The following is a 115,343-nucleotide window of genomic DNA, read 5'->3' on the forward strand; positions in this document are numbered from 1 at the left end:
TTAACTGCAGCTTTTCCCAATAATTAGATAGTAGCAGACCAGTTTCTAACGTTAAATTTTCTATGTTTCGTTCTCCGCGTCTAATGGAACTGATTGTATTAGTGCTAATTCCCAATTCTTTTCTAATTTGGTAAGCGCTAATATCACTATCAATAAGTCTTTTTATGTTATCGATTTTAATTATCATTCTTTATCATCCTTTTTAGAAATTACACAAAGAAAAAAGAAACACACCATTACTAAAATAAATTCTTTTGTTATTTTGAACGATGTTAGATATAATAAGGATGGAAGAGGAGCCGTCAACTCCTCAACATCCTTAAGCGACTTACTTAAACTTTCTTGGGCGGCGTGGCCGGTGTTTAGGTGGTTGCTTTTTATCTTTCTTAAGAGAGTTTATCAAGTTTGCAAAGCCTGTCAGTATGTCCATATCTGACACCTATCTCTTTCATCTATATAATTATGTTACAGCACATACGTGTTGTGAATTAAATGGTTTTTAAATTAATTTAAAAATTAGCCCAAATTAATAAGATAATTATCAAATGTTCACGTATATATTGTATTTTAGGTGACTTCAAATTTAACTTATCTATCTCATCAACTGATATATTCATTCATATAAATGCCTTTGAATAATTATTCATAAACTTTTAGTTGGTCGAGTTCGAGTAGTAGTCGGTAAGTTTCTTTTTCCTTAGCTTTTAAATTGCTATAAAAGATTGAAGGTGAGAGTTCGATTTCAATTGGATCTTCCAGATTGTTTAAACCAATCGCAGTTTGGGCATCAACTTCGCCCCCTGATCGGATTTCTTTTTGGCCCGGTTCATAATTAATTCCTTCTGCTATATAGGGTTCGGCTGTTTCGACATTATTTTGAAAACCTTTAACCTCAAAGGCCATCAGAGGCATAACAGCTTCTTTCGAATTATTAACAAAGTGGAAATTAATGATTAAGGCGTCGTCCCCCGCTAAATTTTTGCTGATTATGAAATCGGTAACAGTGATTTCAAAGTTTCCTAATTCAATCGGTTGGTCTAGTACAATTTTTTGATCACTATTTTCGATCTTCAATTCTTTTAATTGTTTCTTTAATGCTTGTAACTCTTTTTCTTTTTCTTCAATTTGGCTTTCTAAGTTTTCTATGGTATCTTGAGCGTCATTTTGTTGGGCACTGACCATGGTGTAATTTGTGAGGATTAAGAAACTAAATAATGCGACCAACAATTTATTCATAGTAATCCGCCTTTCAAATGTATTCTATTCTTTGAGATTCTATTTAATTCTTTAAACCATCTGAAGATTAGCCAACTATTATCTTTATATTTATTTCATCATATTATATTCGGGATTTTTTAACAAATGACTAGACTTATAATAGAGAATTTCTATTCTTGAATACCAAAGTTTATTTTTCTGTAATGCCATTCTTCTGTTCTACTGAGTTTTATAGGAAGCTCTTTCCACGTGGTTTTCACCAACATATTGTGTCAGAAACTTCCAATATTTTTGTGTATTTGACATATATATAGAACCTATGAACTTTATTATAGTTTTACTAATCCTTACACAGATTTATCTCAACTCAAAAACCCCTACTTTTTACTCATGGATAAAAAGTAGGGGTTGTTTCGTTTTGTTGTAATCAGTCGTGGTAGTAGCCTTCGTTCCATTTATTAATTTCTTCATCGAATAAGTGTTCATCAAAGGCTTTGCTAGAGTATTTAGATTCAATTTGCTGAATTTTTTCAATCAATTTTTTGTTTTCGGCAGTTTCGACATAGTCTTCTTTAATGAAGGCGTCGACGATATCTTTGATTAGGAATTCACCGGTAATCTTACCACCAAAACCAATCACATTAGCGTTGAGTTCTTTTTTGGCATATAGGGCAGATGTCATATCGCGGACTAGGGCTGTGCGAACGCCTGGAACTTTGTTAGCTGCATTCGAAATACCTACGCCAGTTCCACAGATAACCACACCGAGATCGGCCTCGCCTTTAGCGACGGCTTCACCTACTTTTTTACCATAGATTGGATAGTGGGTTCTAACAAATCCGTAGGTTCCGACATCTATCACATCATGGCCTTGTTCGCGTAAGTGGTCGGCGACAGCAATCTTGGTGTCTGTAACGATATGATCACAACCGATGGCTATTTTCATAATTTGTTCCTCCTCGTAATTCTTAGCACATTTCATTTAACATATCTACACGAACTTGATGGCGTCCACCATCATAGTCAGCGTTTAAGAATTCATTGACAATTTTTAATGCCAGTCCTTTACCAACAATTTCTTGTCCAAGGGTAATTAATTTTGTGTTGTTATGCTGGCGGGTCATATAGGCTGAACGTTCGTCAGAAACTTCGGCAACAATCATGCCTTGATGTTTGTTGGCAGCTATAAAGCTACCTACGCCATAGGCATCAAAGGCAATTCCTAAATCTTCTGACTTACCGTAATCAAGGGCTTCAACCATCTTAACCGCGGCGTCGACGAAATCTTCAGCACCTTGTTCGGTTAAATCAGTGACATCGAACTGATCTTGAATGTGGTCTTTGATATAATTTTTTAATTCGAGACCGGCTAAATCGCTTGTTAAATATACTTTCATGATAAACCTCCGTTATTTAATTATTTTTATTGCGTGTTGATCCATCTGAGTGAATGCTGCTGAATTATTCTGATCGGTGATCAAATAGTCAATCCCCTTTAAATCATAAAAACGATAGAAATCTTGTTTATCGAATTTACTTGAGTCGGCAAGAATATAGGTTTGTTCAGCATTATCGAGGGCGATTCTTTGGATTTCACCCTCTTCCTCATTGGCATTGTATAGAAATTCCTGGTCTAAGGCATTAACACCGATGAAGGCTTTTTTGATAAAGATATTCTTCATATAATCGCTAGCGATGGTTCCCACAAAAGCGCCCGTTAGACTGCGGTAGTGACCTCCGATTAGGATCAGTTGGAACCGGTTGTCATTTTTGAATTTTTCAAACACAAAAATCGAATTGGTAATAATTTTTACATGATTGGCCTCTAAATAATCATAAATCAACTCAATTGTGGTTCCTGACCCTAAAAAAACAATATCAAAGTCTTCAATTTCTTGGGCAGCTTTGCGAGCGATCTCTTTTTTCTCATTTAAATTTTTCTTCTTTTTCTCTAAATGACTCAATTCAATGGCAGATAATTTTGAATCTGCCTCTTTAAGTTTGGCGCCACCATGGATTCGGGTTAAAAAACCCATTTCTTCTAAAGTTTTTAAGTCGCGACGGACGGTCATATCGGCAACGTTCAAGTTGTCCACGACATATTGAACCTGAATTACCTTGTGCTTCTGAAGATAGGCTTTAATGAAATTCAGTCGTTCTTCCTTTATCATACTTTCACCTTCTTGTTCGAAAATGTTCGAATTACCTTGAATAAATCATATACCAATCAAAAATATAAGTCAACAGATAAAAAATCTAGGTTAAATCTTGACAAAACAGCTGTAAAGCGCTATCATTAATTCACAAATAAGAACAAAAAGAAACAAATAAGAACTAAATGAGGTGGTAAGATTGCGTTTAATAAGTCCAGAAAAAATGAAACATCTTGAAAATTTATCCAGTCCAGGTCATGTCATTTCTGCTTTAGCGATTGATCAGCGTGGCTCCCTGAAGAAGATGATTCAGAAAGATCAAAGTTCGACCGATTTGACTCAGCAGATTGAATCTTTCAAGTCAGCTGTTTCTAAGCAGTTAACACCCTACGCTTCATCAATTCTTTTAGATCCAGAATATGGTTTGAAAGCAGCTAGGCAAAGAGCTAGCGAAGCTGGATTACTGTTAGCTTATGAAGAAACGGGTTATGATGCTACGGAACCAGGTAGATTGCCAGACTTATTGCCAACTTGGTCAGCTAAACGACTTAAAGAACAAGGTGCCGATGCCGTCAAATTCCTATTATATTTTGATGTTGATGAAGCAGAAGAGATTAATCAACAAAAATATGCCTTTGTTGAAAGAATTGGTTCTGAATGTCAGGCCGAAGAAATTCCTTTCTTCTTAGAAATTGTTACTTATGATGCTAAGATCGCTGATGCCTCCAGTAGAGAATATGCTCGGCTTAAACCGAATAAGGTCAATCAAGCGATGAAGAAGTTCTCTGAACCGCGATTTAATGTTGATGTTTTAAAAGTAGAAGTGCCGGTGAATATGAATTATGTAGCATCTTATAGTAAAGATGTTGAGCCCGTCTATACTTTGGCACAAGCAAAAGAATATTTCAAAGAACAAGAGGCTTCCACTAATTTACCATATATTTATCTGAGTGCAGGGGTTTCGATGGATTTATTCAAAGAGACGTTAAAATTAGCCCATCAGTCCGGTGCTAAATTCAACGGCGTTTTATGTGGACGGGCAACCTGGAAAGATGCGGTTCCAGAATTTGTTCATGGCGGTCATGATCAAGTTATCGAATGGTTAAATGGTCAAGGTCGACAAAATATCGAAGCGCTTAATGAGGTATTGGTAGAAACAGCAAGTGCTTGGGATGAGAAGGTGGGTGTGTATGGAAAAGCATAAACTCATTGAAGAAGATTTAGTGTTTATCAGTAATCAAACTTCTGTCGATGCCATCTTTGATGAAATTAGTCAGCAATTATTTCAAGCAGAAGTGGTGAGTGAAGACTTTTGTCAGCATCTCAAGGAACGCGAGGCTAATTTCCCCACTGGCCTAGATTTGACCCCTTTATTTGGGGATGTGCTAGGCATTGCGGTCCCTCATACTGAGACGCAGTATGTTCGGGTAAAAAAGGTCATTCCTATCAAATTAAATCAGGTCATTGAAATTCATAATATGATTCAACCTGACGAAACGTTGAAGATTAATTTCATGTTTATGATTCTGAATGATGATCCTAGTGGTCAAGCTGATATCTTGGCCCGAATTATGGAAGGAATCGGTCAGTCAACTAAAGAAACGATAGATAATATTAATCAATTACAGACAAATCAGGATGTTTATAAATTTGCTAAAAAAATACTAGGAGAGTGAAGAAAATGATTAAAATCTTAGCAGCGTGTGGAGCCGGTGTAAACTCAAGTCATCAAATTGCCAATGCAATTACTGAAGAAATGAAAAAACGGGGTTATCGTGATATTAAAGTGGATGCCTTAATGGTTAAAGATGTGAATAAAGAAGTATTAAGCAAGTATGACTTATATACACCTATTTCAAAAACTGAAACTTTTGGTGTGAATATTCCGATTGTGGAAGCTGGTCCCATTTTATATCGCGTGCCTGCGATGGCTAAACCAGTCTTCGATAAGATTGAAGCAGAAATTAAAAAAATGGGTTAAGCGATTTGATTGAGGAGGAAGTGAACCATGCAAGCAATTATTGATTTTGCCAACCAAATATTTCAACCCTTAATTGATTTAGGGGCGGCTCCTTTAATGGCAATAATTTTAACCGCGATGGCCATGTTGTTTGGCGTTAAGTTTTCCAAAGCCTTGGAAGGCGGTTTAAAGTTAGGGATTGCCTTGACGGCGATCGGTGCGGTAATTGGGATTTTAACGGGTGCCTTTTCGGAAGCACTGCAAGCCTTTGTTAAGAACACTGGGGTAGAATTATCGATTACCGACGTGGGTTGGGCACCGCTAGCAACCATTACTTGGGGATCCCCTTTAACGTTATATTTCTTATTTGTACTCGTGATTCTAAACATTGTCATGTTATTATTGAACAAAACAAATACTCTCGACGTAGATATCTTTAATATTTGGCATTTAGCGATTACTGCAATTATTGCCCGTTTCTTAGGAGCTAATCTGATTGTTACTACAATTTTTGTACTCATTGTCGGTGGTTTGAAGATTATTAATTCAGACTTAATGAAGCCAACCTTCAATGATTTATTGGGGGCACCCGCTGAGAACCCAATGACCAGTACTCATATGAATTATATGATGAATCCGATTGTGATGCTATTTGATAAAATTATTGATAAATTGTTCCCTTGGTTAGATAAGTATGACTTTGATGCGGCAGCCTTAAATGATCGAATTGGCTTCTGGGGTTCTAAATTCGCGATTGGGATTTATTTAGGGGTCATTATTGGCCTGTTGGGCGGACAAAGCATCACTGAAATCTTTGCTTTATCCTTTACTGCAGCATTTGCTTTGGAATTATTCTCAGTCATTGGTTCTTGGTTTATTGATTCAGTAGAACCTCTTTCACAAGGAATTACCGATTTTGCAAACAAGCGTTTCGAGGGTCGGACCTTTAATATTGGTTTAGACTGGCCATTCATTGCTGGTCGGGCTGAGATGTGGGCAGCCGCCAACGTGCTGGCACCGATTATGTTGTTAATAGCCTTAATCTTGCCAGGAAACAAAGTGTTACCTTTAGGTGGGATTATTGCCATGGGACTCACACCGTCTTTACTTGTAGTCACTCGAGGAAAGATTATGCGGATGATTGTTATTGGCATCTTCATGTTACCAGTCTTCTTGTGGGCTGGTACCCTTATAGCGCCAGCAGTCACTGAGATGGCGATCAATGTCGGTGCCTTCCCAGATGGTTTGGCTGCAGGATCATTGATCACCCATTCCACTTTAGAAGGACCGATTGAGAAATTTATTGCCTACCTCGTAGGAACGGCAAATGTACAAAACGTAATGTCATTACTCTATTTAGCTCTAGCGTCCATTGCCTATTTAGGCCTATTTGCTTGGTATGCTAAAGAAATGAAGAAGCGTAACGAAGAATATGAAAAAAATGCTGAACATATCTAAATTTAACTGCAAGGATGCTTGATTAAGAAAGCATTGTTATCAGTTGATCAGCTAACAAAGAAATCAAAACGACTGTTTTCTTAATGAAGGCAGTCGTTTTTGTATTATCGATATTTTCTTTACATTAAATTTACAATAGACATTTACTTTAAATTAATATTATTTAATTTTTTTGTCTCCTATAATAAAGGTAACAAACGAAAAAATAAGGAGATCTTCGATAACCATCTTTTTTCTTTGTAATAATCTTAAAGGAGTAATTGAGATGAAATTCAGCAATTTTCTGAAAAAATCATTCTTAGTATTGGCTGCCTCTCTTGTTGGAATTTCTAGTCAAGTGCCTGTATTTGCGGAAGAAAATGTAGCTGCTACGGATCCAAAAGGAACAAAGATTGTTCTAGCGACGAATAATTCGGGGGATGGTCGGGCCGAATGGTTAAAAAATAAATTTTCTGAAAAAGGTTTTAATGTAGAAATTGTTCCTTTGGGAGGATCAGATGCTACTGCAAGAGTAATTGCTGAAGTGGAGAATCCTACGATAAATGTTGTTTGGGGACCTTCTAATGACAATTTTGACTTGATGATTGAAGCCGCAGCATTGTCTCAATGGACTCCAGAATGGGCAGATAAAGTTGCCGATTATGATTCAAAAAATGGCTATTCTTATCCATATGAAATTCAACCCAAAATGTGGTTAGCTAATAAAGATCAATTTGGGGCAGATAATTTGCCTAAAACGATTAATGATTTGTTTGAGAAAGAAGAATTCAAAGGAAAGTATACTGTCCCTACTGATTTTGGTGGAGCTACCAATCGGGCAATTATTGGATCAATTTTAGGCCAATATTTGGATGAAAATGGAGAATTAGGTGTTTCCGAAGAAGGATGGCAAGCCATTACTGCTTTCTTTGATAATGGTATTCGTACTCCAGAAGGAGAGAATGATTATCAAAATATGATTGCAGGTAAGACACCAATTACATTTTCTTATGCTTCAGGCATATATAAGAAAATGGAAGAATTTGGCGAAGCCAATATTATTTATTTCGAAAATGGACAGCCTGATAATACAAATGAGGTAGGCGTAGTTAATAACAATGATCAAGAAGTACTTGATGAATCCATAAGATTAGCGAATTATTTAGGTTCTGCTGAATTTATGGGAGCATATGCAGCTGAAAATGGAAGTATTGTCGTTAACTCTGAGGCAATTAATCAAATGACAGCAATTTCAAAAGAAATTTTCGACAATTATAAATCACAAGACTTAGATTGGGCCAAAATCAACGAATTAATGGACGATTGGGTAGCAAAAATCGAACTAGAAATCTATTAGGACAAACTAAAATATACCGTGATTATTTGTTCTTAAATCACGGTATATTTTTTTGGAGGTTAATATGTTAGAAATTAAAGACATTGAAGTAACGTTTGGGGATTTTGTCGCTATAAAAGATATCAATATAAGTATTAATCAAGGAGAGTTTTTCTCTTTTCTCGGACCATCAGGATGTGGGAAAACAACCACCCTACGTACAATTGTTGGCTTTGTTAAGCCGAGTAAAGGCTCAATCACTATCGACCATAAAGAGATTACCTATGAAGCAATTGAGGATCGTGGAATTGGAATTATTTTTCAATCATATGCTTTATTTCCAACAATGACTGTCAGAGAAAATATAGAATTTGGGATGAAGGAGCATAAATGGTCTCGGGATAAGATAGAACAAAGAGTAAAAGAAGTTTCTACACTAGTTAATTTGAATCAAGCCCAACTTAAGAAGAAAGTTTCTGAACTATCTGGAGGACAACAACAAAGAGTGGCGATAGCTCGTGCTTTATCATTACAGCCTGATATTATTTGTTTAGATGAGCCTTTATCTAACTTGGACGCTAAATTAAGAAAATCCTTGCGATCTGAGTTGAAGAGAATCCAAGCGAGTTCGAACGCCACGATGATTTATGTAACACACGATCAAGAAGAAGCCTTAGCTTTGTCAGACCGTGTAGCTGTATTTTCTAACGGTGAAATCCAACAAATTGGCACTCCAGAAGAAATTTATTATCAGCCAAAAAATCAATTCGTAGCAGAGTTTATTGGTGATCGAATCAAATTAGATAATAATTTATTAAATTTGATTAATGCAAAAGAAATATTATTATCTGAGAATCAAGATCATTATATTAACATCGATGATTTAACGGTCACACCACCTACTAGTGTTGACCGTAGGACTATCGTCCTTCCTGCAACGTTAGTGTCTGAAGAATTTCTAGGATCCATTACTCGACGAGTGTATGAGGTCCAAGGGTCTAACATGACTGATATTTCATTTTCTAATAGCTTACTGCCTTTAGAAATTGGCGATTCTGTGGATATTTATGTGAGTCTAGAAAATATCTGTTCATTTGATAAGGAGACAAAATGAGAAATAAATTTACTGTAAAAAATTTTTTTGTACTTGGAATATTACTCACTTTGCTATGGAGTTTATTAACCTTTATTATTATTCCGAACTTAAACATGCTTTCAATTACTATGTTTAAAAATGGTAAATTTGATTTGACTCCTCTATTTAAAGTGATTAAATCTAAACGAGTATTAGAAGCTTTATCAAACTCGTTTATATTAGGAATTTTAGTTGCTTTATCGACCAATATTTTAGGTGTTTTTCAGTTATTAGTGCTTGATTACTTTAAGATTAGGGGAAGAAAATGGCTAAGTATTGCTTATTTTGCCCCTTTAGTTTGTAATGGGATGGTATTGGTTTTATCGTATTACTATTTAATTGGCCCTAATGGCTATTTTACTAAGGGTCTACAACAAATAATTCCCAGTTTACCTAATGAATGGATGATTGGATTTAAAGCCGTATTCTTTCAACTCACGGTTTCTAATACAATATTTCATATCACTTTCGTCAGAGATGCCCTACGTGGAATTGATTTCCAAACGATAGAAGCTGCTAAAAATTTAGGAGGATCAACATGGTCCATTCTTCGTAAAGTAGTCCTACCTACTTTAACTCCCTCAATTTTAGCTGCTACGATATTAAATTTTTTGATGGCTGTTGGAGCCTTTGCTAGTCCGAAAATATTAGGTGGATCCATGTTTCAAACGATTAACCCTTTAGTATTATCCTTTACTAAATCAAGAACGACTCAAAATTATGGAGTTATCCTATCCGTATTTCTAGGTTTAGTTACTTTACTAGTATTGATTTTATTTAATTACTTGCAAAACAGAGTCAATGTAGTTTCTGTATCGAAAGTCAAAACTAAATTAGTTAGACAAGATATTGAGAATCGTTATGTTCGAATTATTATGACTCTGCTTGCTCATTTGGTTGCGATAATCCAAATCATTCCAATGTTAGCTGTTATTTTGTTTTCATTCATACCCTATAAGAGTTTAATGAGTGGTAATTTGTTTTTACAAGGACTTACTTTAGAAAATTGGCAGAACGTAATGCATTCTAGTGGTTTGAAGCCTTTAGTGGTTTCTTTTCTTTATTCAGTAATCGCAGCAATTGTATCGGTCATTATTGTAATTTTTGTTGCTCGTTTAATTACCAAGTATAAAAATGTATTTACCAAATTATTAGAACTCATTATGTTAGTCCCTTGGTTCTTACCGGCCACATTGATTTCATTAGGTTTGTTATTATCTTTTAATACTCCGATTATTTTGATAGCAAATCAAATTTTGACAGGAACTTTGGTTATATTATTGATAGGTTATATCATTCTAAGACTACCTACTAATTTACGCATTATTAAGGCAGCCTATGCTAGTATTGACAGTTCCTTGGAAGATGCGGCAAAAAATTTAGGAGCGAGCGAATTTAAAGCATTTTATAAAGTTATTTTACCTTTAATCTTGCCTGTATCCATTTCAACGACCCTTCTTTCTTTTACTGGACTATTTGCTGAGTTTGATATGAGTGTATTTCTCTTCCATCCATTATTTGCTCCGTTAGGGATTATTATTAATAATGCTACCGATCCGGAAGCCACACCCAGTGCGGTCATGTTATCTTTTGTCTACGCGGTAATTATTATGTTGGTATTCACCATTGCGACTTATTTTGTATACGGAAGGAAGTCACCAAATAACTTATGAAAATCTTAGAAAAATTTATTGCTGGAAAAAATAATATAGAAGAGTGCGAAGATGCTCTGGTTATATCAGAAAATTTTATTGCAGTGATTGATGGCGTTACTTCTAAATCTCCTTTTCGATGGCAGGGCAAGACGACTGGTAAAATTGCTAGTGAATTAATTAAGAATATTATTCAAGAAAATCAGGAAGAAAGTCTCCAAGAAATTATCTGCAGAATTAATGCCGAGATTAATCTATTTAATAAAAATTATCTGCAAGATCTGGATATAAGACGATATGGTCTTCAAGCCGTGATGGCAGTCTATTCTGTTAAAGAGAAACAGGTTTGGTTAATTGGTGATTGCATGGCGCTGATTGCAGGTCAACAATATCAACTAGCTAAAAAAAGTGATGTGGTATTGGCTGAATTTAGAAGTCTTGTAAACCATATTCAGCTCAAGAAATCAAATCGGACTGAAGAGGAGTATTTCTTAAAAGAGGATATGGGTCGAGAATTAATCTTGCCGTGGATCGTAGATTCAAATTTATTTGCTAATATCGCTAATAATGAATGGGGATATGCGGTTCTTAATGGTGAAGATATACCTCCATCTCTGATCAAAAAAATTAATGTTCCCGATAAAATGGAGGTCGTCTTATCTTCAGATGGTTATTTCGAGTTAACAGAAAATTTGGTGAAAACCGAAGCTAAATTGTCTTCTATTTTAAAAGATAATCCATATCTTTATAAAACTGAGAAATCAACTAAAGGCATAAAACGAGGACAGGACAGTTTCGATGACCGAACTTATATTAGATTTATAACTGGCTCTTAGGAGGTTATAATGAGTACAACAGATCTACAAATTGATCGACATAAATTTTTAGCAGATGGGGAGGCGATTCCCTACTATGGAAATACGGTAATTAGTATAATGAATAATGAGAATTGGCCTATTTACCACTTAAGCCGACGAATGATGAAAATCATCAAAGAATCTACTTTGAGTGATAAAATTCGGCTGCTCCCTTTAGAATCTATTCATATGACACTCATTCCCTTAATTCGAGAAATTGACCGAGGGACTGATATATGGCCCCAATCCTTACCAACCAATGCGAGTTTCAAAGAAATAGATAAAATTCTTCGGGATAAAGTCGAAGAGGTAGAGCCCTATCATCAAATAAGGATGAAGATTAACGAAGTACAGATTACTGGTTTTAGATTATCTGCACAAACGGCTGCGATGAATCAAGAATTAAGAAACTATCGGGATCAAATTGCGCTGAAAACAAAAATTGTCCATCCAGGCCATAATCACTATCAATTCCATGTGTCATTGGCCTATGTTATAAAACCTTTCTCACAAAATGATCATCTTATGTTAGATAAATTAGAAACAGAGATGACTAAAGTTGCTAAAGCGAGCTTAGACTCATTTGTGTTGGCTGAACCAAAATTTTCAATCTTTAACGATATGCTTTCTTATCATCCCGAACTGTCTGAGCGAGGAAATCTTTTTTAATGGTTGAATGATTCTATTTTTGAAGGTGATTTTATGAGAGTCATTGCATCTGAAGAATATAGAAAATTGGAAAATAGGAACGATATTCAAAATGCAAATTTTTTCCATGAATATATTGGCACCCGATATTTATCAAAAAAGTCTTTTGCTAATGTTTTTTATCAACTCAAAAAGAGAAATAAACAAACAGCCGTTGAGTTATTAAATCGAAAATTGAAATTTAAACCCAATAATATTGATGCGATGCGTTTTAAGGCAGAAATTTACTTTTGTAATAATTTATACTTGGAAGCTTGGGATGTTTTGGAAGATTTATTGTATTTATTGCCAAAAGATCCCGAAGGTCTTTTTCTTTCGGCGATCTGTGCTCATATTGCCAATAAAGTTTCTGAGAAAGAAGAGAAATTAAAACAATTGCAGTTTATTTCCAAAAGATTATTTGAAGAATTTAATCAAATTGTTCATCTTGTAGAGTCTAACAAAAATCGATTAGATTTTAGTCAGGATATTCCCAAAGAAATCCAATTTGATGTTTTCATCTTGCATGGTGAGAGACTGAAAGAAAATGGTGAAATGACGGATTCAGCTAAAGCTCGTGTCCAACTAGCTTGTGAAATGTTAGATGAATTTCCTTCTGCTAAAGTCATTGTCTGCGGTGGACCAGTCCATAACAATTATCTAGAAGGTTTGGCATCTTATAATTATTTATTGCATTTAGGTATTAATGAACAACGAATTATTATGGATGTGTCGACCTTAGATATTGTTTCGAATGTCGTAACTGTCTCAGAGATTATCCTCCAACAAGCCTTTAAAAACGTCTGCATTGTCAGTACGTCAGATTTATTAGCTCGGCGTTGGCTAGCTTTAACCTGTCGATTTAAATATTTAGGACTGAGGCAACCTGTCTATGGTATAGCAAAAAATTTCGGTGAGATTGAAGAAATTCCAGATCGTGAAATACATTCTATGTATAATACTGTAGTAAGGTCTTGGGGTATTTTTGAAGTTAATTTTTTCAATAAATATTCGCTAGAATAAGTGTCTGTTTATGATTAACGCTTGCTTTTAATCTTTAGAAAAAGTATAGATTAAAATTTAGATAGGAAAAATAACTACGATTGGTCTTTATTATGGATAGCAAGGCCAGTCGTTTTTGTCATGTAGATAAAAATATGAAAAAATTTAAAGTTTGTGATGCTTTTAACGAATGGTATTATTGTATAATAACAATACACTAATTTTATTGTGAATCAACGCGATAATGATTGTGCTTGGGAGGTTGCTATGTTTTATTTCAAACACAATGAAGGAGAAACCTATCTCTGTAAAAATAATAAGGATAATGAACAATGTATCCAGATTCAGCCACAAGAATTAAAAGAACTACAGGACTTAATTCAAGAAGAAATCCAAAAAACTTCAGCTGAGGGCCTATCTTTTGATCAGCTAGATGCCCTTTATTGGCGCGATATGGGTTTTGGCATGGATTATCCCGAAGAGTGATTTAGTCAAATTTTTTTCTGGCGGCGACGCTTTTTTATTTTGCCTATTGATATTCTTTTCGACTTATTTCTGTTATCATGAGGTTATTATATAAGAGGGATGAAGAAGATGAAAAATTTATTATATTTAATCCTTGCTGCAGTCTTAGTCTATGTAATCTACAATTTATGGCAAGTTGATACGCCGGAATCTTTTGCCCTGAATGGTGGAATTCTTGCCATCTGCATGATTGTCTATTATTTATTGTCACGTCGCCAAGAAGCTTCACGATGAACCTTCGGGATGTGGCACATTCAAATCAGACTCAGGTTCCATGTGATAAGCTAAACCCATGATATACTGCCTATTGAGGTGAAGTTATGAATCTATGGCAAGCCATATTTAATAATTTTTTAAAGTTTGATTTTCTGATTTTTCTACTTGCGATTTTAACGGTTTTCTTATATGTCCGTTGTCTAAAGCTTAGCCAGTCTTTACAAAAGATTTTATTGCCGAAGGGAAATTTAGCCCAAGGCAAAAAAGGTGTCCAAAATCTCTTTGATCATTTTGATTATTATTTGAAGCAAGAGGGCGAGCAACGGATTATTGATCAACGTCAACGAATGAATCATCTTTATATTTTATTCTTGAATGTGACCGCGATTTTTCCTTTAATGGGTCTTTTAGGGACTGTAATTTCTTTAATTCCTATGGTAGGAACGAATGACACGGCCTTGTTTATGTTAGCTTTGACCTCTACATTCTGGGGAATTGTGTTTGCCATTATCTTTAAATTAGCCAATGGTCAACTTCAAGCCCTAGTCGAAGGAAATAATGAAGCCATTCAGACCTATTTATTAAGGAATGATCAATTGCTGAATGCTGGTAGACGAGAGCAGGTGGCGAGTGAATAGACATCAGATGTTGATTGATTTAACGCCATTACTCGATGTAATCCTGATTATTCTATTTATGGTCCTAGTTTCGAATCAATCCATGAACGCCCAAGAAGTCGAGAATTTACAAGCACAGGTTTCGAGGTTGGAACAGAGTCAATTGCCCCAAACTCCTTCGCAGAAAGCTTGGCAAATTTCTTTCGCTGAAGACATTGATAAATTGAATTTGGTTTACCACAAGGTTCAGGACCAGGAAGAGATTTATTTGATTACGGCGGAGGAGGAGCGGCTTGTCAAGCCGGCTTCGGAGGACTTAACCAAGTGGTTACAGCAAGAGCTAGACCGATTAGCCAAAGATGTGGTGATGATTTCTTTTACTTATGATGATCATCAGATTTATTACCGTGATTATCGAAATTTAGTCGAAGCCATCAACCAGTTAAATCAAATCCAAGATAAAAAAATTATTTATAGTGAATATCCTGAGGACGAATTTAGAAAGGATGAAGGTCATGGCCAATCAAAACAAGAAGTCGAGTAAGAAAGGTAAATTAGGAATTACTGCCTTGGTACTATTAGCCTTAGCGGGTTTAGGTATTTATCAAGGGACTGGTGGAGGACTTTTACCAGGTTCTGGTACATCAATTACCCAATCAGATAATCAAGGCCAAGAAGGTGAACAAGAAACCAAAGTGGCTGAAGTCAAAGTGAAGGAAGATGAAATTTATTGGTCTGAACCCGGACAAACTGAAGAAAAGATCAGTCAGGACCAACTTCAAGAAAAACTTCAAACAATGAAAGATGGCTGGCAAATTCGTTTAATTGATAATAAAGCGATCAAGGCTAGCTTTGATCAAGTCAAGAAGGCCATCCAAGATAATAATATTGAAATCGTTGAGACAGTCGAACAATAAAACAAATAATAACCGAACGAGGAGCTCGTTCGGTTATTAATCTTTACTCTGCTTTAGGTTGTATGATGATGGGTTCTTTGGTGACATGATTTAGAATTTGGCAGCCGTCTTCTGTGACTAAAATCAGGTCTTCGATTCTAACACCAATCTCATCAGGAAGATAGATACCTGGTTCAACAGAGAAAATTTGGCCAGCTTTTATCAGGTCGTGATTATATTGGCTGACATCACCGGCTTCATGAGTTTCTTGGCCGATGAAATGACCTAGACGGTGGGTAAAATAATCCCCATAGCCTGCCTGATCAATTAAATTTCGGGCCGTTAAATCAATGTCAGCAAAGGAAACTCCTGGGCGAATCTGAGCAATAGCAGCTTCATTAGCTCTGCGGACAATGTCGTAGATTTCTAGATGTTCCTGGCTAGGTTGACCATAAAAGACCGTTCGCGTCATATCAGAAGCGTAACCTTGATAGAAGGCCCCAATATCAATGACGACTGCATCGCCTATTTCTGGTTGATCTTGGTTCGTCTCATGATGCGGATCAGCCCCATTTCCTCCATAAGCAATAATCGGTTCGAAGGAAAAGCCATCCATATTTAAATCTTGATAGATCTCTCTTAATTTATTGACCATGGTTAATTCACTAAAGCCATATTGAACTTGGTGAATAATGGCTTCCATGGCTTGGTCATTAAGTTCTGAGGCTTTGGCCATTAATTCTTGTTCATCGAGCGATTTAATCGCCCGTTGTTGATCTACTAAGACAGATCCATTTACTGGATGTAATTCGGGATTAAGGGCTAGTAGCTCAAGAAGGAAATGGCTCGGCCAGTACTTGTCAATTCCAATCTTTAAGCCTGTCAGTTGTTCATCCAGTTTGGCTAGAATTGGCTCACCATCGCTATACCAAATGACTTCAATTTCAGATTGAAGGTCTTGTGGTTGAGGAAAGAGCCGATTCAGGTAAAGTTGGACTTGGCCTGCTGAACTTATATTTAATAAATAAAGTCGTTCACCAGGTTGATTGCGGTAACCTGTATAATAGTAGATACTTGCTGGATCACTAATCAAAAGGTTATCTAGCTGATTATCAGTCATTGACTGAATTAAGGACTGGATGCGATAGTCTTTCATAGATTCATCCCCTTTATTTTTCTTTATTGATTGAATTTCTGTACCCTAATTGAGTATTATAGGATTAGACTACACCAAATAATAAGGGATAACAAGGAGTATATTCATGAGATTGAGCTTAGAAAAAAAGCGGCAAATTATTCGAATTACGACCATTATCGGGATTATACTGACCATTATTGGTTTCTTTGTGGTTTCTCAGTCCACTTATTTCGACCCTGGTCAGGGCTTCGAGCAATTATTAAGACGATTAGGTTTTTTTGCTCCTTTTATCTTTGTCTTGGTCCAAATTAGCCAGATCATTTATCCGATTATTCCCATGGGGCTGACCAACGTCATTGGTTTTTTAATTTTTGGTACGTTTCTAGGTACGGTTCTGAATGTTATTGGCCTAATTACAGGTTCAGCGATTAATTTCTTTTTGGGCCGTCGTTTTGGTGGAACCATTGTACGAGCCTTTATTGATGATGAACAATATGATAAATATGTCGGTATGTTGAACCGAGGCAAGGCTTTTGATCGTTTAATTATGGTCGGTTTTATTGCTCCGATATTTCCTGATGATATATTCTGCATGATTGCTGGCATGTCTTCAATGCGCTTTGAACGTTTCATGAAATATGTCATTCTTTTTAGGCCTTTATCCATGTTTGTCTATACCTTTATGACCACGACGATGATCGAGTGGATTGATAAAATCTTTTTTGCTTAAGGAGGCAGGTCTTTGGCTAAAATTTTTATAGCTCTGGTGGGCCTTTATCAAAGATACATCTCGCCCTTATTTCCCCCAACGTGTCGTTATCAGCCGACCTGTTCGACTTATATGATTCAAGCCATCGAACGACATGGTGCGATTAAAGGCCTTCTCATGGGCTTGGGGCGGATTTCCCGGTGTCATCCTTTCCTCAAAGGCGGACGAGATCCTGTTCCTGATTACTTTACCTTAAGACGGAATAAGGCCTATCGAGACAAATAATTACTGATAGAATAAGTCAAGAGTGATATAATACAAGCGTAGAAGGAGGCGGTGGTTAATTTGCAATTGTGGTTTGAACAATTTATTAATAATAAGCCGATTGTTCAAATATTGGACATTCTAATCGTTTGGTATTTGATTTATAAATTATTGATGTATGCCCGCGGAACCCAAGTCATGAACTTACTCAAGGGTGTCGGGATTTTTATTGCGGCTAAGTTTATTAGTTCGGTGGCCGGTCTGCAGACCATTGATTGGATTTTGGGTCAGATCTTGGCTTGGGGAGTCGTGGCTGCGATTATTCTCTTCCAACCGGAATTACGGCGAGCCTTGCAAATGATTGGCCAAAGTTTATTTAGAAATCGCAAAACCAGCAAGAACCCTAACGAGACTCTGATTGAGAATCTTGAACAATCTTTAAAATATATGTCTAAGCGAAAGATTGGTGCTTTAATTTCAATTGAAGGGAAAGAACCTTTATCAGAATTTATTGAAACGGGAATCCGCCTCGATTCGGAAATAAGTTTTCAATTATTAATTAATATATTTGTGCCAAATACGCCCTTACATGATGGTGCAGTGATTATTCGAAATTATAAAATAGCCTCCGCCTCATGTTATTTACCTCTGTCTGAGAGTAGTTTAATTCCTAAAGAATTAGGGACCCGGCATCGGGCAGCGATCGGTTTGTCTGAAGTAACGGATGCTTTAACGCTGATTGTTTCGGAAGAAACCGGAGATATCAGTTTGGTCAAGCATGAAGTTCTCCACCGGGGAGTGAAGGCGGACGAACTCCATAACCTTCTCGTGAAATACCTAATGGTTGAAGCAGAGCAGAAAGAGGACACTAAAGATTCTCTCGTCGGCTTCAAAGAGTATTTTTTAGAGAATCTTAAACAGTGGGGTGATCGCAATGAATAAGAAGACCTTTAATAATGTTTGGTTTATTCGTTTAATATCTCTACTCTTTTCGATTTTTCTTTATATTTTTGTTTCTTCAGAGAATGCCGTCCCGCTAAGAAGTATTAAGAATCAGGAATTTGCCAGTGTCAATATTACAGAGACGATCTCGAATGTCCCGGTATATCTAGGTAAGACAGATGGAGAAACCTTTGTCTCAGGCGTCCCTGAAACGGTAGATGTGAGATTGACTGGTCCTAAGAGCATTATTAACCAAGTAAGTAGCGAGACTTTACGGGTGGAGACCGAAGACTTGACGGACATGCCGACTGGTTCGAAGTCCATTCGCTATTTGGTTATGGACCTCCCTGATGAGATAGATTATCAGGTAACCCCGTCTCGAACCATTGTACAAATTTCACGGCGGGAATCTGTTAAGAAGACGATTGAATATGAGGTCGATCCGCAAGCCATTGCCGAGGGTTATCAAGTAAGTCAAGTCAACTTGAAGCCTTATGAAGTGACTTTAACCGGGACTGACAAGATTATTAAGGAGATTGACCGGGTCTTTATCAACATAACTTCGCAAGATAAACAAAGTAAAAACTTTACCGGAACTTATGCAATCAAGATTGTAGATAAGAATGGGAACCTTCTCGATGTGAATGCGAATATTATGGATATTAAGGCAGAAGTTGTTGTTGAACCTATTGTTGGCGATGTGAGTTTAAATATTGTTCCTCAGGGGGAACACCATGAAAATTTTACTTATACCTATGAGTTTGTTGATCAGAATATGGTAAGTATTCAAGGATCTGCTGATATCCAATCGCTGGATGTTATTGTTGATGTTTCTTCTTTGACCTCGAGTCAAACAGTGATTGGCAGGGTCGATTTACCGGAGGGCGTTGAACTTATAGGTAATTCGGAGATTAAGGTTCACGTAAGCCTACACGCCTTAGAAGCAGACACTCAAACGGATTCAGAAGATCAAACGACTAGTCAAGAAAGTGATAGCAGTGAAGAATCCGATCAAGACCATCAAGCTACTGATTCACAAACAACTGAACAGACGAACGAATAAAATAAGCAAGGAGTAATAATATGGGTAAATATTTTGGAACCGATGGAGTACGGGGCGTTGCTAATCAAGAGCTAACCCCAGAATTAGCTTTTAAATTAGGGCGGTATGGGGGCTATGTATTAATGCAACATCATGCAGAACATGCCCACCCTCGTGTATTGGTTGCCCGTGATACTAGAATTTCAGGGCAGGTGCTTGAATCAGCCTTAATTTCTGGCTTGCTTTCAGTGGGTATCGAAGTCATGCAATTGGGTGTCATTTCAACACCAGCAGTAGCCTATCTCACTAAAACTCAAGGAGTAGCTGCTGGGGTCATGATTTCAGCCTCTCATAATCCAGTTCAAGATAATGGTATTAAATTCTTTGGCAGTGATGGTTTTAAACTTTCTGATGAGCAAGAATTAGAAATTGAAGCTCTGATTGACCAGGAAGAGGATACATTACCGCGACCATCGGATGAAGGTTTAGGAACGGTGGATGAATTCCCCGAAGGTCTTATCAAGTATGTCCAATACCTGCAGACCACAATCTCTTCAGATCTATCAGGAATATCTGTCTGTGTTGACGCTGCTAACGGAGCGACTTCTCCCTTAGTCAATCAACTTTTTGCTGATTTAGAGACCGATTTCTATACGATGGGCGATCGCCCGAATGGTTTAAATATTAATGATCAAGTGGGCTCTACCCATCCTGAACAATTACAGGCCATGGTAGTGGAGAAACAAGCCATGGTAGGGGTCGCTTTCGATGGAGATGGCGACCGGGTAATTGCCGTTGATGAGAAAGGAAATATCGTCGATGGTGATAAGATTATGTATATTTGTGGCAAACATCTCTATAATAAAGGACTCTTATCCAATAACACCATTGTATCAACCGTCATGTCTAATTTAGGCTTCAAAAAAGCTGTCGAAGCTGAAGGCATGCAGACGGTTCAAACCAAGGTGGGAGATCGGTATGTGGTGGAGGAGATGCGGGCGCATAATTACAACCTGGGTGGTGAACAATCCGGGCACATTGTCTTCCTGAACCATAATACTACTGGTGATGGCTTACTTACCGCCATCCAATTGTTGGCAGTTATGAAAGAAACCGGTAAAGCTTTGTCAGAATTAGCTAAAGAAGTGACGATTTATCCGCAAAAATTAGTCAATATTAAAGTTTCCGATAAGCATACGGTGATGGATGAACCTGAAGTTAAAGCAGCCATTGAAAAACTAGAAAAAGAAATGGCGGGCGATGGTCGAATTTTGGTTCGTCCAAGTGGAACTGAACCCCTATTAAGGGTCATGGCTGAAGCCTCCACTGATGAGAAAGTTGACTACTACGTCAATACGATTGCTGACGTTATTCGTCGAATTAGAGGTATTGATTAAGCTAAATAAAGACCGGGCTGAATTGGCTCGGTTTTTCGTTTATAAGGAGAATGGAATGAAAGAGAGTAAAAGACAACAGGCTTTGACCTGGTTGGCAGACCACCCAGTGTCTTGGCAATGTCTGCATTGCGACCAACCACTTCAGTTAGTAGGCCAAAGATTAACCTGTAGCAATGGTCATAGCTTTGACCTTAGTCGGCAGGGATATGTCAACCTTGCCAAAAGTAATCACCCTAGTCAATATGATCAAACCTTGTTTAATTTAAGGCGTCAAATTATTCTGGAGAGTCCTTTTTATCAAGCGCTTCATCAAGCCTTGCTAACTATTATTAAAGAAAGACCCGTTACTCATCTATTAGATGCGGGCTGTGGAGAGGGCAGCCATTTATATCGTTTGAGCCAGTTCTTGGAACCGACCCTAAGTTTGACTGGAGTCGATTTAGCCAAAGAAGGCATCCAGTTAGCTACTGACTTTAACCAAAGTCAGTTCTCAGTCGTAGCAGATTTAGCCCAATTACCCTTTCAGGAAAACTCGTTTGACCTGGTTCTGTCAATCTTGTCGCCTGCTAATTATGAAGAATTTAATCGGGTCCTTAAAACTAAAGGGCGGCTGATTAAAGTAATTCCCAATACGCGCTATTTAATTGAATTAAGATCAGCTATTGCTAATCTATTAGAGCAAGCAGAAGTAGAATATTCAAATGAAGACGTTGAGCAAGTATTTCGTCATCATTACATTAAGGTAGAAGATCACGATGTGTATCAAAAGCTAGCGCTTTCCGAAGATCAGCGGCGCCAATTGATTCATATGACGCCTTTAACTTGGCGACTCACAACAAAGCAGAAGGAAGAACTTTTTAATCAATTACCCACTACTATTAGCTTAGACCTGAGGGTATTGGTTGCAGAAAAAGTCAATTTCCTCGGGTAACATTAAATGCCCAGCTTGTCTCTGGGCTAATTTTTTTACTTTTAGTGGAGTCATACCAAATTTCTTTCTAAAGATACTGGTAAAATGACAGGCATTATGGAAACCGTATGCTTGTCTTAAACTTTCAAGATTACTATCAGGGTAGTTGCAGAGCTGATAATATATCTGATTTAAACGCAGATGTTGGATGTAAGCCATTGGCGATATATCTAATTCAGCCTTAAAGCGGGCAGAGAAGCGTGAGCTTGAGAGTTTGACCTGTTGAGCCAGGTCTGTCAGTTTAAGTGGCTGAGTCAAATGACAATGGATATAGTTCAGGGCTTCTTGAATAGCTGGAGTATAATTCTGTACTGGAGTTAAATTATGAGTGAGATTGAAAAGATAATTAATGAGTAAAGTTTGGATAGCTTGAAAACTCTCTGGATAGTGCGGATTATTTTTGGAAATTTGTTGGAGGAGTAGATAACAGTGACTGACAAAGTCATTTGGACATTCTGTTAAGAATAGGCCACTCTTTTGATTGGCGAATGGTTGATGCTTTATTGGAGCAGCGAGTGAGAAGAGAATACAAGTGAGTTTGGGACTTTGACTGGTAATCATAAATTCTAAATTAGCCGGGACAAAAGCTAACATAGAATGCTTTAATCGATTGGTGTCATAAACCGTGCTAATATGGCCGGTTCCTTCCTCGATATAAATTAGATGAGGAAAGTGTTGATAAATCTTGCCAGTCTTATGGCAAGCACTTAGTTGATAACGATGAAAGAGTTGGGGACTTTGTGCGATCATAATTTCCTCCGCAGTTGATTATTCTGTCTTCATTATAGCAAGAATCTCTTGATATATTTAAAATACGGCAAAAGATTCAATTATCTTTTTGAAATAATTTATCCTATGTTACAATAAGGCAGATGAAGTCAGAGAAGGAGCGAGTAAGGTGATTAAAGCGGTTTTGTTTGATAAAGATGGTACTTTAATAGAGTTAGGCAACACATGGGATAAGCCAACGATTGGGATGATGCGTGACTTATTTAGTGAATCTGATTTAAGTCAGGATGAGCAAGATCAGCTAGCCTTTGCGATGGGCATTAAAGAAGATTGGTCTGGAATTAAGGCCAATTCTATCTTTGCCGCCGGATCCATCTATGACCAAGCCGCCTATTTGGAGCCTTATCTCTCCTGGAGTATTCCTGAAATCGAAGATCGGATGGAAGCATCCTATCTAAAATATTTACAGGAAGAAGAAGTCATGGCTCGTTTAACGCCAGGGTCAGCGGAAGCTTTAGAATCCTTAAAAGACGATTATGTTATCGGCTTAATTACGAATGATAATTATGTTTTCGCTCGGCAAATGTTAGAAAATTTAGGTGTCTTAAGCTATTTTGATTTTATTGGTTGTGCTGATCAATATGGTCCTAAACCCAATCCACGTGCTCTCCATGAGATTGCAAAGCAATATAATATTGAATTGAGTGAAATGGTTTATGTTGGTGATTCAGCTTTAGATATGACCTACGCTAAACCCTTAGCTGCGGCCATCGGCTATTTAGAGAATGAAGAGAGCCACCTGCATTTGACAGAGGCTGATTATTTATTAGATCATATGTCAGACTTACCTCAAATCCTTGAGCAGATTAATCAGAAGGGAGTAGAAGGATAGATGTATACACTGATTGGCTATAAACCTTGTTCAACCTGCCGAGCTATTGAGAAAAACTTAAAAAATCTAGACCTACCCTATCAATATCGAGAAATTACTGAGGATGTTCCTAGTGGCAAAGAGTTATGGCAATGGTATCAAGCTTCGGGCGAAAGCTCGATTAAGAGAATAATGAATACTTCGGGAACTTTATATCGCGAATTAAATATGAAGTCACAATTGGCTGGGCGATCGGAGCAAGAACAATTAGAATTAATCGCTCAAGATGGCATGTTAATCAAGCGACCGATATTGTTAACACCATCTGGTCAAGTTTATATAGGTAAGAAAGTAGCCGAATTCCTTGAGGAAATGAGACAGGGAGAGGAGTCATCATCATGAATAAAGCATTAGCGATATTAGCCATCGTATTAATGAGCACCAATCTAGGGCCATGGGTCCAGGCTGAGGGCCAAGGACCTGAGAATCTTTCCCCCATTGAAACGATCGAGTGGGAGACTGATGCTACAGAATCTTCTTCAACCAGTTCGGAATCCGTAGAGACGACTGCTGAACCAGTAAGCTCCGAGGAAGCAGCTACTGAATATAGTAGTGAGAGCTCATTGCCAGCTGATTTACCACAGGTAAGCCAAGCTCAAGATTTACTTAAAGTACTACAAGACCAGACGGTCAATAAGACGGCCCAATATTATTTGGTCAATTTCAATCAAGGGCAAGTGGAATTGAATTTAGCGGCCATTATGCCTATGGGAGATTTTGCTTATTTGACGCTACAGAAGCCACCCTATATTCCATCGACATTACTGGTTAAATTAGCTGAACAAGAAGTCGATCAAGCCTATATCCCGCTTGATTCGTTGATTACTTATGTTACCGATGCGATTAATAACTATCCTGAAATATATCAAGATTCACCAGTGATGGATTTCTATGTTTATGCCCAAGAGCATTATGCTGACTTAGAAAGCAAACTCTTAGAGATTCAGGCGGAAGACTATGGCCTGAACGCCAACTATCAAGAAATCCAAGAGATTCAAGAGTTTCTGATGACGGTGCTGGCCGAATTTATGGATCAACATGGCGAGCAATTAAGCTATGAAAAAGATCAGGGCGCCGATATTCTAACTTTAGAGGGAGATTTATCAACTTACTTTACAGAGATTGCAGTCAAGCATTTAATGGATTATCCAGATTTAATGGAGAAATTCAGCTTCTTAGGTGAAGGAACTGTTGGAACATTGAGTTTTAATTATGATAAATATCAAATTGGCATGGGCTTATTAGTCAACCTAGCTGAAGACCGGACTCAGGCGCTCGAATTCTACCTACAACCGGGACAGGCCGACTTTGCTTTGCCAACTGAAGACAATGTATATACTGAGCAAGAATTAAACGACTTAGTTGGTTTCGAAGTCCTGAAAGGTATTCGTCAATTCGAAGACCAAGTTAGCTTAGATCAATTTAATATAGAAGGAGAGAGTCATGAAAATTAGAGAATCTCTGCAACCCCTGAAACAAGTTTGGTCTGATCGGGTCAAAGGATCATGGTGGAAATCGATTGTTATCATTATCTCGTATCTGCTTTTGCGGATTAAATTCGAGACAATGGCTTTAAATAAAGGGATTGAATTATCAGGCGATCAGGTGGTCTTGACTGATTTACAAGATCCAATGAAAGTCATGTATTATATGGGGCAATCAGGTTGGTATTATCATCTGAGTACTTTTGCCTTGCTGGCCTTTTTGTTTTTGATGCTTTATCTGTTTAAATTTAAAATTTTTGATTTGAAGCAGATTAAAGTGCCCTTACTTGGCTGGACAGTGTTGACCTTTATTGCCTTCTTTGCATTGGGTATGGTCTTCTCAGTGGCCGTGTCTTACTTCGCTCCAGATTATCAAGCGCCGATGAATCAACAAGCCGTAGAAGCTTTGGTTAAAGAAATGAGTGGTTTGGGTGTCTTTCTGAATATTGTAATCATGACGCCGATTACTGAGGAAATCTTGTTAAGAGGTTTGGTAATGAAGTACCTCTTTCCACTCATGCCTATCGTGGGGGCGCTAGTTTCTGCCGTGGTCTTTGCCATGTTGCATATGCCAGCCAATATTATTGATTTCTTCCTTTACTTTATTCTATCAGCGGGTCTAACCTATGTTTATTGGCGGACACGGAAGATTGAATACCCAATTCTTTATCATATGATTCAAAACTTCTTAGGCTTTTTACAATTTTAAGATTTAAGGAAAGGGAATTATTACAGCATGTTTTTTGATCTGGAAGTCGTCAGTCCACGTATTAAGCGTATTAAGATGCCTTATGTTTGTGCGTATTATCTAGAGGGAGATCAAGCTGGTCTGTTAATTGATACAGGCTGGGGGTATGGTAATCTTAAAACTTTCGTTGATCAGTTAGCTAACAAACCTTATCAAGTCGTTCTGTCTCATGGACATTGCGATCACGGTGGTGGAGCCAATCAATTCGATCAGGTTTATTTAGCTGAAGCAGATCTTGAGCTTGAGGAATATTCATGTTCTCTACCTGTCCGGCAAAAGATATTCAGTCAGGTTGTCTCTGATGAAAGGAATGTGTTCGATGCTTCAATTTGGCAAGCCCAACGCCAAGCACCTTTTCGTACACTTTACCCTGGCCAAGTCTTTGACTTAGGAGGCTTAACGGTGACGGTAGAAGCTTTACCAGGTCACACCTTAGGTAGTATGGCTTTTTGGCTGGAACAAGAACAAACCTTAATTACTTGTGATGCCTGCGCGCAAACGACTTATCTAAATTTACCTTCATCAGCATCTGTCTATGAATTGTGGGCATCTGGACGGGAGTTACAAGTGAAGTATCCAAATATGGGACAAATCTTAACCTCCCATCCTCCCTATAGCGGACCAGGACAAATGCTTGGAGCTATGGTTGAGCTGGCGGACAAAATCCTCCATGATCAAGATGATCGTTTATTATTAAAAATGCGGATGGAAGGTCAATCATATGCGGCTATCAACAAAAAGTTAAGCCCAGAGCCGCCCATGGCCAATATTGTGTATAGTATGAATAAAGTGAAAGAAAGTATCGAACAAGTCAGCTAAGGGGGCTGGCTTTTTTTCTTGGAAATAGAGTCTGACAAGATCTGGAATTTAATTTAGGGTTTGATGGTCGACAATTTGTTGTAAGTTTCAGATATATATTGCATTTGCTAAAGGTGTAACTGTTTTAGTAGGAAGATTCTAGCTAAATCCTTTGAAATTGGATACAATAAATAGTATTAGGAGAATAAAGGAGGCCATATCGTGACCGATAAAGAGAAATATATTTATGATAATCAAAAACCGGCTTATGATGCCATCCGCATTGACGACAATCAAGATATTCAGATTACTCCGGTTGGCAATGCTATCTTAGAGAAACCCAAAAAGGTAATTCCAGAATATCATGCCCGTTTAAAAAGTCGGATTGTCGAGGTGCCAAAGGAGATTTATCAAGCCAGTGGCATTAAAATTCTCGGTCATCGGATAAAATCTCTTCTATTTACCACCGATGTTGCCTTGATTAAGAATACTGATGCTCAATCGATAATTGCTGTCTATCCTTTTACCCCACAAATTACGATTATGCAGTCCATAATCAATGTAGCTTCGGTCCCTGTCTTCTTAGGTGTAGGTGGGGGAACCACCACCGGTGATCGTAGCGTTCACTTGGCTTTCCATGCCGAACAATTAGGGGCTTATGGGGTAGTGGTTAATGCGCCAATGAAGAATGAAGTGATTGCCAAAATTAGCCAAACGATAGATATTCCGGTCGTAGCCACCATCTCGAGTCGTAAGGATGACTTTATGGGCAAATGCCGAGCGGGGGCAGATATTTTCAATGTTTCAGCAGCTAAGGATACAGCCAATGTCGTGTGTGAAATTCGGAAACAATTGGGGCCAAATTTCCCGATTATTGCCACCGGCGGTCCAACGCCAGAATTGATCAGTCAAACCATCGAAGCTGGGGCCAATGCGATTACTTACACCCCACCTTCAAGTGCGGATATCTTTGCTAAAATAATGGAAGATTACCGTCATCAATAGCAAAGAATAGTATCAGTGGAAAGGAGATTATGATGAAATCCCCAGAGAGACGGCAAATAATAGAACGGGCGATCCTAATTGGTCTCCTTTTTCTGATTCAGATTATTTGGTTTTTTGTGATCTTCGCCAATATTATTAATTATTCGGTATGGATTAATGTTATTTTTACCATTATTTCCTTCATCTTGATTCTTTATCTGATTCGTAAGAATGAAAGTCCAGCTTATCGCATGGGTTGGATTAGTTTGATGGCGATGTTTCCTCTATTAGGTGGTTTACTCTATCTTTTAATTGGTAACAAACGGCCAACTCGACGAATGAAGCGACGATTAAATGAGCATCGGCCTCTTTTTCAACAAGAGTTACAAACTTTGCCCCATCAACCCGCCCAAGCGGCTTTAGCAGAACGCGACTTACGAGTTGCTAGCTTAAGTCATTATATCTATCAATTTGAATCTTATCCTTTATATCGTGATACCCAGGTTGAATACTTTGCCAACGGGGAATCGATGATGAATCAGTTGATTCAAGATTTAAAAGCAGCGAAGTCATATATTTTCTTAGAATTCTTTATTGTTGAATTTGGTCAGATGTTTGATCAAATCTTTGAAGTTTTAAAGGAGAAAGTGGGTCAGGGTGTTGAAGTTCGTCTAATTTATGATGACTTTGGTTGTATTGCTCGTTTGCCCGAAGATTTTGATCGTCAGTGCGAAGCGGTAGGGATTAAAGCGATTAAGTTTAATCCGGTGCATCCAGTGATTTCGATGGTCTATAATACTCGAGACCATCGTAAGTATATCATTATTGATGGACTGTTGGCTTATACAGGTGGACTAAATATTGCAGATGAATACATTAATGTTAAGCAGCGTTTCGGTTATTGGAAAGATAATATGATTCGATTGAATGGTCCGGCTTCCTGGTCATTGAGCCATCTCTTTCTAGAAATGTGGAATGGATTCTATCCAGAAAAGGATATGGATTTGGCGCTTTATCGTCCTCAGTTGCTTGAACAAACGAATCCAGAAGAACAGAATTTGCCTGATTCAACAAGTTTTGTCCAACCTTTTGGTGATTCTCCATTAGATAACGAAGCGGTGGGAGAGAATGTTTATCGGCAATTACTGGATATGGCTATTGAATCAGTCTACATTTATACACCTTATTTGATTATCTCTTATGAAATGCAGACCGCCTTAGAATTGGCAGCCAAACGTGGTGTCGATGTTCGAATTGTTACTCCAGGTATTCCGGATAAACCCGTAGTCTATCGAATGACACGGTCCTTCTATCGTCCACTTCTAGAAGCGGGTGTGCGGATTTATGAATTTACTCCTGGATTCCTCCATGCAAAGACCTTTATTGTCGATGGTAAGGTAGCATGTGTTGGAACGATTAATTTGGACTATCGGTCCCTATATCTACACTTTGAGACCGGCACCTTGTTATATTATCACCCAGTGATTGAGCAGATTAGTGAAGATTTCTTCCAAGTGCTCGATGTTTCTCGAGAACGGGTACTTAATGACTTAAATCAAAGCTTTTTTGGTGAGATTGTCGACTCGCTCCTCCGGCTCTTTGCGCCGTTTGTCTAGCTAAAGCTGACCTCGTATAATATAATTAATTTGACAACCAGTTTATAAAGGAGGAAGCCAGTATGAAATGGGAAGATATGCGCAAAAGTAAAAATATCAATGATAAAAGGGGCCAATCGAGTAATTTCCCAGGTGGATTCGGCGGTTCTCAAGGATCAGGAGGGATGGGTTTAGGCCGTCTCTTACAACTGCTTTTATTCTTGCCAGGGAAAAGTAAGTGGATTGTTTTACTTTTACTTGCTTTTATGTTCTTTGGTGGGGGCGGATTATTGGGAAATATCTTCAACCCAACTAGTGACAATTCAATTACCTATGATCAAGAGCAAACTCAGACCCAACCATCGAATTCATCAAATCAGTCCGATCAGGCTGTCACGGATGAAGGTTATGCATTTATGTCGGCTATCTTAGGCAGTACCGAAGATTTCTGGAGTCAGGAATTCGAACGTCACAACTCAACTTATAATATGCCGCAGATGGTTCTGTATAGCCAATCGATTCAGACTGGGGGCTGCGGATTTGGCTCGGCTCAGGCAGGTCCTTTCTATTGTCCAGGTGATGAGAAGATTTATATTGACTTAAGCTTTATGAACGAATTACAAAATCGTTATCATGCTCCCGGTGATTTCGCCATGGCCTATGTGATTGCCCACGAGGTTGGCCATCATATTCAAAAGGAATTGGGGATCATGGATCAATACACTCAGGCCCATGCCAAGATGAATAAAACACAAGCAAATAAACTCAATGTGCGATTGGAATTGCAAGCGGATTATTTTGCCGGGGTCTGGGCGAAGTATGCTCAAGACCAAGGCGTCTTAGAAGTTGGCGATATTGATGAAGCGTTGCAAGCTGCTTTTGCCGTCGGTGATGATACCTTACAAAAAGAGAGTTATGGAACGGTGATTCCAGATTCATTCACTCACGGTTCAGCTCAGCAACGTCAAGCGTGGTTTAAGCACGGTTTGCAATACGGAGATATCGAGCATGGGGATACATTCAATCAAACACTTCCCAACGAATAGCCCCAAGATGAATGAGGGATCTTAGGATTCATCTAGTAAAATTTTTTTATAAAGATAAGTAGGGATAAATATGGAAAAAGCGCATGCAAATCAATGGGACGTTTTAAAGTTAAGCAGAGAAGAACCACTAACTTTATCGGCGCCCTTACCCAAAAGTAAATCTTTCAGTCAGCTTTTGCGCTTAAACATCGAACAAATGCATCACTATCTTGAAGAGGCTATCCTAGAGAATCCTTTTGTCGAGATGGAATATCATCTAGATCAATTTGCACAATCCTTGTCTAAGCCTAATAAGACAGAACAGGATATGTCTGAACTTACCGATGATGAGCGTGAAGAGTTACCACCGACGCCACTTGATGAACTACAAAAAACGGATCCAAATTATCATATCGATACACAGAGTCTGGAGACTTATTTATTTGAACAAATTATGATGTATCGGCAGACTTCAATTCGTGATTTGATGGTTCAGTTCGTCGAATTATTAGATGAACGGGGTTACTTACCCTATTCAGCAGAAGAACTGGCTGATAAACTGCAGACCGATCCGATTGTTGCTTTAGATGCGCTCACTCTGTTTAAACTATTAGAACCTGCTGGCATTGGCGCCTTTAATTTACAAGAAGCCCTGATGCTTCAGACAGAACGCGATGATGCGGCCCCGGCCGTGGCCTATTATTTATTGGAGAATTATTTTGAAGCTCTAATTAACCATCATTATGATTTTATTCAAGAGGATAGTAATTTTACTGAGTCTGAAATTCAGGAAGCGATAGAATATTACCAAACTTTGACCTATTATCCGGCAGATATCTTCGAGAAGGTTGAACAGGTTCATATTATTCCTGACGTCAAGGTTGATGATGAAAAACCAAAAGACTTAACCATTCGCTATCAACGACAATTTGCGCCGCGTATATATTTTAATCGCGAATATTTTGAAGAGATGAGTCAGCGACAAGATGCGGAACTTACTCAATATTTAAAAGAACAAGTCAAAGATTTCAATGATTTAGCTCGTCAAATTCGTCTGCGTGAGGAACTCTTTATGAAGATGGTCTATCATCTGGTTAGAAACCAAGAAGAATTTTTTTCTGGAGCAAGTTCACAAATTAAACCTTTAACTCTGCGGGAATTGAGTCAAGTTAGCGAGATTCCTGAATCTTATTTGAGTCATTTAATCGTTCATAAACATTTGAGTTTTAAGCAAGAGATTTTTGTTTTGACTGATTTTATTAATTTAAATCGTCGGCGTAGTCGGACCGGCTTTACCGCCTATGAAATCAAACAAAAAATTCTACAAATTATTGCTGAGCAAGATCCCGAGGTAAGTAATACCGAACTCGTTGATTTATTGGCTGATTGGGGCTTTATTATCAGTCCTAAAATAGTGGCAAACTACCGTAAATTAATGCATTAATTAAAGACTGATTTTGAAAGGCGGATTTTATAATCAACTTAGCCACCGCTAAAAAATAATAAAAGCCATGTAAATTCATGTTATATTTAAGTCACGACACAAAAATATAAGAAGGATGAATTTACATGACGCAAACTCACTTTACCACATCTGACCGCAAATCAAAACACTTATCGTTCAAAGAACGGGGCCAAATTGAATTGTTGAAAAAACAAGGCTATTCTAACCGAGCCATTGCGCGAATACTGGGACGGGCGCCCCAAACAATTCATAACGAAATCAAACGGGGTACGGTGGAACAAGTCCGTCAACAAAAGCAACATGGGAAGGTTTATACCTATCAATATTCCAAGTATATCGCGGAAGTCGGCCAAGAAGATTATGAGCATCAGCGTCAACATTGTGGACGTAAACCCCTTTGGGCCTATTCACGTGTCTTTATCGATTGGGCCGATCAACGGATGTTAGAAGATAAGTGGTCACCCGATGTGGTAGTGCATCGCGCCAAGCAGGTCCTCGACATTGATCCGCGTCTGATTCCTTGTACGACGACCCTCTATCATTGGATTGATTGCCAGATTATGCAGACCCGAAATATTGATTTAGTTGAAAAGTTGAAACGACATTCCAAAGTCAGCGCGCCGAAGACTCGACCCCATAAGAAAGTCCTAGGGATGTCCATCGACGAACGTCCTGAGGACATCAATGCCCGTCAAAGTTTTGGCCATTGGGAAATTGATACGGTCATTGGCAAGAAAGGCAGAGATGAACCCGTCTTGTTAACCTTAGTAGAAAGGCTGAGTCGTTTTGAAGTCATTCTAAAGATTGAGAACAAGACGGCTCAAGCGGTGGACGCCGCCCTCAAAAGCTTACGAGCACGCGCAAGCGACCACTTTCAAGAGTATTACGGCGGATAACGGCTTAGAATTTGCGGGGTTGAGTCAAACACTGGCTGACGACGTGGCCGTTTATTTTGCCCATCCTTACGCCTCTTGGGAGCGAGGAACCAGTGAAAATCAACACGGGTTGATTCGCCGATTTCTGCCCAAAGAAACCTCGATGAAAGACGTGACTGAAGCCGATTGTCGCCACATCCAACAATGGATGAACCATTATTCGCGCAAGGTTTTGGACTATCAGACCCCATATGAAGTTTTCACACGCTGTTTCTATAAAGAAAGACAAGCTCGCGCACATGTGCCCGCTTGACAACGAGCCTCCTTCGGCATGGTTTTCTTGGGGAGGAGGTCAATGCCCCACTAGTGAACCAAACTACCATGCCTCAGCTCATTGTCAAGCCGTCACTGACAGAGAGGATTAAAGTTACATAGCTAATTACCCTAGGTGGCTAACTTATACTTGAAATTTACAACTGATTTTGAAATGTTCAAAGACCTTGTACTATGACAAAAGATTTTATTTTGACTAATCATCCTCAAATAAAATATTATAGAACACAAAAACAGCTACAAAACTGGTTCAATAAGTTTTGTAGCTGTTATTGGATTCAATAGGTGAAAAACACCGAAGCAACAAATTTCTTGCATAACTTATGAAAAGATGAAATCTTCAAGCTAATTCTTCATGGTTTCGTTGTAGAATAGTGGATTAAGACTGTTGGTCAGATGCATGGGTGTAAGTGTCTTGTTAGACTGGTCGTAATAAGCAATCATAATCAGATGGTTGCCGAGTTGGGCTAAGGCTTCGTTAAGTACGAGTATGTCGTTATTGGCTTTTGTTTTTTCGGCTTCTTGATAGGTAAAAGGCAAGACAATTCGTGCAACATAGACAGTCTCTCCCGCCACTTGCATTTCAACCGATTCAACGTTAGCCTTTAAGGCTTTCAAACTATCGTTATTTTTAAATGAGTCTTGAAGTCGTTTAATATCTTGTCGATCTATTTTAGTTTGACTCATCTTCTTTTCTTCTTCGGTATAAACCTCTTGATAATACTGGTCCATGGCCTTTCTGAGTTCAGAGATGGAGATGCCAGCATCTAAACTGGCGACCGGGTAGGGGCTGTTTGCATCAATTTTCTCTTGGAAGGGTTGACCTTTGGTATCGGTAGCTTGGTTACTGGTTTCTTGCATCTGTTCATCGGTAACGGTCGGCGAATCTGGCACTTCGTTTTTGGGTTTGAGGAAATAGCCACTTACGAGATAGATGATTGCAATTAGGGCCAAGATCACTAGAATTAGACCTAGACTTTGTTTTTTTGTCTTCATGTGTTCCTCCTTGTGTTCAACAAATTTTGCTCATCGTGTGTTAGTCATTATATACTATGTAGGAATAATATGCCAAATTCATCAGCTAGGCAAACAAAGCTAGTTGTTTCTCTTAATGAGGCTTGCTATAATGGCTTTATTATTTTTTAAAGGGGTGAGAGGGTGCAAGATTTATTTCATTGGTTGAAACTCATGATTAAGTTAGGTCTGATGGTCATACTTTGTGTGATTGCTGTGATTATTTTAATCAATCTGTTTGTCATCCTGGTCACCAAGGCCAATATGTCTAGCGAATTTAGTCAAATGGATACAAAGTATCAATCAGCTGAGGTTCCTGTTCTAGTTCTAGGCGCGGGTGTGATTGATAATGAACGGCCGAGTGATATTTTAAAAGCGCGTTTAGATCAGGCGCTAGAAGTTTATCAACAAGCCCCTGATAAAATATTTATTATGACTGGAGATCATCGAGAAGATAATTATAATGAAGTTGCGGTTATGAAGAAATATTTGGTCAGCCAGGGTATTCCTAGCCAACAGATATACTTAGATCATGCGGGATATTCAACCTATGATAGCATTTACCGCTTAAAGAAGATTATTCATGTCGACCGAGCGATTATTATTAGTCAGGGCTATCATTTGCCTCGAGCGCTGATGTTAGCTGAGCATTTGAAGATAGATAGCGTCGGTTTGCCGGCAGCTGAAATTGATTCGACACGAGCCCATAGAGAATTTCGCGAAATCTTTGCTCGGCTCAAAGATTTTGCGGTTTGTTATCTGGCTTATCAACCTGAAACCCCTGAAATTCACTACGCCTTTAGCTTAAATTATTCTGGTGATGATACAGATTCAAAGTCTCAACTAAATCAGCCAGATTAATCTGTTATTTGTTTTTGGTTATTACTCTAAATTTTGTTAGACGATAAATATAAATTTCAGCTTGATATTATTTGTTAGGATGTTAAACTATAACAAGCGATAAGGACTTTTAATGAAATCCGGGAGATTTCAAAAGACAGAATATTTTAAGCCCTTGTTCGTTATTCTTTCGGGAGTATAAAATAAGGGCTTTTTGTGTGCTTTTAAATCCATCTAGCCCTAGAAAAGAGGATATGATGATACAAAAAACACGGATGATTTATGAAACCTATGAGAAGCCACCTTTTTCTAAGGGAATTTTATTAAGTTTTCAACATGTTTTTGCCATGTTTGGAGCGACGATTCTAGTACCTTTAATCCTGGGGCTTTCTGTTTCGACTGCCTTATTAGCCAGCGGGATTGGAACCCTGGTATTTTTAACCGTAACCCAATTTAAGATGCCAGTGTATTTGGGATCGTCTTTTGCTTATATCTCAGCGATGGCGATTGCTAAGGAACAACTGGGTGGCGATATCGCGGCCGCACAAACTGGAATCATGTTAGTGGGTCTAGTTTATATGGCTGTGGCGGGGATTATTGCTATTTCAGGCAGTGAATGGTTGACCAAATTATTGCCACCTATTGTCATTGGTCCCATGATTATTGTGATTGGTTTGGGCTTAGCCGGGTCAGCAGTCACTAATGCTGGTTTTGTCGAAAATACGAATTGGCGCGAAGTCGTTGCCGCTTTAGTGACTTTTATGACTGCTGCGCTGATTAATGTTCGAGGTCGAGGATTTATTAAAGTAATTCCGTTCTTAATTGCCATTATTGTTGGGTACATTGTTGCTGTCTTTTTAGGGATTGTTGATTTCGAACCGGTGCTTCAAGCAGACTGGGTCAGTCTACCGGATTTCTCTCTCCCATTCGCCACGTCTTTTGCCAAAGGACCACAATATCATCTTTACTTTGGGCCCGAAGCTCTAGCGATTATTCCGATTGCATTTGTGACGATTGCTGAACACATGGGTGATGTCATGGTTTTAAGTGAGATTACCGACCATAAATTTATGGAAGAACCAGGGATTCATCGGTCAATTTTTGGTGATGGTTTAGCCAGTTTGATTTCTGCTTTTATTGGCGGTCCAGCAAATACAACCTACGGAGAGAATACCGGGGTGGTCGGATTAACTCGAACAGCTAGTGTTTCTGTAATTCGCAATGCGGCGATAATTGCCATTGCGCTAAGTTTCTTAGGTAAATTTACTGCCATGATTTCTACGATTCCTGCTTCAGTCTTAGGGGGCATGTCCATTTTACTTTATGGGGTCATTGCGTCCAATGGGCTAAAAGTCTTGATTAAGGATCAAACCGACTTTAATAATCCGCGCAATTTAATTATTGCCTCTGCCATGCTGGTGATAGGTTTAGGGGGAGCAGTGCTAGAATTAGGTACAGCCTTGGTTCTATCTGGAACCGCCTTGAGTGCTTTAGTCGGTGTGATTTTAAATTTGATATTACCTGAAGGGACTCCGACTCAAGATTGAGGCAAATGAATTGAATATCTACTATAATAAGGTCAATGATTCATTTCGTTGATCTTTTTTCGTGGATAGTGAAATATAAGCATGAACTTGCTATAATTAAGAAAAGGAGAGATGACTATGTTCTACTTTGACTCAACATATATCCTCGTTCTACTTGGGATGGCTTTAGCTATGTTTGCCCAATACCGAGTAAAATCAACTTTTGAAAAATACCAAGAACTAGAAACCGCTAATCGGGTAAACGGTCGGCAAGCCGCTGAATTTATCTTACAACAAGCTAATATTCCAAATGTTGCTGTCGGTCATATTTCTGGCCAATTAACCGACCATTACGATCCCCGCGACAAGACGTTGAAATTATCTGATGCAACTTATCAATCAACTTCGGTTGCTGCCGTTGCCGTAGCAGCCCACGAATGTGGTCACGCGGTTCAAGACGCTCAAGGTTATTTCTTCTTGAAATTCCGCAATGCCATTGTTCCCGTCGTTCAAATTGGCTCATCATTGGCCATGCCACTGATTTTGATGGGGCTCATTATGAGTTGGGCACAATTGTTCAACTTGGGCTTAATTCTATTCTCACTGGCTTTGATTTTCCAGTTGGTGACTTTGCCGGTAGAATTTGATGCTAGCCGACGTGCCTTAAGCATTCTGCAAGACAATGGGCTCTTCACTCAAGCTGAGATTCCAGCTGCACGAGCGGTTTTAAGGGCGGCCGCTTTTACTTATGTAGCAGCGACCATTTCTACCGCCTTGCAACTCCTACGATTCATCCTCTTGGCAAATAATCGCCGTCGTTAGGATGAGACATTTACTTTTCACAGAAAATAAATAATATAGATCGAAATTCCGAATTATTGTCGTTAACAAGATCAATAATCTTTACTTAATCATGGTTAGAAGTATACGGATGGGCTATGATTGAAGTAGAAATGAGCTACTGCTTATAGTTAGCGTGTTGAAGTCTTGTGAATGAATAATTCGGTTTTTTGTTTAGTTTTTGTCAATTTTTTCGATTTTTATCATTCTTGCGTTGACAAATAGCTTATTTGTAGTAAGATATATCAAGTATATTGTAATGATTACTTCTTAGGAGGAATTTGATGAAAAAATTTGTCAAAGCTTTGTTCGTCGCTTTATTTGTCGCGGTAAGTTTGCCCTTAGCTAATATCCATGCTCAAGGTAAGAAGGTCGTTACGACTTTTTATCCAGTCTATTACTTGGCAAATCGGATTGCAGGGGATAAAATGGAAGTATCAATGTTACTCGATCAAGGACAAGGAGCTCATGGTTATGAATCAACTGCTCAAGATGCGGTAAAAGTTCAAGAAGCTGATCTTTTTATCTATCTTGATGATGAAATGGAATTCTTTGTTCCTGATTTGCTTGAACTGGTCGATCAAAACAAAACCAAGGTGGTTAAAACCACTGAGGGTATGACCTTATTGGCAGGTTCTGACCATGGCGTTGATGAGCATGATCACGATCATGAAGCTGAAGAAGGCCATGATCACGAAGGCGAAGAAGGTCATGATCACGAAGGTCATCATCATGAATATGATCCTCATACTTGGTTAGACCCAATGACCTATGCCCAACAAGCAGAAAATGTTAAGAAAGCCTTCGTTGAATTAGATCCTGATAATGCAGCGACCTATGAAGACAATGCAGCTAAACTTGTTGAAGAATTAACTGCCTTGGATCAAGAGTATAAATCAAGTCTAGCGTCGTTAGAAAAACGGACTATGATTGTTCAACATGCTGCTTTTGGTTACTTGGCTCATGCCTATGATCTTGAGCAAGTGGCGATTACCGGTTTAAATACGACTGAAGAACCATCAGCCCAAGTCATTGCTCAAATGCAAGAGTTTATGAAAGAACAAAACAGTAAAGTTATTTTTGTCGATCCAGCCTTAAGTGAAAACATTGCTCAAACCGTGGCTTCAGCAACGGATGCTGAATTATTACCATTGAGAACTTTAGAAGTTGTTACTCAAGATGAAATAAAATCTGGCGTTGATTATTTCAGTCTAATGCGGGAGAATTTACAAGAATTATTAAAGAATAAATAAGAGAAGGTGACCTAATGTCCTACTTGAAGGTTTCTGATCTTTCATTTTATTATGACCAAGAAAAGGTCCTTGATAAAATTAATTTTGAAATCCAAGCGGGTGAGTTTGTAATCCTGACCGGAGAAAATGGTGCAGCTAAATCTACGTTGGTCAAGAATATTTTGGGTCTTTTAAAACCCAGTACTGGCAAGATAGAGCTCGCTAAGAAAAATATTCACGGGGATAAACTTACGATTGGATATATTGCTCAGAATATTAATTCCTTCAACGCAGGCTTTCCAAGTACGGTTCAACGCTTTGTTGAGTCGGGACGCTATGTTAAACATCGTTGGTTTAAGCGATTAGATGCCCATGATCAAGCTCATGTGGATCGAGCCCTTGAATCGGTTGGTATGACACAGTTTCGTCATAAGAAAATTGGCGAATTGTCAGGGGGTCAGAAACAACGGATTAATCTGGCGAGAACTTTTGCTACTGATCCTGACTTCTTTATTCTCGATGAACCGACTACGGGGATGGATATTGCTTCTAGACGGTCATTCTACCAATTACTTCGACATAGTAGCCAAGAGCATGATAAGGCAATTTTAATGGTTACCCATGCTGATCGAGAAATCGAAGGTTTCTATGACCGCGAGATTCATTTAGTTCGAGAGGAGGGCAGTCCATGGCGATGCTTCAGTTTGACTTCATCCAGCGAGCGTTAATGGCTGGGCTGGCCATCTCTTTTATCACACCTATCTTAGGCTTGTTATTAATCCTACGTCGCCAGTCGCTGATGGCAGACACTTTGGCTCATATCTCCCTGGCGGGAGTAGCCTTAGGTGCCCTCTTGGGGATTCAGCCGACCTGGACGACGCTACTGATTGTGGTCCTCGCTTCTTTAATTATCGAGTATTTAAGAATTGTATTTGTTGACTTTTCGGAAATATCGGTAGCCATGATGATGGCTACTGGAATGGCCTTTGCCTTGATGCTCGTCGGTTTGAATTCCAACCAAGGAAATTTTCAGATTGAACAGTTCTTATTTGGCTCGATTATTTTAGTTTCTGAAGAAGGCGTACGCCTCCTGATTGCCCTGGCAGTGCTTGTGGTTCTACTCTATCTGATTTTCCGTAAGCCACTGTATGTGATTAGTTTTGATGAAGCTACCGCCAAAACTTTGGGTCTACCTGTTCGTTTCATTTCGGTTTGTTTCTCTGTTTTAACGGGACTCGCCATCAGTGTGATGATGCCAATTGTAGGAGCGCTGTTGGTTTCGGCTTTAATTGTTATTCCATCGGCCACGGCGATTAAGATTTCGCGGAGTTTTGCCCAGGCGATTCTGGTCGGTGTCGTCATTAACCTCTTGGGGATTTTTGCTGGCATATCAGCTTCATTCTATTGGGATACACCTCCTGGTGCTTCTATTACCATGGTATTTATTCTAATCTTTGCTTTAGTTTCTTTAAGTCACCGCATTTTTTCCAAGTTGAATCGGCGAGCTTAAGAAAATCAAAGCTGCAAAGACCAGAGGATTATTCAAACGTCTTACGGTAACGAAGAAAAGTCATAAAGAATTTTGAGCCGGGTTGATAATTGCTGATATGGTATTTAGCGACCCTATTCTGGACACGTCATTTCTATTTTTCTTTGTAGAAAATTTTTAGTCTATCTTTCAAGTCTGTCTTTCAGCTGGAAGATGGGCTTTTTTATTTTGCCATTAAATAGTTGTCTAATGATTCTTTTTCGGAAATTAAGAGTAAATACACCGAACAATTTCTGAGAAAAGTCTACTAAAGTTCGAATTTTTTTGTATAATAGAATTGTGTGAGGAGGAATAAATCATGGAAGGTAAGTCAATGAAAGTAAAGCGAAATCAACGTTTGATCTATTTAACTAACTATTTCGTTGAACATCCTAATCAATTGATTAGTTTGAGTTATTTCGCCGACTTGTTCGATATTGCGAAATCATCTTTAAGTGAGGATATACAATTTATTAAAGAGATCTTTCAACAATATGATCTCGGAGTGGTTGAAACGATAGCTGGTGTATCAGGAGGGGTGATTTATTCTCCTCTGGTTTCTAAAGCAGAACGTCAAACTTTAATTAATGAGATGACGGAATTGATGACTGATATCCATCGGATCCTGCCGGGTAATTATATCCAATTGAATGACATTTTACAGAATCCTTCGACTCTGATTCAGGCCGCTAAGATTATTGCCGAATATTATCGTCATCAAGAAATTGATGCAATCATGACGATTGAAACGCAGGGAGTTGGCCTTGCTGCTGCCGTAGCTCGTTATTTAAATATCCAATATGTGGTGGTCCGACGGGACTCTAATGAAACTTCTGGACCAACTATTTCAGTAAATTATATTTCTGGTTCCCATCAAACCGTCCGTAAGATGGAATTAGCCAAGAATAGCTTGCAGGCCCATAGCCGAGTTCTAATTATTGATGACTTTATGCGTAACGGGGGTACAGTCAATGGCTTGATTTCTTTACTCAAAGAGTTTGATTGCCAGTGCATTGGGACTTGTGTTTTTGCTGAAAATGTTCTGAAACAGAATACCGATTTACCACCATATGAGTCGCTCTTTAAAGTAGAAATTGTTTATAATAAAGAAGAAAAAGCCTTTGAATTGAAGGTTGAAACAGGGACTGTTTTAGCGTAAGATTTGTAGTTGTGAAATAAAGTCTTTGGCAAGAAATAGATGGGAGCTATTCAATGAAAAATCGTTTTGCCGTGATCTTAGCTGCAGGTAAAGGAACACGAATGAAATCGAAAATTCACAAAGTCTTACATTCTCTTCATGGTTTGACCATGGTTGAGCATGTTGTGCGCGCTCTAAAGGGAAGCGAGATGGATCAAATTGTTACCATAGTGGGCTATCAAGCAGATAAAGTCAAAGAAGTCTTAGCAGATCAAACCGAATTTGCTTTTCAAGCTGAACAGTTAGGGACTGGACACGCTGTCCAACAAGCTGAAGATCTGTTAGCAGACCAAGAAGGCAATACTATTGTGGTGAGTGGGGATACACCTTTACTCACGGCTGAAACGCTCAAAGCAATCTTTGCTTATCATGAAGATTCTGGAGCTAAGGCCACAGTGTTGACAGCATCGGCTCAGGATCCTACCGGTTATGGCCGGGTTATTCGTGATGCCCAAGGCCAAGTCAGTCGAATTGTAGAACAAAAAGATGGCAATCCAGAAGAATTAGCGGTTCAAGAAATTAATACCGGGACTTACGTTTTCGATAATCAATCACTATTTAAAGCATTAAAACAAGTCAACAATCATAATGCCCAAGGCGAATATTATTTGCCCGATGTGATTAAGATTCTCAAAGATCAGGGCGAAAAGATTGCAGCTTATATGATGGCAGATATGGATGAAGCGATTGGCATTAATGATCGGGTGGCTTTAGCTGAAGCCAATCGATTAATGGCTCAACGCATTAATCGAAAACATATGCGGCAAGGTGTCACCATGGTCAATCCAGAGTCCACCTACATTGAAGTGGATGTTGAGATAGGACCAGATACAGTCATCGAAGGCAATGTCTCCTTAAAAGGACAAACGGTGATCGGTGCTGAGGTCTTCATTGGCGCTGGATCAGAAATTGTGTCCAGCCAGATTGCAGATCAGGTGGCGATTCGTCAATCGGTTATAGAAGAATCGATTGTGGGCCAAGGAAGCGATGTGGGACCGTTTGGCCACTTAAGACCAAAGAGTCATTTAGGTGAACATGTGCATATCGGCAATTTTGTTGAAGTCAAGAAATCAACCATTGGCAACCATACTAAAGCGGGTCACCTTTCATACATTGGTGATGCTGAATTAGGTCAACATATCAATGTGGGTTGTGGTACAATATTCGTGAATTATGATGGAAAGTATAAGCATAAGTCAGTCATTGGCGATCAAAGTTTTATTGGCTCTGGCGTAAGTATTGTTTCTCCAGTACAAGTCGGACAACGGGCAGTTCTAGCGGCACATTCTAGTATTACCCAAGATGTCCCTGATGAGGCCCTAGCGATTGCTCGCAGCCGACAAACGAACATCGCAAATTATTGGACAAAATTTATAAATAAATAGATGGGGGTATTGCAGTGCTACAAAAACATTATAAGGATCCTAAGTTAAAGATTTTTGCGCTAAGTTCCAATCAACCGCTAGCAGAGAAGATTGCTGCTGAAGTCGGGGTAGAATTAGGTAAGATTTCGGTGGAACGTTTTGCCGATGGTGAGATAAAGATAAGTATCGAAGAAAGTATTCGTGGCGATCAAATTTATGTCATTCAAGGGACCTCGGCTCCGGTGAACGATAATTTGATGGAATTAATGATTACTATTGATGCGCTACGCCGGGCAAGTGCTTCGATGATTAATTTGGTGATTCCTTATTATGGCTATGCGCGTCAAGACCGCAAGGCGCAACCGCGGGAACCGATTACCTCTAAATTAGTGGCTAATATGTTAGAGATGGTCGGTGCCGACCGAATTATTGCCCTCGATCTTCATGCTGCTCAAATTCAAGGCTTCTTTGATGTTCCAGTGGACCACCTTTTAGGCGCACCGCTGCTAGCTAATTATTTTATTGATAATGGTTTGGTCGGTGATGATGTGGTAGTGGTATCTCCGGATCACGGAGGCGTTACTCGGGCCCGTAAGTTAGCCGAATTCCTCAAATCACCGATTGCGATTGTCGATAAACGTCGTCCACGAGCTAATGTGGCTGAAGTAATGAATATTATCGGGGATGTTGAAGGTAAGACGGCTGTGATTATCGATGATATGATTGATACTGCCGGAACGATTACCCTAGCAGCCAAAGCCCTGATTGATCGAGGAGCTAAAGAAGTTTATGCAACCTGTACCCATCCCGTCCTCTCTGGCCCAGCTATCGAACGTCTTGAAGAATCTGTGATTAAGAAGGTTATTGTAACGGATTCAATTCAATTGACCGAAGAGAAACAAATTGACAAAATTGAAGTCATCTCGATAGATCAATTGGTGGCTGAAGCGATTAAACGGATTCACGAGAATCGTTCAGTGAGCCCGCTCTTTAAAGAGAAATTCAATATCATTGACTAAACAGTTAAGGTTATTCAGGATAGCAGAAGGGTTCTAGCAGTTTAATCCACTGAATCGATTAAGTGATCGTAGTTAATGAGTAACACTCATCTGTTCGTCAGATATACAGACCTGCCGAATATTTACCCCACAGCAAGCAAGGAGAATTTCCATTTAAATTTAGCCACTGCTTCGAAAGTCATGGCTAAATTTAGTGGATCTCCCCCAAACAAATTGTTTGAAGGATCATGTCGTGGGTGTGAGTATTCGGTTTTTTATCGTTGGATGCTTTAAACTCGGATAACAATACCTAGCGGAACCTGTCTTCGGAGCTGTCAAAGCTTGTTCAAATCAAAATTTATTGGAGTTTTGCTAGGGAAACCCTTATAATAAGCTTAGTTTAATTATGTTCAAGGAAGGAGGAGAAATATGAATAAAAAAAATGATTGGAATAAATTGCTGAAGATAGCCGTTGTCTTTTTTGCCGGCATGTTGGCCTTATTATCGATTTATGCGTCTTTCTATCTGAAATTTATGGGCGATATTCCAGCCAAAAACTTTTCCGCCTTTGAAAGTGCAGATATCTGGATTTTCTTTGCCTTTATTATCATCAATTTACTTTTTGGTACTTATATTTTTTATAATAAAACCATTAGTGATTTATTTTATTTGACGATTTTAGGTCAGTTGGTCTTGTCTGTCTTGATGATGGCAATCTCTTATGCGGGATCTTGGTTTAGTTTTCCGCGTTCAGTCATTCTTATCAATTTTTTTGTGAGTATTTTTATCCTAGTCATCTACAATTGCACCATGTATAAATTGTATCAATATCTGCGTGGTCAAAAGAAAATAATGATTGTGGGGGCTGAAGACCGCGTTTTAGAAGCGGTCAAAAATTTTGATTTAATGAAAAACCGGCGGCACGAAGTGACTCATGTTGTGCTGAATGCCTATTATGAAAATGTAAAACGTTTTGTCGATGAAGTAGATATTGTCTATCTAACCGGTTATATTGAAGAGAAGGAACGTCTGCAAATCTACGAATATTTGATGCAGAATAATAAAAAACTCTTTATTTCAACCAGTTTCGAGAACTTAATGATGGTTAATCCAAATATCATGAACTTCGAAGATGAAAGTATAATTGAGGTTTCTGGTTTTGAAATTCCGGCGGAAGAAGCGATTATCAAGCGGGTCCTAGATGTTGCGGTCTCCTTAATTTTATTAATCATCACCTCTCCCATTTTCCTGTTGACGGCGATTGCAATCAAAGCCGATTCACCAGGGCCAATCTTTTATAAGCAAGAACGGGTAACCAAGAATCATCGTAATTTCAATATCTTGAAATTTCGTTCAATGAGTGCAACCGCCGAGCAATATACGGGTCCGGTCTTAGCCACCTCTAACGATCAACGGGTGACCAAAGTCGGTAAGTTTATTCGCAGTACTCGGATTGATGAACTGCCTCAACTGATTAATGTATTAATTGGTGACATGTCCTTAGTTGGTCCGCGACCGGAGCGGCCATTCTTTGTCGAACAATTTAAGCATTTGAACCCATATTATTCACTCAGACATCATGTGCGAGCTGGAATTACTGGTTATGCCCAAGTTTACGGCAAGTATTCGACGGACTTTAATAATAAGCTAAACTTTGACCTCTTATATATTAAGAATTATTCGCTGGCCTTTGATTTTAAATTGCTTTTCCAAACGATTAAAATCCTCTTTGATAAGGTATCTGCCCGTGGTCTAGAAGAAGTCCTCGATCAAGAATTCGCCTGGGAAGATTATGCCGATAAAATTACAATTATTCGCTAATTTTTCTTAATGAGGCCCCCCATATTATTAGCCAAAATTTCGTAAAAAAGATATAATGCCCATAGGAGGGGAAACTATGAAAAAATTAACAAAAATCTTTTCTTATATTTTAGCTATGATGCTATTTGTTGTTGGAATGGTGCCTGCGGTTTCAGCCCAAGAAACCGATATCGCAACGGTATTAAATGAGATTTCTGCAGCAAATAAAGATATTGAATCTGCTAAAGGAGATCTCAATGCCCATGTCTTCTTTGAGATGGATGGGACGCCAATGCTTGACCTAAATATTTCCGGGCCATTCATGTATAATGTTGACCCGCGTTTTTCAGCCAATGCTGATATGTCAGTGACTGGAACAGTAGCTAATACAACAGCCCAGGAAAGTGGAGCTGAAGTTCAAACCGAAGAAATTAGTGAACAAGCGGTTGTAACATTAGTGGAAGGCATGCTTTATGTTTTCAACGGGAAAGAATGGTCAACTCAAGATTTCACGGAGACTGAGAAAGAGATTACCGATGCCTACAACGAAGCTAAGGCTCAAGAAGAATCAATCGATACTGCAGCTGTCAATGAAAAGATGGCTAAGTATTATGATTTAGAAGAAACCGATGATATGTATATTCTTCGCCTAAAAGAAGGTATTGACCCACAAGCTTTCTGGACCGATATGAACGAAGTGCTTGATATTGAAGCGATTAAAGAAGAAGCCATCGCTCAAGCTCAAAAACAAGCAGAAGAACAAGGCGTTGAATTTACCGATGCACAACGTGATCAAATTGACTATTACTTCAATAATTTTTTAAATTTAGCCATCGAATTATTCGACCAATTAGAAATGCATTATTCTAAAGATGGTTATAAAATAATGAAGATGATTTTCGCCATGAGTGCGGATGAAACTCATATTGCCAAGGCCTTAGGCATGGATCCAGAAGCCCTTGGCGTTAAGGGAAATGGTCAATTTACTTATGAAATCAATTTCTCTAATCATGGAGAAAACTTTGATATTCAAAAACCAGCAGACGCCCCTGAACAACCAACCGAATCCATGGAAAAGGATGAATCTGGCGATGAGTCTTCAGAAGCCAGTGACGAATCTCAAGAAGATTCTGAAAGCGAAGATGCATCAGCAGTTGAAGAAACCACTGTTGAAGAAACTTCTGCGAATTAATTAAATATTTAACATAAGTAGAAGCGGTAACTCATCTTTTTATAAAGTTACCGCTTCTTTGTTAATTAATTTTTAATTATGATACAATAATAGAAACTATATGAAAGAATAACTATGAGGAGTTAATTATGTATCATTATGCTGATGATAGTCTCATGTTGCACACGGATTTATATCAAATAAACATGCTCTATACCTATTGGAAAAAAGGGATTGATCGCCGTCAAGCAGTATTTGAGGCGTATTTTCGTAACCATCCTTTTGAGAATGGCTATGCAATCTTTGCCGGTCTGGAGAAGGTGGTTCATTTTATCTCTGAACTGAAATTTACCGAAACGGACTTAGACTACCTAGCTAGTCTCCAACTTTATCCTGAGGAATTTCTGACCTATCTCGCGGAGATGAAATTTGAATTGACGATTCGGTCGATGGTTGAAGGAGAATTGTGCTTTGCTAATGAACCTCTGATCCAAGTCGAAGGTCCCTTAGGTCAATGTCAATTAGTTGAAACAGCAATTCTAAACATTATTAATTATCAAACGTTGATTGCCACCAAGGCGGCGCGGATTCGCTCAGTGGTCGGAGAGAATGATAAATTATCTGAATTTGGGTCACGGCGAGCCCAAGAAATGGATGCAGCCTTATGGGGAACCCGGGCTGCTTATATCGGTGGTTTCGATTCTACTTCGAATGTTCGCGCTGGCAAATTATTCGGCCTACCGGTTTCGGGTACCCATGCTCATTCATTGGTTCAGGCCTACCGTGACGAATATACAGCCTTTAAGGCTTATGCTGAAACTCACCGTGATGTAGTGTTCTTAGTTGATACCTATGACACTTTGCGTTCTGGCATCCCTAATGCGATCCGTGTTGCTAAAGAAATGGGCGATAAGATTAATTTCTTAGGCGTGCGCATTGACTCCGGTGATATGGCCTATCAGTCTAAGCGAATTCGTGAGCAATTGGATGAAGCGGGCTTCCCTGAGGCGCATATTGTGGCCTCCAATGATTTAGATGAGAAAACCATCCTAAATTTACGGATGCAAGGGGCCAAAATTAATGATTGGGGCGTGGGAACCAAGATTATTACCGCTTTCGATCAACCCGCTTTAGGAGCAGTGTATAAACTTGTTTCCATTGAAGATGATCAAGGTAACCTAGTGCCAACCATGAAGATTTCAAGTAATGCTTCTAAAATGTCAACCCCAGGCATTAAACAAGTTTGGCGAATTACCCGCAATTGTGATGGCAAGTCGCAAGGTGATTTGGTAACCTTTATTCATGAACGTCCAGATTTACTAGATGAGTTATTTATGTTCCATCCGGTTCATACTTATATTAACAAGACGGTTGTTGATTTCACTGCCCGTCCATTATTGCAGACTATTTTTGACCGAGGAGTATTAATCTATTCATTGCCAGAAATTGATGCGATTAAAGAGTATGCTAGCAGTAACTATGATCAGTTATGGGACGAATACAAACGTATTCTCAATCCAGAAGAATATCCGGTCGATTTATCTCAAGATCTTTATGATGCTAAAATGCAAAGCATTCAGGAAATCAAAGCTAAAGTCCGTCAGGAAGTTAAATCGATTGAGAAAAAGCAAAACTAAGGAGGCCCTTATGCGACCTTTACAAGCAGAAATCATAAACACGCTAAAAGTTCAAGCACAGATTAATCCAGAAGAGGAAGTTCGGCGAACGATTGACTTTCTGAAAGAATATATGTTAGCTTATCCTTTTATGCAGTCTTATGTTTTGGGGATTAGTGGTGGGCAAGACTCGACGCTCTTAGGCCGGTTGGCTCAATTAGCCATTGAAGAATTGAGACAAGAGACCGGTCGCACCGATTATAAATTTATTGCCGTTCGGCTACCTTATGGTCAACAAATTGATGAAGCAGATGCCCAGGCTGCGCTTGATTTTATCCAAGCTGACCAAGTCATGACCGTCAACATTCAACCAGCCACTGATGCGATGGCTCAGACTTTGGCTGACAGTGGCTTGCCATTATCTGATTTCAATCGGGGGAATGTTAAAGCTCGCCAAAGAATGATTGTTCAATATGCGATTGCCGGTCAAACCAATGGAGCGGTCTTGGGCACAGATCACGCGGCGGAAAGTGTTACGGGTTTCTTTACCAAATTTGGCGATGGGGCAGCTGATTTGATGCCACTCTGGCGACTGACTAAGCAACAAGGTCGGCAAATGTTGCAGTACTTAGGGGCAGCTGACCAACTTTACCTGAAGGTTCCAGTAGCTGATTTAGAGAGTGACCACCCGTTACAGGCTGATGAGGTTGCCTTGGGTGTATCTTATGAAGCCATTGATCAATATTTAACGGGCCAAAGTATTGACGAAATAGATGCTGAACGAATTGAACAATGGTATCTGAAGACCCAACACAAACGACATTTACCGATTACCATTTTTGACGATTTTTGGCGGCGCAAGGCTTAAGAGAGTAAAGGGGGAAATCAAGTGAACTATGGCTTGAAAATTCTGTTGACAGCAATCTATACTTTGCTTTCCTCCAGCTTACTGACGTATTTGTTATGGAAATATCTACGTCATAGAAATAAAGAAAATCCGCCAACTTTTGGCGGATTAGCTATCTTTATCAGTTTTTGGACTGGATTTTTTGCTTTGTTCCCTGCTTTGATTGGTCATACCAGTCAGAGTTATATTTTTTTAAGTTCTTTAGTCGTCTTAATCACGGGTATTTTTGATGATTATCTGGTATTAAAGCCTTGGCAAAAATCTTTAGGTATTTTGTTGGCGGCCAACATGGTTTATTTTTTAACCGAAGTAGAATTTTCTTCGATTCTATTACCTAATCTGTCCCCTTTAGTTTTTAGAATCATCTCTTATATATTAACGATTCTATGGATTTATTTTGTGACCAATGCGGTAAATTTATTAGATGGGGTCGATGGTCTAGCGGGCAGTGTGAGTTTGACCAGTTTGTTCATCTTAGCTTTAACCAGTTTACTTTTTTCTTCGTCGATCCGGTTGGCTTTTTTGATGTTATTATTATTATTATTTCTAGCTATTTTAGGCTTTCTTCCTTTTAATTGGTCACCAGCCCGCATTTATCTAGGTGATACCGGTGCCTTATTTATTGGCTTTATGTATGCTGCTCTCAGTGTGACCCATCTGAAGAACGCCTCGTTTTTCACCATGATTTTACCGGTCTTTGTCTATGTCGTCCCATTGTTTGATACTTCCTATGCGATTTTTCGTCGCTTAATAACCGGTCAATCGATTGTTCAACGTGACCAAGACCATGTTCACCACCGTCTGACACGGATGGGTTATTCTAATCCAAAAATCGTTGGCATTATGGTTGGTATTACCATTGTATTTGCTATATTAGCCATTTCAGCGCAACAATTTAGGGCGTATCGGTCCTGGATAATGGGAGCAACCCTAATTATTGTCCTTGGACTGTCTTGGTGGATGTACCATTTGGGCCAAGATAAGCCCTAATCTTTCGATCTTTCAGGGATATAATCGGCATCCACCCGCTGGTCGCCTAACTGAGTCCACTGCATTTGACCTTTTAGCAGATCATTGATGATTTGCTGATATTGTTGATGTGTATCAGGGTCGAGGGCCAGACGATAAGAGACTTTATCAGTATATTCTGTGTCTAAGACAGTAAGAGCGGACGTTTGCTCTTGTAGGAAACGGTCGAATAAATCATTTTGGGTATAATTTAGTTGAATTTCTATGATGTCTTGGCTAATATTCTTAATAAGCGAGGTATTTTCTAACGTTTGGCTGACCGCTGAAGAATAGGCGCGAATCAGACCGCCAGCGCCTAATTTTATGCCACCGTAATAGCGTACCACCACGGCCATGATATATGTTAATTCGTTTTGCTTCAAAACTTCTAAAATGGGTAGACCTGCTGTCCCTTTCGGTTCCCCATCGTCGGCCGACTTTTGAATTGAACTGTCATCGTTTAAAATATAAGCGTAACAATGGTGGGTGGCTTTATAATGTGATTTTTTAATCTCTGCCAATTTTTGCTGGAAGTCTGTTTCATCCTCGATTGGCAAGAGATAACAGATGAATCTAGATTTTTTTATAGTGATTTCACTTGTTTGAGCTTGCTTAATGCTATAATAATGAATCATTGAACTACACCTCATTCTAAGTTTAAGTATAACATGGAGTGAAGGAATAAGCGGAATCATTATTAAGCCTTCGGGCTTTTTAGAATGAATGATAAGGAGAGTCATATGAAATTAGCGATTATTGTTGATAGTACGGCTGGTTTAGTCCCCCCTTTATCAACTTATCCTGATCTTTTTCAGGTAAATTTATGGATTAATTTCGCCGATGGCCAAAGTATGGTTGATAGTGTAGATGGTGCCAAGAACAAAGACTTTTATCAGCGTCTGGCTCAAGCAGAAGAATTACCCACCACCTCACAACCGCAGATCGGTGAATATTATACTTTAATGGATCAAATCGTCGAAGAGGGTTATGATGCGGCGATTGCTTTTCATTTATCAGGGAAAATAAGCGGAACAGCAGCGAGTGCCCAATTAGTCATGAAAGATTATGCAGATAAATTAAAAACCTATGTTGTTGATTCGAAATCAGCATCGGTAGCGGTCCTTGGTATGGTGAGGCAATGTATCGCTTTGCAAGAACGAGGTTATTCTTTCGAGCAGTTAACCCAAGCTATGGAATCCTTAGTCGTCCGGACTAAAGTTTACTTTATGGTCCAAGATTTGAATAATTTAACCAAGGGTGGCCGTCTAAGTGCTACCGGAGCCATGCTCGGAAATGTCCTCAAAATTCGGCCAATTCTGACCTTCAATCCTGCAGGAGAGATGGTGGTTCACGATAAAATAAGGACGACCAAAAAGGTTTATCAAGAATTTCAAACTTGGGCGGAAGATTTGGTCAAAGAGTGCCCTGATGGCTATGATATAGCCATCGTTCATACTGATGCTTATGAAGAAGCGACTGAGCTTTATCAACAATTTGAGCAGAAATTTGGTGCTGAACATCTATTACCGATTGGTTGGGCTTCGCCAGTTCTAGGCACCCATACTGGGAAAGGCCTGGTTGGTTTTGGCGTCCTTCCGCATGTAGAATAAGTTTATTAACTAGCTTCGGCTAGTTTTTTTGTTTTTGCGATCGTTTTGTGTATCTTCCTTGTAAAGGGAGATGATGATTATTCAGTGCGAAGAAGTTTTATTGTGGGGCCGGTTACTAAGTCGCCATGAGATTGAAATGCAATTTAAGGGCAAAGTCCTAGAAGATCTTCCGTGTTTTTCTGATTTACTACGATTGCCCATGATTGAAGAGACCGAAAAGGGTTGGTGCTGTGGGCGTTGTCATAATCAAGATCCCCAGCAATTTCTTGAACAGCCCAAAAGTTCTTCTTGTCAGCAGGACCTGGTCTATTGTTTGAATTGTTTAACCATGGGCCGAATGTGTCAGGGTGAAGAACTTTATTATCTACCTAGTCAGCACCAGCAAATCACAGCGAGACATGAATCGTATCTAACTTGGTCTGGTCAACTTTCAGCAGAACAGCAACGGGCCAGTCAAGAGTTATGCCAAAGTCTAACTGATCCAGATCATCCCCATTTGGTGCATGCGGTAACCGGGGCCGGTAAGACCGAGATGATTTTCCCCGTGATAAATCAAGTTTTAATTCAGTCAGGCCGGGTCTGCTTAGCCTCGCCTAGAATTGATGTCTGTCTAGAATTGTATCCACGCCTTCAGGCAGCCTTTAATCAAGTTCATATTGGCCTTTTCTATGGCGAATCTGAGCCGGTACAGCAATATTGTCCGCTGATTATAGCCACCAGTCATCAATTGTTACGATTTAAGGCAGCTTTTGATCTGTTAATCATGGATGAAGTTGATGCCTTTCCTTATGCAGATAATCCATCCTTGCATTTTGCCGCCCGGCGGGCAGTTATGCCAAATACAGGGAAATTAATCTATCTTACTGCTACACCTGATGACCGATTACGGCTACAACTGTCTCAGGGAGAACTGAAGCAGACCTGTCTACCGGCACGCTTCCATGGCCATCCCTTGCCTGAGCCACAATTTGTCTGGTTGGGTAACTGGCGTCAACAAATTATCAATCACGCTGATAAAGGCAAGTTATTTAAGCATCTACAGCAATTTATTCAAGGTGAAGGTGTCCGCTTAATCTTTATGCCTAGCATTCCTTTGGCCGAATCATTATTTAACTGGCTTCAATCTTTACCCGATTTTCAAGGTTTAGCCTGTGTTCATGCCCGCGATCCGCAACGAAAAGATAAAGTGAATCAGCTAAGACAAGGACAACTCAAGGGGTTGATTTCCACAACCATTTTAGAACGCGGCGTTACCTTTACGAATTGTCATGTCAGCATTATTGGGGCTGAAGACAAGAAGTATAGTCGGGCTGCCTTAGTCCAAATGAGTGGTCGAGTGGGAAGACGACCGGATTTTCCTGCGGGACAACTCTATTATGCTCATTATGGCGTCTCAAAGACGATGATTGAAGCTCAGCAGGAGATTAGAGCGATGAATCGCCAAGCAAGAGAGCGAGGGCTACTTCATGATTAGAGTCAATCCTGATTGTCTGATTTGTCAATGTCCATTAAATTATGATTTAAGATTGGCAGACATCCTCAGCCTGAAAGCCATTGAACCACCTATACTGTGTACTGTATGCCAAAATAAATTCCAGAGTGTTCGACCCAGAGCCCCTTTTTGCCAAGCTTGTCAACGTCAACTCCTAGACCAGACAACCGACCCCTATCAAAAAATTTATTCCCTGCAACAAGAAGGCTACTGTCATGATTGCTTTATCTGGCGCCGACAATATGACTTATCTTTCTTACAAAATCAACCATTAATGGCTTATAATGATTTTATTCGTGAATGGTTGTATCGTTATAAGTATCAAGGTGATATCCGTTTAGCGGCAGCTGTTCGTCCTCTGTTAAAACACGTTTATCGAAAATACAAGGCTTATCAATGGCTGGTCTTACCCTCTAGCCCTAGTTCCCTAGCCAAGCGTAAATTTCATGCCACTGGCGAGTTGCTGAATCAAGCTGGCATTCCCTATCAAGAATATTTACTATATCGAGGAGATGGACTACGACAAGCCCAGAAGTGTCGAGAGGACCGTTTAAAATTAGGAGAAATTTTCGCAGTAAATCAAGGAATCCCAACCTTGCCTGAGCAAGCTCTACTTATTTTTGATGATGTGTATACAACGGGGACGACCTTGATTCGGGCTAAAACTGCCCTGACAAAGGCCTATCAAGATCGGCAGCAGACTGTGCCACCCATCATTTCACTGACTCTAGCCCGAGAAATAGATTTAAGGTAAAAGAACAGTAAATCTCAGCTTTGAAAAAACTGTTTGCGTTTTCATTCGAAGAAATCTATGCTATAATATTCTAAAGAAGTTGAAAACTTCTAAAACTTTAAATGACGGACAGACGATCGTCTGAAGTCATTTAAATAAATCGGAAGAGAGGGATTCGTATGTTTAACTATAATGTGCGCGGTGAAAATATTGAGGTCACTCAAGCGATTCGAGAATATGCTGAAAAGAAAGTAGCAAAACTTGATAAATTCTTTTCAGATACCCCTGATGCGACAGCCTATGTGAATCTCAAAGTTTATCCAGATAAGACTGCGAAAGCGGAAGTAACTATTCCATTATCTTTCCTAGTGCTCCGTGCTGAAGAAACAACGGATGATTTATATAAGAGTATCGACTTCGTGGTTGATAAATTAGAAAGACAAGTAAGAAAATACAAAACTAAAATTAATCGTAAATCCAGAGAACGTGGATTTGATGGCATTGCTGATCTTCCGGCCGATGAGTCAGATCATAAAGCTGAAAAGCATGCCGAACCTGAACTTGAAATCGTACGTTCTAAACGGATTAGTCTAAAACCGATGGATAGTGAAGAAGCAGTCCTTCAGATGAACATGCTAGGCCATGACTTCTTTATTTATACCGATGCGGAAACCAATGAAACCAATATTGTATATCGTCGCAATGATGGACGTTATGGTTTAATCGAAACAGCAACTCTATAATTTAAAGTTTTATTGAATATAATAACCACCCGTGAATTTGCCTAAGAAGCTTGATTCGCGGGTGGTTTTTGAATGTGCGAGTTAGTTAAACAATTCTTGATAGACTTCTGGTCGGCCTAGGAAGAAATCACTGTAGCCTGATAAATCTAATCTTTCACCAGACCAGGCGCATAACTTAAGGTCTAGCTCTTGGGCCATTAAGATAAAAGGAGCATAATCCCATGGACCCCCTTTAGGGTTAACAAAGGCAGCAAATTTACCTTCTAAGACTCGGGCACCATCCAGACCGCTACAACCAAGATAACGTAAATCGAAAGCTCCTTGATCAATCTTGTGAAGCAGTGAAGAGTCATCAGTTCTCAAACGGTCAATTGAGACAAAGCTTTCTTCAATCGAACAAAGCTGAGGTTTTGCTAAGGTTCGGTCATTGTGGAAAACACCCTGCCCTTTAATGGCATAGTAGAGATGATTGTTATAAATATCATAGATGTAAGAAAGCTGAGGCTCTTGCTTGATAAAGAAAGCAAGCATGACACAATAGTCTTGGCGCATTTTTACGAAATTGGCGGTGCCGTCAATGGGATCAATCACCCAGAGGAAGGGGCTGTCGTTTGCCTCAAAGCTGGCATAGCTTTCTTCGCCAAGGATTTGATGGTCGGGGAAGTTATTTTGAATGAAATCTTTGAAATCAGCTTCTATTGTTTTATCTACCGTTGTAACCAAGTCTTTGTCGTTAGATTTAGTATCGATTGAGAATTGATTGAAATTTAATATTTTTTCTCGGCTATGAGACAACCATTCAAGAATTTTTGAATGAATTTGATTCAGATTTAATTGGGAATTCATCGGCTCATCCTTTCTGCATCTATTTTATCGTTTCTCATCAGAAAATGCATATCTTAATTTCTCGGTGACGACGATTCAATCTTTATTTTTTGAATGAGGGGAACAAGAAGACCACACTAGGACCGTAAATAAGAACAAATATGCTTTTATTTGCTTGCCGTCCATGATAAACTGTATGAGTGATACTTTGCATATTATATTATAAGTGATATATGTATCTGTAAAGATAATTAAAAGGGGTATAATAATGGCCAATTTTTTGAAGAATTTAATAGAAAATGATAAAGCCGAACTCCGAAGAACCGGAAAAATGGCTGATCGGATTATGGCAATGGAAGAACGTTATCGCGATATGACTGATGAGCAATTGCGTGAACAAACGGTTCTCTTTCGTCAACGTCTAGCCAAAGGTGAAACTTTAGAGGATATTCTTGAAGAAGCGTTCGCCGTGGTACGGGAAGCTGCTCGGCGTGTTCTCGGCTTGTTCCCTTATAAGGTCCAAATTCAAGGTGGAATTGTCCTACATGGTGGGAACATTGCTGAAATGAAGACTGGGGAAGGTAAGACCCTGACCGAAACCATGCCAGTTTATTTAAATGCTTTGGCGGGTAAAGGGGTTCATGTGGTTACCGTCAATGATTATTTGGCGACTCGGGACTCTCAAGAGATGGGTGAGGTTTATCGCTTCCTTGGCTTGACGGTAGGTTTGAATTTAAATAGTATGAATTCGTCGCAAAAACGGGAAGCCTACAATTGTGATATTACTTACTCAACCAATAACGAACTCGGTTTCGATTATTTGCGGGATAACATGGTGGTATATAAGGAACAAATGGTTCAACGTCCCCTTTATTTTGCTGTCGTCGATGAGGTTGACTCCATTCTGATTGATGAAGCACGGACACCTTTAATTATTTCTGGTCAAGCAGGTAAATCTACTGCTTTATATAATCGTGCCGATTACTTTGTTAAAGGGTTACGTGAAGAAGAGGACTATACCATCGATTTGACTTCTAAATCGATTGCCTTAACCGATGTCGGTGTCGACAAGGCTGAATCTGTCTTTCGCCTAGATAACCTTTATGATGTCGACAATACTGCTCTGGTTCACCATATTGATCAATCTTTACGGGCCAATTATATCATGTTGAAAGATATTGATTATGTGGTGGATGAAGGGCAAGTTAAGATTGTTGACTCCTTTACCGGACGGATTATGGAAGGTCGACGCTATTCTGATGGATTGCACCAAGCAATCGAAGCTAAAGAAAATGTTCAAATTGAGAACGAATCTAAGACCATGGCGACGATTACTTTCCAAAATTATTTCCGTATGTATGAGAAACTTTCAGGAATGACCGGGACGGCTAAGACTGAAGAGGAAGAATTCCGTGAAATTTATAATATGAATGTTGTGCAAGTTCCGACCAACCGTCCAGTTATTCGCGATGACCAAGCAGATTTGTTATATCCAAACCTGCGTTCTAAATTCAACGCCGTTGTTGAAGAAATTAAAGAACGTCATGACAAAGGTCAACCAATCTTAGTCGGAACGGTTGCCGTTGAAACCTCTGAATATCTATCTAAGCTCTTAACCCGCGCAGGGATTCCTCACGAAGTCTTAAATGCCAAGAACCACTTCAAGGAAGCTGAAATTGTCATGCAGGCTGGTCAAAAAGGTGCAGTCACGATTGCGACCAATATGGCTGGTCGGGGTACCGATATCAAGTTAGGTAGCGGTGTTAAAGAAGTGGGCGGCCTGTGTGTGATTGGGACTGAACGTCACGAATCACGTCGGATTGATGATCAATTACGGGGACGTTCTGGTCGCCAAGGTGACCCAGGCGCTTCACAATTCTACTTGTCTTTAGAAGACGACTTAATGCGCCGTTTTGGTTCAGATCGAATCAAAGCAATCTGGGAGAAATTGAATGCTGATGATGACGAAGCCAATGATATGGCGATTCAAAGTAAAATGCTCAGTCGTCAAGTTGAATCTGCTCAGAAGCGAGTTGAAGGGAATAACTATGACACTCGTAAGAACGTATTGGAGTACGATGAGGTCATGCGTGAGCAACGGGAAGTAATCTATAAGCAACGCCTTGATGTTATTAATGCAGAAGAAAGTTTAACCCCTTACGTGAAGGCAATGATGCATCGAACGATTGAAAGACAAGTAGCCTTGGCAATCGATGAAGATAAACGCACTGCCAATTTAGAAGAGATTATCAATTTTGCTCATGCAAATCTGATGAGTGAAGATGATATTTCCGTAGAAGATTTGGCCAATAAATCAGAGAAGGAAATGATTTCTTATATTTATGGTTTGACTGAAAAGTTATACGATGAGAAGTTGAGTCAACTTTATGGGCCAGAACAAGTCTTAGAATTTGAGAAAGTGATTATTCTTAAGGTGGTCGACTCTAAGTGGACCGATCATATTGATGCCATGGATCACTTACGCCAAGGTGTGGGACTTCGAGCTTATGCTCAGACCAATCCCTTAACCGAATATCAAACCGAAGGCTACGAACGGTTCGAAGAAATGATCTCAGCGATTGAATTCGATGTGACCCGCTTTGTCATGAAGGCTCAAGTTCGTCAGAATGTTGAACGGGAACAAGTTGCTGGGCCAAGTCGCGCATAGAATGAATTACTGAACGAATAACCTGGAAATCTTAAGAGGTTATTCGTTCATCTTTATTAAGGAGTAAATCGATGGAACTATATGAAATGAAACAAATACTAGAGAATCATCAAGATAAATTTAATAATTTAAGGGGGTCTCTTTGACCTCGAAGCCCTAGAAGAAGAAATTGCTAATTATGATTATCAGATGGCCCAAGCCGATTTCTGGCAGGATGCTGAACAAGCACAAGCGACGATGAAGCAAGCCAATGAAGTCAAAGGAACCTATCAGCAACTTCAAGATCTACAAAATCACCTGGAGGAATTATCTTTGGCCATTGATTTATTGGAAACCAGTCAGGATGAAGAACTGATGAAAGAAGCGGAGCAGCTCTGTCAGAACTTAGTAAAGGCCATGGAATCCTATGAATTATCCTTGCTACTATCCCAACCCCACGACCGTTTGAATGCTATCTTAGAGATTCATCCAGGCGCTGGTGGAACAGAATCCCAAGATTGGGGCAGCATCTTATTACGAATGTATCAACGTTGGGCGGAGAAGAAGGATTATTCTGTCGAAGTGCTAGATTATCAAGATGGTGACGAAGCGGGGATTAAGAGTGTAACCCTTGCGATTCGTGGCTTGAATGCCTATGGTTACCTTAAATCTGAAAAGGGCATTCACCGGTTAGTGCGGATTTCGCCGTTTGATTCTAATAGTCGCCGCCACACCTCTTTCGCCTCGGTCGAGGTGATGCCGGAATTGGATGAAAGTATTGAAGTTGAAATTAATCCAGATGATTTGCGGGTAGACACCTACCGAGCCAGTGGAGCCGGAGGTCAGCATATTAATAAAACTTCCTCAGCTGTCCGTATTACCCATATACCGACCGGAATTGTAACCCAAAGTCAATCTCAACGTTCTCAATTCCAGAACCGGGATACAGCCATGCAACTCTTAAAAGCAAAATTGTACCAGAAACAAGTTGAAGAACAAGAAGCTAAGCTGCGAGAAATTCGCGGAGAACAGAAAGAAATAGGTTGGGGCTCACAAATTCGTTCCTATGTTTTCCATCCTTATTCGATGGTTAAAGACCACCGGACCGACTATGAGGTTGGTAACAGCCAGGCCGTGATTGATGGCGACTTGGATCCTTTTATGGATGCCTATCTTCGTTGGTCAGTTCACACCGATCAACAGGAATCTTAGGGAGTTTATTAAAACCATTGAATTAGATTTAGGAAATGAGGTGTCATCATGATTCAAATGACAAATGTTAGTAAGCAATATGATAATGGAATTATTGCCGTCAATAATGTTACATTAAGGATTGAACAAGGAGAATTTGTCTATCTGATTGGTCCCAGTGGTTCAGGGAAATCGACTTTTATGAAATTATTAAATCGGGAAGAAGTCATTAGCTCAGGTCAATTAACGGTAGGCAAATATCATATGGATCGGTTAAAGGCGAAGGATCTTCCTTATCTGCGCCGTTATGTTAGTGTGATTTTTCAAGATTTCAAATTGTTACCGCGACTTACCGTTGCTGAGAATGTAGCTTATGCCCTTGAAGTGACGGGTAAAAGCCGGAAAGAAATCACAAGTCGGGTAAATGAGGTGCTGGAATTGGTTGGACTCCGTCACAAAGTTCAACAATATCCGGATGAATTATCAGGTGGGGAGCAACAACGGGTGGCGATTGCTCGGGCAATTGCCAATCGACCAAGCATCCTAGTGGCTGATGAACCGACGGGAAATTTGGACCCAGAGAATGCCAAAGACATCTTCCTTTTGTTAGAGCAGATTAATCGAAATGGAACGACAGTCATCATGGGGACCCATAATGAGCAATTAGTCAATACCTTTAAACACCGAGTGATTCGAATCAATCAAGGCAAGATTATTCGCGATCAATTTAAGGGGGAATACCATGAGAATGATTAGAGATTTTTGGCGTCATATCCGTAATGGCTTTCGAAATCTGTTTCGAAACGGTTGGATGACCACGGCCACTATCTTGACCATGGTTTTGACCTTATTTATGGTCGGATCTTTACTGATTTTTATGGATAATGTTGATAATGTGATCCAAGATATCGAGCAAGGAGTTAAAATCCGGGTTCATATCGATATTGCTGCGACTAAAGAAGAAGAGACCAAGCTTAAGGAAGAAATTCTAGCCATTGACCATGTTGACAAGGTAACTTATCGAACAAAAGATGAGGAACTCGCCGATGTGGTTGAGAACTATGGGTCCGAGTTCGAGTTATTCGAAGGTGACGCCAATCCTTTCTATAATGTATTTGTGGTCGACGTAGATAATACGGATTATTTGGACCAAGTTACGCAGGAAATTAGCAAGCTAGCCAATGCTACTGAAGTCAAATATGGCGCCATCGATACCCAGAATCTTTTAAAGACAATCGAGATCATCCGGATTGTCTTGGCCCTCTTAGCAGCGATTTTGGTGGTTGTGGCTATCAGCTTAGTGTCGAATACGATTAAGATGACGATCAACGCTCGCCAAACTGAAATTCAAATCATGCGCTTGGTCGGCGCCAAGAATTCTTACATCCGTTCACCGTTTGCTTATGAAGGTATGTTTATTGGGTTGATTGGGGGAATTTTGGCCTCTTCAATTCTTTACGCTGCCTATGAAGGTTTGCAACGGGCTTCGGTTGAAATTATTGGGGTACGTATTATTCGTTTCTCTCCAAGTTGGCCCTTGCTAGTCTATGTTGGTGCGGTTCTTGTCCTTTCTGGTATGATTTTCGGAGTTGTCGGAGCTCGACGTTCCATCCGCCAATATTTAAAACAATAGATAATTAGACGAAGAAGCCTTGCTTAGCGAAAGGAATTCTTCGTCTTTTTAAATGGGGAGATCATTAATTAAGTAAAATTATGATTAAGACAGATGCTATTTTAGAGTAACTTTGATAAGATAAAGAATGAGCGAAAAGTTTTGGGGGTAAAGGAATGAAAGAGATTCTAATCGTTGACGACGAGGAGAATATCCTGACGTTGTTGGAATATAATCTGAATCAGGCCGGCTATCGGGTCGACAAAGCGACTGATGGCGAAGAAGCCTACCGCATTATTAAAGAAAAAAACTATGATTTTATTATTTTAGATATTATGTTGCCCGGGATGGATGGCATTGATGTCTGCCGTCGTGTTCGTAAAGAAGGGATTAGTACACCCATTCTTATGTTGACGGCTAAAACCGACGAATACGATAAGATTATTGGTCTAGAACTGGGTGCGGATGACTATATGACCAAGCCATTTAGCCCTCGTGAAGTGGTAGCGCGGATTAAGGCGATCTTTCGCCGAACTGAAACTCAGCAGCAGATTCACCAGGAAAAACAAACTGAATTAAATAAGTCGGGTAATTTTCTCTGGAGTGATTTAGACTTCACTTTGATGAATGACCAATCGGTTCAAGTCTTAAAGAACGAGGACGATTCCAAAACCATTCGTATTGGGAAAATCGAAATTAATACCAATCATTATGAAGTCTTGGTCGATAACAAGTCCATTGATATTACGCCAAAGGAATTCGACTTATTAGTTTATATGGCTCTACGCAAGGGACGGGTGCTAAGCCGTGAACAATTATTGAATAGCGTTTGGGACTTTGACTACGAAGGTGAGACTCGGATAGTGGATGTTCATATTAGCCATTTGCGTGAGAAAATTGAGACCGATTCTAAAAGGCCTGAATATATTAAGACCGTACGTGGATTTGGTTATAAATTTGAGGTACCTGAAGAATGATTTATCAGCATTCAGAAAATAAAAGATTACGGATAAAACAGCTTATATTACTATTTTTACCTTTTATAGTTTTAGTGGCTGTTTTTTTAAATTTTCAAATTAACCGCTTAATTAGTCAAGTTATGGTTACCCAAAGTAACGCGTTCTCCAGTTTTATTCAAGAGATTGATATAGATACACTTGATCAACATGATATTAAAGAAATTCAATCCCTCTATACTTCAGGGACTAAATTAGCCTTGATCCGACCCAGCCCGCGTCTAAAGATTTATTGGCAGAATTTTGAGCAGACAGATGAGTTGGATGCGATTATTCAGAATTTAAGGGTTTCAAGTGAGACCTCTGAATATGGTAAGAGTGCCTCGGGATATTGGATTGCCAATCAAATCAAACAGGGATCGGGAAATTATTGGTTTGTTGAACATTACCCCAAGGCTTTGTTTGATGATTTACGGGTTGGAACGGCCTCGGTCTGGTTAGGGATCATTATTTTGTTTCTCTTCTTGCTTTATTTAGCCTATCGTATCATTCTGGTTTATATTGCTAAGCCCATTAGGGTAATTGACGAGGGCTTGCAACGTGTCTTGGAAGATGATTTTACTTTTGAATATTATGGAACCCAATTTAAAGATGTGGACCATCTTGGCCGCACGGTGACTAGTTTGAAAGATAAGTTGGTGGAGAGTCGGAAGGATTTGGTCTCCAGTGAACAGCGTCTTTCAATATTATTAGACCATCTGAACTTAGGTGTGGTCTTAATTAGCCCTGATCACCGGATTGAACTGTTTAATCCAGAAGCGCAGAATCTACTGCAATTTGATCAGTCAACCATCGGTCGAACTTATGAAACAACGATTCAAAGTTATGTTTTGGTAGATATGATCTCGCGGGTCATTGAAGAATCCAAAGGTTTAAATGATGAAATTGAAATTTTCCTGCCGAAACAGAAATATATCGATGTCAATATCATTCCCTTCGATGATCTGAATCAATTTCAAAAGACGGGCCAGTCGGTTCTGGTCTTGCTATATGATATTTCTAAAATTATTAAATTAGAGACCATTCGGAGTGAATTTGTGGCGAATGCGTCGCACGAATTACGCACTCCGGTGACGGCGATCAAAGGATTTGCTGAAACGCTGCAGGATGGGGCCTTAAAACAACCTGAAATGGCAGAGAAATTTGTTAAGATTATTGCCAATGAGAGTGTGCGTTTGGAAAAACTAATCCATGATATTTTAGAATTATCACGGGTTGAGAAAAGGTCCGAGCCACTTCATCATGAAGCCTTTGATGTGATTCAGTCAGTAGAAGATATTATTGAATTCTTGAGTGTTAAGGCGAAGGTGAGAAACATTCAGATTCATACTTATTACGGCCAACCACAAATTATCATGCATTCCGATTCAGGCCGGATTAAACAAATTTTGATCAATCTTCTGGATAATGCGATTACTTATTCGGGTCTGGGTAAAGAGATTGAAATTCGAGTCTACCAAGATATGAGTCATGTTTATTTCTCTATAAAGGATAATGGGGTTGGCATTCCTTATGAAGATCAAAAAAGAATTTTTGAACGTTTTTATCGAGTAGATAAAGGGCGAAGTCGAAATTCTGGCGGTACCGGTCTAGGTTTATCAATCGTTAAGAATTTAGTCAATTTGCTTGAAGGAAGTATAGAATTAGCCAGTGAACCAGATCAAGGGACTGAGTTTTCGCTGACTTTACCGCTGGATAGTAAATAGAAGAGCAATTATTCATGATAATCTTTACATAATCTTTACAATATAAAGGCTCTTTTAGGAGTACAATGGTGGTAGTTATTTAGTTGCAATGGTCAGGAATATTTTATTATGTGTTAAGGAGAATGTTTATGCAACGAAATTTTAGTGAGACATTCATGAAATATGTCTTCATGGTTTGTGCGCTATTATCGATTGTTTCGATAATCCTCATCTTTTATTTCATTTTTAAGGGAGGTCTTCCTTTTATCTTGGAAGAAGGGGTAGGCAACTTCGTCTTGGGAACCTCTTGGAAACCAACCGCTTCGAATCCTCAGTTTGGAATCTTTCCGATGATTATGGGTTCGATCTTGGTCACCTTTGGGGCGATCATTATTGGGGTACCGATTGGTGTATTAACAGCTATTTTCCTCGCTTTCTTCTGTCCTAAGTTTTTATATCGTTGGTTGAAACCAGCCATCAACTTGATGGCAGCTATTCCATCCATCGTTTATGGTTTCTTTGGTCTATTAATATTGGTTCCTTGGTCTCGCGATTTGATGCAGACACTGCATCTTACTGAACGAGGCAATACAGGGATGAACGTCTTTACAGCTTCACTTTTATTGGGAATTATGATCCTACCAACCATTATTGGTTTATCTGAAGCTAGTTTGAATGCTGTACCAAAGTCATTCTATGATGCGAGTATTGGTCTGGGAGCTACTCACGAACGTTCAGTCATGAATGTCGTTGTACCAGCAGCTACTTCTGGAATTTTCTCTTCAATTATTCTAGGGATTGGTCGAGCGATTGGTGAAACGATGGCGGTTATTTTGGTAGCAGGGAACCAAGCGATGATTCCTCAAGCTCTTAACCACGGAACTCGGACCTTGACGACAAATATCGTTTTGGAAATGGCTTATGCGGCTGGTAGACATAGAGAGTCCTTAATTGCGACTTCAGTTGTCCTTTTTGTCTTTATCCTGATTATTAACTCAGTCTTTATGGTTGTGAAGTCGAAAGGAGATAAGTATTAATGAGTGCTAAGATTATTAAAGGTCTAGTCTGGATTGCAGCTATTTTTACCATCTCCATGCTCTTATTCTTGGTTGGTTTTATCTTTTGGAACGGGATTCCATCCTTAAAACCTGAATTATTTGCTTGGCATTATACCACTTCCAACGTGTCGATGATGCCAGCGATTATTTCAACCATCATTATCATTCTCCTATCTTTATTAATTGCCGCACCTGTGGGTGTATTTACCTCTTTCTATTTAGTGGAATATGCAGACCGTGACAGCAAACTTCTACCTATTATTCGCTTGGCTACGGATACCCTAGCAGCTGTTCCTTCTATCGTGTATGGTTTGTTCGGGATGCTTCTTTTTGTTATTGAATTGAAATGGGGCTATTCTCACTTAGCAGGGATTTTTACGATTACAATCATGATTTTACCGATTATTATTTCCTCTACGGAAGAAGCCTTGCGCTCAGTGGATGACTCTCTACGAATGGCCAGCTTGGGCTTGGGTGCTGGGAAACTTAGAACCATTTTTACGGTGGTATTACCCGTAGCTATGCCCGGCATCCTGTCAGGAATTATCTTAGCTATCGGTCGGATTGTTGGTGAATCTGCCGCCTTACTCTTTACCTTAGGTTCTGCCACCAACATGTTCAAAGGCTTTATGGGTTCAGGTCGTACTTTGGCCGTGCACATGTATGTCTTGAGTTCGGAAGGTTTCCACGTTAAGGAAGCTTATGCGACGGCAACGGTATTAATCTTTATCGTCTTGTTAATTAATAGTCTGTCTACGTTACTTAGTCGTAAATTATCAAGTGGAGGAAAATAAATATGACCAATAAAATTAAATTTCAAATTAAAGATTTAGATTTCTATTATTCAGACTTCCATGCTTTAAAGAATATTAATATGGATATTGAAGAACACTTGGTAACAGCCTTTATCGGCCCATCTGGTTGTGGGAAATCTACCTTCTTGAAGACTTTGAATCGGATGCAAGACTTGGTTTCCGGAGCCCGGGTTGATGGCTTAATCACCCTTGATGGTCAAGATATTTATAGTAAGGGTTATGATGTGAATATCTTACGCAAACGCGTTGGGATGGTCTTCCAACATCCAAACCCATTCCCTAAATCGATTTATGACAACATTGCCTATGGACCTCGGACTCACGGTATCAAAGATAAATCTCAATTAGATCATATTGTCGAAGAAAGTCTAAAAGGCGCCGCTATCTGGGATGAAGTCAAAGATAAATTAGACCAAAATGCGACTTCTGTTTCTGGGGGACAACAGCAACGGATTTGTATTGCTCGGGCCATTGCCAATGATCCAGAAGTGCTTTTAATGGACGAACCTACTTCAGCTTTAGACCCAATTTCTACCAATAAAATTGAAGACTTGGTTCATGAATTGAAAGAGAAATATACCGTCGTGATTGTAACACATAATATGCAACAAGCGGCTCGGATTTCTGATAAGACTGCCTTCTTCTTAACAGGTGAAGTGATCGAATTTAATGATACTGAAACAGTATTTAGCCATCCTGTCGACCAACGGACCAATGACTATGTTTCTGGACGCTTCGGTTAATTTCTAATATAATATTTAATTAAGTATATTTCTCGCTAGATTTTTTAAAAGGAGGCACCATAAATGAGAGAACAGTTTGATAACCAATTAAATGAATTCTACGATAAACTGGTACATTTAGGTAACATAGCTAATGAAGCGTTTCATAAATCCATTCAATCATACAATACCCTAGACAAAGTCTTAGCTGAGGAAGTTATAGATAACGACGTGAATATCAACAATCTGTCTCTAGAAATTGAAGCTGAAGCCTACCGTTTGATTGCCCTTCAAGCTCCGGTAACCGATGATTTGCGCAAAATCTTTACCATTCTGTTAGCCAGCAATGATCTTGAAAGAATTGCTGACCATGCGGCGGCCATTGCTAAATCAGTCAAGCGAGCTAAGGGAGAAGACCCTGGTGAAGAAGAAATGCGTGAAACCTTGAATCAAATGGCTGAACTGGCTCAAGGGATGCTCGCTGATATTCTCCAAGCCTTTATGAATAAGTCTGACGAAGGCGTTACTGAAATTGCTAAGCGCGATGACGAAGTAGATGCACTCTTAAAACAATTATTCCATCAAGCAGCTAAAGGTATGCGGAATAATCCGGACGTGGTTAATTATGGGATTGGCTATTTAAATATAGGTAAATCGATTGAAAGAATCGGCGATTACACTACTAATATTTGCGAACGCATCCTTTACTTAACAACGGGCAAGATGCATGAACTAAATGATTAACAACTAAAATTATTATAATGATAGAACCACAAACTTCGATTAGTGGAGTTTGTGGTTTTTTTAATGTTTTCCATTTAGGAAAAATGACAAAGAAAATCATGAGAATGAGATTAAAAACCAGCATAGCTATACATAATCTTTACCTAATCTTTACATTAAATTTACATTCGGGTGTTATAATAGACGTGTCTGATAGTGAAAGCCTATCAAACAAGAGATTAGAATTGTCGCAATGTTTAAAGATCATTTATAAAAGGAGAATTTTAATGAAAAAAACATTACCTTTATTGTCTGTGTTCGGTTTAGCAGCATCTATTGTAGCTCCTGTTTTTGCTCAAGAAGGAACTATTAACGTAGTATCTCGTGAAGATGGTTCAGGAACTCGTTCAGCTTTCGTTGAAATCGTTGGTGTTGTGAATGAAAATGACGACGACATGACAGTAGAAACTGCGGCTATCCAAAACGGAACTAACGGTGTAATGCAAACCGTTGCTCAAGATGCTCAAGCAATTGGTTACATCTCTTTAGGTTCTTTAGATGACTCTGTAAAAGCTGTTAAAGTTGACGGCGTTGAACCAAGTGCTGACACTATCAAAGCTGGTGAATATCCAATCGCTCGTCCATTTAATGTAGCTTGGTCTAAAGATTCTGAAATGACTGAAGTAACAAAAGACTTCTTATCATTCATTCATTCTGCTGACGGACAAACAATTGTTGAAGAAGAAGGATACATCCAAGTAACTCCTAAGGCTGCTGAAGGTGAAGAATCAGCTGCAGAAGAAACTAAGGCTGAAGAAACTGAAGCAGAATCAGCTGCAGAAGAATCTAAAGCAGAAGAAACCGAAGCAGAATCAGCTGCAGAAGAAACTAAAGCAGAAGAAACCGAAGCAGAAAGTGAAGCTGCTGCAGAACTACCTGCTTATGAAGCTAAAGAAGGTTTAGAAGGAACAATCGAAGTTGTTGGTTCTACTTCTGTATCTCCTGTAATGGAAAAATTAGCTGAAAAATACATGGAATTAAACTCTGGCGTAACCATCAACGTTACTTCTAACGGTTCTTCTGCTGGTATGACAGCTGCTCAAGATGGAACTGCTGACTTAGGTATGGCTTCACGTGAACTTAAAGATGAAGAAAAAGAAAAATTAGATTTCGATGCAATCGCTATGGATGGTATCGCTGTTATCGTTAACAAAGAATCTAAAGTTGAAGACCTTTCAATGGAAAACATCAAGAAAATCTATCTTGGTGAAATCACTACTTGGGAAGATGCTGTTAAATAATTAAAGTTTGAATGTTTTCTCCAAAACCCTTGCTCAGGCGAGGGTTTTTTATTTTGGCCTAATTTAATATAATTCTGTAATTGAAAAATTAAATCATTCATGCTTTTTCAAAGAATATCGGTCTTTTGGTTGTAAGCTCCCAGATGAGATGAAGAAAGAAAATTTTATCCAATATACATACGAACATATGTTTCGCTGAAATCATGGATTATGGTATAATGGGGCAGTAACGAATAATTATAGGAGAATACAGGATATGCATGACAAAATAACTGTTCGTGGGGCCCGAACCCACAATCTAAAAAATATAAATATTGAAATTCCTAAAAATAAACTTGTAGTGATGACTGGACTATCAGGGTCAGGTAAATCCTCTTTAGCCTTTCAAACCCTCTATGCCGAAGGTCAACGGCGTTACGTTGAGAGCTTATCTGCTTATGCGCGACAATTCCTAGGTCAGATGGATAAGCCGGATGTTGATTCCATTGAAGGTCTCTCCCCAGCTATTTCGATTGACCAAAAGACAACCAGTCATAATCCACGATCGACGGTCGGGACAGCAACTGAGATTAATGATTATCTGCGTTTACTTTATGCGCGAACTGGCGTCCCTTATTGTCCTAACCACCATATTCCAATTGAAAAGCAATCACCTGAACAAATGGTTAATCAAATTATGACCCTCCCTGAACGGACGAAGATACAAATATTAAGTCCACTGATTCGTGATCAAAAGGGCCAACATAAGAAAATTTTTGAACAGATTATTAAAGATGGTTATGTTCGGGTCCGCGTCGATGGTGAAATATATGACGTGACTGAAGTGCCTGAGCTGACCAAGACTAAGAAACACACAATAGAAGTGGTTGTAGACCGGCTAGTGATGAAAGAAGGCATCCGTGGTCGTGTCTTTGATTCAGTGGAAGTAGCCCTGAATTATTCACAAGGTTATGTGATTATAAATGTGATCGGTGGCGAAGATTTATTCTTTAATGAACATTTTGCCTGTCCCTACTGTGATTTCACCGTTGATGAGTTGCAACCGCGCCTATTCTCGTTTAATGCGCCTTATGGAGCTTGTCCAGCCTGTGATGGAATTGGTTTTAAACTTTCTGTGGATGAAGAATTGGTTATTCCGGACGAGTCCTTATCTTTAATGGAAGGAGCCTTTCATCCTTGGAGCCCCAACAACTCAGCCTATTATTCTTCAATGCTAGAACAATTCGCCAGTTCACAAAATATACCGTTAGATATTCCTTATAAGGATCTATCAAAACGCCAACAAGATTTGCTGAAATACGGTTCAGAGCAAATCCGCTTTAAATTCACGTATAAACCCTTACATGGGGGCGGACAAAAGACGGTCGACAGTAAATTCGAAGGCGTTATGAATAATATTGAACGACGTTATCATCAAACTTCTTCCGAATATGTTCGTGAATCGATGCGTGACTATATGCATGAATTGGTATGTCCAGTATGTAAAGGGCAACGGTTGAATCCAATGGCACTCTCGGTCAAAGTCGGTGACAAGAATATTGCCGAAGTGTCCGAATTATCAATTGAAGATGCGTTGAAGCATTTCGATCAATTGGAATTTGGCGAAGAGAAGGCTATGATTGCTAAACCGATTCTCAAGGAGATTAATGATCGTCTAACTTTCTTAAATAATGTGGGACTGAATTACTTAAACTTGAGTCGCATGGCGGGGACCTTGTCTGGTGGAGAAGCACAACGGATTCGCTTAGCTACTCAAATTGGATCGAACCTGAGTGGAGTAATGTACGTCTTAGATGAACCTTCGATTGGTCTTCATCAACGAGATAATCGTAAATTAATTAATTCCTTGAAACAAATGCGTGATCTGGGGAATTCATTAATTGTCGTTGAGCATGATGAAGAAACAATGCTGGACGCGGATTATATTATTGATATTGGTCCGGGTGCCGGTGAGAAGGGTGGCGAAATCGTCGCGCAAGGAACCCCTAAACAGGTGATGCGAAACAAGCAATCCTTAACAGGTCAATACTTATCGGGTAAATTATCAATCCCCGTTCCGAAAGAACGACGGAGTGAAGATCAAGGCTGGGTGAAGATTACCGGAGCCAGTGAGAATAACTTGAAGAATGTTGATATAGCTTTCCCTTTGGGTAGGTTTACGGTCGTAACGGGTGTTTCAGGATCGGGTAAATCAAGTTTAGTGAATCGCATCTTAAAGATTGCTTTAATAAAACGGACTACTTCAACGAAAGAGAAACCCGGAAAATTCAAAGATATTACCGGTTGGGAAGGCTTGGATAAGGTCATTGATATTGACCAAAGCCCAATCGGTCGGACCCCGCGCTCTAATCCAGCCACCTACACCGGAGTATTTGACGATATTCGTGATTTGTTCGCTAAGACGAATGGAGCTAAACAAAGAGGTTATGATAAGGGACGTTTTAGTTTTAATGTCAAGGGAGGACGTTGTGAGGCCTGTAAAGGAGCTGGAATTAAAGAAATCGAGATGAACTTCTTACCAAATATTGAAGTACCTTGTGAGGTCTGCCATGGCCGCCGCTATAATTCAGAAACCTTAGAAATTGAATATAAAGGCAAGAATATTTCTCAAGTCTTAGATATGACGATTGATGAAGCCTTGGAATTCTTTGAAGCAATTCCTAAAATCCATCGTAAATTACAAACATTGATTGATGTCGGTCTAGGCTATGTTCGATTAGGTCAGTCCGCGACCACACTTTCTGGTGGAGAGGCCCAACGGATGAAATTAGCTTCTGAACTGCAAAGAGTGGCCACAGGGGATACTTTCTATATCTTAGATGAGCCTACCACTGGTCTGCATGCGCATGATATTAAGAAGTTATTAAAGGTTCTGGATCGGTTGGTCGAAGCGGGAAATACGGTTGTAGTTATTGAACACAATCTAGATGTCATTAAAACAGCGGATTATTTAATCGACTTAGGACCCGAAGGTGGGGTGGCTGGTGGAGAGATCATAGCCACTGGCACGCCTGAAGAAGTAGCGCAAGTTGCTAAATCTTATACTGGACAATATCTGGTTGATATTCTGAAAGATTAATAAATCAGACCCAAGGCCTATGAGATTCGCTTCCTTTCTTGGCATAATATGAATGTAGACAATATAGGATGAAATTTAAAGGAGGTCTACTATGAACGAGAAAGAACGGATCATGGAGTTAGTTCGTCAAAATGTCATTACCCTTGAAGAAGCCTTAACCTTATTAGAAGCTGTCGGTAATTCAGATGCTCAGAACCCATCATTGAAGGAAGACCCATTACACAAACCCTTAAACAAACATTCTCGAAATGATCAAATTGACAAATTTGTCGATAATGTCTTAGAAACTGGCTCACAGGTTGGTCATAAAGTTGCTGATTATCTCAAAAAATCTTTGACTGAAGACCAGGCAAAAGATACTGATCAGCCCAACTACTACGCTGAAGAATTTAAAGAAGACCAGGCTGCTGAAGAAGCACGTTGGCGCCAAGCCGAACCAACAATGAAGGAAGCAGATCACCAAGCACTTGACCAAGAGATTGCTGAATTGTTGGCTCAAGTTGACGCTAAGAAAGAGAAGCAGTTAATTAATCAACAGCGTCTGCGGGAGTTAGAAATTTTTGAAGAGTTAGATGATTTAACTGAAGAAATGCAAGTTCAGAAGAGTGATCTCTTATCGGAGAAAGAAGCCTTAGAAGAAGACATAAAGAATTTATCAGATTCATTAGGTCAACTTTATGCACAAAAAGCGCAGACGATGAATGAATCAAGTCAACCATTTTCCGAACAAAACAGAGAATATCTGAAAGCTAAGGCCGATGATTTCAGTCGGTTTACGGCTAGGCTAGCAGATGATGCTATTCGCAGTGGTAAACAAGTTAGCCAAGGCCTTGGTCAACAATTTAAAGAAATCTTCAAGAATTTTGACCGTAAAGATATCAATCTTTCCTTTGAAGTGCCTTGGATTAAAAGTCAAACCTTGCAACATCGTTTCGAGTTTGCTGGAGAAGACCTAAAAAACATCCAATTTAAGCTAAATAATGGCTCATTAAAAGTTGAAAAAGCGCCCTCTGATAAAGTAATCGTGGCAGGAGAATTACGCTTCCATGGTAATTTTGAGAAATATGATGCGGAAGAATTTGCCAACCATTCAACGATTGATGCCCATGAAGATTGTTTAATTTTCCAAGTTAATTCACCGCGTTTATCAGCTGATTTGACCTTATCACTTCCTGAAAAAGACTATAATCAAGTCCAAATTAGTTTGTTTAATGGAGATGGTCAGATCGAAGACATTCAAGCGAAAGAAATCGATATTCAAAATAAAAATGGAGATCTTGACTTAGCTCGATTAACCGCGTCCCTTGTCAATGTTATGAACTTAAATGGTGATATTAAATTGACAGATATGGACAGTCAAGATATCGTTGCTAAGACTCTTTCAGGTGATATCAGATTAACTGGAAACGCTGAGAATCTTAATTTCTCTACCTCGGCGGGTAGTATCTTTATAAGTAAAAAAGATGCCACGACGAGTCAGATTCAAGCCCAAACGACCAGCGGCGATATTAAAATTAGTCAACCTGCTCAAGTTAATTTACAGGTTATCGCCGCTTCAACAACCGGGGCAGTTCATCAACGCTTAACAAGTGTGGATACCGTCCAATCGACCGGTTCCCATACTCGTCAAGAAATTCAACGGCAATTAGACAGTCAAGACCAATTAGTTACGATTGATGCCAAAGTGATTTCAGGCGATATTTATCTGAAAGATGCTGAGGTTTAAAACCATGAAGACCGTTCAATTGTCGCAAGATGATCGTATACTATTAGGTGTTTGTGGAGGACTTGCTGAATATTTTGGGGTTGATTCTACCTTGATTCGAATGATTGCGATTATTTTAGCTTTTACCGGTGCTGGGCTACTGACTTACCCATTAATTGCACTGCTTATGAAGAATTAGGAGGCTATTATGAAGAAAAGACTTTATAAATCATCTACTAATAAAATGATCATGGGAGTATGTTCAGGGTTAGCAGAATATTTTAATATTGATCCGACCATTGTCCGCATTATCGCTTTATTATTATTGTTCTCTTATTCTTTTGGTTTTTGGTTATACATTATGCTTGGTGTGCTCTTGCCTTATGATTATCAAGTCAAGGGAGGACGAGCCAATCATTTTGATTCCTTGTTCAAAGGTTTTAATACAACCAACCAAAGAGAAGAGCGCAAAGATGTGACGCCAAAGACTCAAGAGGATGACTGGAGCGACTTTTAAATCGTCGCTAAGTTATATACAATAGTACAGAGCGTGTTAACTATTTAGCATAAAAATGATATATACGACGTTGGTAGGTATCTATTGACGTCGTTTTTGTTTGGAGTGAATAGTTTTATAAACGGAATCTGAACTGCTAATTTTTTTATAAATGGTTATGGCTTTTATGTTGTGGTAACATCATAGTGTAAATAATTCTCGCTAAGGAGGTTGACCATGAGCGACCAACGTTTTGTCACCATTGCTGATATTGTCGAAGCTTTAGACTTCAAAATAGTCTATGGTGAAAAATTCAAAGATCGAAAAGTGAGCTCGAGTGAGGTGTCACGACCGGGCTTAATTCTGACCGGTTATAAACCTTATTATCCTCATCAACGGATTCAGCTTTTAGGCCGGACGGAAATGTCCTTTATTAATTCAAGAGCCAGTCATGAGCGTGAAGCAATCTGTGATTTAATTTGTACCCCGGAGACGCCCGCAATTATCATTGCCCGAGATATGCCGGTGCCACGGGCCTTAGTGCCCGTTGCCATGGAACGGGGAGTGCCGATTATTTCGTCTAAGTCTCAGACCAGTCGAGTGGTCGCTACGCTGACCAATTATTTAGGAGGTCAACTCGCCGAGCGCGTCTCCCACCATGGAGTCTTTGTTGAAGTCTATGGGATGGGTGTCATGCTCGTCGGTGATTCCGGAGTTGGGAAATCTGAAACAGGGCTAGAGCTTATCCAACGAGGGCACCGGTTGATTGCGGATGACCGGGTCGATTTATATAAGTTGGATGAGTTGACTTTAATCGGTGAAGCCCCTGAGATTCTAGAAAATTTATTAGAGATTCGTGGATTGGGGATTATCGATGTGATGACCCTCTTTGGTGTTTCTGCTATTAAGCGCAATAAGCAACTTGAATTGATTATTGAATTGACCCATGACGACGGTAAGCATGAATATGAGCGTTTAGGCTATGTCCACTTGCAAGAATCGATTCTAGATGTACATATTCCCAAAATTAGAATCCCAGTAAAAAGCGGTCGAAATTTAGCAGTCATTATCGAGTCGGCAGCCATGAATTTCCGTGCGAGTCAATTAGGTCATGATGCGCGACAAATGTTCGACGAACGGTTGTCTTTACTAATTGAACAGAATCGGGAGATGCGACCATGAATAGTTTAGTGATGAATCCTACGGCGATTCAAATTGGTGATTTCTCAATTCAGTGGTACGCCTTGATTATTGGTTTGGGTGCTTGGTTAGCATATCGTATATTTAAGCGCGAAGCCTTCAAGATGGGAATGAAAGAAGATGACATCCTAGATCTTGTCTTTTGGGGCATAATGATTGGCTTTCTAGGGGCTAGGGTGTATTATGTCATATTTAGATGGGATTATTATGGCCAGAATTTATTACAAATATTTAACATTCGTGGTGGCGGCATGGCGATTTATGGAGGTGTCATTGCTGGATCTTTGGCTTTAATTTATCTGTGTCGACGCCGTCAACTCCAGTTGATTGATGTCTTTGATGCAGCCGCGCCAGCTTTGATGCTGGCGCAAGCGATTGGTCGTTGGGGAAACTTTGTCAATCAGGAAGCCTATGGTGGCCCTGTTTCGCGCGAATTTCTTAGCCGTCTGTACTTACCTGACTGGTTAATCGAGCAGATGAATGTGGCAGGCATCTATCATCATCCCACGTTTCTTTATGAGTCGGTCTGGAATTTAATTGGTTTTATGATGATTATAAGTATTCGTCACCGTGACCGGCTTCTGCTACGAGGAGAAGCGGCCCTCTTTTATTTAGTTTGGTATGGTCTAGGGCGGGCGCTGATTGAAGGCATGCGAACGGATAGTTTATATTGGGGGCCGGTTCGAGTCTCACAAGCACTGTCGATTCTCCTATGTATCCTTGGCGTAGTTATCGGCCTATATCGCCGAAAAAACGGACAAAGCTATTACACAGAAAATTTACGATTATGATTGACGGGAGGCGCTAATAATGAAAGTGGCTGTAATGGGAACGGGTTCTTGGGGGACTGCCTTGGCCAAGGTATTAAATGATAGTCAGCAGCAAGTCGTCTTATGGGGACGAAATCCTGAGACCGTTGCTGAAATTAATCATACTCATACGAATCGAGCTTATCTTCCTGGACTTATCTTAGACTCCCAGATAAGGGCGACTACTAACTTAACGGAGGCGGTCGAACAAGCGGAGATGATATTGATCGTTCTACCGACCAGAGCTATCCGTGGATTTGCACAGGATTTATTGCCCATTCTTCGAACCAAGCAAATCCAACCGCTGATTGTCCATGCGAGTAAAGGAATTGAACCCTTGACTTATTTGAGAATGAGCCAAGTCTTAGATCAAGTCCTTGGTGAATACCTAGAACAGCCGATTGCGGTACTTTCAGGGCCTTCTCATGCCGAAGAGGTGGCTCGCGATGATATTACCGTGGTGACGGCAGCAAGCGAATCACTTCAAGTAGCTCAAAAGGTCCAAGAGACTTTTATGAATAAGTATTTTAGAGTTTACTCTAATCAAGATATAACAGGAGTAGAGCTCGGGGGTGCCTTAAAGAATATTATCGCCATTGGATCAGGTGTATTAGCTGGCCGTCAATATGGGGACAATGCTCGGGCGGCCTTAATTACACGCGGTTTAGCTGAAATTACTCGTCTAGGCGTGGCCATGGGATCCGATCCACTGACCTTTGCCGGTTTAAGTGGCGTGGGCGACTTAATTGTTACTTGTACCAGTCAACATTCACGGAATTTCCGCGCGGGGGTATTATTAGCTCAAGGTAAGAAGAGGGAGACCGTTGATCAAGAGGTTCATATGGTGGTAGAAGGATTTTCAACATGCCAGGTTGCTTATGAACTCTCAAATCAATTAAAGATTGATATGCCAATTACCGCAGGCTTGTATAGCTTAATATACCAAGGGGCGGATGTTGATCAGACGGTAACCGCCTTAATGGAGCGAGAAGGTAAGCAGGAGGCTAGCTTAGATCATTTTTAATCGATGGATAAGATAAAGGAGAACATAAATGGAAGAAAATCAAACAATGATAAAAAAAGATGTCATCATTATCGGTGCTGGACCAGCAGGCATGACGGCGGCTTTGTATGCTTCACGGGCTAGCTTAGATACCCTAATGATTGAACGGGGTGTTCCTGGCGGTGAATTAATGAATACAGCTGACGTGGAGAACTATCCTGGCTTTGGGAAGATTCCGGGACCTGAATTGGCAATGAAATTCTTTGAATCTGCCTCAGCTTTCAAGGCCGAAACGGTCTATGGTGCAGTGGATAAGGTTGAAATAAAAGATGGTAATAAATTAGTCTATTTAGCTGACAAGATATATCAAGCCCCGGTCTTAATTATTGCGACTGGAGCGACCCATCGTAAACTGGGAGTCTCAGGTGAGGAAGAGTTGGCTGGTCGCGGCGTCTCATATTGTGCAGTCTGTGATGGTTTCTTCTTCAAAGATAAGGATGTCATGGTAATCGGTGGTGGCGACTCTGCCGTAGAAGAAGGCACCTATCTGACTCAATTTGCTAATTCAGTGACGGTAGTTCATCGGCGGGATGCCTTGCGTGCCCAAAAGATCCTACAAGAGCGGGCTTTTGCCAATCCTAAAATGAAATTTATTTGGGACAGTGTGGTCGATGAAATCCAAGGTCAAGATCAAGTGGAAAGCATTAAACTTCGCAATGTTAAGACCGATGAAGCCTCTACCCTAGCCTTTGATGGTGTTTTTGTCTATGTCGGACTGGTTCCTAATAGCGAACTATTCACAGACTTAGGCATTACCGATGAACAAGGCTGGATTATTACCGATGATCAGATGCAAACAGCCCAAGACGGCATTTATGCCATAGGTGATGTGCGGGCCAAAAACCTACGTCAGGTAGCAACAGCGGTTGGCGATGGAAGTATTGCTGGCCAAAAGGCCTATGATTATATTCAAACATTAGCCTATCAAGAAGAATTGTAGAAGGGAAGATATTAGGATGGCTTGGCAAGAGACATTTCAGTTATGGTCAGAGTTTCCCAATCTCGATGCGCAGATGAAACAAGATTTAAGTCAAATGGATTTAGTAGAACGAGAAGAGGCCTTTTCTCAGCCATTAGAATTTGGGACTGCTGGCATGCGCGGCGTGATGGGACCCGGAATTAACCGGATGAATATTTATACGGTAGGTCAAGCGAGTGAAGGTTTAGCTCAATATATTGTAGCCAGGGGCTCAGAAGCTAAACAAAAAGGGGTGGTCATTGCTTATGATTCGAGACACCAGTCTCAAGATTTTGCCCTACACGCTGCCTTAGTTTTGGGAAATCATGGGATAAAAACCTATATATATGAAAGCTTAAGGCCAACCCCTGTCTTATCCTTTGCCGTTAGGTATCTAGAAACTTTTGCTGGAATTATGATAACGGCCAGTCATAATCCAGCAGAATATAATGGCTATAAATTATATAATCATCTTGGCGGACAGATGCCTCCAGAAGCCATGGCCGATGTTTTGGCCTTTATTCAAAACATTGACAATCCCTTAACGATTTCCCTCGCAGACCGTAATCAGTTGATAGCATCAGGTCTCTTAGAAATCATCGGCGACCAAGTCGATCAAGCCTATTTAGATCAGCTTAGGTCGGTTAATTTAGATCAGAATCTGCTACAACGGATGGGAGATCAGCTTAAGCTGGTCTATACCCCTTTACATGGAACGGGAGCTTATTTAGCTAAGAAGGCTTTGGTTCAGGCTGGCTTTTCTCAAGTTAAATTCGTGGAAGAACAGACTCAGCCAGATGGTGATTTTCCCACAGTTAGCTTACCGAATCCGGAAGATCCTGCCGCTTTTACTTTAGCGGAACAATTAGGTCGTGATAATGGCGCTGATATTTTGTTAGCGACGGATCCAGATGCCGACCGGCTTGGCCTGATGGTTGCCGATCATGAGGGAGAATTTCACTTTCTGACTGGTAACCAAATTGCGAGTTTAATGCTCTATTATCTATTGGAACAGAAAGCTAGCCAAGGTCAACTTACCAGCAATAGTGTTGTGGTTAAGTCGATTGTTTCGACCCACCTTGCTGATCGTTTAGGTCAGGCTTACGGGATTCAGGTTCAAAATGTCTTAACCGGTTTTAAATATATTGCTGACAAGATTGATTTATTTGAGCGTCAACACTCGGCTAATTTTATTTTTGGTTTTGAAGAAAGTTATGGCTATTTACTGCGAGCATTTACTCGCGACAAAGATGCCTTGCAAGCCCTACTCTTTATTGGTGAAATGGCCGCTTATTATAAGGAACAAGATAGAAATTTACTGCAAGTTCTGGAAGAGATTTATCAATCCTATGGCTATTACTATGAAAAAACTATCTCAGTTGCCTTTCCAGGATTGAAGGGCCAAGCAAAGATGGAGAAGTTTATGCAAGCTTTAAGAGATCAAAGCCAGCACAAATTTGCCAATTTGCAAGTAGAGACGCGATATGATTATTTACAAGGGGTAGCTATCGATGCACAAGGACGGGCCACTTCTTTGAGTTTACCTAAAGCCAATGTACTTAAATACTTATTGGAAGATGGGTCATGGTTAGCTTTTCGACCGAGTGGCACCGAGCCGAAGATGAAGATTTATCTGGGAGCCGTCGCTGATGATCAAACTGCGAGTCTCAATAAATTAAAGCGTTTAGCAGAGGTCGCTCGTCAACTCATTCAACCCGCTTTGGAGTAATTCTTATCGCCTTTAGACAACTATGATATAATACATTCATTAAAGGAGAGGCTAATCATGACAGATACCTTAGAATTGGTTATTATTACCGGCATGAGTGGAGCAGGTAAGACGGTGGCTGTTCAAAGTTTTGAAGACCTAGGTTATTATTGTATTGATAATATGCCACCGAGCTTACTGCCGACCTTTTGGGAATTAATGAAAGAATCAGGCAAGATTACCAAGATTGCTCTGGTCATTGATTTGCGGACACGTGAGTTTTTTAATGAGATTGACAATGTGATTAAGAAGATGGACAATACTCAGGCGATTACGACGCGGATTTTGTTTCTTGAAGCGAGCGATCAAGCACTCGTTGCGCGTTACAAAGAATCTCGTCGTCATCATCCTTTGGCTGTGGATGGCCGAATTCTGGAAGGGATTACCAAGGAACGCGAAATCCTCAAGGATATTCGTAGTCGTGCCCAGATGATTGTAGACACCTCAGAAACGAGCCCTCGCCAACTCAGAGCCATTATTATGGAATCTTTCGCTAGTGAAGGTTTTGAACCCTTTCATGTGGATATCGTTTCTTTTGGTTTTAAATATGGTCTGCCGATTGATGCGGACATCGTGATGGATGTGCGCTTTTTACCGAATCCCCATTATATTGATGAATTGAGAGATAAGACCGGACAAGACCATGAAGTTTATGATTATGTGATGATTCAACCTGAAACGCAAACCTTTTATTATAAATTTATTGATTTGATTGAATACTGCTTGCCCGGCTATAAGCGCGAGGGCAAGGCCAATGTAACGATTGCGATTGGCTGTACCGGTGGTCAGCATCGTTCCGTAGCGATTGCAGAACGCACAGCCAAGCATTTGTTAAATGATCAATATCACGTTAAAGTAATTCATCGTGATATTAAGAAAAGAAAGAGCTAATCTTATGACACAAAATCATAAATATAAAATCACAGTCATTGGAGGCGGCACCGGCTTACCAGTGATTCTTAAAGGATTGAAGCATTTGAATGCTGATATTTCTGCCATTGTCACCGTAGCCGATGATGGTGGATCAAGTGGGACATTGCGGAATTATATTAATGTGGTGCCTCCCGGAGATATTCGTAATTGTATGACGGCCTTGTCCCAATGGGATCAGGATTTATTAGACTTATTTCAATATCGCTTTGACAGTGAAGATGCCTTCTTAGCGGGCCATGCTATTGGTAATTTAATTATTGCGGCTCTCAAAGAAATGAAAGGCTCATTGAATGAGGCGATTCAAACACTGGCCAAATGGATGGAAATTAAAGGGCAGATTCTGCCAGCGGCGGAGGAACCCTTAGTTTTGAATGCGCTCTTTGAAGATGGGACGATTGCCATCGGTGAATCGAAGATTGCTGGCCATCGTAAGAAAATTCAACAAGTGATGGTAACTACGGTCGATGGTGAGCCGGCGATTAAAGCTTCACCTCAAGTCGTTGATGCTATCTTAGAAGCAGATATGATTGTCTTGGGGCCTGGTAGCTTGTATACATCAATTTTGCCAAATTTAATGATTGATGAAATTGGTCAGGCAATTTGCCAAACGAAAGCTCAAGTGGTTTATATTTGTAATATTATGACCCAGTTAGGTGAAACGGAGAATTTCACCGATGCGAATCATGTCGAGGTCTTACATCAGCATTTAAATGATCACTTTATCGATACGGTTTTGGTCAACCTCAGTCCAGTTCCCGAAGATTACATTCTTCACCAACCGAACCAGGAATATCTCTTACAAGTTCGCCATGATTTTAAAGGCTTGCAGGACCAAGGTTGTCATATTATTTCCAGTGATTTCTTAAATATGAAAGATGGCGGGGCCTATCATGATACTGAAGAAGTGGTCCATGAGTTGGATCATCTCTTAGATCGGATAAAACTCGTCGGCAAAAACAAAAAACACCAATAAGGTTGGCGTAGAAGGGTGAGCTTATGATGACCTTTGCGGCAGAAGTTAAGAAAGAATGTACTTTGTTAGAGGTGCATCCAGAACATGCCAAGGCAGAACTGATGGCATTAATACGCATGAACGGGGCAGTAAGCTTGCACCAGCAACGATTTATTCTAAACGTTCAGAGCGAGAATGCGGCGATCGCTCGCAGAATCTTCTCCTTATTAAAGGATAATTATCAGGTAGAATCGGAACTGATTGTCCGCCGTAAGATGAAATTGAAGAAGAATAATGTGTATATTGTGCGTTGTCGTCAGAATGTGGATAACTTATTGAAAGACTTAGAAATTTTTGATGGTTTAAGAATTTCCACAGCGATTCCCCTCAGTATCAAAGAGGACGAACAGAAAATGCGCTCATATTTACGCGGCGCTTTCCTAGCAGGAGGATCGGTGAATAACCCTGAATCTAACAACTATCACCTGGAAATTTATTCCAATTATGATAGCCATAATTTGGATATTTGTGCTTTAATGAATCAATTTAATCTAAATGCTAAAACCATTGACCGGCGCAATGGGCATATTACCTATCTCAAGGAAGCCGAGAAGATTTCTGATTTTTTAGCGATTATCGGTGCGTCGAGTGCTGTGCTCAAATTCGAAGATATCCGCATCGTCCGTGATATGCGCAACTCAGTCAATCGTTTAGTCAACATGGAAAATGCAAATATGAACAAGACGATTGATGCTTCACAAAAGCAATTAGAAGCCATTCGTCTAATCGAACAGCATTATGGATTGGATAGTTTACCAGATAAATTACAAGTGATGGCTGAATTTCGCTTAGCTAATCCGGATATGAGCTTAAAGGAATTAGGGGAGCGGGTGCCAGGCGGCCCGATCTCTAAATCTGGCGTGAATCATCGCTTGCGAAAAATTATCAAAATTGCCGAAGAAATTTAAGGTATTTCACTCCAGATCTTGTATCTACTTTATAGAACAAGACAAAGGAGTGATTTTTTTATTGAATCAAGTCGTTTTTGTCGGCCGTTTGGTCCGTCAACCAGAATTGAAAGAACTTGCAGAAAATCTCTGTGTTGTTAACAATTGTATCGCCGTCCATCGTCCTCTGCGCAATCAGCACGGGGAAGAGGTTACCGATTTTATCCCTTTTGTTGTTTGGAATCGTTTGGCCGAAATTTTGGTCAAATACTGTGACAAAGGAGATCAAATTGCCCTGTCAGGAAGAATGCAAAGTCGCAAATATGAGAATAAAGAAAAGCAGACTGTTTATGTGGTAGAATGCTTAGTGGCTGGTTTAACCTTGATTGCTGGACCAGTAAATAAAGCTAAGAATATGACAACAGACCTATGTGAAGAAGAAACATTTACCAGTGAGGAAGCCGAAGAATTTCAGAAAGTGATTAGCGCCTTAAAAAATAAAGCGGAAGAGGTAAAAATATGAAAAAATTAAAAGTATTTGTGGCACTTTTTGGCTTAGCAGTTAATTTAATGGGCTTATTGGGTCAAACAGAAATGGTTGCTCTCGGCGGACCGGGAGACGGACTTCCTCCTGTAATTTGGAAAGCTCCTACCCGTTAAGCAATTAGACCAAATTATGTTGTTTTCAGTTTTCTACGGTTAGGCTGATTATCTCAAACTGTTGTTTTTCATATGGGAAGTTTTTAGCAAATAGATCTGTTGATCAAATCCGTGTCCTTGTTTATTACAGGGGCACGGATTTTTAGCCTGATTTCAGATCAAAGAAATTTATTCAAGTGGGCAGAATCATCACTGTATCAGCGACGATGAATCCATTTCAAGCATAAAGATACACTTATAGGCAATAGACTAGGACCTGTATACAAGCTGAAACCTATACATAATAATAAATCTCTATAAGGAAAATGGGTACGAAAGATAGCAGAAATTATTCGGCTTAACTATAATAATTTACAGAAAGCGAATATGGGCAGGAGAGACAGCATGGAGTATTTGAATAATATTAAACGCTATCGAGAATTCTATCATTGGTCGCAGAAGGAATTGGCTGACGGAATCTGTAGTCAGGGCATGATTTCAAAAATTGAACAAGGCTTAGTTTGTCCAGATATTGATATCGTGATTAAATTAGCCAATAAATTCGAAATTTCAGTCTCACAATTATTAGGAGAGTCTGCCACAGGGTATTTACTGGACTCGGTTAAAGCAGAAATTCGTCAATTAAATCAACGTCGTCAGTTTGATCGTTTGCAAGCGTATCTCAGTGAAGTTGGCTTTAACAATTTAACTTATCCCCAGGAATTTAAATGCTGGGTCTATGCCGTGATTGAATATGAATTACATGGCAATACGGACAAAGCTTTGGCTTTATTACAAGAAGCCTATCAGTTAAAAAGTAAGAAAAGCCGGGTTCACCATTTCAAGGTAATTGTGGCTTTGGCTTCTATCTACACCGAAATTGGCAAGCTACAAAGAGCCTTAGAATATTTTCAGGAAGCGTATGTTATTTATAATAGTAATCCGTTGGACTTCTATCTTAAACGTAAATTCTTATACAATATGTCGCGCTGCTATTTGAAATTAGATAAAATTGATCAGGCTTTGTATTATTGTCAGATGGCGATTCAGGACATTAGCCATGACGATCATTTAACCTTTGCCGACCACCTGCACTTATTATTGACCCATATTTATTTAAGAGCGAATAATTTACAACTAGCTCAGAAAGCATTGATGAAAACTAAGTTGCTTATGGAAATTAAACCCAATCAGCTGATGCAACCTTTCATTGAATTTACCCAATTAAGGATGGAATTATTGCAAAATAAAGATCGTTGAGTCCAAGACTTATTCTTCTCATGCTAGAGTCCGATGATTGATTATTGTATAATTGAATCAACGACAAAAAGGATGTGAAGATAAAATGCGAATCCTAATGATTGAAGATAATGAATCTGTCAGTGAAATGATGTCAATGTTCTTCGAGAACGAATCTTTCGAAGCTACTTTTAAATATGATGGTGGGGAAGGACTAGCTGCTTTCAAGGCCAGCCCGGAGACGTGGGATATGATTATACTCGACCTCAATCTTCCGACCATGGATGGGATGCAGGTATGTCGAAATATCCGCAAGATCTCCCAAGAAGTGCCCATCATTATGCTAACTGCTCGAGATTCAGAGAGTGATCAAGTGATTGGACTCGAAATGGGAGCCGACGACTATGTGACTAAGCCTTTCAGCCCGATTACCTTATTGGCTCGGATTAAGGCATTATATCGACGGGCTCATATGGATAGTGTCGATGAGGTCAAAGAAGATAAAGCCTTTGATATTCAAACTAAAGTGATTAAGATCAATACTCAAACCCGGGAAGCCTATTATCAAGATCAACCCATTGAGAATTTGACCCCCAAAGAGTTTGATTTATTAGTGATGTTTGCAAGTAATCCTAAGCGGGTCTTTAGTCGTGAAGATTTATTAACGAGTCTTTGGGAAGATCCTTTCTATGGCGATGAACGTACAGTCGATGCTCATATTAAGAAATTACGTCAGAAGATTGAACAAGTCGGCGAAGAGGTTATCCAGACAGTCTGGGGTGTCGGCTATAAGTATGAGGAAGTAGGAGACTAGATGAAGTTCCTCTGGCAACAAATCATTAGTTTCTTTATTCTAATTTTTCTGACGTTAGCCATTATTTCCACCCGGATGGAATCTTATATGACCCAGCAGGTAACCAGTAAATTGGAAGAACAACTGTTAAATTACGGCGATAATATCGTCAACAATAATTTCTCGCGGAATGATTTGGTTCGCACGACTCAGTTATTGGCCAGTGAAGGGATCTTAATTCAAGTTTATCTTCAAGATGGACGAACCATCTATCCTACCTACGATCAACGCTTTGATGCGAATTTATCTCAAGAAGATTTAGAAGCAATCCAGTCAGGACAATATCTTGGCTTTCGTCACGTCGAGCGTATGAACTATCAGGGTCAGATGGAGACCTTTCTGATTGTTTATCTACCCCATCATGATGTCGGCCAGTTTCCTGGTGGCTTTATTTCCTTAGCAGCTCCCTTGAATGAGTTACAAAGCCAAATTCAAGAAATCCGTAAGAATATTATTCTTTCTTTCATCATTACCGGCTCGATTGGGATTATATTGAGTATGGTTTCAGCCGTTTATCAAACACGGAAAATTAAGAAATTACAAGTCGTCACTCGTGAGATTACGTCGGGGAACTATGATTTGGAGATCGATGTTAAAGGGCGAGATGAGTTCTCGGACCTTGCTCGTGATTTCCAGAAGATGGCCGATTCACTTTTGGCTTCTGATGAAGAGGTAGCCCGTCAGGAGGCATTGCGTCGCCAATTTATGATGGACGTAGCCCACGAGATGCGGACCCCTTTGACGACCATGTCTGGTATTCTGGAAGGGTTACAACATGATATGATTCCAGCCAAGCAACGGGGACGTAGTTTAGAATTAATTGCCAAAGAGACCCAGCGTTTAACGCGCCTAGTTAATGAACATTTAGATTATGAGAAAATTATCAGTCAGCAGTTTGTCCTCAAGAAAGTAAAAATCAAAGGCCAAACCTTCTTTAAAGAAATTCAACAACAGATGAATGTTAAGGCTCAAGAAAACCTTGATTATATTGTGATTGAAGCGGATGAAGATTTGGTCTTTTGGGCCGATTATGACCGTTTGATGCAGATTATTATTAATCTGTTGACCAATGCCATTCAGTTCTCCCAGGAAGAAGAGATTAAACTGATCGGAACGATGGAGAAAGATTACGCTCAAATTCAGGTGGTCGACCATGGGATTGGTATCGACCCTGAAAATTTAAAGAGTATCTGGGAACGATTCTATAAGGTTGATGAATCACGTAAGAATACTAAATTCGGTGAGTCAGGAATTGGTCTTTCTGTGGTTAAATCTTTGGTGGAAGCCCACCAAGGGACTATTCAGGTTGAAAGTCAAGTAAACAAAGGCTCAACCTTTACTATACAACTACCCCATTACCAAGAGATAGAAGGTGAAGACCATCAAGGCACATAGGCTTACGATTATAGTTGCTGCCATCGTGGTTCTGGTGGTCTTAGCAGCTTATTATCATTTCTCTTTGAGTGCTGGGCCCGCTCAACAAATTCTATTGGCTCGACAAAATGAAGCCAAGTTGATCGAAGCGGTTGATAAATTGTATCAAGATGATCAGCAAGTCTATCCACGCCTAGATCTCAGTGAAGATGACCGCCAGCATATCGAGGATAAAATACAGCAATATAGTCAACAGCATTCGGATAAGGCTCAGGAGCTTCAGCAGGCTTGGCAGAAATATGAAGATAAAATGGCCAGTCTCGAAGCAGTCCAAGGCATGTACCAACAAGCAGTTGTCGATCAAGAAGGCCATTTTGTTAACAGCAAGCTAAAAGATAAGTTGAACTGGGAAGAGGTTCAAGAAATTGATCAGCAATACACAGTCAATCATCAAGCAGATGCTTTTCAAGAGGGAATTAATCAGTTAATTAGTCAGGCAAAACATCAAGTCGATTTACTGAGACGTAGTGAACGGGAGCTGGCCGATTTGGAGCATTTACCGGTGACTCCAGAATATCAGTCTATTTTAGCCAAAGCTTTGAATGATATCTTTGTTGTCCTGGCAGAATTGCCTAGCGGGCCGCAAAAAACAGATTATCAAAAACAGGTCGATCAGCGTTTAAACACACTGGTTCAGCAGGTGGAGGCAGATTGGCCCGAAGAAGCTCGAGAAGCATTGATCCAGGCAGTTCCGCAATTGAAAGATTATTTGAAAGAGGAGGATTAGGTTGAGAACTTTAGTTATTATCGGTCATCCCGAGGTCGATGATTCACAAAGTCATCAATTCCTCTTACAAACCGGTCAAGCGATGACCGATGTGACGTATTTTGATTTGGGAGCTTACTATCAAGAGCAGCAGAAATTTGATCCTGAAATTGAGCGTAATCGGTTAAAGGAATTTGATCGGATTATTTTTCAATTTCAATTGTATTGGTACCAAGCTCCAGCAATACTAAAAGCCTGGTTTGATCAAGCTTTTCCCAATGCTTATCAGATTGATTTGTGGCGACCAATATTAGTCGGTAAAGAAATGGGCACGGTCGTCTTATCCGGAACAAAACTTTCAGCCTACCGAACTGATTCTGGACAACGAGCGACTCTCTCTGAATTATTATCACCCTATCGAGCCTTCGCTCATTATTGGCAAATGACCTATTTACCTTATTTTGCCGTTGGTCAACTAGCTGCTAAGAATCCAACCCAGCAGTGGCGTTTGATGTTCGACTATGTGACCTATTTAGAAACCGGCCGGGTTGGCTCTTTTCGAGCTTTACAGCAAACCATTCTCAGTCAGCTTGGCAAGCTGATTGATCAAGGATTCATCGAACAAGAGACCGATGCTTTGGAATTAGATTTGTTCTATCAACAGCTAGTCCAACAAGCGGATCTTTTAGAAGAACTTTATAGGTTGGAAGGAGAGGAAGTCGAATGACCGATATTTGGCCGAATCGCTCGATTGATCAATGGATGAATCAAGTACAGACATATCCACAGCAGGCTACCTTGTATATGGCTCAAGAGCTTTATCACGAACAAGTGCAACGATTAAAACTTAAGGAAAGCCAATTGGACGGTCAATTATGGCAACGGACCCGTTGGGATCAACAAAGCTAATGACAGAAACTGAATGGTCAATTGAGTCGCTTCAATCAAAAAAGTCCTGACACCTTTTCGCAATGAGGTGTTAGGACTTCGTTTTATTTATTCGTTAATGGTCACTAAGGTATAGTTCTTTTTCCCTCGACGAACGACATAGTATTTTTGACCGATAGCAATCTCAGGATTGATTTCAAAATCAACATCAGTATATTTTTGACCGTTAATCGTAATAGCGCCGTTATTGATAAATTCACGAGCTTGTCGGCGGGAAGATACAATACCGGTATCAACTAACCAGACGGCCAAATTGTGTGCTTGGTGATCGGTAGTTGCTTGAGGCATATTCTTAAATCCTTGTTCAATCTGCCCGACAGTCAAGGATTGAATATCGCCAGTAAAAAGTGCTTCAGTAATTGTTTGGGCTTCTTCTAAGGCGGCTTGACTATGGACAAAACGCGTTATTTCTTCGGCTAAGCGTTTTTGGGCTAGTCTTAGATGAGGGCGTTCTTCAATTTCCTTGGCCAAATTTTCAATTTCTTCGGGCGTTAGGAAAGTAAAGTATTTCAAGAATTTAACTACATCATCGTCTTGTTGGTTGAGCCAGAATTGATAGAATTCGTAAGGAGAAGTTTGTTCCGGATCGAGCCAGATGGCATTTCCCGCTGATTTCCCAAATTTCGTTCCATCTGCCTTCAACATTAGTGGAATTGTTAAGCCAAATGCTTTAGCTTCAGGTCCCTCCACCCGACGAATATAATCCAAGCCGGCAGTAATATTGCCCCATTGATCAGCTCCACCAATTTGTAATTGGACGTGATGGTCCTTATAAAGATGGTGGAAATCCATCGATTGGAGGATTTGATAGGTGAATTCTGTAAAAGAAATCCCATGTTCTAAACGAGAAGCAACGACGTCTTTCGCTAACATGGTATTGACATTAAAGTGCTTGCCAATATCCCGTAAGAAATCCAGAAGACTTAAGTCATGCGTCCAATCATAATTATTTAAGATAGTAAAGTCATCGCCAAAAATATGTTGCATTTGTTCAGTCAAACGACGGGCATTCTCTTTAACCACTTCCTTGGTTTGCAAGGTTCTTTCACTCGTTCGACCAGAAGGGTCACCAATCGAACCAGTGGCACCACCGATAACGACAACCGGATGATGTCCTTGCAACTGAAATCTCTTAAGAATCATGAATGGAATAAGATGCCCAATATGCATGGAGTTGCCAGTTGGATCCACGCCACAATACAGGGTAATCGGATGTTGTTCGATTTCTTCAATCAGGCCTTGCTCATCTGTCTGTTGATTAATGGCCCCACGCCAGATGAGTTCTTCAATTATATTCATCTGCTCACTCCTTGATTAACTTTAACTAATATTATAGGGAAGAAAGCAATAAATAACAATAGTTTAAGTATTCTTTAAGTTTTCTTAAAATTTTACAGGACTGTTACAATGTAGCTACGAATTGAATAAAATGCTTTCCTAAGCCATTTTTTGTGATATCCTAATCATGTTATTAAATTGGAATTTTTATCTGAGTTCCTGTGAAAAAAGATTGAAGATATATAAGATATTTATGAAGATTAGACAAAAGGAGTCGACATTAATGAAAAAATCGTTTGTTAATAATGTATTTAAATCATTATTTGCCTCAGCAATTGCTGTATCTTCCTTTGCTAGCCCAGTAATGGCTCAAGACTACGATCAATTAATTTATGGTGCCGATCTTGAAATTGAAGGCTTAAGTCAACAACAAGCTCAATTATATGCAGAATTGGCAGCCGCTTACGCTGAAGCGAACGAACTTAATGAGAAAGCCAACGCTTTATTACAAGAATTATCTCAAGATGATAAAGAAATCACTGAGTTACAAGGACAAATCAAAGAATTAGAAGTTGTGATCACCAAACGTCAAGACCTACTAGCAGAACAAGCTCGTGCCGTACAAGTAACAGGTGGATCTGCTAATTACTTGAATTATGTTGCTTCTTCTAAAGATGTATCCGACTTTGTTGGTCGTGTTGATGTAGTTCGTAAGATGGTTGATGCAAACAAAGATTTATTAGATGTTCAAATTGCGGATAAAGAAGCTGTAGAGAATAAACAAACCCAAGTAGAGACAGCTAAAGAAGAAAAAGTAGTTAAGATGATTGACCTAGAATCATTGAAAGCTTCTCTAGAAGAAACAATGGCTAATCAAGAAGCTGTTTATAATCAATTAACCAATGACATCAGCTTAGCTCAAGCAAATCGTCAAGCTTTAGTTGAAGAAAAAGCTGCCTTCGAAGAAGCTCAAGCCATTGCAGCTCAACAAGCTGCTTTAGCAGCGGCCCAAGCGCAAGCTGAAGCTGAAGCTATGGCTGCGGCTCAAGCCCAAGCTGAAGCAGAAGCCCAAGCGCAAGCAGCGGCTCAAGCTGAGGCCGAAGCTCAAGCTCAACTTGAACAAGTAAGCAATGGCCAAGAATCCGTTGAAATTGTTGAGACCGAAGTTGTCACTGAAAGCCAAGCTCCAGTTGAAAATACAGAAGTACAAGCTGAAGAAACAGAAGTAGTAACTGAAGTAAGTAGCGAAACTGCTCAAGTAGAAGAAACTAGCCAAGCTGACACCGTTATTGCTGGCCCTGCTGGAGATATTACTATTGATCAAACCGCTCAAGAAGAAGCTGATCGAGTTGCTGCTGAACAAGCTGCTCAAGCGGAAGCTGACCGGGTGGCTGCTGAACAAGCTGCTGCTCAAGCCGAAGCAGAACGTGTGGCTGCTGAACAAGCTGCCCAAGCGGAAGCAGAACGTGTCGCCGCTGAACAGGCTGCCGCTCAAGCGGAAGCTGATCGGGTAGCAGCAGAACAAGCTGCGCAAGCCGCTCAAACAGCCTCAGGAGATTTATTATCCAATGCAGCTAAATATTTAGGAACACCATATGTTTGGGGTGGAAAATCACCTTCAGGATTTGACTGTTCAGGATTTGTACAATATGTTTACAAAGAAACCTATGGTAAAGATATTGGTGGTTGGACCGGAGCTCAAGAATATTCAGGAACCCGTATTTCTGTTGCTGAAGCTCAACCAGGAGACTTATATTTCTGGGGTAATCCTGGATCAACTTACCACGTTGCCATCGCAACCGGAAATGGAAACTATATCCACGCTTCCCAACCTGGAACACCATTAGAATACAACTCAACACAATGGTTCACTCCACAATTTGCTATTCGGGTTAGATAATTTAATAAATTCTAAAACAAACCTTCAATGCATCAATCGGTGCTTGAAGGTTTTTTCTTATCTCTACAATATTGAGGGTTGATGGAAGAAAAAATATAGAAGTCTGACATATTATAAATACGAAATCATCACAGAAAGGACGCTGTGTTGTAACTATAGATGTAAAATAATATCTCAATATAAAATTTTCTCATCGATGATTAAATGGCCTGTATATTGGATATTTCTGATGACTCTTAAAAAATTGAAGCCAACTTTTGAGTTTTTATGCTAGGTGCAACTCGATAATCATACCATTTCTAATTTTGGCACAGGTAATGTGCCAAAGTTGTTATTTCAATCTGTTGAAAGCGCTTTGACATTTGACTACTATTAAAGTAACAAAAAGAATGGAGGCAGTAACATGGAAAGACAAAATAATGTCGCCTGGAAGTCAGGCATTCAGAAATTAGGTTCTTATTTAAGTAGTATGGTTATGCCTAATATTGGTGGATTTATTGCCTGGGGTGTCTTAACCGCCTTGGTTATCCCTGACGGCTATTTACCTAATGAAGCATTAAGCTCCATGGTTGGTCCGATGCAACAATATTTACTTCCCTTATTAATCGGCTTCACTGGTGGTAGCATTGTTTATCAACAGCGCGGGGGGGTAGTCGGAGCAATTGCTACCATGGGTGTGATTGCCGGTGCGGGGGATACACCAATGTTTATCGGTGCCATGATGATGGGACCTTTAGGGGGCTGGTTCATTAAGAAATTTGACCAAGCCATGGATGGCAAAATCCCTTCTGGATTTGAAATGTTGATTAATAATTTTAGCTCTGGCCTATTAGGTTTCTTCTTAGCCGTTTTAGGTTTTTATGCCATCGGACCCGTAGTTTCTGGGGTAACAAACTTTCTAGCTGCAGGGGTTCAAACGATTATCAATGCAGGCATCTTGCCTCTAGCTAATATTTTTATTGAACCTGCTAAGATACTTTTTCTAAATAATGCGATAAACCATGGTATTTTAACACCAATCGGTACTCAACAAGCGGAAAGCTTGGGCAAGTCAGTAATCTATCTCTTAGAAGCAAATCCTGGCCCTGGTCTAGGAGTCTTGTTGGCTTACTTTATCTTTGGTAAAGGATCAGCAAAATCATCATCGATTGGAGCAATGATTATTCATTTCTTAGGTGGGATCCATGAAATTTACTTCCCTTATGTCATGATGAAACCTATGTTGTTCTTAGCGGTAATTGCCGGCGGGGTAACGGGAACCTTTGTTTTCCAATTATTAGGCGCCGCCTTAACTTCTCCAGCCTCTCCTGGTTCAATCATTGCAATTATGGGGATGTCTGCTAAAGGCGCCCACTTATCTGTTCTTATGGGGGTTCTAGCTGCCGCCTTGGTATCCTTTATGGTAGCCGCCATGGTGCTTAAACTCGATCGAAATACAGAAGATAATTTAGAAGCCATGCAGAATCAAGTTGCCGCTGCCAAACGCCAATCTAAGGGACAAGTCAGCCCAGTAGGTGGAGATGCTGCTCCAGCCTTGGCCAAGATTGATCGCATTATCTTTGCCTGTGATGCTGGAATGGGATCGAGTGCAATGGGTGCTTCCTTATTACGAAAGAAAGCCAAGAGCATGCAGATTGACTTACCTATTACTAATGTGGCGATTAGTCAGTTACAAGATCAGCCTGGAACTTTAGTGATTACCCAGGAAGAATTAACCGATCGGGCTCGTCGGCAAGCACCTCAAGCTGAACACGTATCGGTTGGTAATTTCCTAGATGGAGAACGGTACGATCAATTACTAAGCGAAATGATCGGTAAAGATAAAAGTCAAGCACCGGCCTCAGAAGAAGAAACTGTTTCAAAAGTGAATATTACTAACAAAAAAGTATACTTTGTTTATCAAGATACTGTGGGACAAACGACGATGGCCGCTTCTCAGTTTAGAAATAAACAGCGAGCGAACGGACACGTAGCTTCGGCTCAGGCTATTGCATTAGATCAATTAACGACTAGTAATGAGGATGTTTTGATAACCAACCCTGAATTAAAAGACAGCTTACAAGAGCGATTCCCGCAAGCGACCCTACTTATTTGGGATGATTTATTAGATGAAGAAAATTATGATGCTATACTATAAATAAATAGCAAATCAGGGGTGGATGATCATGGAGCTGACAGTTAGAGAACAACTTATTTTAAAAAATCTGCGTCATCTTGATCATGGTTTAACAGTTGCGGATTTACAAAAGATCCTCAAGGTAAGTCGTCGAACTGTTTACCGTGAATTGGCCTCTTTGCAAGCAAGCTTGGCTAGAGAAGAGATTCAACTCATCAAACCTAAAGATCAAGGTTATCAGCTAATTTTTAAAAATCCAGCTCAAATGACTATGGTGGATCGGTGGATTGACCAATCACAAGGACTTTGGATTGATATTCAAGAACGTCAGCAAGCGATGGCTTTGACCGTCCTCTTGAGTCAAGGTGTGCAGACGATTGAAGCCTTGGCCGATGAATTCCAAGTGAGTTATGGGACAGCTAGCAAAGATTTGGAAACGATTAGTAATGCTTTAGCCTCTTACAACTTGGAAATATTTCGTCAACCAGCTGTTGGTTTGCTGGCTCCGGACAAGGAGAAAGTGCTTCGACAAGTTGCTGGCTCCCTAATTTATAATGGGGTTTCTGAGTCAGAGTTTTTTAATCACCTGGAGAATTTATCAGAAAACAAAGGAAGATCTATAAATCATTATATTCTGCAAATGATTGAGCCAGCATCATGGTTGATTGCTAAAGAAACTTTGGCTCAAGAGGCTATCCAGCGTTTTGACTTAGTCAACGATAATCAGTTGCAATATATATTGGTGATGTTAGCTTTATCGATTGACCGAATTAAGAATGATCATCAACTCAATGATCAGGTTTCTATCAAGGGGATTGATAAAGATTTAATTAAATTGTCTCATCAAATTTATGGATCAATTTCTTTACAAATAGGTCAATCCATTGCCTTGAACGAACGACATTTCTTTGCCCGCCTATTAGCCGGGGTTAATTATAGAAAAGATATCAATCTTTTTAATCAGAATTTTGATTCTCAATTGACTTTTCAGGTCAAAGAATTTATCCAACAGGTTGCTAAACAAAGCGAGATTGATTTCCCTGCTGATTCGCGTTTATTTCAAGATTTATTGGCCCATATTCAGGCTTCCTTAAACCGTCCCAGTGGGCTTCTGCAGAAGATTGATAATTCGGTGCTCTTGAAGGTTGTTGAACAGTATCCGGAAATTTTCTCAGCCATTGAAAACCATTTTGACCAAATTTTCTTTCGTGAGCCAGGGAAGGATCGTCATTCTTTTTCGAAGGAGGAGCTGGTTTATATCTTGCTTCATTTTGCTGCTTCTATCGATCGAATGGCAGAGCACAGACTAGAGCATACCATTCTGGTGGTTTGTTCAAGTGGCATCGGTTCTTCACAAATATTGGAGCGACGAATCGAGCGCATGATTCCCCAAGTTGGTCAGATCCAAATTGCTAAGATATCTCAGTTAAGCCAGTTTAATCTTGAGGCCTATGATTTAATTGTCTCGACCATTCAGTTGCCAGATTTTCCAAGGAAATATATGCTTGTTTCGCCATTACTATTAGATGAAGAGATTAAAAACATTAAAAATACTTTAGCTGAAATCGAAAGTTCGTCTGCTAAACCGCTTAAAGCGAAGATATTTAAACAAAATAGCTTGTTATTTGATCAAGTCTATACTTATTTAACCATGGCCAATGATTTAACCACTTCTTTTGAATTAAGAAAGATAGAGCAGAAAGCAAATCTTCAAGCCAGCCTTTTGTTCATCTTGCAATCATTGGATAATAATATTATTCAAGATCCGCAAATGGTCGCCCAATCTTTACTGGAACGCTATCAGTTAGCGCCGATTGGCATTCCGGGCAGTGAACTGGCTTTGTTTCATTGTTTGAGTCATCAGGTCAATCAAGCATATTTTGGAATTTATGAATTAGATCAACCTTTTACCATCACAGGAATGGATGGCCAAGCTCTTACGTTAAAACGGATGTTGATTTTAATCGGGCCAGATTCAATCTCAGAGTTGGGGCAAAAACTTTTAGGGCATATTAGTCAATCAATTATTGAAACGGATCAGTATTTACGCACTTACAATCAGGGAAGTGAAGCAGAAATCAAAGCAATGATGAAACAAGTATTCTTAGAACGAATCAAAGAATTTGAATAATCGATTAAGAAGGGAAGATAGCATGAACTTAAATGAACATAATATTGAATTGAATCAGACGTTCAACGATAAGAATGAAGCTATTCGGCGAGCGGGTGAACTCTTAGTAGAATCTGGATCTGTGAGCCCTGAATATATTGAGGCCATGCTGGAGCGTGAGCAGATTGTCAGCACCCACATGGGAAACTTTGTTGCCATTCCTCATGGAACCGATGAAGCTAAGAAGCACGTTCAATCCACTGGCATCTCCGTGATTCAAGTCCCTTTTGGGGTGGATTTCTCAGAGAATCCCAATGAGGAGAAAATGGCGATGATGATCTTTGGCATCGCCGGAGTTGGTGATGAACATTTAGATTTACTTTCAAAGATTGCTGTTCTTTGTTCAGAATTAGATAATGTCGTCAAGTTGGTTAATGCTAAAGATAAGGCAGAAATTATTCAATTAATTGAAGGGGTGGACTTATAATGCAAGCAGTACACTTTGGGGCAGGTAATATTGGTCGAGGATTTATTGGAGAAGTTCTATTTAAGAATGGATTTTCGATTGATTTTGTCGATATTGATTCAAGAATCATTGAAGCGCTACAAAGTAGACAGGAATATGAGGTAGACTACGCCCAAGACCATGCAATCCCCCTTCAAGTTAATCAGGTTTCTGGAATTAATAATGCTGAGCATCCCGAAGAAGTGGTTGAAGCTCTGAAAGAAGCTGATATTGTGACTACGGCTATCGGTCCGAATATTTTACCTCATATTGCCGAATTAATCGCGCAAGGGATAGAAGCACGGATGAAAGCAGGAAAGACGCAGGCTCTGGACATTATCGCCTGTGAGAATATGATTAATGGATCAGGATTCTTAAAAGACCACGTTTTACCTTACCTTAGTTCAGAGGCCAAACAATATGTAGGTCAATATATTGGTTTCCCAAATGCGGCCGTAGATCGTATCGTACCTATACAACACCATGAAGATCCATTAAAGGTAAGCGTAGAGCCTTTTAAAGAATGGATTATTGACCAAACCCAAATGCATTCCAACATCCGTCTGGAAGGAGTCCTTTACGTAGAAGATTTATTACCATATATTGAACGGAAATTATTCTCAGTGAATACAGGACACGCTACCGTCGCCTATTTAGGTAAAAAGGCAGGTTATGAAACAATTAGTCAAGCTATGCAGGATCCAGAGATTCGTCAATATTTGCAGGAAGTTCTTCAAGAAACTGGAGCACTCCTGGTGGCTAAATGGGGTTTTGATTCGGACCAGCATCAGGCGTATATTCAAAAAATAATTCAGCGATTCCAAAATCCACATATTTCTGATGAAATTAGTCGGGTGGGGCGGACACCGATGCGGAAGTTGGGCTATGATGAACGCTTCATTCGTCCGCTCCGTGAACTGAAAGAACGCGGACTCCCGTATGACCAACTTTTAACTGTAATCGCCAGCATTCTTAGCTATGATGATCCGCAAGATACTCAAAGTGTTGAGATGTTGACCCAAATCCAGGAACAGGGTATTCAATCAGCCATTGAAAATATTACAGGTTTAAAGGATGTTGATTTAATAAATCAAATTCTTTCACGTTATCAAGAAATTCACTAATCGTATTAAACAGGACGACAAATAGACACTTACCTGTTAAATAGATTTACTGCCAATCATTATAAAGACCATGATTATTAACTTCTCTGCTCAACTTAGGAAGAGATGCGAATCGGGTCTTTGTAATGATTTTTGTTTGCAGCTGATTTCATGGTTAGGTAAAGTGTGTTTGAATCCTACTGAGGTTAATTCTTGGCTAATCATCGTTGACTTTAATATAATGATAGAAATCATAAAGATAGGGGTAGGCTCATGTTTAGATGGATTATCAGTTTATATATTTCAATGTTACCTGTCATTATAGGTGCGAGTCTAAACATGGCTTTTTGTAAGTCTCCGCTGTTTAAGCAACTTAATCGTCCGCTAGATGGGAATCGAACCTTTAGTGATCAAGAACCAATTTTTGGTCGCAATAAGACTTACAAGGGCTTTATTGGCATGATGGTTATAACTGCGCTTTGTCAAGGGTTGTGGGGCGCTTTACTAGCCTATCTACCTTTGGCAGAGTCTTTAAATCTCTATTATCGCAATCAGTCTAATCGATTATCCTATAATTTACTGCTAGGTGGCTTGCTCGGCTTTGCCTATGTCCTCTTTGAACTTCCGAATAGTTTTCTTAAGCGCCGTCTGCAGATTCTCCCAGGAAAGCATGCCCGTTCTGATTGGTTCTGGCCTTTCTTTGTCTTGGATCAAATTGATTCGCTAATCGGCATTGTCTTCTTTTCTTGTCTTGTAACACGGATTTCTTGGCCAGAGGCATTGGGCATCATTGGTCTCGGTTTCTTTACCCATATCTTTGTCAACCAATGCCTATATCGATTTCATTTAAGAGCGAATCCTTATTAGTTAGGAGGGGAACAAATGCTAGCAACTTTACATCAAGCAACAGCCCAGGCTAGATATGGCAACAAAATTAATCAATTAAATCAATTGATTCAATTAGGCTATCAAGTTCCTCCTGCTTATATCTTTGATGCCGACCAAGTCAAGACAGTCTTGGCAAAGACCTTCCAAGTTGAAGAACAAGATTTGCTGACCTTTGAACAAATCATGGCCTATGGCCAAAAAGGAATAAATCACCATGCTCTCCTGTCAGCGCTTCGTATACAGCTAGAAGCCAAATTAGGAGACGACATGTGGCAGCCAGGAAAAGTATATATTGTTCGTTCTAGTGGAAGTTTGGAGGACTCAAAAGAATATGCCCATGCTGGATTATTTGAATCGGTCGCTCATTGTCGAAATTTGAACGATTTGTTAATGGCTATGAAAGATGCTATCGTTTCAATTTTTACGCCGGCCGTCTCTAGCTATTACCAACGCCACCGCCTTCAACAAACGCGTTTTCAATTTGCCTTACTAATTCAAGAGCAAATTGAGGCGGATTGGAGTGGTGTCGCATTCTCTTTGAATCCTTCAACGGGAGCGGATCAAGAATTTGTCTTAGAAGTGGTAGAAGGGGAGGGTGCGGCTCTAGTCGCTGGACAGGCAGAACCCCAGCGATTTACCTATCTGGTTCAGCAAGATTTGACGCATTCGCCTAGTAGCTCTCTCTTATCTCAACGAGTTTTGAACAATATCTGGCAGATAGTGGATCAATTGCGCCAATTTTATGCTTATCCGATTGACATTGAGCTTTGTGGGAAAGGAGAGCAGATTTTTCTCTTACAAATCAGACCGATTAGTCAGCCACCTTTGCAGATTGACGATCAACGTTGGACGACAACTAACTTTCGCGACGGTGGAGTCTCTGCTCAAGTGGCGACGCCCTTAATCTGGTCCTTATATCGGGATACTTGGTCACAAGCCTTGGGCAATTTTGTCTTAGATCAAGGATTGTGGCGGAATCAACCCTTGCCAGCTCTAATTTGTTATCAATTTGGTCGAATCTACTGGAATTTAGGCTTAGTCAAGTCATGCATGGCCCAAGTGCCCGGCTATGTAGAAGCTGAATTCGATGATGAATTAGGAGTACCGAAACATTATAAAGGACTGGGCTTTCTACAACCCTTCAGCTGGACTAGGTCAACTGAATTAAGCCAGAGATTGTTTCGTTTTATATTAACGGATCGCAAGAAGCGCAAAGAGGCTCCCGCTTTCTTAGCCCAACTAAGTACAAGTGCCCAAGCATTTGAAAACAAGTTCAAGCCAACCAATGCCCGACTAGAACGAGATGAGCTCAAACTACTCTGGCAACAATTGGTTGACCAAGCTTATCGGCAGTCAGAGGAAGCCTACTTCCAGCGGGTCTTTTTGAACACAGTTCAATTCCCCTATCTTAAAAAAATTCTCTACCGAAAATTAACGGAGTCTGAGTTTTTTGCCTTAATTTCAGATCTAGCAAATTTATCTCACCGACGTCTCGATCGAGCCCTTGACCACTTAAGTCAAACCATCGCTCAAGATCCAAGCGAGCAGGCCAAATGGCTGAATTCATCGGCTCAAGCGTTAAATCAAGACTATCGTCAGCAGCAGCTTGGCCCTAGTCAAAAATTATTAGATCAGTTCTTGACGACTTACGGTTATCATTCTTTACGCGAACTGAATTTACAAATTCCTAGTTTCATGGAAGATCCTTTGCCAATTATTCAAGCCATCCAGAAAAATTTACAAAGAACATCAAAGCCAGAGCAAGAACCATATTCTCGCAAGCATAATCCGGCGATGATTCATTCGCTAAATCCTTTGGAACGGAGACTGCTCAAGCATTTGCGAGATTTGTTATGGTTGCGCGAAGAATACAAAGATCTATCGACTCGTTACTATCACCTGATTCGTCAACTGGCCCTCAGGGTGGGTGAGTATGCCACTCGTCAAGATGATTTGGATCAAGTAGAGGATATTTTCTATTTAGATCATGTCTCGATTCGGCGCTATCTCCATGGGGAGAATCCTGACCTAAGAGATGAGGTGGATTCGGCCAAGGCCTATGTGCGATCTTTTGCCAGCTACTCAGCCCCCTTAGAACTCTATCCTTGGACAACACCGTTAGCAGGCTCATTTACTGAAAACGAAGGACTGAGCGGTGTGGGTGCGAATCAAGGTTTTGTTCAAGGCCGAGTTAGAGTGATTGAGCAGCTAACTGATTTACATCAGATTGAAGCCAATGAAATTCTAGTTACCCCTTTTTTGGATACGGGCTGGGTTCATATCTTTTCCCAATTAAGGGGAATTATTACCGAGACAGGGGGGATTTTGTCTCATGGGGCGATTATGGCCCGTGAATATCAATTGCCGGTGATTGTCAGTGCCAAAGGGATTACGAGTTTATTACAAACCGGAGATTGGATTGCTATGGACGGCTTAAGTGGAAGTATCCAATTGATGCAGAAAAGGGAGGGAGTTTAATGTTTATTGGTGAATATGGGCCTTTTGTTTGGTTAACTTACTTAGGCCAAATTTTCTCCTTACTTTGTATGTACCAGACTTTAAATGGAGACCTGGCTAGTGGCTTACAATGGTATATTCTGGCCACCCTCTGCGATCTATTCGATGGCCGACTGGCTCGGAGTTTTGAGCGAACTGCGCTGCAGGAAAAATATGGCCAGCAAATTGATACCTTGTCCGATATGGTCAATTTTGCCTTTGTGCCAGTGGTACTTTTATTAGCGAGTAAGCTATCTTTGCTTCTCCGTTTAGTTTTAAGTGGGCTGACTTTACTCTCAGTAACGACTCGTCTTGCCTATTTCCAGCAGATTGAAGACCAAGCTGATCAGCCGCTAGCCTATTTTATCGGTTTACCGGCCGCCTATGCCGGCTTACTCTATCCTTGTGCCTATTTACTGACGGCAATGTTAGCCCCGTCAGTTTGGTCAATGGTACTCGCAGTAGGAGCTTTGTTACTAGCTATCCTGCACGTCAGCCGATTTAAAGTGGCCAAACCTGGTAAAAAGGCCTATGTTTTTTATCTAATCTTGGCTGTTTTGGTCTATTTAGGTCTGGGGTGGGTGTCATGACCTATTATTTTGATCGTCGGCGGCGGGAGTTGGTATTGGAACACGCTTATCAAGCAGACTTATTGGCCAGACTCTATTCGCCTGGCATCGCAACTTTCTTGTTGCCCATCATTAAATCTCGACTATTTAGTAAGCTATGGACTTGGAAAGATTACTTACCCAGCTCGCGGAAGAAAATTCAGCACTTTATCCAGAAATACCAATTGCGGCCAGAAGAATTTACCGAGCAGGACTTTGCTCATTTTGCTGCCTTTTTCGAGCGTTCTTACCTGCCATCCAGCCGGCCGCGGTGTCTCGAACCAGAAATCATGGCTGTGGCAGATGGGAAGTTGTTGGTCTATCCGCTTGAGTCCCAAATGACTATCGAAGTCAAGGGACGGACTTATGCTTTAGCTGAATTATTTCCACAGCAAAAAGACTGGTCACTTTACCATGGGGGTTACTTGTTCTTATATCGCTTGGCTATGGAAGATAATCATCATTATCTTTTTGCCGAATCGGGTCCGATAAGTGATCAATCAGATATTCCGGGTTCTCTCCATACCATTCGAGATCTCGGTCATCGCCACAGCCCTGTATTTATCGAAAACCAACGGTCTCATTGTAAGATTCATCAGCCCAAGTTAGGACCTATCTGGCAGATGGAGATAGGTGCTTTGACTGTCGGACGAATTATCAATCATCCACGAGACCTGGCCCAACGAGGACAAGAGAAAGGGTATTTTAAATTAGGTGGTTCATCTATTATCGTGCTCTATCCGGCGAGCTCGCTTAAGATTGATGCAGATATTCTTGAATGGTCACAACAAGGCATTGAAACCCAGGTGCGAATGGGGGAAAGGATCGGTATTATCGATGATTAAACGCTGGCAAATTTACTTGAAAGAAATGTATCCTTTAGGATCTCGGAGTTTAGTAGCGATTATTTATTTTTTTGAAATATATTTTGTCTTGCTTTTAAATCGGGGAATCACTCAATTTCAAATAAATGGTCAAGAGTTTATCGGGGCTTATACAATTTTTTCTTTTTTATTAATTTTGCGGATCGCTGATGATTTCAAGGATTACGAAACCGATTTGCGCCTGTTTCCTCAGCGTCCCTTACCGTCAGGTCGGGTAAAGAAAGTTGATTTGGCCGTCTTATTAAGCCTAGTGGTGAGCTCTTCATTTCTTTTGAACCTGTTGTATATGAATAATTTAGTTTTCTTCTTGGTCTTGTATGCCTATGGCTTGGCTATGTCGTTATGGTTCTTTCATAAGGCTCAGATTCAGAATTCGCTGCCGATGGCACTGGTGACCCACAATCCAGTGATGATGATTTTAAATATTTATGTGCTAAGTTTTGTTTGTATTAAATATCATCTATCTGCTTTTAATTGGACTACGATTTTATTGGCCTTTACCATGTATTTTCCTAGCCTTATTTGGGAGATTGCCCGGAAGATTCGGGCGCCCGAAGATGAGACAGCCTATGTGACTTATTCCAAACTATTTGGTTATCAACGGGTGACTCGTTTTGTCCGTACTTTAACGCTCATCGATATTTGTACGAATTTTATCTTGCTTTGGCAGATTTCAAAATGGGGCGTGCTTGCTTTGGCTATCAATGTAATATGGATGGTTTGGCTTTTTGAGAAATATTTGCAGAATCCCTCTACTTTTAAATTGATTGACAAAGTCGAGCGCTACACCATGATTACTGAAGCAATTATGGTGCTTTCCGTCTTCTTCTATCTGTTGAAGGGAGCGATTTGATGCGTTTACTTACTTCCGCAGAGCAATTGGCTTTGTCGGGTAAGGCGGGTAACTTGGCCCAACTTCAAGCCTTAGATTTACCTGTCCCACCATTTAGTACTTTAGCTTTTGAATTTATTAAAGACCCTGCCTATCAAGCTGCTGTCGAAGCTTGGCAAGCCAAGGTAATTCATTCGAAAGACCTAGCGGAGTCAAGTCCTGATTTCATTTGCCAGTTTCTTCAAAGAGAAGCGACCTCAATTTTGGATCAGTTTAAGCCAGACAGTCTTTATAGCGTTCGCTCTTCGGCAAGTATCGAAGATGGTCCTCAACATTCCTTTGCCGGCCAATTTACCAGTCTGTTGAATGTTGCCGGTCGGGATTTAGCTCAGGCGGTTAATCAGGTCGTTGCTTCCTTCTATCAACCGGAAGTTCTCGCTTATTTATCATATAATGAATTGAGTTTGGTTGATTTAGAACCCTATATCATTATTCAAGAGATGGTAGCAGCAGAGTATTCAGGAATATATTTTACCGCCAATCCCCGCGGCTTATTGAATGAACATCTGCTGGTAGTGGGAGCGGGCCTAGGAAACCAGGTCGTCGAAGATAAAGTAGCAGTGACCACCTATTCCATTCATCCCCAGGATGAAATCATCTTGACCAGCCAATCAGGATCAGCTGCCCATTTAAGCCGGCAAGTCTTACAGAAATTACAAGAGCTAGCCACCCGTATCCAAAGCCATTACCAACAGGCGATGGATATTGAGTTTGCCCTGGCAAATGATCAGATTTGGCTTCTTCAAGCTCGACCGATTACTCAGCTTAGCCCAGAACTTAGGTATATTTTGGATAATGCGAATATCGTAGAATCGTATCCAGGTCTTACCAGCCCCTTGACCTATAGTTTTATAAAGGATATTGCCTATTACAAAGTCTTTGAAGGATTGGGACGACGACTCGTTCAAGGGCGGGAAGATTTGTTAGCAGTCTACCAAGCTTGCTTTAGCAACATGGTCGTATCGGTCAACAGTCGCATTTATTACCGGCTGGATAACTTCTATCATCTATTAAGGTTATTGCCTGGGGCCAGTTGGCTAATTCCCGTCTGGCAAGATATGTTGGGAATTCGTCAACGTCAGCTTCCTGACCAACCCATAAAAATATCTTTATGGCAACGAATAAAGGTAGGTTGGCAATTGATCAAGGCCTTAAAACATAATGATCAACGTATGACCGAGCTTGATCAAGATTTCCAAAGTCTGGAACAATATTATCGAGAAAATTTCCGTTCAGATTTATCGATGGAAGAATTAAAGGACTTATTTCAGGAATTACAAGTCAGGGTGCTGGAGCAGTGGGATTTGACCTTGATTAATGATTTATATGCATTTATTTTTACCGGCTTAGTGAAGAGACGCAGTGGCCACCTTGGCCAAATTGCTGGGATCGATCAGATAGAAAGTATGAAACCCACTCAGGCTTTGAACCAACTTGTGACGGCCCTTAAAGAGCGCGGTGCTGAAGATCAAGTGGAGGCATGGATTCAATCTGATAATCTAGCAAGTGATTTTCTGGAAAAGACAGATCAACCTGCAGGTCGGTTAATTCAAGACTATATAGAAAGGTATGGCGACCGGGTCCCCGAGGAATTGAAACTAGAAACCCATACCTTTCGAAGTCATCCGATTAAATTATTGACGCTGTTACAAGCTTTACTCAAAGATTCACAGTCAACATCGACCGTTACTGGACCCAACAACAATTTATTTAGTGAAGTTAGAAATCCTTATGATCGATTTCTAATTCGGCAGGCCAAGTTAGGGATTCGGCATCGAGAAAGCTCGCGCTTAAATCGGACCCGACTCTATGGCATGACCCGGTCTATTTTCCGTAGTCTAGGTCAGCGATTGGTCGAGCAAGATTTATTAACTCAGGTAGATGATATTTTTTACTTAACGATGACAGAAATTATGGCGGAGGAATTTCCATACAATCTGACAAATCTGAAAAAACTTGTGGCCGTTCGGCGCGAGAAAATTGATCTAGATCGTAATTTACCTGCTTATTCGCGCTTAATCTTCTCAGAGCAAATTTTTGAGAAGAATCCTCATGAGTATCTGCCGGTTAAAGGAGACCAGCATCAAACAGATTGGCTCTATGGCATTGCGAGTTCACCCGGTCGGGTACGGGGTCGGATTATTCGGATTGAGGATGTTCAACAAATTACGATTGAAGAAGTCAAAGATAAGATTATTGTCTGTAAAATGACCGACCCAGGTTGGGTCTTTCTCTTGATGCAAGCTAAAGGCATTATTGCTGAGCAGGGGTCGCTACTCTCTCATACCGCGATTATCTCGCGTGAATTGAAGATTCCAGCTGTGGTCAATGTCAACCAAGCGATGGATGTGTTAGTGGATAACCAGTGGGTCGAGTTAGATGGAAACCATGGTCAGATTCAAATCATGAAAGAAGGGGATCTTGATGGAGATTAAAGGAGTCAAGCTAGCGGATCAAACTGCCAGTGATTTTATTAATTTAGTCAACCCACTCTATCCACCCAGTCAACGGCGTCCCCGAGCTGAACTGATTCGACAATTACTCCAGCAAAGTCATCCTTTAAGTTCACAATTTGACTTCAAGGCGTACCTTCTTTATCAAGACCAACAAGCCATTATGCGCGCTGCCTTAACCTTGTACCCACAAAGAAAGGAAGCATATTTAGGCTTTTTTGAAGGGGTGAATCAAGTAGAAGCGCTGCGATATTTAATGGATCACTTAGCAGCTGAAGCTCAAGCCTTGGGTTATCAAGCCTTGGTTGGCCCGATTGATGCTAGTTTCTGGTTAGGCTATCGAATGAAAATCGATCGATTTGATCTGCCAGCTTTTACAGGTGAACCCCATAATTTACCCTATTATCCCGAATTATGGCGGGCAGCCGGATTTGAACAGATCGAGACCTATCTATCAAATGCTTATCCGGCTCCGACCAAGGACTTTCAGCCCCGCAAATTAGAACAGCGTTATCAGCATTTTAAGGCTTTAGGAATTAGCTTTCGCTCGGTCAACCGACACCGTTGGTCGGTGGATCTCCAGCAGATGTATCGTTTATTGACTGAATTATATCGAGACTTTCCTTATTTTGAAGAGATTGACCAAGAAACTTTCATCCAGCTCTTTGATCCATTAAAGAAAGTATTAAATTTTAGTCGGGTCCAGCTGGCTTTTGATCAAGATCGTTTGGTCGGTTTTATGATTGCGATTCCCAATTATGGTCATTTATTAGATCAAGAATTGAATCTATTTCGCCTGTTACAAATCCTACAACGGAAATATTGGGCCAAGGAATATATTATGATGTATTTAGGAGTAGATCCCGCTTATTTGGGATTGGGTTCAGCTTTGGTCTATCCTTTGGTTAAGCAATTTCAAGACAAACACATTCGCTCCATCGGTGCACTGATCCATCAAGGGAAGGTCTCAGAAAACTATCTCGGTAAGATGATTGAGCATCAGACTCATTATGCACTTTTTCGCAAAGATTTAGCCAATAATTAATCTGAAAAGACTTAAAGCTCGAAGAGATGGACTTCCATTTCTTCGAGCTTTATTCACGGCATTTATTATTGCAAAATTTTATAGGGCGGTTTGATAAATTTGACCAGAAATTTCTAGCGTTTGGCTTTGATTTTCACCCAGTGCAGTCATTTGATGGCGTTCTAATTGTTGGACTAAATAATCAATGTCTTCAGCGTTAACACCAATTTCAGCCAATCTAACCGGCATATCGACCGATTTGAAGAAATCTTCGGTGGCTTGAATCGCTGCCTGATATTTAGCCTCATCATCACCGGCCTGAATCTGCCAAACATTCTCGGCGTATTGAACAATTTTGGCAAACTTTTCGTCTTTACGGACTTTCATCGTGGCCAGGATTATCGGAGTTAAGGTCTTGGCATGGTCGGTACCGTTAAAGGCAGTGATTTCATGACCGAGATTATGGGTTGACCAGTCTTCAGGGACTCCAGGACTCATGAAACCATTCAAGGCCTGGGTACAGGTCCACATAAAGTTGGCTCGGACCGCATAATCGTTATGGCCTTCTTTAATTTGTGGGCTGAGTTTAATTAAGGTCCGTAGGGCGGTCTCGCTCCAACCATCTTGAATCATAGCTTCAATGGGTTGGGTTAAATAGGCTTCCAGGACATGGACAAAGGCATCGCAAATTCCATTATTAAGTTGACGTTGCGGAAGCGTATAAGTTAATTCCGGATCTAAGACCGAGAACTGCGGGAAAGTATAGGGACTGCCGAAAGATAATTTCGCTTGTTTCTCTTTAAAGGTAATGACACCGCCAGAGTTCATCTCAGATGCTGTAGCAGGTAGGGTTAAGACACTGGCAAATGGCAAGGCTTCTTGAATGGCTTGACCTTGTCCCACCCCTTTAGCAAAGATATTAATGGGATCTCCCGGGAATTTGGCTGCTGCGGCAATGAATTTAGTACCATCAATGACTGAGCCTCCGCCGACGGCTAGGATATAATCAAAGCCTTCTTTTTTAATTTTGTCAACAGCTTTCATTAAGGTTTCATAGACTGGATTAGGCTCAATACCGCCAAATTCTGCATATTGTCGATTGCCAAGCGCCGTCAAGACTTTGGCCAAAGTGCCAAAGCGTTTGACACTGCCACCACCATAAGTAATCAGAACTTTTGCTTGTTTGGGGATGTATTTATCAATTTTCTCAATTTGACCCTGACCAAATAGAATCCGTGTTGGGTTATAGAAATTAAAGTTATGAATTGCCATTAAAAATCCTCCTTCTCTTATCATTAATTTTACCTGATTTAACTAGAAATATCAGTAATTGTGTTATACTATTAAAAGAATTATTGCGATAAGGGAGGCACTCATTTGTGACGAATCAATCAACTCAAGAAACATTCTATATTACGACCCCTATTTATTACCCCAGTGGTCGTTTACATATTGGGAATTCTTATTCAACCTTGGCCAGCGATGCCCTGGCCCGTTATCATCGCTTATTAGGCAAGGAAGTTTTCTTCCTAACGGGTACTGATGAGCACGGCTTAAAAATTCAACACAAGGCTGAAGAATTAGGGATTCATCCTCAAGCCTATGTGGATCAAATGGCCGAAAAAATCCAGAAACTATGGCAGACCTTAGAAATCACCAATGACTATTTCATTCGGACGACCGATGATTATCATGAGCAAGCCGTACAGGACATTTTTGAACGACTATTAGCCCAAGGAGATATCTATTTGGGCGAATATGAAGGGTGGTATTCCGTTTCTGATGAAGAGTATTTTACCGAAACTCAGCTAGTAGAAGTCTTTAAGGATGAAAACGGTAAGGTTACCGGCGGAATCGCCCCATCGGGCCATCAAGTTGAATTAGTGAAAGAAGAATGCTATTTCTTTAAACTTTCGAATTATGCGGATCGCTTGTTAGCCTATTATGAATCACATCCAGACTTTATTAAGCCGGCTTTTCGTAAGAATGAGTTAGTAAATAATTTCATTAAGCCTGGTTTAGAAGATCTAGCCTTGACGCGGACTACTTTTTCTTGGGGTGTGCCGGTCAAATCCAACCCTAAACATGTCATCTATGTTTGGATTGACGCCTTAGCTAACTATATTACCGCCTTAGGCTATGGTTCAGCGGATACGGCCCTGTTTGATAAATTCTGGCCGGCGAATGTTCATGTGATTGGTAAGGATATTACACGATTCCACATGATTTATTGGCCAATTCTGCTAATGGCTTTAGATTTGCCACTCCCTAAACAAATTTACGGTCATGGCTGGATCGTGATGAAAGATGGTAAGATGTCTAAATCTAAGGGCAATGTCATCTATCCAGAAACCTTGATTGAACGTTATGGTTTAGATGCTACACGTTTTTATCTTTTACGAGAACTAAGCCAAGGGAATGATACGGTCTTTACACCGGAAGATTTTGTAAGTCGCTTAAATTATGAGCTGGCCAATGACTTGGGTAATTTATTGAATCGTACGATTTCAATGATTAATCGTTATTGCCAAGGTCAAGTACCTACGGATTCTTCTTCAATGGAAGCAACAGCTTTTGATCAAGCTTTGGAAGAACATTTCCAAACTTACTTGACTAAATTCCACCAAGCTATGGAAGACTTGGCTTTAAATCAGGCCTTAGATCATGTTATGACCATGGTTTCTCGAACCAATAAATATATTGATGAAACTGAACCATGGGTGTTGGCTAAGGATGAAGCCAATCAGCCTAAATTAAATGCAGTGATGTTCCACTTAGCTGAAGCTTTACGGATCGTGAGTCATCTATTACGTCCATTCATGATTCACACACCTGCCAAGATTTTCCATCAATTAGGTCTAACTCAGCAAGAAGATTTATTATTCACCCAGTTACATTGGGGTGAATTCCCAGCTAATAGCCAAGTGGTAGCTAAAGGTGAGCCTATCTTCCCTCGCTTGGAAGTGGATGAAGAAGTAGCTTTTATTAAAGAAGTGATGAGTCCATCTCAAGAGAAGACCGATTCGTCAACAACTAGCGTGACTGATCCAGATTGGCATCCTGAAGATATTGAATTTCTGGTTGAAGAAACGCCTGAAATTAACTTTGACCAGTTTATTCAAGTTGAAATGCGGGTGGCGGAAGTCATTGATGTGGCTCCTGTGGAAGGATCTAATAAACTCTTACGCTTCCGTCTGGATGCCGGTGATTCGATCCATCGACAAATCTTATCAGGTATTGCCAAGGAATATCCAGATTATCAAGCCCTGATTGGCAAGAAAGTGGTAATTGCTGCTAATTTGAAACCGCGGAAGATGATGGGTTATTTGAGTCAAGGAATGATACTATCTTCTGAGAAAGATGGCGTATTGCATTTGCTTTTTGCTAATCAGGAAGCCGCCAATGGCGCTTTGATTGGTTAATGCTAAAGACCTAATCTCTTCAATGTCAAGAGGTTGGGTCTTTTGCCCTTAGAAAGGAGTTAAGATGAAGTTATTCGATACACATACTCATTTGAATGCAGATCAGTTTGCTGGTCGAGAAGCTGAAATCGTTGCGGCCGCTCAAGAGGCCGGTGTCGCATATCTGGCTGTGGTTGGATTCGATCAACCGACTATTGAGAAGAGCTTAGAATTGAGTCAGGAATATGCCAATATTATCAGCGTATGCGGTTGGCATCCAACTGAAGCCGCTAGCTATAATCGGCAAGTCGAGACTTATTTGGAAGAAGTCTTAAGTCGGGATAAAGTACAGATGCTGGGAGAAATCGGCTTGGATTATTACTGGGATACGGCGACGAAATCTGAACAAGAACGGGCCTTTCGTCGTCAAATTGCTCTAGCCAAGAACCTCCATCTGCCTATTACCATCCATAATCGGGATGCGACCGAAGATTGTTACCGGATTTTGCGGGACGAAGGCTTGCCAGCAGCCGGAGGGATTATGCACAGTTTTGGCGAAGATGCCGAATGGGCTCAACGTTTCTTAGATTTAGGCATGCATATTTCCTTCAGTGGGGTCGTAACTTTCAAGAAAACGATAGAAGTTCGAGATGCTGCCAAGATTGTGCCCGACAATCGTTTATTAATCGAAACCGATGCCCCATATTTGGCTCCAGTGCCTAAACGAGGCAAAGAGAATCAGCCGGCCTATGTACGTTACACCGCAGAACTTCTTAGCCAAGTCCGGGGCATAGAATTGGAAACTTTGGCTCAGTTAACCACTCAGAATGCTTTTGACTTATTTAAATGGTTCCCTGAGGAAGATCATGATGAATGAGATTCCCCAGGAAGTTATTGTGGTTGAAGGTCGCGATGACAGTCAGCGGCTAATCCAGACCTATGGACCGCAAATTAAGACCATAGAAACCAATGGTTCTGCCCTCAGTCGACAGACCCTACAGCAAATTGTGCGGGCAGCAGAAACAAGTGGCATTATCGTCTTTACTGATCCGGATTATCAAGGGGAGCGCATTCGCCGTTTGATTCAAGAGGCGGTGCCCGAAGCGAGGCATGCTTATCTAAGCCAAGACCAAGCGCGCGCCCAAAGACCAGGCTGCAGTCTAGGGATCGAACATGCACAAGCAGCAGATATACGTTCAGCTTTAGCCAAGGTGATGACCCCCCAATTGGCTAACGATTTAGATCGCATACCAATGGGCGAGTTGATGCGGTTGAAATTAGTCGGCCATCCTCAGGCTCGTCGCAACCGCCAGCGGGTAGCACAACATTTTAATTTGGGCCATTTAAATGGTAAACAATTGCAAAAACGCTTGGCCCAATATAATATTCAACTATCAGAATTGGAAAGATTTATGAAGGAGGCTACCGATGACCAAGCAACTACCAATTGCTAATCCAGCCCGAACTGCTAGCTTGATGAAAGAATATGATATCCAGATGAAGAAGAGTCTGGGTCAGAATTTCTTAATTGACAGCAATATATTAGACAAAATGCTAGCAGCGGGAAGAATTAATCAACACACTACGGTTATAGAAATTGGTCCAGGCATCGGCGCCTTGACTGAGTTCTTAGCTCAGACTGCTAAGCAAGTCTATGCCTTTGAAATTGACCAACGATTTGTTGACATATTAAGCGAAACCTTGGCTGACTATGATAATGTGAAAGTCATTCACCAAGATATTCTAAAGGTTGATTTTCAAGCGGAAGCTTATGCGGAACTGGCTCAGGCGGAAGATTTAGTGGTCTGCGCCAATCTGCCTTATTATATTACCACCCCGATAATAATGCATTTAATCCAGGCGAATCTCCCTTTTGACCGGCTGATAATGATGATGCAGAAGGAAGTCGCTGAGCGGATGACGGCGGCAGTGGGGACCAAGGCCTATGGGTCCTTATCTTTAGCGATTCAAAATCAAATGCAGGCCGAGCTGGCCTTTACCGTTCCTAAAACGGTCTTTATTCCACGCCCGAATGTCGATTCGGCTGTCTTGATTCTTAAACGTAAAAGTGAGCCCAGTGTTCCTGGGGAACAACGTTTGGCCTTTGAACATTTCGTGAAGGCGGCCTTTAGCCAACGTCGCAAGACTTTGTGGAATAATTTGAAGAACTATCCGGCTGACCAAGCTTTGAGTATAGATCAGTGGCAGAAAATTTTCGACCAAAGTCAAATTGCTAGTAATCGTCGCGCCGAGTCACTTGATTTGGCAGAATTTATTCGACTTTTTAAAAAATATCAACAGGTCCAAGCAGAATCGCTGGCTTAGAATGTGTACAGCCCTTTCATTATTAAGGGCTGTTTTTTATCGAATTTTATGCTGTCATCCCTTATAATGAAGGCAGTAGGAAATGGTTGAAATCATAAAAGGAGGAAGACAATGAATAAACAATCGGCGAAGAGAAAATATTTGATTCTTGGGTTATTGTTGACTTTGTTGGCTGTACCACAAGTTTCTGCAGAAATTATCAAGCGTCCTGATATTCAAGTCGATCCCAAATCAGGTTTAGTGATTGATGCTCCTTACAGTCCAGCAGATTATGCACCTTTTCTCTGGTATGACCATTATGACTATCAGGGGACCGGCAATGAGTTTGCGACCTATCAAGTGCAACGTTTCTATGAGCTCAATCAAGAAAATCGCTACCAATATCGTCAAATTTCTGGCAGTCTCATTGATTTTGTAATGGAAATTGGTTCTGAAGGCGTGGTAGAGTTAGCTAATTTCAATGATGAAACAGCTACAAATACGGATTATCGGGATCATGCGGATGCTCAAGATGACTTAATCAAGACGATTATTCCGTCCAGTCTAGAACCAGGGACTGAGTTCTACCAAAGTTATGGTCAAGATCGGCCGATGATGGTGGTAGGAATTCTGCAACAAGTAGAAGTGCTCGACCAGATGTACTATGATGTTTTACTGATTGAAAGTGCAGAAGAAAGCGAACCAGTGATGCGTTATTATTACGCGCCTAAGATTGGTTTGATTAAGGTCGAAATGGAAGATGGTGACCTATTGATTCAAAGTCAACTGGCTGCTTATCAATAAAAGAAGGTGAAGCGATGACCCCAGTAATCAATATTCAAGAACTTAGTAAAGTATATGGTCAAAAACAAGCCCTGACTGAGCTGAACTTACAAGTCCAGTCAGGCGACTTTTTCGCTTTTATTGGACCCAACGGAGCCGGAAAGAGTACGACCATTCGAATTCTATTGGGTTTACTCAATAAGACGTCCGGTCGAGCCCAACTATTCGGTCAAGATGTAGGTCCTCAAAAGAGTCAATTATTACAAAAAATTGCTTATGTACCTGCAGAAGTGAATTATTATAGCAAATTCAAAGTGAATGAAATTTTTAAATTTGCAGCCAGCATTCGTTCTCAGCTGTCGCCGGAGTTGCTCAATAATTTGGCTCAAGACTTTGATCTTGATTTGAATAAACGGGTCAAAGATCTCTCATTAGGGAATCGTAAGAAAATAGCCATTGTATTAGCCTTAGCTCAGCAAGCTGACTTGTATATTCTAGATGAGCCGACTTCGGGATTAGATCCTTTGATGCAACAAATATTTTGGCAGAAGATTCAAGAACAACACCGTCAAGGTGCGACGATTTTTGTGTCTTCACATATTTTGAGCGAGGTGCAGAAATATTGTCAACAAGTAGCCATTATTCGTCAAGGCCGAATCATCGCTCAAGGTCCAATGCAAGATTTATTGATTAATCAGAGCAAACAACTGATGATTAAAGGAAGCCTTGATCCTCAGGATTTATTGGGGATCAGTCACCTTAAAACAGAGCCCGGCATGTGTTCTTTCTTATACCAAGGATCAATGACTGACTTGTTAGCCTATCTTCATCGACATCAAGATCAGATTGTAGATCTCACTATTCAGCAACCCGATTTAGAAAGTTTATTTATTCATTATTATGCAGAGAAAGCAGGTGAAGCGGATGGTCTGCTTGAAAGAAGTTAGAGAGAATATCAGCTTAACTTTAATCTGGAGCCTACTTTTAGCAGCCATGCTAATCATGGTTATTTTGCTTTTTCCAGCCATGGCAGCCGATATGTCCAGTCTATTAGGCATGATGAGGAATTTAGGTCCCTTTGCTCAAGCCCTTAAGTTAGATAGCCTGCCAGTCAATCAATTAATTGGCTTTTATGCGATGGAATCTGAGAATATGTTGGGGATTGCGGGATTTTTTTTTGCGGCTTATTTGGGTGCCAAATTATTGGCCAAAGAAGAAGGCCAACATACTGCAGAATTCTTGTTAAGTTTACCGATTCGCCGGCGTAGCGTATATTGGCAAAAGTGGGCAGCTCTATTAACTTTACTTGTCATTTTTAATTTGATCATCATGGTCTTGGCTGCATTAGTCATTTACCTGGGTCAGCAAAGCCTTCCCTGGATTGACTTTATTCAGCTACATCTGGCACTTTTTCTGGTTCAGGCATTTTTTGCCGGGCTTACTTATGGTTTGTCAACTTTTTTTAGAGCTGAGAATTTAGCTCTCAGTATGGGTTTGGTCTTTTTACTTTATTTTATTAATATTATCATTAATCTCTGGCCAGCCCTTAAATTTTTACGTTTTTTCACTCCCTTTCAATTTGCCTATGCGGCAGATATCTTGAAGCAAGGCTTGGATTGGTCACTGATTGCCGTATTTATTCTGGTAACGGTCATGGTGTTATTTCTGGCGAGTCTACATTATGAGAACAAAGATATTCAAATTTAAGTAAATTCAAGTTAAATTTGGATAAAATCCTTGAACCCTAGACCATCTTATGATAGACTTGACTTTTTCTGAAAATTATGATAAAATATGGCGGTGAGGTGAAGACATTGCCAAAAGAAATTTCAGAGATTAAAGAATTTTTGGATGATCGTTTGGGTGAAACCGTAACGGTGACAGTGCAAATGGGACGCAAGAAAAAGAAAGAACGTCGGGGCATCTTAAAAGAAACTTATCGGTCTGTGTTTGTAGTAAACCTTGATCAAGATGAGAATGATTTTGATTGTGTTTCTTACAGCTATCGTGATATTCTAACAAAATCGATTGAAGTAAATTTTGCTTAAAGAAGAAACAAGTAGAGTGACCCCAAATAGTTGGACCAGAGAGATGAACACTATTTTGTGTTTGTCTCTCTTTTGGTTTAATGATAAATTGTTAAGCCGCTTGCGCTTTTCTATATGCCACAGGACTTAGCCAATTCAATTTTTCTTTAATTCGTTCTTCGTTATAATACTGAATGTAATCTGTGATTGCAGTTTCTAATTCCTTGTAACTTCGATATATTTTCCCATAATACATCTCCTGTTTCATCACACTAAAGAAATTTTCGATCGGGGCATTATCATAACAATTCCCTTTACGCGACATACTTTGGAATACTTGATGTTCTACTAGTAACGCCTGATATTCCTTCATTTGATAAGCCCAGCCACGATCTGAGTGGAAGGTTCGTCGATAGGCGCATTCTTTCGATGCTTCTAAAGCTTCTTTCAACGCCTCAATCATCGTGATCCGATTCGGTTGAGAAGATACTTTAAAACTAATGATTT

At 40.1% G+C, this 115,343-nt stretch carries 112 protein-coding genes and 1 pseudogene (2 of these 113 cut by a window edge); 100 read left to right on the plus strand and 13 right to left on the minus strand.

The features are described from left to right. The 5 genes from M0R79_RS00260 to M0R79_RS00280 form a co-directional block, all read right to left on the minus strand. On the minus strand, positions 1 to 187 hold the 5' portion of the coding sequence (locus tag M0R79_RS00260) for a helix-turn-helix domain-containing protein (protein ID WP_248416913.1). The gene continues 41 nt to the left of window position 1, outside the view; 187 of the gene's 228 nt are visible here — the first part of the coding sequence; it begins with the start codon at positions 185 to 187; its stop codon lies beyond the left edge, outside the window. Positions 188 to 639: 452 nt separating this feature from the next. Next, a complete protein-coding gene (locus M0R79_RS00265; protein ID WP_248416911.1) occupies positions 640 to 1,236 on the minus strand; it encodes a DUF5067 domain-containing protein in 597 nt (198 codons plus the stop codon). 409 nt (positions 1,237 to 1,645) lie between these two features. Beyond that, positions 1,646 to 2,164 carry a galactose-6-phosphate isomerase subunit LacB gene (gene lacB, locus M0R79_RS00270; protein WP_248416910.1) on the minus strand — a complete coding sequence of 173 codons (519 nt, stop codon included), beginning with the start codon at positions 2,162 to 2,164 and terminating at the stop codon, positions 1,646 to 1,648. Between the two features lie 22 nt (positions 2,165 to 2,186). Beyond that, a complete protein-coding gene (gene lacA, locus M0R79_RS00275) occupies positions 2,187 to 2,615 on the minus strand; it encodes a galactose-6-phosphate isomerase subunit LacA (RefSeq protein ID WP_248416908.1) in 429 nt (142 codons plus the stop codon). A gap of 12 nt (positions 2,616 to 2,627) precedes the next feature. Beyond that, positions 2,628 to 3,389: a DeoR/GlpR family DNA-binding transcription regulator gene (locus tag M0R79_RS00280; RefSeq protein ID WP_248416906.1), complete on the minus strand. Its 762-nt coding sequence runs from the start codon at positions 3,387 to 3,389 to the stop codon at positions 2,628 to 2,630. A gap of 181 nt (positions 3,390 to 3,570) precedes the next feature. Here M0R79_RS00280 and lacD point away from each other — a divergent pair, with 181 nt between their 5' ends. The 15 genes from lacD to M0R79_RS00355 all read left to right on the plus strand — a co-directional run bounded on the left by lacD (position 3,571) and on the right by M0R79_RS00355 (position 15,712). After that, positions 3,571 to 4,575: a tagatose-bisphosphate aldolase gene (gene lacD / locus M0R79_RS00285; RefSeq protein WP_375163562.1), complete on the plus strand. Its 1,005-nt coding sequence runs from the start codon at positions 3,571 to 3,573 to the stop codon at positions 4,573 to 4,575. Then, complete coding sequence (locus M0R79_RS00290) at positions 4,562 to 5,047, plus strand: PTS sugar transporter subunit IIA (protein WP_248416903.1); 486 nt, start codon at positions 4,562 to 4,564, stop codon at positions 5,045 to 5,047. The genes lacD and M0R79_RS00290 overlap by 14 nt, the downstream gene beginning before the upstream one ends. 5 nt (positions 5,048 to 5,052) lie before the next feature. Then, positions 5,053 to 5,352 (plus strand): PTS sugar transporter subunit IIB, encoded by a 300-nt coding sequence (locus M0R79_RS00295; protein WP_248416900.1) that lies wholly within the window; start codon positions 5,053 to 5,055, stop codon positions 5,350 to 5,352. Between the two features lie 27 nt (positions 5,353 to 5,379). Next, on the plus strand, positions 5,380 to 6,789 hold the full coding sequence (locus M0R79_RS00300; RefSeq protein ID WP_248416899.1) for a PTS galactitol transporter subunit IIC: 1,410 nt from the start codon (positions 5,380 to 5,382) through the stop codon (positions 6,787 to 6,789). A 265-nt stretch (positions 6,790 to 7,054) separates the two neighbouring features. Then, positions 7,055 to 8,125 carry an ABC transporter substrate-binding protein gene (locus M0R79_RS00305; protein WP_248416897.1) on the plus strand — a complete coding sequence of 357 codons (1,071 nt, stop codon included), beginning with the start codon at positions 7,055 to 7,057 and terminating at the stop codon, positions 8,123 to 8,125. A 64-nt stretch (positions 8,126 to 8,189) separates the two neighbouring features. Then, on the plus strand, positions 8,190 to 9,218 hold the full coding sequence (locus M0R79_RS00310) for an ABC transporter ATP-binding protein (RefSeq protein WP_248416896.1): 1,029 nt from the start codon (positions 8,190 to 8,192) through the stop codon (positions 9,216 to 9,218). Next, complete coding sequence (locus M0R79_RS00315) at positions 9,215 to 10,912, plus strand: ABC transporter permease (RefSeq protein ID WP_248416894.1); 1,698 nt, start codon at positions 9,215 to 9,217, stop codon at positions 10,910 to 10,912. The genes M0R79_RS00310 and M0R79_RS00315 overlap by 4 nt, the downstream gene beginning before the upstream one ends. Further along, complete coding sequence (locus M0R79_RS00320) at positions 10,909 to 11,727, plus strand: protein phosphatase 2C domain-containing protein (RefSeq protein ID WP_248416893.1); 819 nt, start codon at positions 10,909 to 10,911, stop codon at positions 11,725 to 11,727. The genes M0R79_RS00315 and M0R79_RS00320 overlap by 4 nt, the downstream gene beginning before the upstream one ends. 9 nt (positions 11,728 to 11,736) lie before the next feature. Beyond that, positions 11,737 to 12,417, plus strand: coding sequence for a DUF1868 domain-containing protein (locus tag M0R79_RS00325; protein ID WP_248416892.1), 681 nt, complete (start codon positions 11,737 to 11,739; stop codon positions 12,415 to 12,417). Between the two features lie 3 nt (positions 12,418 to 12,420). Beyond that, complete coding sequence (locus M0R79_RS00330) at positions 12,421 to 13,458, plus strand: ElyC/SanA/YdcF family protein (RefSeq protein ID WP_248416891.1); 1,038 nt, start codon at positions 12,421 to 12,423, stop codon at positions 13,456 to 13,458. 246 nt (positions 13,459 to 13,704) lie between these two features. Beyond that, positions 13,705 to 13,923 (plus strand): hypothetical protein, encoded by a 219-nt coding sequence (locus M0R79_RS00335; RefSeq protein WP_248416890.1) that lies wholly within the window; start codon positions 13,705 to 13,707, stop codon positions 13,921 to 13,923. A 108-nt stretch (positions 13,924 to 14,031) separates the two neighbouring features. Next, positions 14,032 to 14,196: a hypothetical protein gene (locus tag M0R79_RS00340; protein WP_248416889.1), complete on the plus strand. Its 165-nt coding sequence runs from the start codon at positions 14,032 to 14,034 to the stop codon at positions 14,194 to 14,196. A gap of 86 nt (positions 14,197 to 14,282) precedes the next feature. Beyond that, the gene (locus tag M0R79_RS00345; protein WP_248416888.1) at positions 14,283 to 14,816 is read left to right on the plus strand and encodes a MotA/TolQ/ExbB proton channel family protein; all 534 of its coding nucleotides are present in this window, start codon (positions 14,283 to 14,285) and stop codon (positions 14,814 to 14,816) included. Next, entirely contained in the window at positions 14,809 to 15,339 is a 531-nt protein-coding gene (locus M0R79_RS00350; protein ID WP_248416887.1) for a biopolymer transporter ExbD, read from the plus strand. Before M0R79_RS00345 ends, M0R79_RS00350 begins: the two co-directional genes overlap by 8 nt. Continuing rightward, the gene (locus M0R79_RS00355; protein WP_248416886.1) at positions 15,311 to 15,712 is read left to right on the plus strand and encodes a hypothetical protein; all 402 of its coding nucleotides are present in this window, start codon (positions 15,311 to 15,313) and stop codon (positions 15,710 to 15,712) included. Before M0R79_RS00350 ends, M0R79_RS00355 begins: the two co-directional genes overlap by 29 nt. A 43-nt stretch (positions 15,713 to 15,755) precedes the next feature. On the opposite strand, the gene M0R79_RS00360 is transcribed toward M0R79_RS00355, so the two are convergent. After that, on the minus strand, positions 15,756 to 16,847 hold the full coding sequence (locus M0R79_RS00360; protein WP_248416885.1) for a M24 family metallopeptidase: 1,092 nt from the start codon (positions 16,845 to 16,847) through the stop codon (positions 15,756 to 15,758). Positions 16,848 to 16,953: 106 nt separating this feature from the next. On the opposite strand from M0R79_RS00360, the gene M0R79_RS00365 reads away from it, so the two are divergent. From M0R79_RS00365 to M0R79_RS00390, 6 genes are read left to right on the plus strand one after another with little or no spacing between them, the layout of a single operon-like run. Beyond that, the gene (locus M0R79_RS00365) at positions 16,954 to 17,559 is read left to right on the plus strand and encodes a TVP38/TMEM64 family protein (protein ID WP_092572618.1); all 606 of its coding nucleotides are present in this window, start codon (positions 16,954 to 16,956) and stop codon (positions 17,557 to 17,559) included. 12 nt (positions 17,560 to 17,571) lie between these two features. Next, positions 17,572 to 17,823, plus strand: a complete 252-nt coding sequence (gene yidD, locus M0R79_RS00370) for a membrane protein insertion efficiency factor YidD (RefSeq protein ID WP_248416884.1) — start codon at positions 17,572 to 17,574, stop codon at positions 17,821 to 17,823. A gap of 51 nt (positions 17,824 to 17,874) precedes the next feature. Next, positions 17,875 to 18,744, plus strand: coding sequence for a diadenylate cyclase CdaA (gene cdaA / locus M0R79_RS00375; RefSeq protein WP_273478618.1), 870 nt, complete (start codon positions 17,875 to 17,877; stop codon positions 18,742 to 18,744). Continuing rightward, entirely contained in the window at positions 18,737 to 19,807 is a 1,071-nt protein-coding gene (locus M0R79_RS00380; RefSeq protein WP_248416883.1) for a CdaR family protein, read from the plus strand. The genes cdaA and M0R79_RS00380 overlap by 8 nt, the downstream gene beginning before the upstream one ends. A gap of 20 nt (positions 19,808 to 19,827) precedes the next feature. Next, positions 19,828 to 21,183 carry a phosphoglucosamine mutase gene (gene glmM, locus M0R79_RS00385; RefSeq protein WP_248416882.1) on the plus strand — a complete coding sequence of 452 codons (1,356 nt, stop codon included), beginning with the start codon at positions 19,828 to 19,830 and terminating at the stop codon, positions 21,181 to 21,183. Positions 21,184 to 21,238: 55 nt separating this feature from the next. Beyond that, positions 21,239 to 22,114, plus strand: coding sequence for a methyltransferase domain-containing protein (locus M0R79_RS00390; protein WP_248416881.1), 876 nt, complete (start codon positions 21,239 to 21,241; stop codon positions 22,112 to 22,114). Here the strand turns inward: M0R79_RS00390 and M0R79_RS00395 are convergent. Further along, the gene (locus M0R79_RS00395) at positions 22,067 to 22,903 is read right to left on the minus strand and encodes an AraC family transcriptional regulator (protein ID WP_248416880.1); all 837 of its coding nucleotides are present in this window, start codon (positions 22,901 to 22,903) and stop codon (positions 22,067 to 22,069) included. The genes M0R79_RS00390 and M0R79_RS00395 overlap by 48 nt on opposite strands. Before the next feature lie 148 nt (positions 22,904 to 23,051). On the opposite strand from M0R79_RS00395, the gene M0R79_RS00400 reads away from it, so the two are divergent. The 10 genes and pseudogenes from M0R79_RS00400 (at position 23,052) to M0R79_RS00445 (ending at position 33,100) form a co-directional block, all read left to right on the plus strand. Beyond that, complete coding sequence (locus M0R79_RS00400) at positions 23,052 to 23,774, plus strand: HAD family hydrolase (protein ID WP_159428905.1); 723 nt, start codon at positions 23,052 to 23,054, stop codon at positions 23,772 to 23,774. Beyond that, positions 23,775 to 24,155 (plus strand): Spx/MgsR family RNA polymerase-binding regulatory protein, encoded by a 381-nt coding sequence (locus M0R79_RS00405; RefSeq protein ID WP_092572610.1) that lies wholly within the window; start codon positions 23,775 to 23,777, stop codon positions 24,153 to 24,155. It begins immediately after the preceding gene. Next, positions 24,152 to 25,267: a hypothetical protein gene (locus tag M0R79_RS00410; protein ID WP_092572609.1), complete on the plus strand. Its 1,116-nt coding sequence runs from the start codon at positions 24,152 to 24,154 to the stop codon at positions 25,265 to 25,267. The genes M0R79_RS00405 and M0R79_RS00410 overlap by 4 nt, the downstream gene beginning before the upstream one ends. After that, entirely contained in the window at positions 25,257 to 26,006 is a 750-nt protein-coding gene (locus tag M0R79_RS00415; RefSeq protein WP_092572608.1) for a CPBP family intramembrane glutamic endopeptidase, read from the plus strand. The genes M0R79_RS00410 and M0R79_RS00415 overlap by 11 nt, the downstream gene beginning before the upstream one ends. Before the next feature lie 27 nt (positions 26,007 to 26,033). Beyond that, positions 26,034 to 26,864 (plus strand): MBL fold metallo-hydrolase, encoded by an 831-nt coding sequence (locus M0R79_RS00420; protein ID WP_248416879.1) that lies wholly within the window; start codon positions 26,034 to 26,036, stop codon positions 26,862 to 26,864. A gap of 306 nt (positions 26,865 to 27,170) precedes the next feature. After that, positions 27,171 to 27,848: a hydrolase gene (locus M0R79_RS00425; RefSeq protein WP_092572623.1), complete on the plus strand. Its 678-nt coding sequence runs from the start codon at positions 27,171 to 27,173 to the stop codon at positions 27,846 to 27,848. A gap of 32 nt (positions 27,849 to 27,880) precedes the next feature. After that, positions 27,881 to 29,443 (plus strand): cardiolipin synthase, encoded by a 1,563-nt coding sequence (gene cls / locus M0R79_RS00430; protein ID WP_234971710.1) that lies wholly within the window; start codon positions 27,881 to 27,883, stop codon positions 29,441 to 29,443. A 62-nt stretch (positions 29,444 to 29,505) separates the two neighbouring features. Continuing rightward, positions 29,506 to 30,468 carry a KPN_02809 family neutral zinc metallopeptidase gene (ypfJ, locus tag M0R79_RS00435; protein WP_092572605.1) on the plus strand — a complete coding sequence of 321 codons (963 nt, stop codon included), beginning with the start codon at positions 29,506 to 29,508 and terminating at the stop codon, positions 30,466 to 30,468. Positions 30,469 to 30,538: 70 nt separating this feature from the next. After that, positions 30,539 to 31,891, plus strand: coding sequence for an RNA polymerase factor sigma-54 (locus M0R79_RS00440; protein ID WP_248416878.1), 1,353 nt, complete (start codon positions 30,539 to 30,541; stop codon positions 31,889 to 31,891). A 125-nt stretch (positions 31,892 to 32,016) separates the two neighbouring features. Beyond that, positions 32,017 to 33,100, plus strand: a pseudogene (locus M0R79_RS00445) (IS30 family transposase). 365 nt (positions 33,101 to 33,465) lie between these two features. Here the strand turns inward: M0R79_RS00445 and M0R79_RS00450 are convergent. Then, entirely contained in the window at positions 33,466 to 34,116 is a 651-nt protein-coding gene (locus M0R79_RS00450) for a hypothetical protein (protein ID WP_248416875.1), read from the minus strand. Between the two features lie 162 nt (positions 34,117 to 34,278). Here M0R79_RS00450 and M0R79_RS00455 point away from each other — a divergent pair, with 162 nt between their 5' ends. The 14 genes from M0R79_RS00455 to M0R79_RS00520 all read left to right on the plus strand — a co-directional run bounded on the left by M0R79_RS00455 (position 34,279) and on the right by M0R79_RS00520 (position 50,144). Next, entirely contained in the window at positions 34,279 to 34,995 is a 717-nt protein-coding gene (locus tag M0R79_RS00455; protein WP_248416874.1) for a SanA/YdcF family protein, read from the plus strand. A gap of 236 nt (positions 34,996 to 35,231) precedes the next feature. Beyond that, the gene (locus M0R79_RS00460) at positions 35,232 to 36,521 is read left to right on the plus strand and encodes a uracil-xanthine permease family protein (RefSeq protein ID WP_248416873.1); all 1,290 of its coding nucleotides are present in this window, start codon (positions 35,232 to 35,234) and stop codon (positions 36,519 to 36,521) included. Positions 36,522 to 36,638: 117 nt separating this feature from the next. Continuing rightward, positions 36,639 to 37,322, plus strand: coding sequence for a zinc metallopeptidase (locus tag M0R79_RS00465; RefSeq protein WP_375163563.1), 684 nt, complete (start codon positions 36,639 to 36,641; stop codon positions 37,320 to 37,322). Positions 37,323 to 37,624: 302 nt separating this feature from the next. Continuing rightward, positions 37,625 to 38,593, plus strand: a complete 969-nt coding sequence (locus tag M0R79_RS00470; RefSeq protein WP_248416871.1) for a metal ABC transporter solute-binding protein, Zn/Mn family — start codon at positions 37,625 to 37,627, stop codon at positions 38,591 to 38,593. Positions 38,594 to 38,607: 14 nt separating this feature from the next. Further along, complete coding sequence (locus M0R79_RS00475; protein ID WP_248416870.1) at positions 38,608 to 39,300, plus strand: metal ABC transporter ATP-binding protein; 693 nt, start codon at positions 38,608 to 38,610, stop codon at positions 39,298 to 39,300. Beyond that, the gene (locus tag M0R79_RS00480; RefSeq protein WP_248416869.1) at positions 39,261 to 40,082 is read left to right on the plus strand and encodes a metal ABC transporter permease; all 822 of its coding nucleotides are present in this window, start codon (positions 39,261 to 39,263) and stop codon (positions 40,080 to 40,082) included. The genes M0R79_RS00475 and M0R79_RS00480 overlap by 40 nt, the downstream gene beginning before the upstream one ends. Before the next feature lie 337 nt (positions 40,083 to 40,419). Further along, positions 40,420 to 41,259, plus strand: coding sequence for a pur operon repressor (gene purR, locus M0R79_RS00485; protein ID WP_248416868.1), 840 nt, complete (start codon positions 40,420 to 40,422; stop codon positions 41,257 to 41,259). 53 nt (positions 41,260 to 41,312) lie between these two features. Next, positions 41,313 to 42,683, plus strand: coding sequence for a bifunctional UDP-N-acetylglucosamine diphosphorylase/glucosamine-1-phosphate N-acetyltransferase GlmU (glmU, locus tag M0R79_RS00490; protein WP_248416867.1), 1,371 nt, complete (start codon positions 41,313 to 41,315; stop codon positions 42,681 to 42,683). A gap of 14 nt (positions 42,684 to 42,697) precedes the next feature. Beyond that, positions 42,698 to 43,681, plus strand: a complete 984-nt coding sequence (locus M0R79_RS00495; RefSeq protein WP_248416866.1) for a ribose-phosphate diphosphokinase — start codon at positions 42,698 to 42,700, stop codon at positions 43,679 to 43,681. 408 nt (positions 43,682 to 44,089) lie between these two features. Continuing rightward, on the plus strand, positions 44,090 to 45,481 hold the full coding sequence (locus M0R79_RS00500) for a sugar transferase (RefSeq protein ID WP_248416865.1): 1,392 nt from the start codon (positions 44,090 to 44,092) through the stop codon (positions 45,479 to 45,481). A 76-nt stretch (positions 45,482 to 45,557) separates the two neighbouring features. After that, positions 45,558 to 46,652, plus strand: coding sequence for a hypothetical protein (locus M0R79_RS00505; RefSeq protein ID WP_248416864.1), 1,095 nt, complete (start codon positions 45,558 to 45,560; stop codon positions 46,650 to 46,652). 128 nt (positions 46,653 to 46,780) lie between these two features. Next, complete coding sequence (locus tag M0R79_RS00510; protein ID WP_375163564.1) at positions 46,781 to 48,268, plus strand: nicotinate phosphoribosyltransferase; 1,488 nt, start codon at positions 46,781 to 46,783, stop codon at positions 48,266 to 48,268. Positions 48,269 to 48,278: 10 nt separating this feature from the next. Continuing rightward, the gene (nadE, locus tag M0R79_RS00515) at positions 48,279 to 49,115 is read left to right on the plus strand and encodes an NAD(+) synthase (protein ID WP_248416863.1); all 837 of its coding nucleotides are present in this window, start codon (positions 48,279 to 48,281) and stop codon (positions 49,113 to 49,115) included. 21 nt (positions 49,116 to 49,136) lie between these two features. Next, positions 49,137 to 50,144, plus strand: coding sequence for an MraY family glycosyltransferase (locus M0R79_RS00520; protein WP_248416862.1), 1,008 nt, complete (start codon positions 49,137 to 49,139; stop codon positions 50,142 to 50,144). On the opposite strand, the gene M0R79_RS00525 is transcribed toward M0R79_RS00520, so the two are convergent. Then, entirely contained in the window at positions 50,141 to 50,797 is a 657-nt protein-coding gene (locus M0R79_RS00525) for a YigZ family protein (protein ID WP_248416861.1), read from the minus strand. The two genes, M0R79_RS00520 and M0R79_RS00525, sit on opposite strands and share 4 nt — an antisense overlap. A 105-nt stretch (positions 50,798 to 50,902) precedes the next feature. On the opposite strand from M0R79_RS00525, the gene M0R79_RS00530 reads away from it, so the two are divergent. The 4 genes from M0R79_RS00530 to hpf all read left to right on the plus strand — a co-directional run bounded on the left by M0R79_RS00530 (position 50,903) and on the right by hpf (position 54,740). After that, on the plus strand, positions 50,903 to 51,772 hold the full coding sequence (locus M0R79_RS00530; protein WP_248416860.1) for a DegV family protein: 870 nt from the start codon (positions 50,903 to 50,905) through the stop codon (positions 51,770 to 51,772). Between the two features lie 70 nt (positions 51,773 to 51,842). Beyond that, entirely contained in the window at positions 51,843 to 53,246 is a 1,404-nt protein-coding gene (locus M0R79_RS00535; RefSeq protein ID WP_248416859.1) for an ATP-dependent helicase ComFA, read from the plus strand. Continuing rightward, on the plus strand, positions 53,239 to 54,018 hold the full coding sequence (locus M0R79_RS00540) for a ComF family protein (RefSeq protein ID WP_248416858.1): 780 nt from the start codon (positions 53,239 to 53,241) through the stop codon (positions 54,016 to 54,018). The genes M0R79_RS00535 and M0R79_RS00540 overlap by 8 nt, the downstream gene beginning before the upstream one ends. Before the next feature lie 158 nt (positions 54,019 to 54,176). Beyond that, on the plus strand, positions 54,177 to 54,740 hold the full coding sequence (gene hpf / locus M0R79_RS00545; protein ID WP_092571709.1) for a ribosome hibernation-promoting factor, HPF/YfiA family: 564 nt from the start codon (positions 54,177 to 54,179) through the stop codon (positions 54,738 to 54,740). 81 nt (positions 54,741 to 54,821) lie between these two features. Here the strand turns inward: hpf and M0R79_RS00550 are convergent, their stop codons facing one another. Then, complete coding sequence (locus tag M0R79_RS00550) at positions 54,822 to 55,586, minus strand: inositol monophosphatase family protein (RefSeq protein ID WP_248416857.1); 765 nt, start codon at positions 55,584 to 55,586, stop codon at positions 54,822 to 54,824. Between the two features lie 247 nt (positions 55,587 to 55,833). Here M0R79_RS00550 and secA point away from each other — a divergent pair, with 247 nt between their 5' ends. The 31 genes from secA to M0R79_RS00705 all read left to right on the plus strand — a co-directional run bounded on the left by secA (position 55,834) and on the right by M0R79_RS00705 (position 88,025). After that, a complete protein-coding gene (gene secA, locus M0R79_RS00555) occupies positions 55,834 to 58,233 on the plus strand; it encodes a preprotein translocase subunit SecA (protein ID WP_248416856.1) in 2,400 nt (799 codons plus the stop codon). Between the two features lie 71 nt (positions 58,234 to 58,304). Beyond that, a protein-coding gene (prfB, locus tag M0R79_RS00560) for a peptide chain release factor 2 (RefSeq protein ID WP_248416855.1) occupies positions 58,305 to 59,424 on the plus strand; the annotation gives its coding sequence in 2 pieces (ribosomal slippage) (positions 58,305 to 58,376 and positions 58,378 to 59,424; 1,119 coding nt in all). A gap of 48 nt (positions 59,425 to 59,472) precedes the next feature. Then, on the plus strand, positions 59,473 to 60,159 hold the full coding sequence (ftsE, locus tag M0R79_RS00565) for a cell division ATP-binding protein FtsE (protein ID WP_248416854.1): 687 nt from the start codon (positions 59,473 to 59,475) through the stop codon (positions 60,157 to 60,159). Continuing rightward, positions 60,146 to 61,036 (plus strand): permease-like cell division protein FtsX, encoded by an 891-nt coding sequence (gene ftsX, locus M0R79_RS00570; RefSeq protein ID WP_248416853.1) that lies wholly within the window; start codon positions 60,146 to 60,148, stop codon positions 61,034 to 61,036. The genes ftsE and ftsX overlap by 14 nt, the downstream gene beginning before the upstream one ends. A gap of 155 nt (positions 61,037 to 61,191) precedes the next feature. After that, positions 61,192 to 61,992 (plus strand): response regulator transcription factor, encoded by an 801-nt coding sequence (locus M0R79_RS00575; RefSeq protein WP_248416852.1) that lies wholly within the window; start codon positions 61,192 to 61,194, stop codon positions 61,990 to 61,992. Positions 61,993 to 62,066: 74 nt separating this feature from the next. Continuing rightward, positions 62,067 to 63,737 carry a two-component system histidine kinase PnpS gene (pnpS, locus tag M0R79_RS00580; protein ID WP_259560671.1) on the plus strand — a complete coding sequence of 557 codons (1,671 nt, stop codon included), beginning with the start codon at positions 62,067 to 62,069 and terminating at the stop codon, positions 63,735 to 63,737. Between the two features lie 128 nt (positions 63,738 to 63,865). Further along, positions 63,866 to 64,753: a phosphate ABC transporter permease subunit PstC gene (pstC, locus tag M0R79_RS00585; RefSeq protein WP_092571693.1), complete on the plus strand. Its 888-nt coding sequence runs from the start codon at positions 63,866 to 63,868 to the stop codon at positions 64,751 to 64,753. Continuing rightward, positions 64,753 to 65,568 (plus strand): phosphate ABC transporter permease PstA, encoded by an 816-nt coding sequence (gene pstA, locus M0R79_RS00590; protein WP_092571691.1) that lies wholly within the window; start codon positions 64,753 to 64,755, stop codon positions 65,566 to 65,568. The genes pstC and pstA overlap by 1 nt, the downstream gene beginning before the upstream one ends. A gap of 2 nt (positions 65,569 to 65,570) precedes the next feature. Further along, positions 65,571 to 66,332: a phosphate ABC transporter ATP-binding protein PstB gene (gene pstB, locus M0R79_RS00595; RefSeq protein WP_092571689.1), complete on the plus strand. Its 762-nt coding sequence runs from the start codon at positions 65,571 to 65,573 to the stop codon at positions 66,330 to 66,332. Positions 66,333 to 66,395: 63 nt separating this feature from the next. Then, positions 66,396 to 67,055 carry a phosphate signaling complex protein PhoU gene (gene phoU, locus M0R79_RS00600; protein ID WP_248416850.1) on the plus strand — a complete coding sequence of 220 codons (660 nt, stop codon included), beginning with the start codon at positions 66,396 to 66,398 and terminating at the stop codon, positions 67,053 to 67,055. A 266-nt stretch (positions 67,056 to 67,321) separates the two neighbouring features. Beyond that, positions 67,322 to 68,335: a substrate-binding domain-containing protein gene (locus M0R79_RS00605; protein WP_248416849.1), complete on the plus strand. Its 1,014-nt coding sequence runs from the start codon at positions 67,322 to 67,324 to the stop codon at positions 68,333 to 68,335. A gap of 256 nt (positions 68,336 to 68,591) precedes the next feature. Continuing rightward, positions 68,592 to 71,414 carry an excinuclease ABC subunit UvrA gene (gene uvrA, locus M0R79_RS00610; RefSeq protein ID WP_248416848.1) on the plus strand — a complete coding sequence of 941 codons (2,823 nt, stop codon included), beginning with the start codon at positions 68,592 to 68,594 and terminating at the stop codon, positions 71,412 to 71,414. Between the two features lie 91 nt (positions 71,415 to 71,505). After that, a complete protein-coding gene (locus M0R79_RS00615; RefSeq protein WP_248416847.1) occupies positions 71,506 to 73,140 on the plus strand; it encodes a DUF4097 family beta strand repeat-containing protein in 1,635 nt (544 codons plus the stop codon). A 4-nt stretch (positions 73,141 to 73,144) separates the two neighbouring features. Further along, on the plus strand, positions 73,145 to 73,318 hold the full coding sequence (locus M0R79_RS00620; RefSeq protein ID WP_092571678.1) for a PspC domain-containing protein: 174 nt from the start codon (positions 73,145 to 73,147) through the stop codon (positions 73,316 to 73,318). Positions 73,319 to 73,327: 9 nt separating this feature from the next. Then, positions 73,328 to 73,636 carry a PspC domain-containing protein gene (locus tag M0R79_RS00625; RefSeq protein ID WP_092571676.1) on the plus strand — a complete coding sequence of 103 codons (309 nt, stop codon included), beginning with the start codon at positions 73,328 to 73,330 and terminating at the stop codon, positions 73,634 to 73,636. Positions 73,637 to 73,852: 216 nt separating this feature from the next. Further along, entirely contained in the window at positions 73,853 to 74,797 is a 945-nt protein-coding gene (gene hprK, locus M0R79_RS00630; RefSeq protein WP_248416846.1) for an HPr(Ser) kinase/phosphatase, read from the plus strand. Beyond that, positions 74,794 to 75,606 (plus strand): prolipoprotein diacylglyceryl transferase, encoded by an 813-nt coding sequence (lgt, locus tag M0R79_RS00635; RefSeq protein ID WP_092571672.1) that lies wholly within the window; start codon positions 74,794 to 74,796, stop codon positions 75,604 to 75,606. The genes hprK and lgt overlap by 4 nt, the downstream gene beginning before the upstream one ends. A 19-nt stretch (positions 75,607 to 75,625) precedes the next feature. Further along, complete coding sequence (locus M0R79_RS00640; protein WP_092571670.1) at positions 75,626 to 76,648, plus strand: NAD(P)H-dependent glycerol-3-phosphate dehydrogenase; 1,023 nt, start codon at positions 75,626 to 75,628, stop codon at positions 76,646 to 76,648. 28 nt (positions 76,649 to 76,676) lie between these two features. Further along, positions 76,677 to 77,627 carry a thioredoxin-disulfide reductase gene (trxB, locus tag M0R79_RS00645; protein ID WP_092571668.1) on the plus strand — a complete coding sequence of 317 codons (951 nt, stop codon included), beginning with the start codon at positions 76,677 to 76,679 and terminating at the stop codon, positions 77,625 to 77,627. A gap of 16 nt (positions 77,628 to 77,643) precedes the next feature. Continuing rightward, positions 77,644 to 79,374 (plus strand): phospho-sugar mutase, encoded by a 1,731-nt coding sequence (locus M0R79_RS00650; protein WP_092571665.1) that lies wholly within the window; start codon positions 77,644 to 77,646, stop codon positions 79,372 to 79,374. A gap of 57 nt (positions 79,375 to 79,431) precedes the next feature. Further along, positions 79,432 to 80,304, plus strand: coding sequence for an RNase adapter RapZ (gene rapZ, locus M0R79_RS00655; RefSeq protein ID WP_092571663.1), 873 nt, complete (start codon positions 79,432 to 79,434; stop codon positions 80,302 to 80,304). Between the two features lie 4 nt (positions 80,305 to 80,308). After that, positions 80,309 to 81,319, plus strand: a complete 1,011-nt coding sequence (locus M0R79_RS00660; RefSeq protein WP_248416845.1) for a gluconeogenesis factor YvcK family protein — start codon at positions 80,309 to 80,311, stop codon at positions 81,317 to 81,319. A gap of 26 nt (positions 81,320 to 81,345) precedes the next feature. Beyond that, positions 81,346 to 82,266: a DNA-binding protein WhiA gene (whiA, locus tag M0R79_RS00665; RefSeq protein ID WP_092571748.1), complete on the plus strand. Its 921-nt coding sequence runs from the start codon at positions 81,346 to 81,348 to the stop codon at positions 82,264 to 82,266. A 61-nt stretch (positions 82,267 to 82,327) separates the two neighbouring features. Continuing rightward, entirely contained in the window at positions 82,328 to 82,768 is a 441-nt protein-coding gene (locus tag M0R79_RS00670) for a single-stranded DNA-binding protein (protein WP_092571659.1), read from the plus strand. Continuing rightward, positions 82,765 to 82,905 (plus strand): hypothetical protein, encoded by a 141-nt coding sequence (locus M0R79_RS00675; RefSeq protein WP_159428860.1) that lies wholly within the window; start codon positions 82,765 to 82,767, stop codon positions 82,903 to 82,905. Before M0R79_RS00670 ends, M0R79_RS00675 begins: the two co-directional genes overlap by 4 nt. 384 nt (positions 82,906 to 83,289) lie before the next feature. After that, complete coding sequence (locus tag M0R79_RS00680) at positions 83,290 to 84,144, plus strand: helix-turn-helix domain-containing protein (protein ID WP_159428859.1); 855 nt, start codon at positions 83,290 to 83,292, stop codon at positions 84,142 to 84,144. Positions 84,145 to 84,229: 85 nt separating this feature from the next. Continuing rightward, the gene (locus tag M0R79_RS00685) at positions 84,230 to 84,937 is read left to right on the plus strand and encodes a response regulator transcription factor (RefSeq protein WP_092571655.1); all 708 of its coding nucleotides are present in this window, start codon (positions 84,230 to 84,232) and stop codon (positions 84,935 to 84,937) included. Further along, positions 84,938 to 86,371, plus strand: coding sequence for an ATP-binding protein (locus tag M0R79_RS00690; RefSeq protein WP_092571652.1), 1,434 nt, complete (start codon positions 84,938 to 84,940; stop codon positions 86,369 to 86,371). It begins immediately after the preceding gene. Next, complete coding sequence (locus M0R79_RS00695; protein ID WP_248416844.1) at positions 86,349 to 87,137, plus strand: hypothetical protein; 789 nt, start codon at positions 86,349 to 86,351, stop codon at positions 87,135 to 87,137. Before M0R79_RS00690 ends, M0R79_RS00695 begins: the two co-directional genes overlap by 23 nt. A gap of 1 nt (position 87,138) precedes the next feature. Then, the gene (locus M0R79_RS00700) at positions 87,139 to 87,843 is read left to right on the plus strand and encodes an NAD(P)H-dependent oxidoreductase (RefSeq protein ID WP_248416843.1); all 705 of its coding nucleotides are present in this window, start codon (positions 87,139 to 87,141) and stop codon (positions 87,841 to 87,843) included. After that, positions 87,840 to 88,025: a hypothetical protein gene (locus tag M0R79_RS00705; RefSeq protein ID WP_092571645.1), complete on the plus strand. Its 186-nt coding sequence runs from the start codon at positions 87,840 to 87,842 to the stop codon at positions 88,023 to 88,025. Before M0R79_RS00700 ends, M0R79_RS00705 begins: the two co-directional genes overlap by 4 nt. 87 nt (positions 88,026 to 88,112) lie before the next feature. Here the strand turns inward: M0R79_RS00705 and tyrS are convergent, their stop codons facing one another. Beyond that, a complete protein-coding gene (gene tyrS / locus M0R79_RS00710; protein WP_092571643.1) occupies positions 88,113 to 89,363 on the minus strand; it encodes a tyrosine--tRNA ligase in 1,251 nt (416 codons plus the stop codon). 262 nt (positions 89,364 to 89,625) lie between these two features. On the opposite strand from tyrS, the gene M0R79_RS00715 reads away from it, so the two are divergent. The 12 genes from M0R79_RS00715 (at position 89,626) to M0R79_RS00770 (ending at position 106,342) form a co-directional block, all read left to right on the plus strand. Further along, the gene (locus M0R79_RS00715; protein ID WP_248416842.1) at positions 89,626 to 91,242 is read left to right on the plus strand and encodes a C40 family peptidase; all 1,617 of its coding nucleotides are present in this window, start codon (positions 89,626 to 89,628) and stop codon (positions 91,240 to 91,242) included. A gap of 403 nt (positions 91,243 to 91,645) precedes the next feature. Further along, on the plus strand, positions 91,646 to 93,379 hold the full coding sequence (locus M0R79_RS00720; RefSeq protein WP_248416841.1) for a PTS mannitol transporter subunit IIBC: 1,734 nt from the start codon (positions 91,646 to 91,648) through the stop codon (positions 93,377 to 93,379). A gap of 28 nt (positions 93,380 to 93,407) precedes the next feature. Further along, on the plus strand, positions 93,408 to 95,489 hold the full coding sequence (locus M0R79_RS00725) for a BglG family transcription antiterminator (RefSeq protein ID WP_248416840.1): 2,082 nt from the start codon (positions 93,408 to 93,410) through the stop codon (positions 95,487 to 95,489). 22 nt (positions 95,490 to 95,511) lie between these two features. Further along, the gene (locus M0R79_RS00730) at positions 95,512 to 95,955 is read left to right on the plus strand and encodes a PTS mannitol transporter subunit IIA (protein WP_248416839.1); all 444 of its coding nucleotides are present in this window, start codon (positions 95,512 to 95,514) and stop codon (positions 95,953 to 95,955) included. Next, on the plus strand, positions 95,955 to 97,097 hold the full coding sequence (locus M0R79_RS00735; protein ID WP_248416838.1) for a mannitol-1-phosphate 5-dehydrogenase: 1,143 nt from the start codon (positions 95,955 to 95,957) through the stop codon (positions 97,095 to 97,097). The genes M0R79_RS00730 and M0R79_RS00735 overlap by 1 nt, the downstream gene beginning before the upstream one ends. Before the next feature lie 252 nt (positions 97,098 to 97,349). Then, positions 97,350 to 97,943, plus strand: a complete 594-nt coding sequence (locus tag M0R79_RS00740) for a CDP-archaeol synthase (RefSeq protein ID WP_248416837.1) — start codon at positions 97,350 to 97,352, stop codon at positions 97,941 to 97,943. A gap of 15 nt (positions 97,944 to 97,958) precedes the next feature. Beyond that, the gene (locus tag M0R79_RS00745; RefSeq protein ID WP_248416836.1) at positions 97,959 to 100,442 is read left to right on the plus strand and encodes a PEP/pyruvate-binding domain-containing protein; all 2,484 of its coding nucleotides are present in this window, start codon (positions 97,959 to 97,961) and stop codon (positions 100,440 to 100,442) included. Continuing rightward, positions 100,442 to 101,050 carry a CDP-alcohol phosphatidyltransferase family protein gene (locus M0R79_RS00750; RefSeq protein ID WP_248416835.1) on the plus strand — a complete coding sequence of 203 codons (609 nt, stop codon included), beginning with the start codon at positions 100,442 to 100,444 and terminating at the stop codon, positions 101,048 to 101,050. Before M0R79_RS00745 ends, M0R79_RS00750 begins: the two co-directional genes overlap by 1 nt. Continuing rightward, complete coding sequence (locus M0R79_RS00755) at positions 101,047 to 101,913, plus strand: phosphatidylserine decarboxylase (RefSeq protein ID WP_248416834.1); 867 nt, start codon at positions 101,047 to 101,049, stop codon at positions 101,911 to 101,913. Before M0R79_RS00750 ends, M0R79_RS00755 begins: the two co-directional genes overlap by 4 nt. Beyond that, positions 101,906 to 102,805: a UbiA prenyltransferase family protein gene (locus M0R79_RS00760; protein WP_248416833.1), complete on the plus strand. Its 900-nt coding sequence runs from the start codon at positions 101,906 to 101,908 to the stop codon at positions 102,803 to 102,805. Before M0R79_RS00755 ends, M0R79_RS00760 begins: the two co-directional genes overlap by 8 nt. Beyond that, positions 102,805 to 105,279 carry a PEP/pyruvate-binding domain-containing protein gene (locus M0R79_RS00765; RefSeq protein ID WP_248416832.1) on the plus strand — a complete coding sequence of 825 codons (2,475 nt, stop codon included), beginning with the start codon at positions 102,805 to 102,807 and terminating at the stop codon, positions 105,277 to 105,279. The genes M0R79_RS00760 and M0R79_RS00765 overlap by 1 nt, the downstream gene beginning before the upstream one ends. Next, positions 105,269 to 106,342 carry a hypothetical protein gene (locus M0R79_RS00770; protein WP_248416831.1) on the plus strand — a complete coding sequence of 358 codons (1,074 nt, stop codon included), beginning with the start codon at positions 105,269 to 105,271 and terminating at the stop codon, positions 106,340 to 106,342. The genes M0R79_RS00765 and M0R79_RS00770 overlap by 11 nt, the downstream gene beginning before the upstream one ends. A gap of 78 nt (positions 106,343 to 106,420) precedes the next feature. Here M0R79_RS00770 and M0R79_RS00775 read toward each other — a convergent pair whose 3' ends face one another. Then, positions 106,421 to 107,593 (minus strand): iron-containing alcohol dehydrogenase, encoded by a 1,173-nt coding sequence (locus tag M0R79_RS00775; RefSeq protein ID WP_248416830.1) that lies wholly within the window; start codon positions 107,591 to 107,593, stop codon positions 106,421 to 106,423. Between the two features lie 107 nt (positions 107,594 to 107,700). Between M0R79_RS00775 and metG the strand changes: the two genes are divergently transcribed. The 8 genes from metG (at position 107,701) to M0R79_RS00815 (ending at position 114,857) form a co-directional block, all read left to right on the plus strand. Then, a complete protein-coding gene (gene metG, locus M0R79_RS00780; RefSeq protein ID WP_248416829.1) occupies positions 107,701 to 109,743 on the plus strand; it encodes a methionine--tRNA ligase in 2,043 nt (680 codons plus the stop codon). Between the two features lie 64 nt (positions 109,744 to 109,807). After that, positions 109,808 to 110,599: a TatD family hydrolase gene (locus M0R79_RS00785; protein WP_248416828.1), complete on the plus strand. Its 792-nt coding sequence runs from the start codon at positions 109,808 to 109,810 to the stop codon at positions 110,597 to 110,599. Next, a complete protein-coding gene (rnmV, locus tag M0R79_RS00790; RefSeq protein ID WP_248416827.1) occupies positions 110,592 to 111,176 on the plus strand; it encodes a ribonuclease M5 in 585 nt (194 codons plus the stop codon). Before M0R79_RS00785 ends, rnmV begins: the two co-directional genes overlap by 8 nt. Then, the gene (rsmA, locus tag M0R79_RS00795) at positions 111,151 to 112,047 is read left to right on the plus strand and encodes a 16S rRNA (adenine(1518)-N(6)/adenine(1519)-N(6))-dimethyltransferase RsmA (RefSeq protein WP_248416826.1); all 897 of its coding nucleotides are present in this window, start codon (positions 111,151 to 111,153) and stop codon (positions 112,045 to 112,047) included. Before rnmV ends, rsmA begins: the two co-directional genes overlap by 26 nt. Positions 112,048 to 112,158: 111 nt before the next feature. Then, positions 112,159 to 112,830 carry a hypothetical protein gene (locus M0R79_RS00800; protein ID WP_248416825.1) on the plus strand — a complete coding sequence of 224 codons (672 nt, stop codon included), beginning with the start codon at positions 112,159 to 112,161 and terminating at the stop codon, positions 112,828 to 112,830. Between the two features lie 14 nt (positions 112,831 to 112,844). After that, positions 112,845 to 113,756 carry an ABC transporter ATP-binding protein gene (locus M0R79_RS00805; RefSeq protein ID WP_248416824.1) on the plus strand — a complete coding sequence of 304 codons (912 nt, stop codon included), beginning with the start codon at positions 112,845 to 112,847 and terminating at the stop codon, positions 113,754 to 113,756. Further along, positions 113,710 to 114,516 carry an ABC transporter permease subunit gene (locus M0R79_RS00810; protein WP_259560707.1) on the plus strand — a complete coding sequence of 269 codons (807 nt, stop codon included), beginning with the start codon at positions 113,710 to 113,712 and terminating at the stop codon, positions 114,514 to 114,516. The genes M0R79_RS00805 and M0R79_RS00810 overlap by 47 nt, the downstream gene beginning before the upstream one ends. Before the next feature lie 77 nt (positions 114,517 to 114,593). After that, complete coding sequence (locus M0R79_RS00815; protein WP_375163565.1) at positions 114,594 to 114,857, plus strand: Veg family protein; 264 nt, start codon at positions 114,594 to 114,596, stop codon at positions 114,855 to 114,857. A gap of 91 nt (positions 114,858 to 114,948) precedes the next feature. Here M0R79_RS00815 and M0R79_RS00820 read toward each other — a convergent pair whose 3' ends face one another. Next, positions 114,949 to 115,343 carry the final stretch of an IS3 family transposase gene (locus tag M0R79_RS00820; RefSeq protein WP_310795419.1) on the minus strand. The gene runs 541 nt beyond the window's last position, so 395 of the gene's 936 nt are visible here — the last part of the coding sequence; the start codon falls outside the window, past its right edge; the stop codon is at positions 114,949 to 114,951.

It is taken from the genome of Ignavigranum ruoffiae (assembly GCF_023195815.2).
Taxonomy (GTDB): domain Bacteria; phylum Bacillota; class Bacilli; order Lactobacillales; family Aerococcaceae; genus Ignavigranum; species Ignavigranum ruoffiae.

Coding starts and splice junctions, on each gene's coding strand:
- M0R79_RS00815 (WP_375163565.1), top strand. CDS start 114,594: ATGATAAAATATGGCGGTGAGGTGAAGACATTGCCAAAAGAAATTTCA.
- M0R79_RS00305 (WP_248416897.1), top strand. CDS start 7,055: ATGAAATTCAGCAATTTTCTGAAAAAATCATTCTTAGTATTGGCTGCC.
- M0R79_RS00750 (WP_248416835.1), top strand. CDS start 100,442: ATGTTTATTGGTGAATATGGGCCTTTTGTTTGGTTAACTTACTTAGGC.
- ftsX (WP_248416853.1), top strand. CDS start 60,146: ATGAGAATGATTAGAGATTTTTGGCGTCATATCCGTAATGGCTTTCGA.
- M0R79_RS00685 (WP_092571655.1), top strand. CDS start 84,230: ATGCGAATCCTAATGATTGAAGATAATGAATCTGTCAGTGAAATGATG.
- whiA (WP_092571748.1), top strand. CDS start 81,346: ATGACCTTTGCGGCAGAAGTTAAGAAAGAATGTACTTTGTTAGAGGTG.
- pstC (WP_092571693.1), top strand. CDS start 63,866: ATGCAACGAAATTTTAGTGAGACATTCATGAAATATGTCTTCATGGTT.
- M0R79_RS00660 (WP_248416845.1), top strand. CDS start 80,309: ATGACACAAAATCATAAATATAAAATCACAGTCATTGGAGGCGGCACC.
- M0R79_RS00320 (WP_248416893.1), top strand. CDS start 10,909: ATGAAAATCTTAGAAAAATTTATTGCTGGAAAAAATAATATAGAAGAG.
- M0R79_RS00280 (WP_248416906.1), bottom strand. CDS start 3,389: ATGATAAAGGAAGAACGACTGAATTTCATTAAAGCCTATCTTCAGAAG.
- M0R79_RS00775 (WP_248416830.1), bottom strand. CDS start 107,593: ATGGCAATTCATAACTTTAATTTCTATAACCCAACACGGATTCTATTT.
- M0R79_RS00310 (WP_248416896.1), top strand. CDS start 8,190: ATGTTAGAAATTAAAGACATTGAAGTAACGTTTGGGGATTTTGTCGCT.
- lacB (WP_248416910.1), bottom strand. CDS start 2,164: ATGAAAATAGCCATCGGTTGTGATCATATCGTTACAGACACCAAGATT.
- M0R79_RS00675 (WP_159428860.1), top strand. CDS start 82,765: ATGAAAAAATTAAAAGTATTTGTGGCACTTTTTGGCTTAGCAGTTAAT.
- phoU (WP_248416850.1), top strand. CDS start 66,396: ATGAGAGAACAGTTTGATAACCAATTAAATGAATTCTACGATAAACTG.
- M0R79_RS00735 (WP_248416838.1), top strand. CDS start 95,955: ATGCAAGCAGTACACTTTGGGGCAGGTAATATTGGTCGAGGATTTATT.
- M0R79_RS00295 (WP_248416900.1), top strand. CDS start 5,053: ATGATTAAAATCTTAGCAGCGTGTGGAGCCGGTGTAAACTCAAGTCAT.
- M0R79_RS00530 (WP_248416860.1), top strand. CDS start 50,903: ATGAAATTAGCGATTATTGTTGATAGTACGGCTGGTTTAGTCCCCCCT.
- rsmA (WP_248416826.1), top strand. CDS start 111,151: ATGACCAAGCAACTACCAATTGCTAATCCAGCCCGAACTGCTAGCTTG.
- cls (WP_234971710.1), top strand. CDS start 27,881: ATGAAATCCCCAGAGAGACGGCAAATAATAGAACGGGCGATCCTAATT.
- purR (WP_248416868.1), top strand. CDS start 40,420: ATGGAAGGTAAGTCAATGAAAGTAAAGCGAAATCAACGTTTGATCTAT.
- M0R79_RS00690 (WP_092571652.1), top strand. CDS start 84,938: ATGAAGTTCCTCTGGCAACAAATCATTAGTTTCTTTATTCTAATTTTT.
- ftsE (WP_248416854.1), top strand. CDS start 59,473: ATGATTCAAATGACAAATGTTAGTAAGCAATATGATAATGGAATTATT.
- M0R79_RS00325 (WP_248416892.1), top strand. CDS start 11,737: ATGAGTACAACAGATCTACAAATTGATCGACATAAATTTTTAGCAGAT.
- rnmV (WP_248416827.1), top strand. CDS start 110,592: ATGAATGAGATTCCCCAGGAAGTTATTGTGGTTGAAGGTCGCGATGAC.
- ypfJ (WP_092572605.1), top strand. CDS start 29,506: ATGAAATGGGAAGATATGCGCAAAAGTAAAAATATCAATGATAAAAGG.
- M0R79_RS00745 (WP_248416836.1), top strand. CDS start 97,959: ATGCTAGCAACTTTACATCAAGCAACAGCCCAGGCTAGATATGGCAAC.
- M0R79_RS00740 (WP_248416837.1), top strand. CDS start 97,350: ATGTTTAGATGGATTATCAGTTTATATATTTCAATGTTACCTGTCATT.
- M0R79_RS00525 (WP_248416861.1), bottom strand. CDS start 50,797: ATGATTCATTATTATAGCATTAAGCAAGCTCAAACAAGTGAAATCACT.
- M0R79_RS00340 (WP_248416889.1), top strand. CDS start 14,032: ATGAAAAATTTATTATATTTAATCCTTGCTGCAGTCTTAGTCTATGTA.
- M0R79_RS00460 (WP_248416873.1), top strand. CDS start 35,232: ATGATACAAAAAACACGGATGATTTATGAAACCTATGAGAAGCCACCT.
- M0R79_RS00365 (WP_092572618.1), top strand. CDS start 16,954: ATGAGATTGAGCTTAGAAAAAAAGCGGCAAATTATTCGAATTACGACC.
- glmU (WP_248416867.1), top strand. CDS start 41,313: ATGAAAAATCGTTTTGCCGTGATCTTAGCTGCAGGTAAAGGAACACGA.
- M0R79_RS00715 (WP_248416842.1), top strand. CDS start 89,626: ATGAAAAAATCGTTTGTTAATAATGTATTTAAATCATTATTTGCCTCA.
- M0R79_RS00475 (WP_248416870.1), top strand. CDS start 38,608: ATGTCCTACTTGAAGGTTTCTGATCTTTCATTTTATTATGACCAAGAA.
- M0R79_RS00420 (WP_248416879.1), top strand. CDS start 26,034: ATGTTTTTTGATCTGGAAGTCGTCAGTCCACGTATTAAGCGTATTAAG.
- pstB (WP_092571689.1), top strand. CDS start 65,571: ATGACCAATAAAATTAAATTTCAAATTAAAGATTTAGATTTCTATTAT.
- glmM (WP_248416882.1), top strand. CDS start 19,828: ATGGGTAAATATTTTGGAACCGATGGAGTACGGGGCGTTGCTAATCAA.
- M0R79_RS00395 (WP_248416880.1), bottom strand. CDS start 22,903: ATGATCGCACAAAGTCCCCAACTCTTTCATCGTTATCAACTAAGTGCT.
- tyrS (WP_092571643.1), bottom strand. CDS start 89,363: ATGAATATAATTGAAGAACTCATCTGGCGTGGGGCCATTAATCAACAG.
- M0R79_RS00765 (WP_248416832.1), top strand. CDS start 102,805: ATGCGTTTACTTACTTCCGCAGAGCAATTGGCTTTGTCGGGTAAGGCG.
- M0R79_RS00625 (WP_092571676.1), top strand. CDS start 73,328: ATGAAGAAAAGACTTTATAAATCATCTACTAATAAAATGATCATGGGA.
- M0R79_RS00800 (WP_248416825.1), top strand. CDS start 112,159: ATGAATAAACAATCGGCGAAGAGAAAATATTTGATTCTTGGGTTATTG.
- M0R79_RS00335 (WP_248416890.1), top strand. CDS start 13,705: ATGTTTTATTTCAAACACAATGAAGGAGAAACCTATCTCTGTAAAAAT.
- M0R79_RS00405 (WP_092572610.1), top strand. CDS start 23,775: ATGTATACACTGATTGGCTATAAACCTTGTTCAACCTGCCGAGCTATT.
- M0R79_RS00805 (WP_248416824.1), top strand. CDS start 112,845: ATGACCCCAGTAATCAATATTCAAGAACTTAGTAAAGTATATGGTCAA.
- M0R79_RS00535 (WP_248416859.1), top strand. CDS start 51,843: ATGATGATTATTCAGTGCGAAGAAGTTTTATTGTGGGGCCGGTTACTA.
- M0R79_RS00720 (WP_248416841.1), top strand. CDS start 91,646: ATGGAAAGACAAAATAATGTCGCCTGGAAGTCAGGCATTCAGAAATTA.
- M0R79_RS00640 (WP_092571670.1), top strand. CDS start 75,626: ATGAAAGTGGCTGTAATGGGAACGGGTTCTTGGGGGACTGCCTTGGCC.
- M0R79_RS00785 (WP_248416828.1), top strand. CDS start 109,808: ATGAAGTTATTCGATACACATACTCATTTGAATGCAGATCAGTTTGCT.
- M0R79_RS00575 (WP_248416852.1), top strand. CDS start 61,192: ATGAAAGAGATTCTAATCGTTGACGACGAGGAGAATATCCTGACGTTG.
- M0R79_RS00540 (WP_248416858.1), top strand. CDS start 53,239: ATGATTAGAGTCAATCCTGATTGTCTGATTTGTCAATGTCCATTAAAT.
- M0R79_RS00755 (WP_248416834.1), top strand. CDS start 101,047: ATGACCTATTATTTTGATCGTCGGCGGCGGGAGTTGGTATTGGAACAC.
- M0R79_RS00410 (WP_092572609.1), top strand. CDS start 24,152: ATGAATAAAGCATTAGCGATATTAGCCATCGTATTAATGAGCACCAAT.
- M0R79_RS00500 (WP_248416865.1), top strand. CDS start 44,090: ATGAATAAAAAAAATGATTGGAATAAATTGCTGAAGATAGCCGTTGTC.
- M0R79_RS00390 (WP_248416881.1), top strand. CDS start 21,239: ATGAAAGAGAGTAAAAGACAACAGGCTTTGACCTGGTTGGCAGACCAC.
- M0R79_RS00415 (WP_092572608.1), top strand. CDS start 25,257: ATGAAAATTAGAGAATCTCTGCAACCCCTGAAACAAGTTTGGTCTGAT.
- M0R79_RS00440 (WP_248416878.1), top strand. CDS start 30,539: ATGGAAAAAGCGCATGCAAATCAATGGGACGTTTTAAAGTTAAGCAGA.
- lgt (WP_092571672.1), top strand. CDS start 74,794: ATGAATAGTTTAGTGATGAATCCTACGGCGATTCAAATTGGTGATTTC.
- M0R79_RS00380 (WP_248416883.1), top strand. CDS start 18,737: ATGAATAAGAAGACCTTTAATAATGTTTGGTTTATTCGTTTAATATCT.
- hprK (WP_248416846.1), top strand. CDS start 73,853: ATGAGCGACCAACGTTTTGTCACCATTGCTGATATTGTCGAAGCTTTA.
- pstA (WP_092571691.1), top strand. CDS start 64,753: ATGAGTGCTAAGATTATTAAAGGTCTAGTCTGGATTGCAGCTATTTTT.
- M0R79_RS00760 (WP_248416833.1), top strand. CDS start 101,906: ATGATTAAACGCTGGCAAATTTACTTGAAAGAAATGTATCCTTTAGGA.
- M0R79_RS00770 (WP_248416831.1), top strand. CDS start 105,269: ATGGAGATTAAAGGAGTCAAGCTAGCGGATCAAACTGCCAGTGATTTT.
- M0R79_RS00360 (WP_248416885.1), bottom strand. CDS start 16,847: ATGAAAGACTATCGCATCCAGTCCTTAATTCAGTCAATGACTGATAAT.
- M0R79_RS00315 (WP_248416894.1), top strand. CDS start 9,215: ATGAGAAATAAATTTACTGTAAAAAATTTTTTTGTACTTGGAATATTA.
- M0R79_RS00480 (WP_248416869.1), top strand. CDS start 39,261: ATGGCGATGCTTCAGTTTGACTTCATCCAGCGAGCGTTAATGGCTGGG.
- rapZ (WP_092571663.1), top strand. CDS start 79,432: ATGACAGATACCTTAGAATTGGTTATTATTACCGGCATGAGTGGAGCA.
- M0R79_RS00550 (WP_248416857.1), bottom strand. CDS start 55,586: ATGAATTCCCAATTAAATCTGAATCAAATTCATTCAAAAATTCTTGAA.
- M0R79_RS00620 (WP_092571678.1), top strand. CDS start 73,145: ATGAAGACCGTTCAATTGTCGCAAGATGATCGTATACTATTAGGTGTT.
- M0R79_RS00300 (WP_248416899.1), top strand. CDS start 5,380: ATGCAAGCAATTATTGATTTTGCCAACCAAATATTTCAACCCTTAATT.
- M0R79_RS00345 (WP_248416888.1), top strand. CDS start 14,283: ATGAATCTATGGCAAGCCATATTTAATAATTTTTTAAAGTTTGATTTT.
- M0R79_RS00510 (WP_375163564.1), top strand. CDS start 46,781: ATGTATCATTATGCTGATGATAGTCTCATGTTGCACACGGATTTATAT.
- nadE (WP_248416863.1), top strand. CDS start 48,279: ATGCGACCTTTACAAGCAGAAATCATAAACACGCTAAAAGTTCAAGCA.
- M0R79_RS00355 (WP_248416886.1), top strand. CDS start 15,311: ATGGCCAATCAAAACAAGAAGTCGAGTAAGAAAGGTAAATTAGGAATT.
- hpf (WP_092571709.1), top strand. CDS start 54,177: ATGTTTAACTATAATGTGCGCGGTGAAAATATTGAGGTCACTCAAGCG.
- M0R79_RS00450 (WP_248416875.1), bottom strand. CDS start 34,116: ATGAAGACAAAAAAACAAAGTCTAGGTCTAATTCTAGTGATCTTGGCC.
- M0R79_RS00605 (WP_248416849.1), top strand. CDS start 67,322: ATGAAAAAAACATTACCTTTATTGTCTGTGTTCGGTTTAGCAGCATCT.
- lacA (WP_248416908.1), bottom strand. CDS start 2,615: ATGAAAGTATATTTAACAAGCGATTTAGCCGGTCTCGAATTAAAAAAT.
- M0R79_RS00680 (WP_159428859.1), top strand. CDS start 83,290: ATGGAGTATTTGAATAATATTAAACGCTATCGAGAATTCTATCATTGG.
- M0R79_RS00730 (WP_248416839.1), top strand. CDS start 95,512: ATGAACTTAAATGAACATAATATTGAATTGAATCAGACGTTCAACGAT.
- M0R79_RS00810 (WP_259560707.1), top strand. CDS start 113,710: ATGCAGAGAAAGCAGGTGAAGCGGATGGTCTGCTTGAAAGAAGTTAGA.
- trxB (WP_092571668.1), top strand. CDS start 76,677: ATGGAAGAAAATCAAACAATGATAAAAAAAGATGTCATCATTATCGGT.
- M0R79_RS00265 (WP_248416911.1), bottom strand. CDS start 1,236: ATGAATAAATTGTTGGTCGCATTATTTAGTTTCTTAATCCTCACAAAT.
- M0R79_RS00465 (WP_375163563.1), top strand. CDS start 36,639: ATGTTCTACTTTGACTCAACATATATCCTCGTTCTACTTGGGATGGCT.
- M0R79_RS00705 (WP_092571645.1), top strand. CDS start 87,840: ATGACCGATATTTGGCCGAATCGCTCGATTGATCAATGGATGAATCAA.
- secA (WP_248416856.1), top strand. CDS start 55,834: ATGGCCAATTTTTTGAAGAATTTAATAGAAAATGATAAAGCCGAACTC.
- M0R79_RS00290 (WP_248416903.1), top strand. CDS start 4,562: ATGGAAAAGCATAAACTCATTGAAGAAGATTTAGTGTTTATCAGTAAT.
- M0R79_RS00725 (WP_248416840.1), top strand. CDS start 93,408: ATGGAGCTGACAGTTAGAGAACAACTTATTTTAAAAAATCTGCGTCAT.
- M0R79_RS00615 (WP_248416847.1), top strand. CDS start 71,506: ATGAACGAGAAAGAACGGATCATGGAGTTAGTTCGTCAAAATGTCATT.
- M0R79_RS00650 (WP_092571665.1), top strand. CDS start 77,644: ATGGCTTGGCAAGAGACATTTCAGTTATGGTCAGAGTTTCCCAATCTC.
- uvrA (WP_248416848.1), top strand. CDS start 68,592: ATGCATGACAAAATAACTGTTCGTGGGGCCCGAACCCACAATCTAAAA.
- M0R79_RS00505 (WP_248416864.1), top strand. CDS start 45,558: ATGAAAAAATTAACAAAAATCTTTTCTTATATTTTAGCTATGATGCTA.
- M0R79_RS00470 (WP_248416871.1), top strand. CDS start 37,625: ATGAAAAAATTTGTCAAAGCTTTGTTCGTCGCTTTATTTGTCGCGGTA.